Raw genomic sequence first — 113,708 nt, 5'->3', positions numbered from 1 at the left:
GAAGTGATCAGCGTGCAGGCCGAGCTGGAGAAGGCCCTCAGCCGGATTGCCAACCACCCTGTCTCCATCCAGTGCGCCGGTCGCACCGATGCCGGCGTGCATGCCACAGGTCAGGTGATCCACTTCGATACCGAGGCGAACCGTGCCGAGGGGGCCTGGACCCTGGGGCTCAACTCCAACCTGCCGCCGGACATCGCCGTGCGCTGGGTCAAGCAGGTGGACGAGAGCTTCCACGCCCGCTTCAGCGCCACCGCCCGTCGCTACCGCTATGTCATCTACAACCACAACTACCGTCCGGCGATCCTCGGCTGCGGCGTCAGCCACTACCACGAGACCATAGATGCGACGCTGATGCACCGGGCGGGCCAGAGCCTGCTGGGGGAGCACGACTTCAGCACCTTCCGCGCCGTTGCCTGCCAGTCCAACACCCCCTGGCGCAATGTGACGCATCTGTGCGTCAGCCGCTCCGGCCCCTACATCGTGCTCGACATCAAGGCCAACGCCTTCTTGCACCACATGGTGCGCAACATCACCGGCTCCCTGCTGCTGGTGGGGCAGGGACTCAAACCGGTGGAGTGGATTGCCGAGGTGCTGGCCGCCAAGGATCGCAACCTGGCCGGGCCCACCGCCAAGGCCGGTGGCCTCTATCTGGTGGACGTGGATTACCCGGCTGAATTCGCCCTGCCGCAGTTGCCGCTCGGCCCGCTCTGGCTGCCGGACTCGGCACCGGGTACGACCAGTTTTTAGTAACTGGCCCCGAAAATTTGTGGTTTAATGATCCGTCATTTATTGCCATCGAGCTATTAAGTCATTGAACAATCTAGGCTCGATGCGTTTTGTCAGGCACAAAAGCATTAAGGAATTCCATGAGCTGGCTTGAGAAGATCCTTCCCAAGAGCAAGATCACTACACCTCGTCGTCACAACATTCCGGAAGGGGTGTGGACCAAGTGCAGTGCTTGTGAACAGGTGCTCTACCGGGCAGAGTTGGAGCGCAATCTCGAAGTTTGCCCCAAGTGTGATCATCATATGCGCATCAGCGCTCGTGCCCGTCTCGAGAGTTTTCTCGATGAGCAGGGCCGCACCGAGATCGGTGCCGAGCTGGAGCCGCAGGATGTCTTGAAATTCAAGGATTCCAAGCGCTACAAGGATCGTTTGTCTGCCGCTCAGAAAGAGACGGGAGAAAAAGATGCGCTGGTGGTGATGAAGGGGACCCTCAAGGGGGTGCCGGTCGTCGCCTGTTCATTCGAGTTCTCCTTCATCGGTGGCTCCATGTCCTCCGTGGTCGGTGCCCGTTTCGTGCGTGCCGTCGAGGAGAGCATCAAAGAAGGCCGCGGTCTGGTCTGCTTCTCCGCCTCCGGCGGTGCCCGCATGCAGGAAGCGCTCTTCTCCCTGATGCAGATGGCCAAGACCAGTGCTGCGTTGGACCGGCTTACCAAGGCGGGTCTGCCCTATATCTCTGTGCTGACCGACCCCACCATGGGGGGCGTCTCCGCCAGTCTGGCCATGCTGGGTGACATCAACGTGGGCGAGCCCAAGGCGCTGATCGGCTTTGCCGGCCCGCGCGTCATCGAGCAGACGGTGCGCGAGAAACTGCCGGAAGGCTTCCAGCGCTCCGAGTTCCTGCTGGAGAAGGGCGCCATCGATCTCATCATTGATCGCCGCGAGATGCGCAACCGTCTGGCCAGCCTGCTCGCCAAAATGCTGAATACTCACGTCATCGAAGAGTGAAGATGAGTTCAAACATGCAACAATCCCAAAGCCGGTCGCTGGTCGACTGGCTTTCTTATTTGGAGCAGATCCACCCGGTCAACATCGACATGGGGCTGGATCGGGTCGGTGCCGTCGCCCGGCGCATGGGTCTTACCCAACTGCCGTTCAAGGTGATTACTGTGGCGGGCACCAACGGCAAGGGCTCCAGCTGTGCCATGGCGGCCAGCATATTGATGGCCGCGGGCTACAAGGTCGGCGTCTACTCCTCTCCCCATCTGCTGCGCTTTACCGAGCGGGTGCGCATCGACGGCGCCGAGCTGGCTGACGGCGATCACTGTACCGCCTTTGCCGAGGTGGAAGCGGCCCGCGGCGAGATAGCGCTCACCTTCTTCGAGTTCGCCACCCTGGCGGGCTTGTGGCTCTTCTGCCGCGCCGCGCCGGACGTGCTGCTGCTGGAAGTGGGGCTGGGCGGTCGGCTCGATGCCACCAATGTGGTGGAGTCCGATGTGGCCATGATCACCTCCATCGCGCTCGATCACTGCGACTGGCTGGGAGATACCCGCGAAGCGGTGGCAGTGGAGAAGGCGGGAGTGTATCGCGCCGGCAAACCCGCCATCAGCGGCGAGCCCAACCCGCCGGCGACCATAGCCTCAGAGGCGCAGCGCCTCGGCACCTGCCTGCGTCAGGTGGGGGTCGACTTCTCTGGTAAAGAGCATGAGACCGGCTGGGATTACCGCGGCCTCAACCAGTGGCGGGATCTGCCCAAACCTGCGCTGCCGCTGATGAACGCTGTCACAGTGCTGGCGGCGCTGGAGTCGCTAGGCTTGCCGCTGCCGGAGTCTGCCATCCGTGCCGGGCTGGCCAATGCCAGGCTGGCTGGCCGGATGCAACGGCTGCAAAGCGAGCCCCTGGTCATCGTCGATGTGGCCCACAATCCCCATTCGGCGGCCTATCTCGCGAGCCAGCTGCGCCAGATCCCCTGCAATGGGAAACGGCGCGCCGTGGTTGGCATGCTCAAAGACAAGGACATGGCGGGCTCGCTCGCCGAGCTAGACGGCCTGATTGGCGAGTGGTATCTGGCCAGTCTCACCGGCCCGCGCGCCGCCAGTGCCGAGCAGCTCGCTGCCGCGCTGGGGGAGGGCAAAGGCGTTGCTCAGCGCTTTGATAGCGTCACGGCCGCCTATCAGACCGCGTTGGCCGCATCGAGTCCTGATGATATGGTCATTGTGTTTGGTTCGTTTTACACTGTCGCCGACATTCTGGCGGGCACTGCGTCCTGATCGGCACTGGCAGGTTGAATGGCACGGCTTCGGGTCTGTTTTCCCGGGCCAGTCCCTCGTCTGCGTGTCATAGGCTAAGCAACATGGGTAGGAATTAACTTGGCTTCGAAGTTTCAGAACAGATTAGTGGGGACCGTCATCCTGGTGGCCCTGGTTGTCATTTTTCTGCCGGATCTGATGGACGGCCACAAGCTGGAGCAAAAGGAAGAGGCATTTGCCAAGATCCCGCTGCGCCCCGAGCTGGAACCCGCCAAACCGGCGCTGCAGGTCTCTGCCGCCAGCGCCTTGCCGGCGGAACATCTGGCCAGCCAGCAGCAGGCCTCTGCCGCCGAGCAGTGGCAGGTCGAGGAGGTCTCGGATCCGGTCACACTCGCGGCCAACAAGACCCCGGCGACGCAGACCCAGCCGCCTGCCACCAAGCCGGTGACTCAGCCGGTCGTCAAGCCCAAGCCCGAGGTGATCGCCAAGAAGCCGGTCGAGCCGCCCAAGCCAAAGCCGATCCCGCCCAAGCCGGTGGAAGTGAAAAAACCGGTGGAGACCAAGCCGCAGGCGGGCCAGATCAAGTCGATGGATGATCTCATTGCGAGCAAGATGACACAGCAGGCAGCCACCCCGGCACCCGCCGCGGCCGCGCCGGCTCAGGGCAGCTGGATCCTGCAGCTCGGCGCCTTCAAGAACGTCGACAGCGTCAATGCCCTGGTGGGCAAGTTGCGGGCGGCGGGCTACTCGGCCCACACCTCGCCGAGAACGCCGGTGCAGGGTCAGCTCAACCGCGTCTTCATCGGGCCGGATGTCTCCAAGGCCAAGCTGCAGGGCATGCAGGGTCGCATCGGCCAGATGACGGGGCTCAGCGGTTCAGTGGTGGCTTACAACCCCTGATGCGGGTTTGACGAACGCCGAATAAAAAATACCGCGCCTCGGCGCGGTATTTTTTTAGAACCTGTTCATGGTCTCTCAGCGAGAGGTCGGGCCGGTTTTTAGATGCATTTCACCGGTTTGGGCAGGCCGCCTATCTTGGTGGCCTGCTTGGCGGGCCCTTCCGGGAACAGCTTGTAGAGATAGCGGCTGTTGCCCTTCTCGGGGCCATACTGCTTCTCCATCGCCTTGACCAGGGCGCGAATGGCGGGGGAGGTGTTGAACTCCAGATAGAAGGCGCGCACGAAACGCACCACTTCCCAGTGGGGCTCCTCCAGCACTATCCCTTCCTGCTCGGCCAGCACCTGCGCCAGCTCCTCGCTCCAGTCGCTGCTGTTGAGCAGATAGCCCTTGGCATCGGTGTCGATGGTCTGGCCGTTGAATGCCAGCTGATGTTTTTCAGACATAAGGGGCTCCTCGCAAAGGGGCTATCAGGATTGGGCGGGCATGGTAGCGCCTTGATCCCCGGTGAGCAACCGGCTCTCGTTGGCCAGGGTAAGCAATTCGTCCGCCAGCTGGCTGATGAGGGTGAGCTGCTGGGTCAGCATCAGCTGCTCCTCGCTGCTGTCCGGGGTTATCACAGGGCACTGGCCCTCGATCTGCACCGGCATCTCCCCCGCCAGGTGACCGGCGGCGCGCTCCAGGGTATGGCTCAGGTGGCGGCTGATCTCGTCGAGCTCGCCTATGGCTTCCAGCTTGTCGCGATGGGCGCCCAGCGCCGAGATGTAGGAGAGCAGGGCGTGATTGCGCCAGGTGAGGGTGAAGCAGAGATCGAGGAAGCGGCGACGCTTTTGCGGCTCCACCAGCATGCTCTGCCAGGCCATGGCCAGCTCGCTGTCGGCCAGATGGGCGCTCTTGCGGGCCACCCGGTAGTCGATGGATTCATCTCTTTGCTGTTGCAGGCTGGCGAGCACGGCCGCCAGATAGCGGGCGTTGGCTGACAGTGAGTTGGCGATCAGGGTCGGCAGCCGCTTGTACTGCCAGTCCGGCCACAGCCAGGCCACCAGGGCGTAGGAGAGCAGGCAGCCGAGGAAGGTATCTAGCATGCGCGGCCCCAGGATGGCAAACCCTATGCCGTCCAGCAGGTTGAATGCCATCAGCACATAGAGGGTGATGAAGCAGACGGCGGCGCTGTAGTTGCTGCGCACCTGGGTGAAGAACAGGAAGGCGGCCAGCCCCATCACCACCAGCTGGACGTGCAGCTCGGGGAACAGCCAGAGCACGGGGATCCCCACCAGCAGGCCGGCGAAGGTGCCGAGCATGCGCTGCACCAGCCGGCGACGGGTGGCGCTGTAGCTCGGCTGGCAGACGAACAGCACCGTCAGCAGGATCCAGTAACCCTTGTCCAGATTGAAGGCCTGCAGTATGCCGTAGCCCACCACCAACCCGAGCGACAGGCGCAGGGCGTGGCGAAACACCATGGAGTTCGGGGTCAGATGCTGCTTGAGCTGGGTCAGCAGCGGCAGGCGGGGCGGGCGCGCCAGGGCCGGCAGATTTGCCTGTGCCTGGGTCGGGTTTTGCAGCTCTTCGGCACTGCCCAGCAGCTGGTTGATGCTGGCCAGGTTGCGGCGCAGGAACTTCATCGGCGTCAGCAGCGTCTTGGGATAGTGCTGCTTGAGGTGGGTGAACTCCAGCTGATCGCCGAGGGCCTCCAAGGTCCAGTGGATGCGCTTGTTATGGGCGTAGGGCTTGTGCACCAGGATGGCGTAACCGAGCCGTTGACACGCCTCGGAGAGCTGCAGGAATACCTCCTGGAAGCCGTCGAGGACTATGCCCTGCTTGAGTTCTTCTTCCAGCTTGCTGTAGGGGTAGTGGCTGGAGGTGGCCCGCTCGTGGATCTCCAGCGCCAGCAGGTAGAGGCGCAGCAGGCTGGCAAGCTCGGGCGCCGCCTGATGGCGGGTGCTGAGGCGGGCGTTGAGTGCCGATTTGGTGAGGGTCAGCGCATTGACCAGATTGATGTTGAGCTGGGCCAGATTGTGGCGAATGGCCTGGGCGCCGTGTTCGTCCGCCGGAAAGAAGCGGGATTTCTCAAGCAGATAACGGCCGAGGGCAAAGTAGCTCTGGGCCAGCTGCTCGTGCAGGGTCTTGTAGGGCAGCAGCCAGAGCCAGATGAGGGAGACCAGGCCGTACCAGAGTGCGCCCGCGCCGAGCGCCAGCGGCTGGTAGAAGAGATCCGGCGCCTTGGCGGCCCCCAGCATGGTGTAGATGGCGATGAGCAGGGAGCCGAAGCTGATGGTGGCGTAGCGCTGGCCCAGCGCCCCCACCATCACGAAGATGAAGGTCGATCCCGCCAGTCCGAGGGCAAACAGCCAGGGCGTCGGGAAGAGGTACTGGACACAGAGCGAGGCAAACAGGAAGCAGAGCAGCGTCATACCGAGGTTCTTGACCCGGCCCCACAGGCTGTCGTCGGTTTCGGCGATGGCGCCGGCCACCACCCCGAGGGAGAGCAGCACAGTGAGCTGGATGTCGCCCGTCGCCAGGGTGAAGGCCAGCAGCCCCACCATGGCTAGCAACACCTTGAGGGCGAAGTAGATATGACTGTCAGTCAGCAGTCGGCGTAACAAACCAGAGAAGTCCATGGGCATGCTAGGCACCACCCTTGAGCGAAGCAAAATCGATGTGACTGTCAGTCAGCAGTCGGCGCAGCAGGCCAGAGAAATCCATCGGCATGAGACAAGAGCAACCCTTGAACGAAACGAGAACGGGATACTAACCCGCCAAGCGCGAAGCGGCCCTGATTTGGATCAGGGCCACTTGGCTTCATATCCTTGATTTACAACTTATCCTGACAGAAACAGGCATCAATAAAAACCCCGCCGAAGCGGGGTTGTTCATCAGTTGCGGTTGCCGCCAAGCAGGCTCAGCAGGCTCAGGAAGATGTTGTAGATGGAGACATACAGGGTCACGGTGGCGGAGATGTAGTTGGTCTCACCGCCCCGGATGATCTGCTGGGTGGTCAGCAGTATGGCACCGGAGGAGAACAGCATGAACATGGCGGACAGGGCCAGGCTCAGGGCGCTCATCTGCAGGAAGATGTTGGCGACCATGGCCACCAGCAGCACCCAGAAACCGACGAACAGCATGCCGCCGATGAAGGAGAGGTCACGCTTGGTGGTCAGGGCATAGGCAGACAGACCGAAGAAGGTCAGCGCTGTGCCGCCCAGGGCCGTCATCACTATCTCGCCACCACCATTGTTCATGTACATGTTGATGATGGGGCCCAGGCTGTAGCCGAGCAGGCCGGTCAGGGCGAAGGTGAACACCAGCCCCATGCCGTTTTCGCGGTTCTTCTGGGTCAGGAACATCAGACCATACACACCGATAAGGAACACGGCCCAGTGCAGGGGCGGCATGTTCATCACGGTGGCGACCCCGGCCACAACGGCAGAGAAGCCAAGAGTGAGGGAGAGCAGCATATAGGTGTTGCGCAGCACCTTGTTGGTATCGCGCGCGGCACTCTGGGTGCCAGTGTAGATAGAACGGGTATCCATCTTGGGTGTCCTCTTGATTTCCGGTTGAGGCGGCAGATTCCGCTTCGTTATCGCATTGTATGCACTGAATGTGGGGATGACGAGCGCTGATTTCAAGCACTACCCCAGCCTGTTGCCCCCTACTATCCCAGAACAAATATGTATTGCATATGAACAAGGGCTTGACGTAGTATGCACGCCGTTCGGAGGGGTGGCAGAGCGGCTGAATGCACCGGTCTTGAAAACCGGCGATGGGCGACCATCCGTGGGTTCAAATCCCACCTCCTCCGCCATCTTCAGAGAAGCCCCAGACAACCTCGTTGTCTGGGGCTTTTTGCTGCCTGTGATTAGGCTTTTCATCCGTTGTCAGGGGTTGAGCCTGTTCGCCAGAGCAGTACCAGCAGGGTGAGCAGGCAGAAGGCCGCGCCCGTGTAGAAGGTAAAGGCCGCGCCCAGGCTATCCCACATCCAGCCCGCCACCAGGCTGGCCAGCAGCATGGCGAGGCCGCTGACCAGATTGAAGAGACCATAGGCGGTGCCGCGCAGATCAGCGGGCGCCGTGGCGGCCACCATGGCGGCCAGCAGCCCCTGGGTCATCCCCATGTGCACGCCCCACAGTGCCACCCCCGCCAGCATGACGGCCCAGTGGGTACTCGCGGCCAGGGTCAGGTCGGCCGCGATCAACACCAACACTCCCCATATCAGCAGCCAGGTGTGAGGCTGGCGATCCGAGAGGCGACCGAACGGGTAGGCCGACAGGGCATAGACCAGGTTCATCGCCACCATGACCAGCGGCACCAGGGCCAGCGGTACGCCGGTCTGCTGGGCGCGCAGCACCAAAAAAGCTTCGCTGAAGCGGGCCAGGGTGAACAGGGCGCCGATGACGACGACCCACACGTATCCCACTCCCAGCCGGCGCACATTGTCGCGCCGCAAGGGATTGCTGCGCACGGCTGGCCCGGGCTGTGCGGGTTCGCGCAGGCCGATGGCGAGCAGGGTGACCGAAGCCAGCCCGGGTATGACGGCCAGCCAGAAGATGGCGCGAAAATCGTCGTGCCAGAGCAGCATCAATCCCACCGCCAGCAGGGGGCCGAGCAAGGCGCCGACCGTGTCGAGGGATTGGCGCAGGCCGAAGGCGGCGCCGCGCAGCGCCGCCGGGGTGAGGTCGGCTACCAGCGCATCGCGGGGTGCGCCCCGAATGCCCTTGCCGACTCGGTCCAGCAGTCGCGCCGCGAGTACGAGTCCGCAGCCGGATGCCATGGCAAACAGCGGCTTGGTGAAGGCGCCCAGCCCGTAGCCCAGCAGGGCCAGCCCCTTGCGTCGCCCCAGATAGTCGCTCAGGGTGCCGGAGAAGACCTTGACCATCAGCGCCGTGGCTTCCGCCGCCCCTTCGATGAGGCCGACTGTGAGGGCGCTGCTGCCGAGCACAGTCACCATGAAGAGTGGCAACAGGCTGTGGATCATCTCGGACGAGATATCCATCAGCATGCTGACGAAGCCCAATACCCAGACACCGCGCGGGATCTGGCTCAGGGGGGTGTGACGGGACGAGTGCGGGATCATGGTGATTTGCCTTGCACGGAAGCGGCTCTCTCAGAGCATAGTCAGCCGCGCTGCCCGCCGAAGGTTGAGGGCTGCGCCGTCTGATCAATAGCGCAGGCAAATGGGACAGGCTGGCGCAGCAGCCTGTCGCGGTGGCAGGGGTTATTGCTCTATATCGAGCTCGGCATTGGCCAGGCGTCTGTGCTGGATGGTCGAGACCAGCACTGTACTGACCATCCACAGATAGTCGGGGCGGCCTTTGTGCATATCCATGGCGGTGGGGTGCTCTTTTTTTGAGCAGTCATTTTTTATGGCCTGCTTAATTTTTTCTTAAGTATTGAGGGTTAGCCTGTTTTTTGCGGCGATGGTTAATATGACCCACATATCTCAGCGATATCTGAAAATATCCTGCCCAGTGTCTTCATGGCTCTGTTACCATCCGGCGCCAAATATTTAAACACCAACATGAATAAGTATTTTAACGGTGTAATAAAGAAGTGTAATAGGGAGATATACATGCCTTCTTTTCTTAAAATAAGAATTGTTCCATTTGTTTTTCTGTTGGCATTCCTCTTTGCCTTTCTGCTCAACTGGTCAGTTTTGCTGCATTTCTATGAAATATTGACCCAACTTGAACACGTCAAGCTCGGGTTTGCCATTTCCATTCCCATCGTATTGGTTGCGGCCCTGAACTTTGTATTTATGCCCTTTTCCATACGTTATTTCATCAAGCCTTTCTTTGCCTTCCTGTTTATCACGGGGGCCATCGCCAGCTACACCATGATGAAATATCGGGTGCTGTTTGATGGCGACATGATCCAGAACATCTTTGAAACCAACCAGAGCGAGGCTCACTCCTACCTGAGCATGCCTCTCGTCAGCTGGGTGCTGCTGGCCGGGGTCTTGCCCGCCGTGCTGCTGTTTTTCATCAAGATTGAGTATCCGGCGAAGTGGTATCAGGGTCTGCTGCAACGGGGACTCTCCATGCTGGTATCCCTGCTGGTATTGGGGCTGATAGCCGCGGCTTATTATCAGGATTACGCCTCGGTCGGTCGCAACAACCAGACCCTGAATCGGGAGATAGTCCCGGCCAACTACATGTACAGCACCACCAAATACCTCTACAAGCGCTATCTGGCCGAACCCATCCCCTTCAAGCGCATGGGGGATGATGCCAAACGGGTGAGCAAGGCCGACAAGCCGACCATGATGTTCCTGGTGGTGGGGGAGACGGCCCGCGGCAAGAACTTTTCCATGAACGGCTATCACAAGGAGACCAATCCCTTCACCAGCAAGCAGGCGGGGATCATCTCCTTCAAGGATGTGCGCTCCTGCGGCACGGCGACGGCTGTCTCTGTGCCCTGCATGTTCTCCAACATGGGGCGCAACGAGTTTGATGGCAATGTGGCACGCAACAGCGAAGGCTTGCTGGATGTGCTGCAAAAGAGCGGCATCTCCATCTTCTGGAAAGAAAACGACGGCGGTTGCAAGGGGGTCTGTGATCGGGTACCCAACATGGTGGTGAAGCCGCAGGATCACCCCAAATTCTGTGACAAGAACACCTGCTATGACGAAGTGGTGCTGGAAGGGCTGGACGATGAATTGGCCGCCATGAAAGGGGACAAGCTGGTGGGTTTCCATCTGATTGGCAGCCATGGGCCTACCTATTACAAACGCTATCCGGGTTCCCATCGCCATTTCCTGCCGGACTGCCAGCGCAGCGATATCGAGAATTGCAGCGATCAGGAGCTGGAAAATACTTACGACAACACCATACGTTATACCGATTACGTGGTCGCCAGCATGATCGACAAGCTGAAGAAATACGAAGACAAGTACAATACTGTGCTGGTCTATATTTCGGACCATGGGGAATCATTGGGAGCCCTGGGTCTCTATCTGCACGGCACGCCCTACAAATTTGCTCCGGACGATCAGACCCGGGTGCCCATGCAGGTGTGGATGTCACCCGGTTTCTCCCGGGACAAGGGGGTCAATCTCGATTGCCTGCAGCAACATGCGGCCAGCACTCGCTACTCTCATGACAATTTATTCTCGTCCGTGCTGGGCATATGGGATGTCGATACGGAGGTATATGACAAGCAGCTGGATATGTTCAGCCAGTGTCGAACGGTTCAATAATGAGCCAATGATAAAAAGGGGAGCCTGGCTCCCCGTTTTATTTGGGGGTTGCCGGGCCATGGTTGTTGTCTGGCTGATGTGTGTTCCTGCTGGTCGTTTGTTGGACCGCGTGTATGATGAGTCTGCTGGTTGTTTATTAGCCAGTGAAGGCGGTGTGATTCACGGGGAGCAAGCCACCTTATTGCAGGCGAATTAATCTGCCTGCGACTGAGTAATTTATTCTTCTGCCAAGGCTCGTCTTTTCCAAAAAAGTCGATATAAAGTGGGATGCCATGGCAAGCCGGGTTCGGGTGATGGGGCAGGGTACATATTGCATGTGCCATATGCCGGTCGCGGGCTCGCAACATGGTCAATCAAAGGTCAAGGCACGGGGCATTCCCCGTCGCTGGTGGCAGTTTTCAGCAACATGATGCGGGCAGCCATGATCCGCGTCGGTAGGAATTGGCAATGCGGCGTCATCTGTTCACCTGGTTAGGCCCGTTATGTAGCTTGTTGTTGTTGGGGACGGCACTGGCCGTCCTCTATCGTCTGACTCATCTCTGGCACTGGCACGATATCCGGCTGGCCATCTGGTCCTTGCCGATACCGCTGCTGGGTGGGGCCCTGTTGCTGACGCTGCTCAGCTATGCCTGTCTCTGCTGCTATGACATGCTGGCGGTGCATGCCCTCGGCAAGCGCCTGCCCTGGCAGCAGGTGGGGGTCACCTCCTTCATCGCCTACACCTTCTCCAATACCCTGGGGTTTGCCCTGCTGACCGGCTCGTCGGTGCGCTATCGCATCTACTCCTCGCTCGGGCTCGGCACCGGGGAGGTGGCCCGGGTCATCGTCTTCTGCTCAGTCACCTTCTTCCTCGGCCTGCTGGCCTGGGGTGGCAGCGCCCTGCTGGTGGGGCAGGCCTCCACCCTGTTGCCGAGCTGGCCGCTGTGGGCCGATCGGCTGCTCAATCTGGCGGGGGGGATGGCGCTGCTGGCCGTGCTGGCCTACCTGTTCTGGCCAAAACCGGCGCTGACCTGGCGTGGTCACCAACTGGTGCTGCCTGTGTTCAGGACGCGACTGCTGCAACTGCTGGTGGCGCTGCTGGACTGGATGGCGGCCGCCGCCGTGCTCTATGTGCTGCTGCCGACGGACAGCGTCCCCTATCCCGTGCTGCTCAGCGCCTTCGTGCTGGCCAGTTTTCTCGGGGTGCTGGCCCATGTGCCCGGCGGGATCGGGGTGTTCGAGGCGAGCATGAGCCTGCTGCTCGCCAAGTATCTGCCGGTGGACAAGCTGCTGGCCTCCCTGCTGCTCTATCGCTGCATCTATTACGTGCTGCCCTTCCTCTGTGCCCTCTTGCTGTTTACCAGCCAGGAGCTGTTGCAACAGCGGGCCCGCTGGAGCCGCCTGCAGGGCATAATGGCGGCGGTGCGCGAGTTCCTGCCGGCGTTGATCAGCCTGGGCGCCTTTGCGGCGGGCAGCCTGCTGCTCTGTTCGGGCATGATCCCCACCATGCGCGGGCGCATCGAGATCCTCTTGCAGGTATTGCCGCTGCACCTGCTGGAGCTCTCCCACGTGCTCGGCAGCGTCAGCGGCGCGCTGTTGATCCTGCTGGCGCGCAGCCTCTACCGGCGCCACGATGCCGCGTTTCGCATCACCCAGCTGCTGCTGGCGCTGGGGATGATCTTCTCCCTGCTCAAGGGGTTTGACTGGGAATCGGCCCTGCTGCTCGGGCTGTTTTTGCTCATCATCACCCCCTGTCGCGCCCTGTTCTATCGCAAGGGCTCCCTGCTCCACGCCCAGTTCACCCCGGGCTGGCTCATCTCGGTGGGGGCCGTGCTGCTGGGGGCGCTCTGGCTGCTGCTCTTCTCCTACCGCCAGGTGGAGTATGACCACGCCCTCTGGTTCCACTTCTCGCCCCATGGCGCCGCCTCCCGCGGCCTGCGGGCCATGGGCAGCGTGGTGGCCGTGCTGGCCGTGGTCGGGGTGGCGCAACTGCTGGCGCCGCTGCGGGTCTCGGGTCGCAAGCCGGAGCCGGAGGAGCTGGCCCGGGCCCAGGCGCTGGTGGTGCGCGAGGGGGGCGGTCATGGCTACCTGGCCCAGCTTGGTGACAAGTCGCTGCTGTTTCACCCCGGCGGCGAGGCGTTTCTCATGTACGGAGTCGAGGGGAATGGCTGGATCGTGATGGGGGATCCCATCGGCCAGCCCGAGCTTATCGAGGAGCTGCTGTGGCAGTTTCGCGAGCTGTGCGATCAGCACGATGCCAGCCCGGTGTTCTATCAGGTGTCGGCCCGCTACCTGCCGTTCTATCTCGAACTGGGGTTGATCCCGTTCAAGCTGGGGGAGGAGGCCATCGTCGATCTGCCGGGCTTCGATCTGGCCGGCAGCCGGCTGCGCAACCTGCGCCAGAGCCATGCCAAGGGCAAGCGGGAGGGGCTGTCGTTCGAGGTGGTGGCGGCAGATCAGCTGCCGGCGCTGCTGCCCAGGTTGAAGGAGGTCTCCGATACCTGGTTGCAGAGCAAGCAGGGCAAGGAGAAGGGCTTCTCGGTCGGCAGTTTCGAACCCGACTACCTCAGCCTGAGCCCGGCGGCGCTGGTGCGGCACAGCGGGCAGATAGTCGGTTTCGCCAACCTCTGGGTCAGCGACAACAAGGAGAGCCTCTCCATCGATCTGATGCGCTACAGCCTGGACACGGGTACGGCGCCCATCATGGACTTCCTGTTCGTCGAGCTGCTGCTGTGGGGCAAGGCCGAGGGCTATGCCAGCTTCAACCTCGGCATGGCGCCCATGTCCGGCTTCAACGACCACCCCTTGAGTGGTTACTGGACACGGCTTGGCAACACCATCTTTACCCGTGGCAGCCGTTTCTACAATTTCCAGGGGCTCAGACGCTACAAGGAGAAGTTCTCCCCGCGCTGGGAACCCCGTTATCTGCTCTGCACCGGCAAGCTGGTGCTGCCCAGAACCCTGACCAACTTGATTTCCCTGATAAGCCGAGGCCCGTTCGGGCTGATAAAGAAATAGGAGTCGGCCATGAGAGCCCTGTTATTGCTGTTGGCGTGCTGTGCATTTCCGCTCTTTGCCGCGTCGGTGAAAGAGGATCTGGGTCTGGTGGAGCTGCCGGTGGCGCAAGCCTCGGCGGCGCCCATGGTGGTGTTTCTCAGTGGGGATGGTGGCTGGGCGGCGCTCGACAAGGGGCTGAGTGCCCAGTTTCAGCAGCACGGCATGCCGGTGGTGGGCTGGAGCTCGCTCACCTACTACTGGAAGAAGAAGGATCCGCAGCAGGTTACCGCCGATCTGGTGCGCGTGCTGGCGGATTACCAGTCCCGCTGGGGGCGCCAGCGCTGGCTGCTGGTGGGCTTCTCCTTCGGGGCCGAGATAGTGCCCTTCGTCATCAACCGGCTGCCCGAGCCCTATCGCAAGAGCCTGGTGGGGGCCGTGATGCTCTCCCCCTCGACTGCCTCCGATTTCGAGATCCATGTCAGCGACATGGTGACCCACGACAAGGCAGGCAGTTACCCCACCCAACCCGAGGTCAATGCCATCCACTCTCTGCCCATGCTCTGCGTGCAGGGGGCGGATGACGACTCCTCCGTGCGGCTTTGCCCCCGGTTGCAGCAGCCCAACGTGACCACTGTGACCCTGCCCGGTTCACACCATTTCGAGGACGATTATCCGGTGCTGTTCAAGGCCATCACCAGTCACCTCTCCTGGCAGTAATGGTCTGACCTGACGGGTGCGCTAGCTCATGTTTGGCCACTCTTCCTGCTAAATGTTGTTTAGGTATCCCTTGTCACACTCTGCTCATGCCGCCCTTTACAGGGTCTGACCACTTCCCAACACTTTGTTGAGCAATGGCTCAGAAGGGAGTGTGACATGCGTGAACAAAAGACCCATCTTGTTGATCAGGAAGTGGATTTCCCTGCCGATGAACAGCTGGTCTCCACCACGGATCTGCAGGGCGTGATCACCTACGCCAACGATCATTTCTGCCGGGTGGCCGGTTACAGCCGCGCCGAACTGGTCGGCCAGCACCACAACATGGTGCGCCACCCAGATATGCCCAAGGCGGCGTTTGCCGATCTGTGGGGCAAGCTCAAGCAGGGCCAGCCGTGGCGCGGCATGGTGAAGAACCGCTGCCAGGATGGCCGCTACTACTGGGTGGATGCCTATGTCACCCCCATCTTCGAGCAGGGCAAGGTCAACGGTTACCAGTCGGTGCGCTGCCGTGCCGATCCGCAGATGAAGGCCATTGCCGCCCGCACCTATGCCCGCTTGCGCGCCGCCGAACAAGGGGGTCGCCAGCCCCGTCTTTCCCTGTCACGGCTGCGCCACGGGGTCGCCGGGGCTGGGCTGCTGGCGCTGGCCTGGCTGGGGGCCGTGCAGCTTGGCTCCTGGGCGCCACTCTATATGGCGCTGCCGCTGGTGCTGCTGGGCCTGATCTATCGCCACGAGCTCATCACCACCCCGCGCTATTTGCAGCAGCTGGCCGAGGAGTATGACAGCCTGACCCGGCTCATCTATTCGGGGCAGGAGCCGAGCGCCATCGCCGATTTTCACATCAAGCTGCTGCAGGCCCGCATCCGGACCGTGCTGGGGCGGGTGGATGATGCCACCCACGCTCTGCAGGATCTGGCGGTGCACCTGAAGAGCGCCTCCAGCGAGGCCAGCTCGGACATTGCCGAGCAGGATGCCCAGACCCAGCAGATGGCGGCCGCCATCACGCAGATGGCGAGCACGGCGCAGGAGATAGCCCGCAACATCCAGGACACCAACAGCCAGATAGCCCAGGCCAAGACACATTGCCAGCACACGGATCGCCAACTCATCGACACGGAACGCAAGATCACCGAGCTGGCGACGGAGGCGGAGCACGCCTTTGCCTCGGCGGTGGCGCTGGCCAGCGAGTCGGATCGCATCGGGGTCTTGATGGGGGAGATCCAGGGCATAGCCGATCAGACCAACCTGCTGGCGCTCAACGCCGCCATCGAAGCGGCCAGGGCGGGCGAGCAGGGGCGCGGCTTTGCTGTGGTGGCGGACGAGGTGCGCACCCTGTCGACTCGTACCCACAAGGCGACCGAGCAGATCCAGAGCAGCATCAGCCAGATCCAGCGCACCCTGAATGGCTGGAAGGGGATGATGCAGAACAATCTGCAACAGACCCAGGCCTGCGTGGAGATGACCCGGCAGGGCTCCGGCAGCCTGCATCAGGTGCTGGCCGAAATCGAGCTGGTGATGGACTTCTCGGCCCAGATCTCGGCGGCGGCGGAAGAGCAACAGGCGGTGGTCGAGGACATCAGCCAGAACGTCAACCTCATCTCCCAGCACTCCCACGCCAACAGCAACAAGATGCAGGATGTGGACGAGTCGAGCGAGATCCTGCTGACCAAGGCCAGACAGCTCAAATCCCTGGGGCAGACCTTTGGCTAAGTCTGCCTGCGCCCTTGGTGTTGATAACCACAAGGCCACCTCGCGGGGTGGCCTTGTGGCGTTGGAGCGGGTCTGACGCCACCAGTCAGGCTGAGCTCGCCCCCTGGCCGGCATTGGCGGGGGCCAGCTCGATCCCCTTGTCGTTGTACATGGCGCGATCGGCGTGGATCAGCCACTGCTCGGCGCGCCACCCCGGCTGGTATTGACTGATGCCGACGCTGATGCCGACCGCCAGCAGATGCTCGTTGACCTGAAAAGGCTGGGCCATGGCCATCCGGATCACCTCGGCTATGGTCTCGGCTTCGCCCAGATCCTGATCGGGCAGCAAGAGCACGAACTCGTCACCGGCCAGCCTGGCGAAGAAGCGCTGGTGGTTGAGGCTGCGGGTGATCCGCTCCGCCAGCTGGCAGAGGATGGCATCCCCGTGGCTGTGGCCAAAGCCGTCGTTGACCTGCTTGAAGTTGTTGAGATCGCAAAACAGCAGACAACCTGGGCTGGGGCTCATGATCTGCGCCTCCAGACGCTCCATCAGGCTCAGCCGGTTGGGCAGGCCGGTGAGGGGATCTCGCCGTGCCAGCTGCAATATCTCCTCTTCCCGCTGCTGGCGCAGGGCGATCTCGCGATTGAGGCGTTTGTTGCATACCAGCAGGTAGACAGCCAGCAGCAAGATCAGCGCGCAAGCCGTCAGACTCAGCAAAAACCAGGGGCGCCAGAAGACCCATTGTTCGGAGGGGGCCTGATAGAGAAAGCCGGTCAGCGGCACCGGCTTGGGAATGAGGCCGATCTCGGCCAGCTGTTGCATGATGTGGGTGACGCGATCCGGGTTCATATACCCGATCTCCACATAGAGCGGCTGGATCATCTCCTTGCTCACCTGCAGCTCGTACTCCAGGTGGGCCTGACTGCGGTTGACGCCGTACGCCTTGCGCAGCAGGGCTATGGCCTCCTGCGGGTGGGCGAGGGCATAGCGCCACCCCTCGAGACTGGCGGCGCGAAAACGCGCCACCCGGTCCGGGTGGGCCTGCTCCTGTGCCTGGGTGGTGAACAGTATGTCGCTGTAGAAGTCGATGCCGTAATTGCGCGGGTTGATGACGGAGACGGGGATGCCGCGCTCTTCCAGATAGAAGGGCTCGTTGCTGAGGTAGGCGTTGAAGATATCGACCCGGCCCTCGATGAGATCCTCGATATTGACCGAGGTCTGGATCGGGGTGAGCTGGTGCTCATTGAGGCCCTGATAGTAAAGGGTGGCCAGCAACTCGGCGTCCTGATGGGCGGAAAACATCATGATCCGTTTGCCACGCATGCCATCAACGGTGAGAATGCCGCTGTCACGGCGGGCTAGGAAGATGGACGGGGAGTGCTGAAAGACGCAGGCGAGCGCCAGCAAGGGCGTGCCCTTGGCATAGGCGGTCAGTACCTCTGTGTTGCCCACGCCAAAGTCGGCGCGACCGCTTTGCACCTCCTCCACCGGGCTTATGCCCTTGCCACCCGGCCTTATCTCCACGTCCAGTCCGGCCATGGCATAGAAGCCCTTGGCCTTGGCCATGTGATAGCCAACGAACTGGGGCTGGTGCAGCCAGCGCAGCTGGAGCACCACATGTTCCGGTGCTTCAAGCGGGGATTCGCTGGCCTGCAGGGGCATGGCGTGACTGACGCCAATCAGCAGCAACCAAAGCAAGCATCTCTTCATCCGTGCGAGTCTTGTTCTGAGTGTTCATGGGGTGCGACCCCTTGAGAGGGTCATATTCTTGTAATGAAACAGATTCTAAAGGGTTATTGATGTACCGGATACTAGCGCAGCACAAAGATTTCATGGTGATCAACAAGGGGCCCGGCCTTGGCATGCACGACGAGACCGACGAGTCCGGTCTGGTCAATCCGGGCCTGGTCAGCCGGGTCAAGGCCGACACCGGGCTCGTTCTCTATCCCGTCCATCGGCTCGACAAGATGACCTCCGGGCTGGTGTTGCTGGCGTGCACCACGGCGGCGAACCGGGCGCTCAGCATGGCGTTTGCGGATCGGCAGGTGAGCAAGCAGTATCTGGCCCTATCCGATCGCAAGCCCAAGAAGAAGCAGGGCTGGGTCAAGGGGGACATGCAAAAAGGGCGTGGCGGCAGCTGGATGCTGGCGCGCAGCCTGGACAACCCCGCCATCAGCTGGTTTGACTCAGTGCCGGTGCGCGAGGGGTTGCGGCTCTACCGCATCAAGCCCCAGACCGGCAAGACCCATCAGATCCGGGTTGCCCTTAAAAGCATAGGGGCGCCCATTCTGGGGGATGAGCGCTACGGCGGCACGGCGGCCGAACGCGGCTACCTGCACGCCTGGCGCTTGAGTTTCACCTTGGCAGATGAGGCGTTTGATTTTATTTGCCCCCCTGATGAGGGGGAGATGTTTCTCCTGCCCGAGCTCAATGCCGCCATCGCGGGCTTGAGCGAATGAGCGGTGCTCAGACGGTGCCGGAGAGCCGGGTGCCCGCCAGCGGCTGGATCCTAGCGGATTTTGACGACACCCTGGCCCCGGGCGACAGCCACGCCGGCCTGCTGCGTTACATATTGCGTCGCCGCCTCTGGTCGTTGTTGTTGCTGCCGGTGATCGCGCTGGGCGGCCTGGTGTACCTTGTACCCAGCCAGCGCAGGCGGGGGATTTCGCTTATCTGGTGGGCCATCACCCTGGGGCTTTCGCCCCTTGGCTGGCGTAAGCTGGTGCGGGCCTATTGCCGTATCCGGCCAGGCCTGTTTCGCGAGGCGCGCACCTTGCTGGTGGACGTGCACGAGCGCTGCTGGGTGATCTCCGCCAGCCCTCGTGCCCTGGTACGAGGCCAGCTCTATCAGCAACTGCCCGGCAAGCTGCCCCATCGTACCCTGGGCTCCCGGATGCACTACCGCTACGGCGGTCTGATACCGCGTTTTTACTGCCACGGTCGGCACAAGATACTGCCCGAGATCCGCGCCCTCACTGTGACGCTGGCCTTGAGCGACAGCCTGCACGATCTGCCGCTACTGGCGCAGGGCGCACAGGCCTGGCTCATCAATCCCACCCCGGGGCGCCTGCAAACAGCACGGGCTCACTTGCCCCACATAGTGCTCAAACAGTGGCGGCTGTAAGGGAAAGCTGACAGCCCGCCGGGTCGCCGTGGGGCGATCCGCAAGGCTGCGGCATCAATGTCACAATCTATTTACATTTTTTGGCGATGGAGTCGGGGAAACTATCTGGAACCCGCCTCTTCTCTTCTGCTACGCACCTGCTTCTAATGAAACAAGTTGTTAACAATGGATCGATTGACGGAGTGGCCGGCCTGGCCGTGCGTCGCTGCGTTAACCCGTTTTAACCACTTTCAGTCATCAGCCAACAGCAAGGAGCGCCTCATGACGACCACTTCTTCTTCCCGTTCCCATACCATCAATCCCCTCGGCACCGATGGTTTCGAATTCGTCGAATACACGGCACCGGATGCCAAAGGCATTGCCGCCCTCAAGACGTTGTTTGTCTCGCTGGGGTTCGCTGAGGTGGCAGAGCACAAGCACAAGCAGTGCTGGCTCTACCGTCAGGGCGATATCAACTTCGTGGTCAACGCCGAGCCCCACTCCCAGGCGGAGCAGTTCGCCAGCCTGCACGGGCCTAGCGTCTGCGGCATGGCGTTTCGGGTGAGCGATGCGGGCAAGGCCCAGCAGTTTGCCATCACCAAGGGCGCCAAGCCCTTCGTCGGCAAGATAGGGCCCATGGAGCTCAACATCCCCGCCATCTACGGCATAGGCGAGAGCACGCTGTCGTTTGTCGACCGCTACGGCGACAAGGGCTCCATCTATGACGTGGATTTCGTCTTCTACCCGGACTGGCAGGCACGCATGGCCGAGGTGGATGCCGGGCTTTACGAGATAGATCACCTGACCCACAACGTCCAGCGCGGCAACATGGATGTCTGGTCGAACTTCTATGAGCGGATCGGCAACTTCCGCGAAATTCGCTACTTCGACATCGAAGGCAAGCTGACCGGCCTCCATTCCCGTGCCATGACGGCCCCCTGCGGCAAAATTCGGATCCCCATCAACGAATCCTCCGACGACAAGTCCCAGATCGAGGAGTACCTGCGTCAGTACAAGGGGGAGGGGATCCAGCACATAGCCCTGGCCTCCAGCGACATCTACCAGACCATACGCACCCTGCGTGGCCGCGGCACCGGTTTCATGCCGACGCCGGACACCTACTACGAGAAGGTCAATAGCCGGGTCGAGGGCCATCAGGAGGATCTGGAGGCGCTCAAAGCGCTGCGGATCCTGATCGACGGCTCGCCGACGAAAGATGGCATCCTGTTGCAGATCTTCACCGACACCGTCATAGGCCCGGTGTTCTTCGAGATCATCCAGCGCAAGGGCAACGAGGGGTTCGGCGAGGGCAATTTCCAGGCACTGTTCGAATCCATTGAACTGGATCAGATCCGCCGTGGCGTCTTGAGCGGAGAGCCCAGCGATGCGTAACGGGATCCGACTTCATCGAACCGTGCTCCACTCATGCGAGGTATTTGGCGATGCGTAACTGGATAAGTTTTCCCCATCGGGAGGGGACCCACTCCCGCCAGGCTCATGCCGATCTGCCGGAGCAGGCCATCTACGAGCGTGAACTGGGGCGGGCCGGTTTCTTCGGCCCCGCCACCCACATGCACCACAAGCACGCTCCCACCGACTGGACCAACTGGGAGGGGCCGCTGCGGCCGAGGGCGTTTGACTTGAACGGTCTGCAGGAGGAGGTGAGCTCGCTCTCTCCCTGGGTGATGCCGGATATTCTGCACAATGCCCACTGCCGCTACCGGATGTGGCGCCTGCAGGAGGCGATGCCGTTTCTGGTGCGCAACGCCGACGGCGACGAGCTGCTGTTCATCCACGAGGGGAGCGGGGAGTTCTACTGCGACTACGGCCACCTGACCTTGCGGGACGGCGACTATGTGGTGATCCCCCGTGGCACCATGTGGCGCATCGAACCCACGGCGCCCCTGTTCATCCTGATGATAGAGGCGACCAACGACAGCTATCAGCTGCCGGACAAGGGATTGGTGGGCAATCACGCCATCTTCGATCCGGCGGCGCTGGATGTACCCGCCATAGACCCGGCCTTTTTGGCCCAGCAGGATGAAAATCCCTGGTCGCTGCAGGTCAAGCGCCACAACCAGGTCTCCGTCATCACCTGGCCCTTCAACCCGCTGGATGCGCTGGGCTGGCACGGGGACCTGTGCGTGGTGCGCCTCAACTGGCGCGACATTCGCCCGCTGATGAGCCACCGCTACCACTTGCCGCCCTCGGCCCACTCCACCTTCGTGGCGAGCCGGTTCGTCGTCTGCACCTTCGTGCCGCGCCCCATAGAGAGCGACCCCGGCGCCCTCAAGGTACCCTTCTATCACAGCAATGACGACTACGACGAGGTGCTCTTCTACCACGCCGGGGACTTCTTCAGCCGAGACAATATCGAGCGGGGCATGGTCACCTTCCACCCCGCAGGTTTCACCCATGGCCCCCATCCCAAGGCGTTTGCGGCGGGGCAGGCCTATGCCAAGAAGTTCACCGATGAGGTGGCCGTGATGCTGGATACCCGCGATGCGCTGAACATTGGCGGCCTGTGCGAAGGGGTGGAGAACCCGCGCTACGTCAGCAGCTGGCAGCGCCCGGACCTCATGACTGCCACCGGCAAATAAGGATTTTTATGAAACTTGCAACCTTGAACAACGGCAAGCGCGATGGCGCCCTGGTCGTGGTCAGTCGGGATTTGAGCCGTGCGGTACGGGTGGCGTCCATCGCCCCCACCCTGCAGGCGGCCCTCGATGAGTGGGCCGAGACCGAGCCCAAGCTGGCCGCCGTCTATCAGACCCTCAACGATGGCACCTGTGCCGATGCCTTCCCGTTTGATGAGAGTGAGTGTCTCTCGCCCTTGCCCCGTGCCTACCAGTGGGCCGACGGCAGCGCCTACGTCAACCATGTGGAACTGGTGCGCAAGGCCCGCGGCGCCGAGATGCCGGAAAGCTTCTGGCACGATCCCCTGATCTACCAGGGCGGCTCGGATTGCTTCCTGGCGCCCCGCGGCCCCATAGTGATGGGGTCCGAGGAGTGGGGTATCGATTTCGAGTCGGAGGTGGCCATCATCACGGACGACGTGCCCATGGGGACGAGCCCGCAGGCGGCCGCCGCCCACGTCAAGCTGCTGATGCTGGTGAACGACGTGAGCCTGCGCAACCTGATCCCGGGCGAGCTTGCCAAGGGCTTTGGCTTCTTCCAGTCCAAACCGTCGAGCGCCTTCTCGCCGGTGGCCATCACCCCGGACGAGCTGGGGAGCGACTGGCAGGAGGGCAAGGTGCATCTGCCGCTGGAAACTTATCTCAACGGCGCCCTGTTCGGTGCCCCCAATGCCGGGGTGGACATGACCTTCAACTTCCATGAGCTGGTCGCCCACGCCGCCAAAACCCGACCGCTCGGGGCGGGTTGCATCATAGGCTCTGGGACCGTCTCCAACTATGACCGCAGTGCCGGATCCTCCTGCCTCGCCGAGCTGCGCATGTTGGAAATTATCGAGTCAGGTCAAGCCACTACACCCTTTCTGCGCTTTGGTGATACAGTGTCCATCGCGATGCAGGATCGCAACGGGATGAGTCTGTTTGGCACCATTTTGCAAAAAGTCACGCAACAGGATGTCAGCCAGATGACGTGAAGGAGCCAGTGCGGGCACAGGGCCGACTGGTGAACGGCAGGTGCCCTTGCACCTGCCAACACAGGGACAGATTATGTTGCAGTTGTTTGGATATTGGCGTTCATCGGCAAGCTATCGGGTGCGGATCGTGATGCAGCTCAAGGGGCTCGATTACGAGCATCACCCAGTCAACCTGCGGCAGGGCGAGCAGCGCGAGAAGGCCTATCATCGCATCAATCCCCAGGGGCTGGTGCCCTTCCTCATCGACGGGGATGTGCAGTTCGGTCAGTCGGTTGCCATCATGGAGTACCTCGACGAGACCTATCCCGCCTATCCGCTGATGCCCTCGGCCGCCCAGGCGCGGGCCAGGGTGCGCCAGATAGTCAACATGATCGCCTGCGACACGCACCCGCTCGACAACCTGCGGGTGCTCAACTATCTGGAGCAGGAGCTGGGACTGGGCAAGGCGCAGCGCGATGCCTGGTATCGCCACTGGATTGACGAGACCTTCAGGGTACTCGAACCCTTGTTGATGACCACGGCCGGCGTCTATTGCGTCGGCAACGAGGTGACCCTGGCCGACTGCATGCTGGTGCCCCAGGTCTACAACGCCCGCCGCTACGACATGACCCTGGATGAGTACCCTACAATTGCCCGCATCGTCGCCAACTGTGAGCAGCTGCAGGCCTTTATCAAGGCCGCCCCGGAGCTGCAGCCGGATGCACAGCCATAACTATTATTTCCACGTAAACCACTGTGAGAAGGAGTTAATGATGGGAATCAAACCTGGTCCGAAAAGAAAAAATGAAGACGGAACACAAGATAAGCGACAACGAGTTACACCTGAAAAGCAAAAGGAATATCCTGCACTAAAGCCGCACAAGCATAAACCGGGCGAATGATATTCAAGATACGAATGTTGGGCTTTGTTTTGGAAGCCCAACATATACGACATGACGCTGGAAGATTCCCCCATCATCAACCACATCGCGCCAACTGCGAGCAGCTGCAGGCCTTTATCAAGGCCGCCCCGGAGCTACAGCCATGCGGGTTGGGCTGCATGACACCGGCCCAACCCGCACTGCTCAACGCTGTTGTCCCCCTCCCGCTCGATTCACCTCATGGCGTCCCGTTGCATCCATACAGGCGAAAGCCGGGCCGCTCACTCAATCGCTGGTAGTAGTCACTCACGGCCGGCAGTGGTGGCCGGTCAAACGGCGTTTCCAGCCAGCGGTTGACCGACAGGCCGATGGGAATATCCGCGAGCGAGAAGCGGCGCCCAGCCACATAAGCACCGGTTGCCTGGAGATGCCGATCCAGGATCTGCATGTATCTGGACCAATCCGCACATCCCGCGCTGAGTGCCCGGCTGTCCTGATGCAAGGGCGAATGCCTGACCAGCGACATGAAGGCGTAGCGCCAGGCGGCGTTCAAATCCGATGCTTGCCAATCGATCCATTGATCGACCATGGCCCTCGTGCGTGCCTCGGCTGGATAGAGAGTGGCTTCACCATAGCGCGCCGCCAGGTAGCGGATGATGGTATTTGATTCCCACAGTGTGAAGTCGCCATCCTGAATGACAGGCACCATGGCGTTCGGGTTCATTGCCAGGAATTTGGGGGTATCCGTCGGCTTGAAGCCTGTTCCCCACTCCTCCAGCTCGAAAGGGAGACCCGTCTCGGCGCAGGTCCACAGCACCTTGCGCACATTGATTGACGAGGCCTTGCCCAGTATCCGTATCATCTCTTCGTCCTTGTGTGGTGAGTCTGGGCTTATCCATGACAGGGTTGCATCGATTGGCGGGTCAGCCGCGGGCCGTCTTGGGCTGGAAGAAGGCGATAAACTTGCCGAATTTCGCCTCGTCGTAGCTCTTTCCCTTCTCCAGCAGCCCTGTGTTGAAAGACTCCAGCAGCTTGCCTTTGGCATCCAGCACGTAGAAGTGGGGCACCCCAAGATACTCGGGGTAGCGTTTTAGGAAGGGCTCGTTCTTGTTCGCCTTGCTGACGTTCACCTTGACCACCACGAAGGTCTGGTTGAACTGGCTGGCAAGGGCTGGCTCCCGGTCCAGGAAGTGGTTCATCTCCTGGCACCAGCTGCACCATTCACCGCCCACCAGCAGCAACACCTTCTTGCCCTCGCTCTGCGCCTTGGCGGTGGCGGCGGCCAGATCCTGCGCCGGATCCCGCCGCTCGTCATACCCCTGGCTGTAATCGGGCAGTGTGCTGGCCCAGAGATGGCCGGCGCTGTACGCCTCGCCATGGAACAGTGCCGTGCCAAGCAGCAGCGGCAATAGCAGTCGCTTCATCCCTTTCTCCTTAGTGTTGTTCGTTGCTTCCAAGCCGCAACAATGTGACACGAGTGAACCCGGCCGCCAAGCGGCAAGAGTGGCAGGGCATATGCGAAAAATGGGAATGATGGGTCAGAAAGGTGCCTTTGTCGGTGTGGCCGTGTTGGCAGCATGGGTGAATTAGCGAGACAGCCAAGGACCTTAACTTGGGTCTGCCGCAGATCTGTATCCCGTCGGCCGGCGGCGAGTGAGCCGCCGGCTGCTTCAGGGAATGAAATGAGGAGAGTGGAATACAGCTCCCGTCCCTTGGGATATTGATGCAGGAAAACGGCGAATAATAAGCGGCCGTCATGTGCACGCTGGTATTCAGCGCCATGGAACATAATACCCGTCACGCTGGTGATAAAGGTGGATTTAATATCTCTGTATATTTGACCGAACCCATATATAAAATATTGTTTTGCTGAGGTTCCATCTGTGTTGGTGATACAGCTGTGGTTCAGCTCACTCCTTGGCGAGCGCCGGGAAGTGTCATGCTTGCGCTGTGCTGGTTGTGCATATCGATACTTTAAATTGATATTTAATATATTTTTGGTGTTTTGAGCCTGTTATCACGTTTGTGATAGTCGATAAAACCTAACATCGTCGCACCCATAATAGATGCGAACCGGTTGCGTATCGAGAATTAACCTGCCTTTGAAAATTGTCATGGGCATAAACAGTTAGCGGTATTGATAACCCGTTGACATGGCTCATGGCATTCAGGTTTATCAAGCGTGTCACCCTGTCAGCTATATCCATCGCTAGATGGGAAGGGGCATTTCACGTTAATTTTGCAACAAGGAGATATCATGCATTCCTTCAAGAAGTGTGTCGTCGCACTCTCCATCAACCTTGCTCTCTTCTCGTCGGCGTTCGCCTGCACCACCTTGCTGGTTGGCAGCGAGGCCAGCGCCGATGGCTCCATGATGGTGGCCCGCAGCGCCGACAGCGATGCGCTGAAAGCCCAGCATTTCGTGATCCATCCGGCGAAACAGGGGCAGAGCGGTGTGCACAGTTCCAAAGCCCACAACGGCGCCAATGATTTCAGCTATCCCCTGCCGAAAAACTCCCTGCGTTACACCACTGTGCCGAACTGGAAGACCCAGCTGCACGGCGCAACAGGCTTCAACGAGAAAGGCGTCGGGGTCAGCGGTACCGAATCCATTTTCGCTTCACCCGAGGCGCTCGCCTTCGATCCCTATGTCGAGGACAAGGGCATCACCGAGGACGACATTCCCGATGTGCTGCTTTCGCGCGCCACCTCGGCCCGCGAGGCGGTCGCCCTGCTGGGCAACATCATCGAGACCCTGGGGGCGGGGGAGGGGTTTGGCGTCGCCGTGGTGGATGACAACGAGCTCTGGTATCTGGAGACAGCCACCGGTCACCACTGGATGGCGCAGCGTCTGCCCAAGGAGCAGTATTTTGCTTCTGGCAATCAGGGTCGCCTGCAGCAGTACGATCCTGCCAGTGCCGACATGATGGGCTCGAAAAATCTGGTCGAGTTTGCCACCGAGAAGGGGCTCTACCAGCCACAAAAGGATGGAAAGTTCAATTTCTCGAAAGCCTATACCCGTGACGATGAGCGGGATCGTACCTATAACGATCCCCGGGTCTGGACCATACAGCAGATGTTCAACCCCTCGCTCAAGCAGGCGGTGGAGGCCGGTCGCCAATTCCCGGTCACCCTGACCCCCGAGAAGAAGATGACCCTGGATGAGGTCAAGGCGGTGCTGCGCAATCACTATGATGGCACCGAGCACGACCCTTACGGCAAAGGGTTGAACGGCCAGGAGCCGTGGCGCCCCATCAGCGTATTTCGCACCTACGAGGCCCATGTGATGCAAGTGCGTCCCTGGATGCCGAGAGAGGTGGGGGAGGTGACCTATGTGGGCCTCGGCATGGCAGACTTGACCGCCTTCGTTCCCTACTACAGCGGTCTGGAAGCCTATCCGGCCCACTATGCCCTGGGCAGCGACAAGGCGGACAGCGACTCCATCTACTGGAAATATCGCAAACTGCAGACCCTGGTGATGACGGATTACCCCAAGTTGGCACCCATGGTGAAGCAGGCTTACCAGAGCTGGGAGGCGAAGATCGCCAACGAGCAGAAAGAGATGGAAGCCAGCTATCTGAAAACGGTCAAAACAGACAAGGCCGCCGCCAACCGTATGCTCAACGACTTCAATCTGCGGGTGATGAAGGATGCGGAAGCACTGACCGACGATCTGACCAACCAGGTCTTCACCGTCCGCACTCAGGATATTCAGGCCGATATCTTCTTCGCCAACAAGGCGAAAAAGGATTGATGCCGCTCAACGCGGCAACATCGGCCAGCTGAGCTGACGAGCGCCATCGCCATGGCCAAAAAATAAAAGCCCCTCGCGAGGGGCTTTGTTGTTGGCTGGTTGGCCAGGATATCCGTCAGCGGATCAGTAACTCTGCTGGTGGACGTCCATCACGGCGCGACCTGACGGGTCAGCCATCTCCTTGAACTTGGCATCCCACTCCAAGGCGGTCGGGGTGGAGCAGGCGACCGACTTGCCGTAGGGCACGGTACGGGCGGCGGATTCCAGCGGGAAGTGCTCGTCGAAGATGGCGCGATAGTAGTAGGCCTCCTTGGTGAGCGGGGTGTTGACGGGGAAGCGGAACGCCGCCGCCTCGAACATCTGATCCGTCACTTCGGTCTCGACCATGGCCTTGAGGCTGTCGATCCAGGAGTAACCCACGCCGTCGGAGAACTGCTCCTTCTGGCGCCAGGCCACTTCGTGGGGCAACAGCTCCTCGAAGGCTTCCCGCAGTATGTGTTTCTCGATCTTGCCGTTGCCGCACATCTTGTCGGCAGGGTTGAGGCGCATCGCCACGTCCATGAACTCCTTGTCGAGGAAGGGCACACGACCTTCCACGCCCCAGGCGGCCATGGACTTGTTGGCGCGCAGGCAGTCATACAGATGCAGGGAGGCGAGCTTGCGCACGTTCTCCTCGTGGAACTCTTTGGCGTTCGGCGCCTTGTGGAAGTAGAGGTAGCCGCCGAACAGCTCGTCCGAGCCCTCGCCCGAGAGCACCATCTTGATCCCCATCGCCTTGATGTAACGGGCCATCAGGTACATGGGGGTAGAGGCGCGGATGGTGGTGACGTCATAGGTCTCGAGGTGATAGATGACGTCCCGCAGGGCATCCAGACCCTCTTGCACTGTGAAGTGGATCTGGTGGTGGATGGTGCCGAGGTGATCGGCCACCTTGCGGGCGGCGGCGAGATCCGGCGAGCCTTCCAGGCCGACTGCGAAGGAGTGCAGCTGGGGCCACCAGGCCTCGCTCTTGCCATCGTCTTCCACCCGGCGGGCGGCATAGATCTTGGTGATGGCGGAGATGACGGAGGAATCCAGACCGCCGGAGAGCAACACGCCATAGGGCACGTCGCACATCAGCTGGCGCTTGACTGCCGCTTCCAGCGCGGCTTTCAGTTCAGCCCGGTCGCTGACCTTGTGCTCGACCGCTGCGTACTCCATCCAGTCACGCTTGTACCACTGTTTGAGCTCGCCATCCTTGCTCCACAGGTAATGTCCCGGCGGGAAGGTTTCAACGCTCTTGCATACCGGCACCAGGGCCTTCATCTCGGAGGCGACATAGAAGTTGCCGTGCTCGTCGCGACCGGTATAGAGGGGGATGATCCCCATGTGGTCACGACCAATCAGGTAGGCATCCTGCTCGGCGTCATAGAGGATGAAGGCGAAGATGCCGTTGAGATCGTCCAAAAAGGCGGGGCCCTTCTCCTTGTAGAGGGCCAGCAGCACCTCGCAATCGGAGTGGGTCTGGAACTGGAAGTCGACCTTGAGGTTCTTCTCGAGTTCTTTGTGGTTGTAGATCTCGCCGTTGACGGCCAATACGTGAGTGCGCTCCGGGTTGTAGAGCGGTTGGGCGCCATTGCCCGGATCGACGATGGCCAGGCGCTCGTGCACCAGTATGGCTTTGTCTGTGCTGTAGACGCCGGACCAGTCAGGACCGCGGTGACGCAATCGCTTGGACATCTCCAGGGCCGATTTGCGCAAGGCTGCTGCATCGGATTTGATGTCCAGAATGCCGAAAATAGAACACATTGGCGGTAATCCTCTTGATTTTTATAGGAGCCCCCCACGAACGGGCTCGAAATTCCATTTACATTCCTCGCCAATCACAATGCCTAGCGCAAAAACCTTTTGCAAGCGGGAAAACCGCACAAAATCATGCCGCAAACGTCAAGTCGACGGGGGCATCAAGCGGCGGGTTCCGAGGGGCGACTTGACGCGCGCGTCAAGCGGTGGCGGGCTCGAAGATCACATAGAGCTTGCGACAGGGGGTGAGTGTCTCCCACTGCCCGACAAAGCCTGCCGGAATAATGAACTGATCCCCCGGTTTGAGGGCAAGCTGGCCGCCCTGACTGTCGTGGATCACCACATCCCCTTCCAGCAGCTGGCAATACTCGTGCTCCGTGTAGTGGATGGCCCAGCGGCCGGGTTCGCAGGCCCAGAAGCCCACGTGAAACTGCTGGCTCGGATCCGAGTAGTGGTTCCAGACAGTTTGCGCCGGGTTGCCCGCTTTAATGCGCTCGGGGGCGGGTATCAGCGGGGCGGGGGCGGCCTGGTGGCTGCTGAGCAGGATCCAGTCGTTGAGGGTCTTCATGGTGCCTCCTTGGCAAGGATATAAAAGCGGGACCATACTGGTCCCGCGTTTGTTCGTTTTATTAAACACAGTTGTGCATAACGTAAACGATACGTCTCACCTTGCCAAGCGTCGTCAGCGTGGCTGCAACCGCTTGATGACATGGCGGGCGAAGCCGCTGCCCGCCTCGTCGTAGACGTTGAACACAGCATCCACCCCCTGTTCGCGCAGGGAGGCGATGTCATCCTCGAAGCGGACTATGGCCGCTATCTTGCCGGCAAAGCCGTGGCTGCGCAGCTTCTCGATGGCGTAGAGATTGCCCGAGTGGTGGGGCATGGCCAGCAGCACAAGGTTGACCTGGTTGGAGAGCAGTACCTTGTCCCAGAAGTCGGTATCTGTGGCGTCTCCCTCGATGACGTTCATCCCCTGGGCGCGCAGGGTGGGCAGCTTCTCGCTGTCGTTCTCCACCCCGAGGATCACTGTGCCGTACTTGTTCTCCAGCTCGAAGTAGGCGCCCTGGCCGATGCGGCCCATGCCGAGGATGATCACCTCGGCATCGCCGAGTTCGATGGGCCTGTCCTCCGGGTGCAGGGTGTTGGCCTGGATCCCGCGCAGCCAGCTGCCGAGTCTGTGGTAGATCCGCTCGCTCTGGCTGTTGAGCGGTGCCGAGATCATGAAGCTTGCCGCCAGCGCCAGTGAAAGGGCGACCAGCCACTCGTGGGAGATCCACCCCGCCTTGGCGGCGATGGCGGCCACGATCAGGCCAAACTCCGAGAAGTTGGTGAGCGCCAGGGTGGAGAGCAGGGCGGTACGCACCCGCAGGTGGGCTCCGCTGTAGACCAGGTAGTAGAGCGCGCTCTTGAGCGGCAGCGCCAGCACCAGTGCCAGCGCCAGCAGCATGGTATCGTGGGTCGGCAGGCCGTTGAGACCTATGGTCAGGAAGAAGCAGACGAGGAAGAGGTCTTTGAGGTTGAACAGCGCCTTGGCCAAGCCGGCGGCGGCCGGGTGGGAGGCCAGCATCATGCCGATGATGAGCGCCCCCAGATCGGGCTTGAGCCCCACCACCTCAAAACCGGCGGCGCCCACCACCAGCGCCAGGAAGATCCCGAACAGCACCTGCAGCTCGCCGTGGCCGGCCCGCTCCAGGAGCTTGAACAGCAAGGGGCGCAGCAGCGGCAAGCCGAGCACCCAGAGTGCCCAGATGCTGGGCCACTGGCCGCTGGAAAATGCCAGAAAGGCCACCGCGAACACATCCTGCATGACCAGCACCCCGATGGCGAGCCGGGCGTAGAGGGCATTCATGTCGCTGCGATCCTCCAGCACCTTGACCGCAAAGACGGTGCTGGAGAAGGAGAGGGCAAAGCCGAGCAGCAGCGCCAGCTTCCAGTCCAGCGACAGGGCCAGTGTGAGCCCCAGCCCCTTGCACACCAGCAGAACCAGGGTAAACAGCAGGGTGGAGCAGAGCAGATGGACGCTGGTGGTGCCCCACACATCGCGCCGCATCAGGGTCTTGACGTTGAGCTTGAGACCTATGGTGAACAGCAGCAGGGTGACCCCGAGATCGGCGACCTCGTTCAGTGCCAGGGTGTTGTGATAGCCCATGCCGTTGAGGAGGAAGCCGGCGGCCAGAAAGCCCAGCAGGGGTGGCAACCCTATGAGGTTGACCAGCATGCCGCACCCGAAGGCCACGGCGATCATCATTGGTTCCATTTCGCGTCCTTCGGGGGCTGCGGGTCAGCCCCGGCTAGATGCTGGTGATGGCCTGACGACGGGCATGGCGGCGCCATGCCCGGGCCGGCGATCAGACGATGTCTATGTCCACGACCGAGTCGAAGATGTGGTTCGGGCGAAACGGCATGCGATCGATATCCGCCACCTTGCTCACCCCGGAGAGCACCAGCACGGTTTCGAGACCGGCCTGGAAGCCTGCCAGAATATCGGTGCGCAGGTTGTCGCCTATGATGACGGTGTCATCGGAGTGGGCCTCCATCCGGTTGAGCGCCGCCCGTATGATCCAGGCGCTCGGCTTGCCCACATAGAAGGGCTTCTTGCCGGTCATCCGTTCTATGGGGGCGCAGAGGGCGCCGCAGGCCGGGTGCATCATGGGGCCGTGGGTATCCGGGTTGGTGGCGATGAAGCGGGCCCCCTGATCGACGAACTTGGCGCCCAGCTGCATCATGGTCCAGTTGTAGTTGCGGGTCTCGCCCACCACCACGAAGTCGGGGTCTATGTCGGTGATGGTGAAGCCGGCCTTGTAGAGCTCGTGGGTCAGGGCACCCTCGCCAATCACATAGGCCTTTTTACCATCCTGGCGTTTGAGAAAATCGGCGGTGCCCATGGCTGAGGTGTAGAAGCACTCTTCCGGCACCTCGATCCCGGCGGAGCGGAAGCGGTTCTGCAGATCTTTCTGGGTCTGGGCCGGGTAGTTGGTGAGGAACAACAGCTTGCTGCCCTGCTCCAGCAGGCGATGGACGAAGCGGTCGGCACCGGGCACCAGATCGTTGTTGTGCAGTATGACGCCGTCGATGTCACAGATGACACTTTTCTTCATGGGGACTCCTTGTGTAGGCGCAAGAGGCGGCGGAAAGTTGCGCCAACTCTTAATATCTTCAATCAGTTATGTTGTTTTTGTGACGCCATTATAAGTCTGTTTGATGACAAGTCTCCCCCACAATCAGAGATAGGTGCACAATGAGCAGAAGAGGGGAGGGATCCGCTCTGCGAGTGGCAGATCCCGCGGTCTGTGTGTTGATGGAGCCGTCATCATGGATAACTTTATTGCCGGTTTGCCCAAGCTGGAGTTGCACCTGCATATCGAAGGAACGCTCGAGCCTGAGCTGATGTTTGCCCTGGCCAAACGCAACGGGGTGGCCCTGCCCTGGCCCGATGTGGAGAGCGTGCGTGCCGCCTATGATTTTGACTGTCTGCAAACCTTCCTCGATCTCTACTACCTGGGCGCCAGCGTGCTCGTCACCGAGCAGGATTTCTTCGACCTCACCTGGGCCTATCTGGAACGCTGCGCCGCCGACAAGGTGGTGCACGTGGAGATCTTCTTCGACCCCCAGACGCATACCGCCCGCGGCGTGCCCCTTGCCATCGTGCTGGGGGGAATAGAGCGCGCGCTGCAGGCGGGGGAGCGGGAGTTGGGCATCAGCTGGCGCCTTATCATGAGCTTTCTGCGTCACCTGAGCGAGGAGGCCGCCTTCGCCACCCTGGCTGAGGCGATGCCGTTCCTCGCCCGCATTCACGGTATCGGCCTCGACTCGGGGGAGAAGGGCAATCCGCCCAGCAAGTTTGCCCGGGTGTTTGCCCGCTGCCGCGAGCTGGGGCTGCCGGTGGTGGCTCATGCGGGTGAAGAGGGGCCTGCCGAGTACATCTGGCAGGCCATCAATGAGTTGCAGGTGCGGCGCATCGATCACGGGGTGCGCTCGGCAGAGGATCCCGAACTGCTGCGCTATCTGGCCGATACCCGGCTGCCGCTCACCGTCTGCCCCCTCTCCAACACCCGGCTCAAGGTGTTTGACCGCATGGCCCATCACAATGTGCTCACCCTGCTGGAGCAGGGGCTCTGCGTCACCATCAACTCCGACGATCCCGCCTACTTCGGCGGCTACATGGCGGCGAACTTCCACGCCCTGGCCCATGACCTTGGCGCCAGCATGAATCAGCTCTGCCGCTTGTCGCTCAATGCCGTCGAGGCGAGCTGGCTCAGCCTGGCGGACAAGGCACGGCTCACCCGGGAGATCAGGAGCTATGCCGCCTGTTACGGGGTCGCCCTCTACTAGTCTCGTGCGGCCAACTGCCTCGGCGACACAAAACAGCAGGCCCGCCAGTGATGGCGGGCCTGCTGCGTTTCGACAGGCTGGCGTGCCGACAGGGGCCGCTGGCCGGTATCAGGCCGATTGTGGCTCGGTGGCCTCTTGATAGGTCGGGTAGTCGGTCAGCCCCTGTTCGCCACCACCAAACAGGGTGGCCGGATCGTGGGGGGCGAACGGGTAGCCGTGGCGCAGCCGGTTTGGCAGATCCGGGTTGGCCACGAAGGGGCGACCAAAGCCAATCATGTCGGCCCAACCGGCCTGGAGGGCGGCCCGTGCTCGCTCGCCATCGTATTTGCCCGCATAGATGAGGGTGTTGGGGAAGGCGTCCCGCAGCCCCTGCTTGAAGTTTTCCGGCATCAGGGGGGCATCGTCCCAGTCCGCCTCTGCGATGTGCAGGTAGACGACATCAAGCTCCCCCAGCAAGCGGGCGGCGGCCAGATAGGTCTGCTGCGGGTTGGCATCGACTGTGCCGTTGAGGGTGGTGAGCGGCGCGAGGCGCACCCCGACGCGGTCGGCTCCGATTTCGGCACTGACCGCCTCTGTCACCTCTTTCAGGAAACGCAGGCGATTTTCCAGCGAGCCGCCGTAGTTGTCGGTGCGGGTGTTGGACTCTGAGTCGAGGAACTGATTGATGAGGTAGCCGTTGGCGGCGTGCAGCTCTATGCCGTCGAAGCCGGCCAGCATGGCGTTGCGGGCCGCCTGGCGGAACTGGCCCACCACTGCATCTATCTCTTGCTGGGTCATGGCGCGCGGGGTGACCGTTTCCACGAAGCCGGGTGCATCGCTGCCGTTATCGACGAACACCCTGACGCCCACGGCCTTGATGGCCGACGACGAGATGGGCTGGGCGCCGCCCAGGTTGTCAGGGTGGGTGACCCGGCCCACGTGCCAGAGCTGGGCGAAGATGGTGCCCCCCTTGGCATGGACGGCATCGGTCACCCCCTTCCAGCCGGCCACTTGCTCGGCGCTGTGGATCCCCGGCGTCCAGGCATAGCCCTTGCCCATGGGGTCTACCTGGGTACCTTCGCTGATGATGAGGCCCGCCTCTGTGCGCTGGGCGTAATAGGTGGCCATCATGGCATTGGCCACATCACCGGGCTGGCTGGCACGGGAGCGGGTCATGGGGGGCATGACGATACGGTTGTTAAGGTGCAACTGGCCCAGACGCAGCGGGCAGAACAGGTGATCGTGGCTCATCTTGAGTTCCTCATGGTGGGAGTGAGGCCACTCTAGCCCTGCGGCTTGCTGTGAAAAAGAGGGGTAATTGCAGAAAAGAATTGCAGTGATGGCATCAATCCATCGGCACAGGGTCTGGATGGCGCTCGCTGGCTCGCCAGCGGGCAGCTGAAGAAGAGGGAGGGGGAGAGCTGGCTGCGGTGTCGTGCAATAAAAAGTGCAACAAAGAGCGCAATAAAAAGAGGGCCTGCTCGGCCCTCCCTGTTCACGCAACCTGGGCTCAGGTCCCCAGCGGCATGACCCGTACCCGCTCGATGCGGCGCTCGCTCACCTCGACCACCTCGAAGCAGAGCTGCTGCAGTTGCAGCTGCTGGCCCGGGGTGGGCAAGGAGCCGAAGTGGGAGAGCAGCATGCCCGCCAGGGTCACGTATTCGTCGCTCTCGCTCACCAACCCCTCGTGTTCCAGCACCTGTTCCACATGGTGGATGTTGGTGCTGCCGTTGATGAGCCAGCCTTCCCCGTCGCGCACCATGTCGGGGGTTTCGTCCTCATCCGGCAGTTCGCCGACGATGGCCTCCAGCAGATCGTGGGTGGTGACCAGCCCCTGGATGACGCCAAACTCGTCGGAGACCAGGATCAGGCTGCCCTTGGCCTGACGCAGCTCCGCCAGCAGCCGGATCACGTTGATGGTCTGCGGCACTATGATGGGGTCGTTCTGCTTGGCCAGCTCGCTCAACGGTTGCCCCTCGTTGAGGGCAAACAGCAGATCCCGCGCCTTGACCACGCCTATGATCTCGTCCAGATCGCCGTCACAGACCGGGAACAGGCTGTGAGGCTCCTGTTGCAGCAGGGCGCGGATCTCCTCGGGCGAGTCGTTGACATCGATCCAGGCCATGTCGGAGCGCGGCGTCATTATGGTGCGGATGGAGCGCTCGGCCAGCGACAAGACCCCGGTCACCATGTAACGCTCCTCCTCGCCAAAGCTCAGCGGCGCAGGCGCCGGCGCATCCAGATCATCGTCCGGTCTGTCCTGGTATGCCTTGCTGCCCATCAGCTTGAAGATGGCGGCCGTGGTGCGCTCGCGCAGGGGCTGCTTGGCCTCGTGGCGCTCGGCGCTGCGCTGGGAGAGCTGGTTGAAGAACTCGATCAGCACCGAGAAGCCGATGGCCGCGTAGAGGTAGCCCTTGGGAATATGGAAGCCAAACCCTTCCGCCACCAGGCTGAAGCCGATCATCAACAGGAAGCTCAGGCAGAGCACCACCACGGTCGGGTGGGCGTTGACGAACTGGGTCAGGGGCTTGGAGGCGAGCACCATCACCAGCATGGCGATGGTCACGGCCGCCATCATGACGCCCAGGTGTTCCACCATGCCCACCGCAGTGATGATGGAGTCCAGCGAGAAGACGGCATCCAGCACCAGGATCTGCGCCACCACAACACCGAAACTGGCGTAGACACCGCTGTGGCCGCCGGACTCGGGGTTGGCCTCAAGCCGCTCGTGCAGCTCTGTGGTGGCCTTGAACAGCAGGAACAGGCCGCCGCCCATCAGGATGAGATCCCGACCGGAGAAGACGAGCTCGCCGAGCTGAAGAATGGGGGCTGTCAGGGTCACCAGCCACGACATCACGGCCAGCAGGCCCAGACGCATCAGCAGGGCCAGCGACAGGCCTATGATGCGGGCCTTGTCCCGCTGGGCGGGGGGCAGTTTTTTCACCAGGATGGCGATGAAGACCAGGTTGTCGATCCCCAGCACGATTTCCAGAATGATCAGGGTAAACAGACCCACCCAGATGTGGGGATCCAGCAGCAATTCCATGTAATGACCTCAATAAAAAACAGACAGAGCGGGTGTCAGTGACGGCGAACAATGGCCGTGGGAGCACGAAACTTGAGTGTTTTCAGAGGCGCTGGTGGAGCAATAACAGATACATTTTGACAGGGAGAAACGAAGGGCAACTTCGGGGATTGTCCATGATGGGCAATAAAACCTCGGGTTAAAAATGAGCCCTGATGATAGCGGGAATCGGCGCGTTGGCAAGCGCAGGGCGATTAATTTGACAAGCGCAGGGCGCTCAAGATGTGAGGGCGCAGGGGGAGGCGACCGGGTCGCACTCCCCCGACCGGTCTTTACAACCAGCGCTTCTCGCGGGTGAAGCAGACCGACAGCCAGGCATCCCCCAGGGTATCGCCGAGGCGGGACCAGAGCTCCTGGCGCAGGGCATCCTGGCGCTCTATGGGCCACTCCTGCCCCGGCGCCACCAGAATGTTCAATTCCAGATCGAAGCGGCGGCCGCTCTTTGCCAGATGGCTGTAGCACTCGATGCCATGGCGCAGGCGCAGGGCCTCGATCTCCTGCTCAACTTGCCGGGGTACATCCCCCTTGGGGGCTATCTTCAGCACCTCCCGCAGGTTGCGGCCCAGCACCTTGATGGGGATCAGGGTGGCGCACAGCGCCAGCAGGGTGACCAGCACGGGATCTATGTAGCGGTTGTAGTGGCCGTAGCCGAGGGCATCGAGCCCGATGGCCACCACGAAACCGATCAGCAGGGTGGCGCTGAGCAGGGTATCCACCAGCCACTCCTTGGAGTCGACCCGCACCAGCTCGGAGTCAATCTGCTCGGCGACCCGGGCTTCGATGCGATAGATGATGGCGCAGAAGAAGGTGCAGACGGCGGCGTAGACGAGGGCGTGGCCGAGATCGATTTCCCGGCCTCCCGCCAGCAGGGAGGTGATGCCGCTGTAGAAGGCGCCGAGGCAGAGCAGCAGAATGATGGCGCCGTTGATGACGTTGGTGATGGGCTCAAAGTGGGCGTAGCCGTACTGGAAGCGATCATCGGAGGGGCGGGTAACGAGATAGGCGGTGATGAGCCCCAGGCCCGTCATGCCCATGCTGAACAGGGTGAAGATGCCATCGAGCATGATGGCGTTGGAGCTGACGAACAGGCCATAGCCGATGCCGAAGATGGCAAAGGTGATGCAACCGAACAGCGACAGGGTCAGCGCCTGTTTTTCGGTGCGAATAAGCGTACTGATAACATGGCTGTAATGAGCCATAAAAGTCCTCCTTTCAAATGGTGAAGATTGCGCGCGCAAGCGGTTTTCTAGCTGATATACTGCCCGCTCACATGTGAGCGGACTGGTTCGGGGGCCCGCGAAGAGGCTGGCCCGAACGGTCGTTGTCGCCGGAGTACCGGCATCAAGCAAAGGATGGGAACAAGGATTCATGATCCCGAGACTCGATTACCAGGACAGTTTGTCACCCGCAACCCTGCAGTTTCTTGAGTTGCTAGAGCGCAGCGCATTTCGTGGTGATATCGAAAAGTCTTATGCAAGCCGGTTGGCGATGGCGACGGATAACAGCGTCTATCAGGTTGTACCTCAGGCGGTTCTCTATCCGCGCAGTGCGGACGATATTGCGGTGATGCTCAAGCTGGCCCAGGGGCCCGAGTACGCAACCTTGAGTTTCTTCCCTCGCGGCGGCGGTACCGGCACCAATGGTCAATCCTTGGGCGGCGGCATTATCGTCGATCTCTCGCGCCATATGAACCAGATCATGGAAATTAATCTGGAAGAGGGCTGGGTGCGGGCCCAGGCCGGGGTGGTGAAGGATCAGCTCAACGCCTATCTCAAACCCCACGGTTACTTCTTCTCGCCGGATCTCTCCACCTCCAACCGCGCCACCCTGGGCGGCATGGTCAACACAGATGCCTCGGGGCAGGGGTCGCTGGTCTACGGCAAGACCTCGGATCACGTGCTTGGCCTGAAAGCAGTGCTGGAAAACGGCGATCTCATGGCGACCGAGCCGGTCACGGGGGCGCGTCTCGCCGACAAGCTGGCGCTTGAAAGCCGGGAGGGGGAGATCTACCGCACCCTCTATCGCATAGGCCGCGAGCGCGGTGCCGACATCGAAGCCACCTTCCCCAAGCTCAACCGCTTCTTGACCGGTTACGATCTCAAGCATCTTTATATTCCCGAGAGCGACACCCTGGACGTCAGTCGGGTGCTGTGCGGTTCGGAAGGATCCCTGGGCTTCATCACAGAAGCCAGGCTCAACATCACCCCCATCCCGCGCTACCGAACGCTCGTCAACGTCAAGTACGACAGCTTCCCGTCGGCTCTGCGCAATGCCCCCTTTATGGTGCAGGCGCAGGCCCTGTCGGTAGAAACCGTGGACTCCCGGGTGCTGGGGCTGGCTCGCGCCGACATCATCTGGCATTCGGTCAAGGCCTTCATTGAGGACGTGCCCGGCAAGGATCTGCAGGGGCTCAACATCGTCGAGTTTGCCGACACCGACGAGGGCGAGCACCAAGCCAAGGTGGCCGAGCTGTGCCGCCGTATCGACGATCTGTTGGCGCGTGGCGAGGCGGGCATCATCGGCTATCAGGTGTGCAACCACCTAGCCAGCATCGAGACCATCTACGCCATGCGCAAGAAGTCGGTGGGGCTGCTTGGCAACGCCGAGGGACGCAAGAAGCCGGTGGCCTTCACCGAAGATACGGCCGTGCCGCCGGAATCCCTGGCCGATTTCATCATGGAATTTCGCGCCCTGCTCGATGGCCACGGCCTCGACTATGGCATGTTTGGTCACGTCGATGCGGGCGTGCTGCACGTACGGCCGGCGCTGGATTTGTGCGATCCCGAGCAGGAGGTGCTGCTGCGACGCATCTCGGATCAGGTGGTGGCGCTCACCGCCAAATATGGCGGCCTGATGTGGGGCGAGCACGGCAAGGGTTTTCGCTCCGAATACAGCCCCGCCTTCTTCGGCGAGTTGTGGGAAGAGCTGCAACGGGTCAAGGGCGCCTTCGATCCCGCTAACCGCATCAACCCGGGCAAGATCTGCATGCCTTATGGCAGTGGGGCCGAACTGGTGTCGGTGGATGGGCCCAAGCGCGGCAAGTTTGACCGCCAGATCCCGATTGCGGTGCGGGAAAGCTATACCCGCGCCATGGATTGCAACGGCAACGGCCTCTGTTTCACTTTCGAGACCGACTCCCCCATGTGCCCCTCGGTCAAGATCAGCCGCGACCGTCGCCACTCGCCGAAAGGCCGGGCCGGGTTGATGCGCGAATGGCTGCGCCAGCTGGCACAGCAGGGCTTCGATCCCCTGGCCGAGGAGGTGGCGCTGCAAAGTGGCGGTCTGCGCTTCAAGAGCATTGTCGACAAGTTTCGCAACACCCTGGCCCGCGCCCGCGGCCAGTATGACTTCTCCCACGAGGTGATGGAGGCGATGGAAGGGTGCCTGGCGTGCAAGGCCTGCACCAGCCAGTGCCCCATCAAGGTGGATGTGCCCACCTTCCGCGCCCGTTTCATGCAGCTTTATCACAGCCGCTACCTGCGGGGCCCCAAGGATTACTTCGTCGGCACGGTGGAAAGCTATGCCCCTCTGCTGGCCAAGGCGCCGAAACTGGTCAACTTCTTCCTCGAGAAAGAGTGGGCCCAGAAGGCGACCGAGAAGAGCATCGGCATGGTGGATGTGCCGCTATTGAGCGTGCCGACCCTGGCCGAATCCCTGCACGACAACAAGGCACGCTATTTCGACCTGCCGGGCCTCGAGGCCATGAGCCCGGAGCAGCGTGCCAAAGTGGTGCTCATAGTGCAGGATCCCTTCACCAGTTATTACGATGCCCCCGTGGTGCGGGACCTGGTGAAGCTTGCCAGCAAGCTTGGGCTGCAACCCTATCTGCTGCCATTCAAGCCCAACGGCAAGCCCCAGCACGTGAAGGGGTTCCTGCGTGCCTTTGCCCGCACCGCGGCCAACAGTGCCCAGTTCCTCAACAAGATAGCGGCGCTGGGCATTCCCATGGTGGGAGTCGATCCTTCACTGGTGCTCTGCTATCGGGACGAGTATGCCAAGGCCCTGGGGTCGGCACGTGGCGACTTCCAGGTGCTGCTGCCCCAGGAGTGGCTGCTCTCTTTACCCGCTCCTGAGAGCAGGGTGAGCGAGGGTGAGCAGGCCGAGCCCTGGTATCTGTTTGCCCACTGCACCGAGAAGACCGCCAAGCCCTCGACCCACGGCGACTGGGGCACCCTGTTCCAGCGTTTTGGGGCCCGCTTGCAGCCTGTGTCTGTGGGCTGCTGCGGCATGGCCGGCACTTATGGTCACGACGCCAAACAAGTGGAAAACTCCAAGGGGATCTACGGGCTTAGCTGGGCAGAGCCGCTCTCCCGCCTGCCCAAAGAGCGCTGTCTGGCCACAGGTTACTCGTGCCGCAGCCAGGTCAAGCGGATGGAGGGAGAAAAACTCAAGCATCCGCTGCAGGCCCTGCTGGAACTGCTCTGATGCTGACGCTGCCCAAGCGGTTTCGGGTGCCGCAAGCCTTTCGGCACCCGTACTTCCTGCTGTTGCCTGTCGCCCAGAGTCAGGCTGTGGTGGAGTTTGTGGCCATGCAGCGCGAGCGGGAGCAGCTGCATCAGTTGTTTCGCCCGGATGACGTCTGGCCCTCAGCCCAGTTCAGTCTGGGCCAGCACGAGGGGGATCTGGAGTGGCAGCGTTCCGAGTTTCTGGCCAAGCGCTCGTTCGCCTATGGTCTCTGGAGCCCGGAGCGTGAGCCGCAATTTTGGGGCGGGGTCTATCTCTACCCCTCGGTGCTGCCGGAGGTGGCGGTGGAATTGTTCTTCTGGAAGCTGGCCGAGGCCCCCCTCACCGATGCCGAGCTGGAAGCCGAGCTGCGGCTCTGGCTGGGCAAGGTGTGGCACTGGCCCGACCCCTGTTTGCCTGGGCGGGAGCAGCCCTGGGCCGAGTGGCCCGGCGTGACCTATCCCTGGTGAGAGTCCGGCATCAGGAGCTGGCTTGGCAAGATGCCCCCTGATAGGGGCATCTTCTTTTCCAGCCCTTTTTCGCCGACACTGCTCATGTATAACCCGTTGATCACACAAGGAGTCTGCTCGCCATGAGTCAAGAGAATAGCGCCATCTGGCGCAAGCCCATGAGCCTGGAGGGGCTCAATGCCAGTTCCCGCAACACCCTGATGGCCCACCTGGACATCGTTTACACCGCTTTTGGCCCTGACTGGCTGGCGGCCACCATGCCGGTGGATCACCGCACCCATCAGCCCCTTGGCATGCTGCACGGCGGTGCGTCCGTGGTGCTGGCAGAGACGCTGGGATCCCTGGCCGCCAACATGGCGGTGGGCACGGACAGCTACTGCGTGGGACTGGAAGTGAATGCCAACCATCTGCGGGCCAAGCGGGAAGGGGTGGTGACGGGGCGTTGCTCGCCACTGCATCTGGGGGCAACGACCCAGGTGTGGCAGATTGAAATTCGGGACGAACGTGAGCGTTTATTGTGCACCAGTCGATTGACCATGGCGGTGCTCAAACACAAGCGGGGCAAGGACTCCAGCGAGGAGTGATCTGCAATAACGCACCATGAGTGCAAAATAAGCAAGCCATAGTCGCAAGATCCCTCTATAATTGCCAACGTCTTGAGAGGCTTATCACATTTTTCAAGACAGCAGAACAAAGTGGCGCTATAATCGCCGCCTTTTTGCTATTCCGCGGTGCTTAGCCGCCTGCCTTAATCTGGAAGAATCTATGTCTGATACCGAACAACTGCCCCTTTTTAGTGAGCTTGGACTGGCCGCGCCTGTATTGAAAGCGCTGCAGGACGTGGGCTATGAGCGCCCGTCACCGATCCAGGCCGCAGCAATTCCCCACCTGATGGCGGGACACGATCTGCTGGGGCAGGCGCAAACCGGTACAGGGAAGACCGCTGCTTTTGCCTTGCCTCTGTTGTCTCGTCTGGAAGCTGGTAACCGCAATACCCAGGTTTTGGTGCTGGCACCGACCCGTGAACTGGCGCTGCAAGTTGCCGAGGCGTGCCAACGTTACGCCAAGCACATGCCGGACTTCCATGTCCTGCCCATCTACGGTGGTTCCTCTTACGAAACCCAGACCCGCGCCCTGCGCCGTGGTGCCCAGGTTGTCGTGGGTACCCCTGGCCGTGTGATGGATCTGATCCGTCGCAAGAACCTGGACCTCTCCGGCCTGAAAGCCCTGGTTCTGGACGAAGCCGATGAAATGCTGCGTATGGGCTTCATCGACGACGTGGACTGGATCATGGAACAGTGCCCGAGCACTCGTCAGGTTGCACTCTTCTCTGCCACCATGCCGGACCAGATCCGTCGTGTTGCCCAGAAGCACCTGAAGCAGCCGAAAGAGATCAAGATCATCACCAAGACGTCCACTGCACCGACCATCCGCCAGCGTTACTGGCAGGTAACCGGTCTGCACAAGCTGGACGCCATGACCCGTCTGCTGGAAGTCGAGCCGTACGAAGCCGTACTGGTCTTCGTGCGTACCAAGAACGCGGCTGAAGAGCTGGCTGGCAAACTGGCCGCCCGTGGTCACGCCTGTGAAGCACTGCACGGTGACATCCCGCAGAAGCTGCGTGAGCGTACCGTCGACAAGCTGCGTCAAGGCCAGCTGGACATCCTGATCGCCACCGACGTCGTCGCCCGTGGTCTGGACGTTGAGCGCATCACTCACGTGGTGAACTACGACATTCCGTACGATACCGAATCCTACGTACACCGTATCGGCCGTACCGGCCGTGCTGGTCGCAAGGGTGAGGCCATCCTGTTTGTTGCTCCCCGTGAGCGCCGCATGCTGCGCGCCATCGAGCACGCCACTCGTCAGGCCATCGAGCCGATGAAGATGCCGAGCACCGAGGACATCAACCAGCACCGCATGACCAAGTTCAAAGAGCGCATCCGGGAAACCATGATGGGCGAAGAGCTTGAGATCTACCACAACCTGGTGAACGAGCTGATCGAAGAAGATTCTGCCGATCCGCTGGAGCTGGCTGCCGCACTGGCCAAGCTGGTGCAGGGTGACCAACCGCTGCTGCTGGATGAGTCCATCCCAGAGCCGCAGTTCAACCCGAGCAACGATCGTGGTGGCCGTGACTTCGAACGCCGTGACGGTGGTCGTGACTTCGCCGACCGTGGTGATCGTCCTGCCCGTCGCATGCCGTCCCTCGAGCCGCGTCCGCTGAAAGACAATCCTGATGTAGAGATGGAGCGTTACCGCGTAGACGTGGGTGCCCATCACGGTGTCAAGCCGGGCCAGATCGTGGGCGCCATCGCCAACGAAGCGAACATCGAGAGCCGTTTCATCGGCAACATCGATATTGCCGATGACTTCTCCACCGTCGATCTGCCCAAGGGCATGACCGCCGATGTGCTGGAAGTGATCAAGAAAGCCCGTGTTTGTCAGCGTCCGCTGATGATCACCCGCTACACCGAAGTGCCGGCTGGCAGCAACACTGCCCCCCGTCCTCCGCGCAGCGATCGTCCTTTCAACAAGGATCGCCGTCCCAGCGGTGACCGCCCGTTCAACAAGAGCGGGGAGCGCCGTGAAGGTGGCTTCAACAAGGATCGCAAGTTCGGTGGCAACAAGCGCCGCGACAGCTAAGTCCTGATAGTCTTGATAAAAAGGCCGCTCATCGAGCGGCCTTTTTGTTGCCTGTCATTTGGCTGGTCTGGGGACTGGCTCAGCTCAAGAGGCCGGGATTGTGTTGGCCAGGGAGCGCCAGCATATTGCCTCTGCCTCTGCCTCTGCCTCTGCCTCTGCCTCTGCCTCTGCCTCTGCCTCTGCCTCTGCCTCTGCCTCTGCCTCTGCCTCTGCCTCTGCCTCTGCCTCTGCCTTTTACCTTTGCCCTGTCGCCTGCCTCTGTCCTCCAGTCTGTAATACCAGTGTTGGGACAAGCCAGCAGTGGTGGTGACAGCCAGGGTCGAAGCTGAGGAGTGATCCCGAGCCAAACGTGCAGCGTCGTGATGCCTGCCAGCAGGGCTCCCGTGTCAAGTTCAGGTTGGAGGATGGGTTGCACATGACGGACAACAAAAAGGCGACCCTGAGGTCGCCTTTTTGTGTCTGCATCTATCTTGTCCGGGGGCTCAGAGCACCATGGCGGCAATCCAGCCGAAGATGATGAGCGGTATGTTGTAGTGGATGAAGGTGGGCACCACGCTGTCCCAGATGTGGTCGTGCTGGCCATCGGCGTTGAGGCCGGAGGTTGGGCCGAGCGTCGAGTCGGAGGCGGGGGAGCCCGCATCCCCCAGCGCACCGGCGGCGCCAACCAGGGCTATGGTCGCCATGGGGGAGAAGCCGAGGTGGATGCACAGCGGTACATAGATGGTGGCTATGATGGGCACAGTGGAGAAGGAGGAGCCAATCCCCATGGTGATCAAGAGGCCGACCAGCAGCATCAGGAAGGCGGCGAGGCCTTTTTGATCCCCGATCACCGCAGAGACGGATTGCACCAGGCTCTCCACCCCGTGGGTGGCCTTCATCACGGCGGCGAAGCCAGCGGCTGAGATCATGATGAAGCCGATGAGGGACATCATGCGCACGCCCTGGGTGAAGGCGTCCTGGCTCTCGCGAAACTTGATGACACCGCCACAGGTGAAGATGACAAAGCCCGCCAACGCACCCAGCACTATGCTGTTGGTCATCAGCTGCAGCCCGAGGGCGATGCCGATGGCCAGCAGGGCAACCCAGATATGGTTGAGATTGAGCTCGACGGATTCGGGCTCGGCGGCCAGGATCTTGTCCATGTCATACTGGCGCGGTTTGCGGTAGCTGATGAACACGGCGACCAGCAGGCCAACGAACATCCCCAACACAGGGATTGCCATGGCCATCGGCAGCTGGCCAAGCTCGACCGGCACCCCGTTGTCGATCAGGTTCTTGGCCAGTATGTTGTTGAGGAAGATGCCACCAAAGCCCACCGGCAGCAGCATATAGGTTGCGGTCAGGCCGAAGGTGATGACGCAGGCCACCTGACGGCGGTCGATATTCATCTTGGCCATGACGTGCAGCAGCGGCGGGATCAGGATGGGAATAAAGGCGATGTGGACCGGGATCAGGTTCTGGGAGGCGACGGATACGCAAAGGACGGCGCCGAGCAGCAGGCTCTTGACCCAGAGGATGCGCGAGCTGCTGGCATCCTTGCCCAACTGGCTGATCACCTTGCGGGCCAGCAGGTCGGTGATCCCGGAGCGGGAGATGGCGACCGCAAAGGCCCCCAGCATGGCATAGGAGAGGGCGATTTCGGCGCCGCCACCCAGACCACCGGTAAAGGTGCTGAGGGTCTCCTGCAGTGAGAGTCCGCCGATCAGGCCGCCGACGATGGCGCCGATGGAGAGGGAGACCACCACATTGATCCGCAGCAGGCTGAGCACCAGCATCAGCGCAACTGCGATAACAACAGGATTCATTTGATTTCCTTATAGATTGTGTTGCTGTCTGTCGTGTGAAAGGCCGTTAGTTTGCGAAAAACGTGACAAATGTCGAGTAAAAAATCAGGCAAAACGCCAGTTGGCAGCATTCCCGGCTGGGCTGGGGGAGCAAGACGGGCGTGGGGATGAAAAACGGCCTTGTATGGGCCTGTTTTCGCCATTCTGGTCAAACCAGCTTGATACTGCCAACCCAATAGAAGAAGGCTGCCAGGGCAGCCTTCTTGCTCATTGCTCAAACCGGTTATTCGCTCGCATCGTCGGCGGTGGCTTCGTCCGGATGGGCCGGTGGCCAGCCACCCAGGCTCTTCCAGCGGTTGACGATATGACAGAACAGCTCGGTAGTGCGTTCTGTGTCATACAGGGCGGAGTGCGCCTCTTTATTGTCAAACGGGATGCGGGCGCTCTGACACGCCTTGGCCAGCACGGTTTGTCCCAGTGCCAGGCCGGAGAGGGCTGCGGTATCGAAGGTGGCAAACGGATGGAACGGATTGCGCTTGAGGCCGGCGCGCTCGGCGGCGGCCATCACGAAGCCGTGATCGAAGGTGGCGTTGTGGGCCACTATGATGGCGCGGCCGCAGTCGTGCTCCTTCATCCCCTTGCGAATGCCCTTGAAGATCTCGGTCAGCGCTTCTCTCTCGCTGACGGCACCGCGCAGCGGATTGAAGGGGTCTATGCCGGTAAACTCCAGCGCCGCCTTCTCCAGGTTGGCGCCTTCGAATGGCTCGACGTGAAAATGAAAGATCTGGTCGGGCAGGAGCCAGCCATCCTCATCCATCTTGAGGGTATAGGCGGCGATTTCCAGCAAGGCGTCGGTTCTGGCATTGAACCCGGCGGTTTCAACATCGATGACGACGGGGTAAAAGCCACGAAAACGGCCCTTGAGGGTGTGAACAGCGTCGGTCATGGTATCTCGGTCGGCGTGAAATGAGGCGGCATTATGGCAAAAAAGCCGGCCCTTGTCCCTCATCCGCAGCCATGAGACAGGTGTCTGATTCTATTATCGACACTCGGGCTTATAATTGACCACTTCAACAATGGAATGGGGAGCGACGATGAATAAGCTGGGATTGGCGCACAAGATGTTGCTGGTGGTTTGCCTGCCGCTGCTGGCCTTGCTGTTTTTCTCCGGCCGATACGTGTATGAGCGTTATCGGGTCGAGCAGGAGATGGCGCAGGCGCAGGCCGCGCTCGAGGTGGTGCGAGAGGCGGCGCAACTGGCCCACGAATTGCAAAAGGAGCGCGGCATGTCGGCGGGCTTTTTGGGCTCCGGTGGCAACAAGTTCCGCGATGCTCTGCCCGCCCAGCGCAAGCTGGTCGATACCCTGCTGGCACGTTTTCACGAGGAGCCCGCCCTGCTGGCGCTGGGAGAGGTGCAACAGGCACTGACCGGGCTTGTCGCCATGCGCGAGCGGGTCAGTGCGCTGGGGGTCGAGGTGGCGGAGCAGGTCAGCTTCTACAGCCGCCTCATCAGTCAGCTGCTGGCCGTGGTGGACCAGGTCAGCCTCAACAGCCAGGATGCCGACATAGCGCTGCAGACCAATGCCTATGCCGCCTTCTTGCAGAGCAAGGAGCGCATGGGGCTGGAGCGGGCGACCCTGAGCAATGTGTTCGGTCGTGACGGCTTCACCCCCGCGCTGTTGCAGCAATTCATCTCCCTGCTGGCGGCCCAGAATACCTATCTCGAGCGCTTCCAGGCGGTGGCCAGCCCGTCCCAGCGTCAGCTGCTGGCCGACAGCCTGGCCTCTCCCGTGGTGGCCAAGGTGGCGGCCATGGAAAAACTGGCGCTGGACAAGGCGGCCACCGGGGGCTTCGGGGTCGATGCCGAGGCCTGGTTTGCCTTGAGCACCGACAAAATTGGCCTGCTCAAGGAGAGTGAGGATCGCCTCTACCAGCAGCTGTCCGATCGGGTCGGCCAGATGCGGGCCCAAAGTGCCAGTGACTTCTGGTGGGCGGCCATCGGTGTCTTGCTGTGCGTGGCGCTGACCACCTTCGTCTGCTGGCGGGTGGTGCGGGATCTGCATCTGGGCTTCATGGCCCTGCACCAGACCTTCAAACGGCTGGTGCAGGAGAATGACCTGACGGTGCGGGTCAACTGGCAATCCGGTGATGAGCTGGGCGCGCTGGCACGGGATCTGAACCATTTCCTCGCGCATCTCGAAGGGCTGCTGCTGGCGGTGCGTCGCTCCTGCGAGGTGCTGGCCCGCAGCGCCGCCGCGTCGGCAGACGTGATTGCCGAGGTCAACGCCGGCGTGGTCAGGGGCTTTGGTCAGGTGGATCTGGTGGCGACCGCCGCCACCGAGATGGCTTCCACCGTGGCCGAGATTGCGCGCAACGCGACCCAGACCTCGCTGGCGACCCAGCAGGCTATAGGCCGGGCCCGCCAGGGTGATAAAGAGGTGGATCAGACCATAGACGCCATCCAGCAGGTGGCGGGCACCCTGATCGATACCCAGCAACTGGTGGACAGCTTGCATCAGGACACCGAGTCGGTCGGCGAGGCGCTCAACCTCATCAAGCAGATCTCGGATCGCACCAATTTGCTGGCCCTCAACGCCGCCATCGAAGCGGCCCGTGCCGGTGAGTCAGGCCGCGGTTTTGCGGTGGTGGCCGAAGAGGTGAGGGCGCTCGCCTCCCGCACCCAGCAGGCGGCGGATGACATAGCGCGTATGCTGGTCCGTTTGCGCCAGGGCGCCAATCAGGCGGTCACCGCCATGCACCTGGGCACAGAGCAGGCGGGCCTGAGCGTGACCGAGGCCAAGCGGGCGGGCAGTGAGCTGACCGACATAGTCAACGAGGTGCGCAAGGTGAGCGACATGACGGCCCAGGTGGCGACGGCCACCGAGGAGCAGCGCTACGTCACCGACGACATACAGCACAACGTGATGACCATACGCGAGGTGTACGAGGCCCATCGCCTGCACTCGGAAACCTTGCAGCAGAACAGCGCCGAGCTGGATCTGCTGGCTCGCGAGCTGGCGGGCCGCATCGCCAGTTTCAAGCTGATGGAGCGTCCTGCACCCCACTGAGTGGTTTGCCCTAAAGCTTGTCCTGCCCTTGCCGATACCTAACCTGAGATCGTGTGGAGGGCAGGCAGTTGAACGCTTGGATGTTAGGGTTGGTCAGCATATCCGTGAGTATGCAGTTACAGGCGGGCGTCACCGAGTTTGGTGCCGGCCTGGATCAATCCGTCTGGCGCCTGACCTCGGACACGCAAGTGGAGTGTCGCCTCGAACACCCTATTCCCAACTGGGGTACGGGGGCCTTCGTCAGCCGGGCCGGCCGCAAGATCAATCTGGATTTCGAACTCAAGGGGCTGCGCCAGCAGGCCCAGACCCAGACGGTCAGTCTGGGGATCATGCCGCCAGTCTGGCGCCCCGGCATCGCCGGACGGGAAGTGAGCCAGCTGCGTTTCTACCAGCAGTTCGATGGCCTGGTGGAGGGACAGACCGCCTGGACCATGCTGGACGAGCTGGAGGGGGGGCGCATGCCGACCTTCCAGTACCGCGACTGGTATCGCCAGAACCGGCCGGTGCGGGTGTCGCTCTCCTCGGTCAACTTCCGGGTCAAGTATCAGGCTTTCGTGGATTGCCTGAACGGCCTGCTGCCATACAGCTTCAACGACATCGCCTTCAGCGTGCTCACCTATGACAAGAACAGCGACCAGCTGTCGCTCGCTTCCAAACGGCGGCTGGCGATGATCGGCGAGTATGTGAAGGTCGACAAGAGTATCGATGTGGTGGTGATCGACGCCTACAGCGACAGCTATGGTGGTCGCTGGCCGAACCAGAAACTCTCCGAGAAACGGGCCGATGCCATCAAGAAGGTGTTTGTGGATCTGGGCATCGAACCCGGCAAGGTCTCGGTCGAGGGGCATGGCGAGAAGCAGCACGTCGCCTCCAACGAAACCGAAGATGGCCGCGCCAGGAACCGGCGTGTGGTGATCAACATGGGCCGTAATGGCGCCATCTGATGGGCGGATATCATGCAATGAAAAAGAGCGCCTTGGCGCTCTTTTTTATGGGGATCTTGTCCTGACCATGCCTTAGAAGCTGTCACCCAGGCCTGTGCCTGCATCTTTCTTGGCGATCAGTTCAATCTTGTAACCATCCGGATCTTCCACGAAGGCGATGACCGTCTTGCCACCCTTGACCGGGCCCGGCTCGCGGGTGATCTTGGCGCCGGCGGCACGCAGCGCATCGCAGGTGCCATAGATGTCGTCCGCTTCCAGCGCGATGTGGCCGTAGGCCGATCCCAGCTCATACTCGCTCACGCCCCAGTTGTAGGTGAGCTCGATAACGGCCTCATCCTTCTCGTCGCCGTAACCGACGAAGGCCAGGGTGTACTTGTATTCGCTGTTCTCGCTCTTGCGCAGCAGCTTCATCCCCAGCACCCGGGTGTAGAAGTCGATGGAGCGTTGCAGATCGCCGACGCGCAGCATGGTGTGCAGAATTCTCATGGCTTAATTCTCCCCTTGGTATTCACGATTCTGTAATCAGGCAGGAGGAGGCAATGGTTGCCTAGCTCTCCGGGTAGATCTTCTCTTTGTACTCGCAAAGGTCCTCGATGATACAGGAACCACAGCGGGGTTTGCGAGCCAGACAGGTGTAACGGCCGTGCAGGATCAACCAGTGGTGCACATCCAGCTTGAACTCGGCGGGCACCACCTTCAGCAGTTTCTCTTCCACCTGATCCACGTTCTTGCCCACCGCGAAACCGGTGCGATTCGACACCCGAAAGATGTGGGTATCGACGGCTATGGTAGGCCAGCCGAAGGCGGTATTGAGCACCACGTTGGCGGTTTTGCGACCGACGCCGGGCAGGGCTTCCAGCGCCTCGCGGTTTTCCGGCACCTCGCCGCCATGGCGCTCCAGCAGGATGGCGCAGGTCTTAATGACGTTCTCGGCCTTGGTGTTGAACAGGCCTATGGTCTTGATGTACTGCTTCACCCCGTCCACCCCCAGATCCAGCATGGCCTGGGGCGTGTTGGCCACCGGATAGAGCTTGTCGGTGGCCTTGTTGACGCTCACATCTGTGGCCTGGGCCGACAACAGCACGGCGATCAGCAGCTCGAACGGTGTCTTGAAGTTGAGCTCTGTGGTGGGGTGGGGATTGTCGTCCCGCAGCCGCTCCAGGATCTGCCTGCGTTTCTGGTTGTTCATGGCTCCCTCTTGGCTCAGAGCTGGGTCGCGCGGGCACCCGCCGCCGGCACGGCGCAGTGGGCCTTCTCGGCGGCCTGCTTGCGACCCCGCCGCTCGTTGATGGCGTTCTTGCCGGCGATCATCAGGCCCAGCCCGATGAAGCCGCCGGGAGGCAGGATCGCCAGCAGCAGGCTGGCGTCGGCGTGGAACAGCTCGATGCGCAAGGACTTGGCCCAGTCCCCCAGCAGCAGGTCGGCGCCGTCGAACAGGGTGCCCATGCCGATGATCTCGCGCAGCCCCCCGAGCACCAGCAGCACCAGGGTGAAGCCCAGCCCCATCATGAAGCCGTCGAGGGCCGCCAGCAGAGGCGGGTTCTTGGAGGCATAGGCCTCGGCCCGGCCTATGATGACGCAGTTGGTGACGATCAGGGCGATGAAGATGCCGAGCGCCTGATAGAGGCCATAGGTGTAGGCGTTCATCAACAGCTGCACGCTGGTCACCAGGGCGGCGATGATCATCACGTAGACCGGGATGCGGATATCCTTGGGCACCAGGTTGCGCACCAGGGAGATGGCGAGGTTGGAGCTGACCAGCACCACCATGGTGGCCAATCCCAGCCCCAGCGCATTGGTGAAGGTGGAGGAGACCGCCAGGGTGGGGCAGAGCCCCAGCACCTGTACCAGGGAGGGGTTGTTCTTCCACAGCCCCTGTAGCATCAGCTCCTTGAGCTCTTCGCGGCGGCCATTGCCTTCGTTGGCGAGGCTCTGGCCGTCAATCACATCAACTTGTTCCATGGCTTGTGCTCCGGCGTTATGGGGTGGCGTCACAGGAGGGGGCATCCCGCAGCAATTCAGGGTGTTCCTGCTGCAACAGCAGCAGGTTCTTCACCGCCTTGACCACGGCACGGGGGGTGATGGTGGCGCCGGTGAAGGCATCGAATTCACCACCGTCCTTCTTCACCGCCCAGTTGGCCTCGTTGTCGCGGTTGAGGAACTTGCCGACAAAACTGTTGATCCAGCTCGATTTCTTCAACTCTATCTTGTCACCCAGGCCCGGCGTCTCATTGTGGGCCAGCACCCGCACCGCACTGACGTTGCCCTTGGCATCTGTGCCGACGATGAGGCGGATGGCCCCACTGTAGCCGTCGGGGGCCACGGTTTCCAGCGCATAGCCTGTGGTCTCGCCCTGCAGGGTCGCTGTGTAGAGCGGCATGGCCTGATCGCTGCCCAGATAGGTCTTGCTCTGCACCCGCTTGCAGCTGGCCACCAGATCATTGTCATAGCTCCCTTCCGGCAACAGGGCCGAGAGGGTGCGCAGCTTCTCCAGCTGCTGCTGATGGGCGATCCTGTCGCGGGTCAGCTCATTGGTCAGCACCACGACGGCGGTGCAGGCCAGGGCAAACAGCGCCAGGGTGACACCGTTCTTGCGCATGCTCTTTAACATTGAATCTTTCCTGAGAGTGAGGTGTGCGCTGGGGTCATTTGCGGCGTGCTCCATAGACCTTGGGACGTGTCAGGCTGTCGATCAGCGGTACACACAAGTTGGCCAGCAGCACGGCGAAGGCGAAGGCATCCGGGTAGCCGCCAAAGCGGCGGATGAGGTAGACCAGCACGCCGATCAGTACGCCATAGACCAGACGGCCACGGGGTGTGGTGCTGGCACTCACCGGATCGGTGGCGATGAAGAAGGCCCCCAGCATGGTGGCGCCGCTGAACAGGTGGAACATGGGGGTGGCGGTGGCATCCGGCGTCATCAGATAACCCAGGGTGGCTGCCAGCAGCAAGGCGCCCAGGATGGCTCCCGGAATGCGCCAGTTGATCACCTTCTGTTGCAGCAGGAACAGGCCGCCGAGCAGGTAACCGAGGTTGACCCAGCTCCAGCCTATGCCGCCCCAGCCCTCGAACACGGCGTGGGTCATCACCTCGCCGGCGGTGAGCCCCTGGGTCAGCCCTGTTTTCAGGGTATCGAGCGGTGTGGCCATGGTGAGGCCATCCACCCCCTGCTTGAGCTGCGCCATGCTGTAGCCGTCCAGGCTGAAGCCGGTGAAGATGACGGACGCCGCATCGCCAAAGCCGATGTCATAGGCGGCTATGCTCGACGGCGGCAGCCAGCTGGTCATCTGTACCGGGAAGGAGACCAGCAGCAGCACATAGGCCACCATGGCCGGGTTGAACAGGTTCTGACCCAGCCCGCCGTAGAGGTGCTTGGCGATGATGATGGCAAAGGCGGTGCCGAGTACCAGCATCCACCAGGGCAGCAGGGGCGGCAGGGAGAGGCCGATCAGCACGGCGGTCAGCGCCGCGCTGCCATCCATCAGGGCGGGTTTGATGGGTCGGTGGCGCAACTTGAGTACCAAGGCCTCTGCACCCAGCGCCGTCACCAGCGCCAGCAGGATCTGGATCAGGGTGCCCCAGCCGAAGAACCAGGTCTGCGCCAGAAAACCGGGCAGACATGCCAGGATCACCAGCAACATCAGGGTCTGGGTCTGTTTGCGGTTATGGGCAAACGGCGCACTCGCGATATTGAACATGGATCAGTGGCTCTTGTCAGTCGATGGAGAAGGGGAAGCCTGGGCAGCCGCCTCGGCCGCCAGTTTCCGGGCCTTGGCGCGGGCCACGGCGGCGGCAATGGCTGCTTTCTTGGGGTCGGCGTCGGCAACGACTTGTACCGGTTCTGTGCTCTGCCGGGCATCCGCGTCAGCGACGACACCGGCGTCAGGTTCTGCGATGTTTCCATCCGCTGTTGCTTGCGCTGCCTTTTTGGCTTTGGCACGGGCAATGGCGGCGGCAATGGCTGCCTTTTTGGGGTCGACCTCGGCGGCTGCCGGGGCGGATCCGACGACCGGCTCGGCTTCGACAGCGGTAGTCTCGGGCTCGGCGACCTTGTCATCCGCCGCGTGCGCCGCCTTTTTGGCCTTGGCACGGGCGATGGCGGCGGCAATGGCTGCCTTTTTGGGGTCGACCTCGGCGGCTGCCGGGGCGGATCCGACGACCGGCTCGGCTTCGACAGCGGTAGTCTCGGGGTCGGCGACCTTGTCATCCGCCGCGTGCGCCGCCTTTTTGGCCTTGGCACGGGCGATGGCGGCGGCAATGGCTGCCTTTTTGGGGTCGACTTCGGCGGCAGCCGGGGCGGATCCGATGGCTGGCTCGGCTTCGACAGCGGTAGTCTCGGGCTCGGCGACCTTGTCATCCGCCGCGTGCGCCGCCTTTTTGGCCTTGGCACGGGCGATGGCGGCGGCAATGGCTGCCTTTTTGGGATCGACCTCGGCGCTGGGCGCCGCTTCCGTCACAGGTGCCGCCGCTGCGGCCGATGTGTCAGCCGTTGCTTCGCCAGGGGCTGTTTGCGCCGCCTTCTTGGCCTTGGCTCGGGCCAAGGCAGCAGCTATGGCCGCTTTTTTCGGATCCTGTTCCGCGGGTGTGGGTGCAACATCGGCGGGCTCATCACCGCTGACAGCCTTGGCGGCGCGGCGGGCGATGGCCTCCTGCTTGCGCGCCTCGCGGGCGGCAATCATGGCGCTGTTGTCCGGCGCGAGCTCGCTGGCGCCGACCGGCGCAGCGTCCTGCTTGGCCTTGATGCGGGCCAGAGCTGCGGCGACCGGATCTTCGCCACCGGCGGCCGTCATGGCCTGGCGGCGCTGGGCCGCAGCCTCGGCGTGGCGAGCCTCGCGGGCCGCTTTTTCCCGCTCGAAGCGGGCCTGCTTGGCCTCGAAACGCTGCTTTGCACGCTCGGCCTTCTCGGCCTCGGCACGGGCCTCGCGGATGTCATCCTTGGCAATCTTGTAGTACTGCACCAGGGGGATCTCGCTTGGGCAGACCCAGGCGCAGGCACCGCACTCGATGCAGTCGAACAGGCTGAGCCCGTCGGCCTTGTCGTACTCCTTGGCCCGGCTGTACCAGTAGAGCTCCTGGGGCAGCAGGTTGGCCGGGCAGGCGTCGGCGCAGGCGCTGCAGCGAATGCAGGCCTGCTCCGGGCCGGGCGGCGGCAACTCGGCCCGGGTGGGGGAGAGCAGGCAGTTGGTGGCCTTGACCACGGGCACCATGGCATGGGGCAGGGTGAAGCCCATCATGGGGCCGCCCATGATCACCCGCTGATCCGCCTCGGGCTGCAGCTCGAAACGCTGCAGCAACCAGCGCACCGGGGTACCCAGCAGCACCCAGGCGTTGCCCGGTTTCTTGAAGGCGTCGCCGGTGAGGGTGACGATGCGGGAGATGAGCGGCTCGCCGTCTATGATGGCGCGCTTGATGGCAAACACTGTGGCCACGTTGAGCACCATGATGCCCATGTCCACGGCGCGGCCCCCCTTGGGGACCTGACGGCCGGTGAGCAGCTCTATGGTCTGCTTGGCGCCGCCCGAGGGGTACTTGGTCGGCACCGTCTTGACCAGCACGTCCTCGTCGGTGGCGTGACGGGTCAGCTCGCCGATGGCGGCCGGCTTGTTGTCTTCCACCCCGATCAGGGTCAGCTTGGGCTTGAGCAGGTGCTTGAGCACCCGGATGCCGTCCATGATCTCGTCGGCATACTCCTGCATCAGCCGATCGTCGGTGCTGATGTAGGGCTCGCACTCCAGTCCGTTGACGATCAGGATCTCGGTCAGCTGACCGCGACCGTCCAGCTTGCTGTGGGTCGGGAACACGGCGCCGCCGAGGCCCGCGATGCCCGCCTGCTGGATGCGTTCCAGCAGCTCGCCCCGCTCCAGGTTCCAGTAGTCGCTGCGGCCCTGGCGCTCACCCCAGTCATCTTCCCCATCCGGGGTGAGGGTGATGCAGAGATCATCGAGGCCGGAGGGGTGCGCTACCGTGTGGTGGCCGATGGCGGTGATGGTGCCCGAGGTGGAGGCGTGCACCGGCACTATGCGACCCTTGTCGTAGCGGGTCAGCGGCTGACCCTTCTTGACCTTGTCGCCGACCTGCACCAGCAGATCGCCGGCCGGGCCCGCGTGCTGGCGTACCGGTATGATGAGCTGGGGCGGCAGGCCCGCGTCCACCACAGGGGTCAGACTGGATTGATCTTTGTTTTCGGGAGGATGAATGCCGCCGTGAAAATCCCACAGGGTGCCGGCTTTGATGCGTTCGAGTAAGGACTGCATGGTTACTCCGCTGTTTATTCCACTATCTTGACCGGAATGGCGACGCTGGCCAGATCCCACTTCCAGTTGTCGACCGTGGTCGGCACAGGGATCATTTCGATACAGTCGGTTGGGCAGGGATCGACACAGAGATCGCAGCCGGTGCACTCGTCTTTGATCACGGTGTGCATCGCCTTGGTGGCACCGACGATGGCATCGACCGGACAGGCCTGGATGCACTTGGTGCAGCCGATGCATTGATCTTCATGGATGAAGGCGACTCTCTTTACCGGGACGGCGGCTTCGCCACCGCCCAGCGGCTGGGGCTCTACCCCCATGAGGTCGGCAATCTTGCGCATGGTGGCATCGCCACCGGGCACACACTTGTTGATCTGATCGCCGTTGGCCAGGGCCTCGGCATAAGGCTTGCAACCCGGGTAGCCGCACTGGCCGCACTGGGTCTGTGGCAACAGGGCATCGAGCTGATCGACGATGGGATCGGCTTCCACATGAAACTTGACGGCGGCAAAGCCCAGAATGATGCCGAAGGCCAGGGCCAGCAGAGCCAACACCAGAACGGCAAAGAGTATGTGAGTCATAGCGCTATATCTTGATGAGGCCGGTAAAGCCCATAAAGGCCAGCGACATCAGGCCGGCGGTGATCATGGCGATGGAGACGCCGCGAAACGGAGTGGGGACGTCGGCCGCCACCAGGCGCTCACGCATGGCGGCAAACAGGATCAGCACCAGCGAGAAGCCACAGGCAGCCCCGAAGCCGTAGATGATGCTCTGGATGAAGTTGTGACGCTCGTTGATGCTCAGCAGCGCCACCCCCAGCACGGCACAGTTGGTGGTGATGAGCGGCAGGAAGATGCCCAGCAGGCGATAGAGGGTCGGGCTGCTCTTGCGGATAACCATCTCGGTGAACTGAACCACGACGGCGATCACAAGAATGAAGGCGAGCGTGCGCAGGTAGGCGATGTTCAACGGGATCAGGATATAGTGTTCCATCAGATAGGAACAGGCGCTGGCCAGCGTCATCACGAAGGTGGTGGCCAGCCCCATGCCGATGGCGGTCTCCAGCTTGCCAGAGACGCCCATGAAGGGGCACAGGCCGAGAAACTTCACCAGCACGAAGTTGTTAATCAGCACAGTGCCGACCAATAAAAGCAGGTACTCAGTCATTGAAGGTTGGTTATCCGGTTTGAGGGCGGCGGTATTATCTGATTTTAGGTGCCTTTAAACAACCGCAAGGCCGCATGGTTATTATTCAAATGGCCAATTTCATGGAGGAAATGTGCGCCCTTTACCTATCTTTACCCTCACCCTGGCGATGCTGCTCTGGTCCAGCTCCTTCATCGCGCTCAAGCACGTGCTGGGGATCTGGGGCTTCGGCCAAGTGCTCTTCATGCGCATGAGCGTGGCCGCGCTCTGCTGGCTGCTCTGCTACCGCTATCTGGGCAATTTCACCTATAAAAAGGGGGATTGGCGCTGGCTGGCCCTGATGGGGGGGCTGGAGCCCTGCCTTTATTTCCTGCTGGAGGTCAATGCCCTGCGTTACACCAGCGCCGGTCAGGCGGGCATGGTCTGCGCCTTGTTGCCGCTCATCGTGGCCCTGGTGGCCTTCGTGCTGCTCAGGGAACGGGTGAGTCGCCGCCAGTGGCTCGGGTTTGCCATCGCCATCTTCGGCATCGCCCTGTTGGGGCTGGGCGGCGGGGTGGACGAGTTTGCCCCCAACGCCCTGCTCGGCAACAGCCTGGAGATGGCTGCCATGTTCTGTGCCGCCACCTATTCGGTGGTATTCAAGAAGCTCTCCAGTCGCTACAGCGTGCTCACCCTGACCGCCCTGCAGGCCTTTGTTGGCACCCTCTTCTTTGCCCCCTTCGCCGTCAGCGAGCCCTGGCCAACGGCCTGGGCCTGGCAGGACATGGCGGTCATCGTCTTCCTCGGTACCTTCGTGACGCTCGGGGCTTACCTGCTCTACAACTGGTCTGTGACCCAGGTCAAGGTCACGCTGGCGGCGGCCTATGTGAACCTCATTCCTGTCTTTACCCTGTTGCTGGCTTATCTGCTGTTGGGGGAAACCTTGACATCGCTGCAGTGGCTCGCCTGTGGCGCCGTGCTGCTCGGCATAGTGGTGGGGCAACTGCCCGCGCGGCGCAAGGTTCGCGCGCCTGTCATTGCCGACAGCTGATTTGTCCTGCGCGACCGGGAAGCGCTGGCAGCCTGGCTGGCGCCGAGCGGCTTATCGGCTACAGTCTGCACAGACAGGTCAGGCAGGATCCGGGAGCTCACAGATGAACGGCATGATGTTATTGACCAGGGCGCAGGCCCTGCTGGCGCACAATCCCTTTACCCTGGCCGATGCCAGGGCGCTGGAGGCTTTGGAGGAAGCGGCCGTGGGAGAGGAAGGACTCTTGATCGCCGAGCTGTGGGAAACGGCCCTGGTTCTGGCCGATGAGGAGGCTCGCCGCTATATGGGCGAGGCCTGATGGCCGGGCTATGCCCGTGCTTCGTGCAATCTTGATGACGCCCAGCTTCCTGCCCGCCATCTCCGCTGCCACTCCTTTTTGCCCCTCGCATTTATTTCCTTCACATCACGGCAGGCTGCAAGGCTGGCCGCGCTTGCACATGGTCAGAATGAAACAAGCGACGGACTGGGCCGTCGCTTGTTTCATTGGTGCGCCCCTTCACCCCGAGTCAGATGGAGAGACCCTTGACGGTGTCGGAGACCGAGTTGGCATCTTCGATGATCTCCTTGATGACGGTGGCTATGATGCTGGCCTGCTCCTGTCCCGCCATCGCCTTGTCGGAGACCACGGAGACGGTCTGGGTGATCCTGGAGGTGATGTCGGAGTTGAGCTTGATGACGGAGACGATTTCCCCCGTGGAGGTGGAGGTTCTGGCGGCCAGTTGCCGCACTTCGTCCGCCACCACGGCAAAGCCGCGCCCCTGCTCGCCGGCCCGGGCCGCCTCTATGGCGGCATTGAGCGCCAGCAGATTGGTCTGATCCGCTATGCCACTGATGGTGGAGATGATGGACTCTATGTTCTTCGACTGCAGATTGAGATTTTCAATCTGCCGGGTCACCTCGTTGACCGAACTGTTGATGTGGGACGAGGTCTCCAGCACCTTGTCGATCACCTCGCGTCCCTTGGCGGCGCTCGACACGGTTTCACCTGCGATGGCGCAGGCCTTTTGTGCCGCCTCGCGTACCGAGATGGATTTCTCGACCCGTTCAGTGATGTCGCTCGCCAGCTTGATGATTTTGATCACCTTGCCTTCGTGGTTGAAGATGGGGTTGTAGGTGGCCTCCAGCCAGATCTTTTCACCGTGGCGGCCGAGGCGCATGAAGAGGCCGGACTGGATGCTGCCCGAGCCCAGATCCCGCCAGAAGTTGGGATTATTCTGGTAGAAAGCTTCATCGCAGAAGAGGCGGTGGGATTTGCCCACCACCTCGTCCAGCCGGTAGCCGAAGCAGTTGAGGAAGTTCTGGTTGGCTGTGATGACGGTGCCATCGGGCTGGAAGTCGATGACGGCAAGGGACTTGTCCAGCACCGCCAGCAGGGCCTGGGTCCGCTCCAGCGACGACTGCTGCTCAGTCACGTTGGAAGCCACCTTGGCCACCCTGATGACCTTGCCATCGACAAGGATGGGGAAATAGGTGGCCTCCAGCCAGACAGCCTGGCCCGACTTGGCCTGCCGAATGAAACGCCCGTTACGAAATGCACCGCTGCGCAAGTCATGCCACAGCTGTTCGTATTCGCGGCGTTTGACATCCTCGGGGAAGCAGAGCGCGCTGTGGTGCTGACCCAGCACCTCATCCCGGCGGTAACCCATGATCGCCAGGAAGAGATCGTTGACGAAGGTGACCACGCCCTCCGGCGTGAACTGGATATAGGTGTAACCGACCACTGAGAATGAAAAAGCCGGGAGCAACCGAAAGTAAGTGGGAGATCGCGGGACAAACTCAAGGCTGATAAGGCTTGGAAGAGAGGCGGCAGGTGCCAGGGGCACGTGGTACCAAAATGAAAGACGGTGCGTGACTCTTGGCGTGAATACGCTGGAAATGAAAAACAGGAGCTGGCGCTTCAAAACGGGGTTAAAGCTACTGTTTAGAGCCCGTTTTGAAGCGCGACAGGTTAAAAAAAGTCGTGTCCTGCCCAGACTACCTTGCCGATCACGGCCAGGTTCTCCAGTTGATTCGCAGGTACTACCTGCAGCGGGTAATCATCACGGTTATCGCTGATGATAGTGATCCCGCCATCGAAGTTTTTCTGCAGGCGCTTGGCATAGAGCTCTTCGCCAAGGCGCAACACGAAGATGGATCCATCTTCGATCTGATTCTTGCTGATATCGACCAGGATAGAGTCACCAGAGTGGATGGTGGGCTCCATGCTGTCGCCTTTGGCAAAGACCACCACCAGGTTATCCGGGTTTAACTTGCGAAACGTGAGCCACTTGCGGCGAAAGGCCAGCTTGCGTTTAACCTCGTGATCATCATTAAACGCACCATGGCCGGTACTGACGGTGACATGGTAGCCATCGATCAGCGCGTACTCCTCATCAAACTCATCACGTCGCACCATCAGCTCGGCATCTACATCTGGATGCTTGGGGCCTTGGCCAGTGGCCAGCCACTCCAGATTCACATTGAACACCCGCGCGATGCGCAGAGCCTTGTCTATGGTGGGCAGTGAATTGAACGGAGGGAAGTATTTACGCATCCCCGACTCACTCATCCCCACCAGTTCGGCAAATGCCTTGTAACTCAGATTTCCCCGCAGCTCATCCAGACGAGCGCTCAGAGTATCCATTCCCGTCGTCAGAAAAGATACCTCACCGTCTTTTTGTACTGTTTGTGGTTTTTCTTCATAACGCTCTGACATACAAGGAATTCTCGGCTAGTGGCTAATGCTGGTGAGTCGATAGACAAAAAATTCCGCACAAAAAGACTTGTCAATCTTTTTGGGGTGATCAATCATTCATATGTGACGCGCCGCGACATAAAATCATTCTTTTATGAATGATAAAGATACGCGCCGCGACACTTGATGATACCGAAACGGGGTGAGTATGTCAGGGAAAACACCAGAGTGGATCAGGGCTGAGCTCATAAAACGCGGATATTCCCAAGCTGCTTGGGCCCGCGCCAAAGGGCTGCACCCCAGAGCCGTACAGCGCTGCATCAAACACTATGCCCCAGCCATGGGGGTCAGCCCCAAACGGCGAGAAAGCCGCACCATCATGACGCTGCTTTCCGAGTCGCTGGAGATCGATCTGCTGGGAGGTGACCAATGAGCACCTGGTACACCGCCCAGGCGCTGGCCGGGTTGGTCGGCATGCCTGCTTACCCCGATGGTGTGCGCAAAAAGGCCGAGCGAGAAGAGTGGCAAAGCCGCAAGCGCGAGAAAGGCAAAGGGGCCGAATACCACATCGGTTCGCTGCCGATAGAAACCCGCCGCTATCTGGCTGAGAGAGCCGTGGCTGAACAAGGTCAAGCCGTGACCGATCATGCTGCTGGTGGCAAGGCCATGGCCAAGCTGCTGGCGCGTGAGGTGCCGGTCAAACCGGATGCGGGTCGCAAGTTGCTGACGCTGGGGGAGGGGGCGCGCAAAAAGGTTGATACCAGGCTGCTGATCCTGCAGGCCGCAGATATCTTTCTGGCGCCCTATCAAGCTTGCCAGCAAGGGGAGGTGGGACGCCGGGCGTTTATCGAGGCTTACCGTGCCCGCAGCCTGTCACTCCCTGCGAGCGTCTATGATCGGCAAAAACCGTTCAGCCTGATCACCTTGCGCCGTTGGCAGGGGGCGTTGGCTGATGAAGGCCCCGCAGCCTTGGCCGGCAACTACCAGCGGGAGCGGCCATCGACCGTGGAGCAGAGCCCGGATCTGGCCCAGTTCCTGACGGCCCTGGTCACCGCCAAACCCCATCTGGTCAACAAGTGGGGCGCCCTGCACGAGCTCGCCAGCCAATACAACGAGATGAACCAGTTGGGATGGCACATCCCCAGCCAATCCTCCTTGCGCCGCTGGATGGTCAAATGGCTCAGTGACAACAAGGTGGCCTTTACCTATGCCACCAACCCCGATGCCTACAACAACAAATACCGCAGCGCGATCGAGGAGATGTATCCCTGGATGGCTCAGCCCAATGACGTGTGGGAGTTCGACAGCACGCCGGTCGATGCCATGTTGGTGGATGGTCGTCACAGCATTATCGCGGTGATCGACGTGTTTACCCGCCGGGTGCGCCTGCTGGTGGCCAAGACCTCATCGAGCGAGGGGATCTGCCTGCTGCTGCGCAAGACTTTGCTGGCCTGGGGCACCCTCAACGACAACGGCGTGATGCGCACCGATAACGGCTCTGACTACGTGAGCCAGCGGGTCATGTCCATCTGCACCCTGCTCGGCATGAACGTCAGCCGCTCCAACGCCTATTCCGGGTGGGAGAAACCGCATATAGAGCGCTTCTTTCGCACCATGAGCCACGGCCTTATCGAGTTGCTGCCCTCCTATATCGGGCACTGCGTGGCCGACCGGCAGGTGATCGAGGCACGCAAGAGCTTTGCCCAGCGTCTGGAAGAAAAACGCAAACCGGATGCCGAAAAGGAGATCTTCGAGCTGGCCATGACGGCCTGTGAGCTGCAGAGCCTGCTCGATAACTGGCTCGATGCCCGCTACCACAACCGCAAACACGGCTCCATGGGGATGACCCCCAACGAGAAATATGGCCATGCCCGCTATCAGCGGCGAGCCATTGGCGACGAGTCGGCGCTGGATCTGCTGCTCAACCATGTCGGTGAGGCCACCGTCTCCAAGGGCTTCATCAAAGCGGGTGGGCTCAAATACACGGCCCCTGAGCTGCTGGAGCACAACTGGAAGAGCCAGCGGGTCAGCGTGTTCCTCGACCCCAGCGATGTGGGCCGCGCCATCTTGTATCGCGCCGGGGATTGGAACGAGCGGATCGAGGCCGTGAACATCGAACTGCTGGGCAATGGTGTCAGCCCAGATGCCTTCCGCGCCGCCAAACGTGCCGATGCCAAGGCGCTGGCCGGTTTTCGCCGCGAGATGCGCAATGTGGCCAAGACCTTTGGCATCGACCAGCTCCATCAGGATGTGGTGCGCCACTTCGTCTCCCAGGCGCGGGATATCGCCCAGTTCCAACGCAGCGATCTCACCCTCGATAACCCGGCCCTGGCCGCGCTCTCGGGCATCGCAGCTCCCGGTGAACCGGCTCAGTTCAGCGCTGCAGAACTTGCCGCCATTGAGGCCAGGCGAGAAGAGAAAGCCGCCCGCCAGCAAGCAACGGCAGGGCAAGAGTCCAGAGCACTCAAGACCGAGTACGAACAGGCCATTTACCTGGCAGAGAAGGAGTTGGATGCCCCGCTGACGGAGCGGGAGAAGGAGTGGCTGACCCGGTATCTCTATAGCCACAAGCTGATGGCGAAACGGATTCACCGCCATCTGGAAAGCATCAGGGCCACTCGCAACACCCTGGCAAAAGGTTAACGAGCGGCCCTGTAAAACCACAACATAAGGACAAAACCACTATGAAACACAAGATCGTCGAAGTCAAAAACATGATCAAGACCGAGCAGTTGCTCGACAACTTGCTCAACCGCTCCAGCATAGTGCCGGGGATTGGTCTGATCCACGGCCCCTCCGGGTTTGGCAAAACCACCGCCGTCGAGTGGCTATTCAACCAAGACGAAGTGAACGGTATCTATGTGCGTTGCTACAAGGCCGACACAGTGACCAGTTTGCTGGAGCAGATCGCCAAAGAGATTGGCATTCCCCAGCGCCATAACTTGCGGGCACAGGTCGATAGCATCGTCGAATCCGTGCGGGCCGAAGAGCTGGCCATCTTCGTGGATGAGGCGGATTACGTGGTCGGCAATGCCCGCATCATGGAGACCCTGCGCGATATCTACGATGCCACCGAACAGCCGCTGATCCTAGTGGGCATGGAAGAGATTGCCCGCCGAATCAGCCAGCGCAAGCAACTGTTTAACCGCATCTCCCAGTGGATTGAATTCAAACCCGCCGATCTGGAGGACGTGTCCCTGATAGCCAGCGAAATGCTGGAGGTAGACGTGGAGATCGACGATGCCCTGCTGGATCTCATCCGCAAGCGTTCCAACGGTGTCGTGCGCACCATCGTCTCGGCGCTGGACAAGATCGAGAAGATGGCCATGGCCTCTGATGCCCGGATTATCCGGTTGGAGGATGTGGACGCCAGCGAACTGCTGCATGACGTGCGCCGCAACCGGTAGCCGCGAGGACCAGCAAATAACAACAAAGCACGGGAGGGATACCAGTGGTCGGTAAAAGCATAAACAGCAATGCAGAAGCGGCTTGGCGCTGGATGTGCCAACAAGACTCGTTCGATCTATTGGAGGTAGCCGAAGGAAGTCCGCTAAAGCTGAGGAATATCTATCTGGTGGTGCGCAGTTGGTTGGCAAGTGGTCACCTGCGGTGTGTGTATCAAAAACCGTTTGGAAGCAGTGTTTCATTTCGAGGCAGCCGTTACCAAGTCGTAGAGACTGCAGGCGATCCTGCGTTTGGCTCTGGTAATCGTAAAACCAAGCAGCGCCAAAAACGCCGTATCCATCGAAAAACGGTGCAACAAAAGATGTGGAACACCATGAAGATCAGCCGGTTTTTCACCTTGAGCGATCTTGCTATCACCTCTGGCGTCGATGACAGCGGCGCAAGCACTTACACCACCTTCTTGGTTAGGGCTGGGTATGTGCGATTGGTGGACAAGATCGAAGGCTTCAAGGTGAAAGGTAACCAGAATCGTTACCAGTTGATCCGGGACTCCGGGCGTTTTGCTCCCATGGTCAGGGCAACACAGGGGGGATGCTGGGATCAGAACGAACAGCGCTTTTATCAATTTGATGTGAAGGAGGCGCCTCATGGACACGTGGCTTGAGGTGTTACAGGCCGAAGTCACAGCCAGTTCGCTGGCCGTGGTGGCCGACAAGCTTGGTTTATCCAGAACCACTATCAGCCAGGTCTGTAACCAGAAATATCCCGGCGATATGGCAAGGGTACAAACCCTGGTGGAAGGGGCCCTGATGGGCAGCAAGGTGATGTGCCCCATTCTGGGTCAAATACCGGTGCATCAATGTCTTGCCCATCAGCGCCGTGGTCCCCGTGATGTGGGTAGCAGCCCGATGGACATCAAGCTCTGGAAGGCGTGCCGCAGTGGCTGCCCCCATAGCCAACTGGGTGAGGAACAGCAACTACGACGGCCAATGCGCATCTCGGTTGGGTCAAACAACAAAGGCATCGACAAGAGCGCCCGCTATGACGCCGAGGCCACTCTTTCCCGGCTGCGCCGACAGGCAAAAAGCGATGGAGAGAATGCCAGTTCGTCCCTGCGCATCCTGACCGAGCTGTTAGCGGAGGAGCTCAAGATCATGGGCATCAAGTACAACCGGCTGCTCGATCGGACCGAGAAGAACAACCAGTAAACCAGCGGGCTCGGGGTGTGCGGTGGGCCCAGTGATTGAGATCACAAGGAGAATGGGATGAAGAAGAATCTGCAAAATACCGCCGAGCAACTGCGTCATTGGCTGACCGCGAAAGGCTGTGAAGTTCGCACCAGCCAGATCTGCCATACCCCGCTGCTGGCGGTGACGGGGCCACTGCCCAGCGAGATGAAAGCGCGTGCCGTGTTGAGCCGCGAGTGTTTGGCGGGGGTGGTGCGGGAGGTTGCCTTGGTGCGCTTTGGTGGCTGCGTGCTGCATTGGCGCCAGTAAGGAGACGGAAATGGTCAAGATCCAGATCGACATAGAGGACGAAGACCTGGCCAAGGTGGTGCTGCGCCAGTTACCCAAGTTTCTCGACTTTTGCGGTGCGACTCACCAGGAAGAACAGGCGAGCGCATCAGCCCCGGATCAGGCGGCCTATGTGGGCCATCAGATGCCTGGCAGCAACAAGATCCACTAAGGAGAAGCCCATGCAAGAAGCACAGACCGCCAGCACAACCCCGATGCGTCAGAACGCCCAGGGGCACTGGGTACCGGAAAACCTGATCACTCCGGCTGACAAGCTGCGTGATGAAGTGGTGATGGCCATCATCGCGGCCGCCCATGAAGAGCGCTCCCGCCTTGCGGCGTTCAAGATCAACGCCATGCAGCAGATCGCTGACTTTGTAGACCTCTCCGCCGAGCAGTACGGCGTGGCGTGGGGCGGTACCAAGGGCAATGTCACCCTGCTCAGTTTTGATGGTCGTTACAAGCTCATTCGGGCAGTGGGTGAGCACCGCAAATTTGATGAACGGATCCAGGCTGCCAAAGCATTGATTGACCAGTGCATTGAACGCTGGAGCGATGGCGCCAGTAGTGAGATCCGCGCCCTGGTAGACCATGCATTCCGGGTATCCAAAAGCGGTCATATCGACGTCAATCAGGTGCTCTCCCTGCGCCAGCTCAATATCGATGACCCGGATTGGCTGCTGGCCATGCAAGCCGCTGTCGATGCCATTCAGGTGACCGGCACCAGTCAATATCTGCGGCTCTACGAGCGGGATGGCCAGGGCCGTTACATCCAGATGAGCCTAGATCTGGCCAAGTTGTAGGGAGGGAATGCGATGGAAAACGTAAAAGCTCTGTTGAACACCAGTGTGGCCGATGCCAAGAGCTCTCTGGAGTGTCAGCTACGCAGCAATCCGCATCTTGCCCTGAGCGATGCGCAGCTCGCTTTGGACTTCATGGATTCGCAAGATGCCACCGGAGCGGCGCACAAGTCCCGCCGAGCCATGTTGCTCACTATTGTCAACAAGGCGAGAAAACAACTATCCCACTAAGCGAAACGGGGGGCTTGCCCCCGTCTATCCAGCGTGGTGTCTGGGTACTGATGAGCAACCGAACGATCTGGGCCCAGGTCTTCACCGCCTCGATAAAGGAGCACGGCGATGACCAAAACAGAGATGGATATTCGGCTTACCAAGATTTTCAGCGCGGCAGCCATTGCACAGGCAGCCCCTGATAAACGAGCTGTGTGCAAACAGCTCAAGCAGTTTGATAAAGAGGCGCGGGCTCGTGGCTTTCATGCGCTGGCCGGAGAAGCCTGCCAGATGCGCTGGCAACTGGTGGCAGAGCTGCAGCGGGATAGGGCTGTCGCGGGGGAGGTCAGTCATGGCCATGTCTAATTGGCCGCAACTGCTGGCCTATGTGATGAAGTTTGGCCCCTTGAGTCAGCAGCAGGCAGAGCAGTGGCTCGATAGCCGTTGTCCTCAGTGGCGCAGCGGGCCGGACGTGATGGCGGCAGGGCAAATCTGGACGGCAAAGGCAGGAGGGAAAGGTGAGCGCAATCAAGAGCGATGAGCAGAACAATAAGCCAAGCAGTGACCGCACTCGTCTGATCCGGCTGGTCCAGGTTGGCAGGCGAGCCCTGGGGCTCGATGAGGAGACCTATCGTGAGCTGCTGACACAGCAGAGCGGCAAGCGTTCGGCAGCCGAGCTGACCCTGCAGGAGCTGGACAAGGTGCTGGTGGCCATGAAGGCGGCAGGCTTTAAACCGACCGTTAAACGTCCTGTTAAAGGGGCTGCCAGCCAGCGTTTAAGCCCCGTCAGCGGTGCCCTGGTCAGGACGGGAGAGATAGGCGTTATCCGGGCAGTCTGGATCACCATGCACCGCCATGGCCTACTGCGTGATGGCAGCGAGACTGCGCTCAATCATTACGTCGAGCGCCAGACTGTGCGGATAAACAAGGGGATCGGGGTGGCTGAGGTGGCCTGGCTCAGTGATGCACTGGCGTACAGGGTGCTGGAATCCCTCAAGAACTGGCACAAGCGGGAGATGGTCAAGGTGCTGGAAAGTGCCAAGCTAGCCGTCCCCATCAATGAGAAAACCGGGCGGGTGGCAGGCTATCAGGCCGTTCTCGGAGTTTTTGAGGAGATGCTACATGGATAAGAACCTCGACTTGTTTGCCGACGATCATGAGTCGCTGGGGCAGTTGGTGGACCGGCTGGATCAGATCCCTGTGACCGAGCTGACTGCCAAGTGGCCCAAGGCGCTGGCCGAGCTGGTGGATGTGCTGGCCTGCGAACTGGCACGGGGCGGCATTGCCCCCGATCTTGCCCGGGCTCAGGCTCGCAAGCTGGCGCTGGTACAGGCCCATTATATGGGCGGGCGTGCCTACTATATCCCCACAGGTGATCACCTCAAGGCTGCGCTGCGGGACCGGGCCATTTGGGATGAGTTCAATGGCCGCAATATCGACCAGTTGGCCCGCAAGCATGGTCTGTCGGTACCCCAGACCTATGCAGTAGTAGCGGAGCAGCGGCAACTAACCCGGCGGCGGCATCAGCCAGATCTTTTTGGCTCCTAGTCGGTGTTCCCATCTCTCTCCAATGGGTATATATTATCCTAATTATCAGCATCTTGGTGTCTTCAATGAGCTTGGAAATTCTCGAACTGAATAAGTTATTGCTGTTTGTTGCGTTTGTTATGCCAGGGTTCATTGCAATCAAGGCATACGAGTTGTTTGCAGTAGCTAGTGAGAGAAAATCCACCTCCGAACAACTCATTGATGCTGTGTCATACAGCTGTATCAACTATGTGATATGGCTGCCAGTCGTTTATATGGTTGAGTCAGGTGAGCTAAAAAACGTGCATTTCTGGTTGTACGTTATTTTTTATTTTTTAGTTCTATTTGTTTCTCCTGTTTTGATTTCATATCTGTGGGTGACGGTCAGAGTTAAGAAACTAAGTCTCCACCCAATACAAAAACCATGGGATTATGTTTTTTCCAAAAGGCAGATGTACTGGGTAATCGTTACCCTCAAGTCCGGTGAAAAGGTAGGAGGACTTTATGGTTCTGAGTCTTTTGCTTCAAGCTCTCCTGCACCAGAACAGATATTTTTACAAGATTCATGGATTATCAATGATGATAAATGTCTTGAGCGGACAAAGGATGGCTCTGCTGGAATATTGATATTGTCCTCTGAAATTCTTTACTTAGAGTTCTACAAAGCTGACTGAGGCGTAATAAATGACTGTAAAAAATGATAACAATTCATCAGGTAATTCAAATAAGCATGGTTATCAACCCAAAGATTCCGGCGAATCAGGCACTTCTGGTGTAAGGAGTGGGTATCAGCCTACTGGAACTGGCGGTAGCCCGACAAATCCACCGCCCAAAAAACCATAATCAAGAGGTTTACCGTGTCTCAAGATACATCCAAAACATCATCTTCTCCCTTACCTAAAGTCGGTGGTTTTGAAGGGTATCAACCAAAACCTGCGGGTGATGGGTCGGTCAAGTTGAACGACGGTTATCAGCCATCAAAAAGTAGCGTTGTTCCAACAACTCCACCCAAGAAACCCTGAAAGGAACTTTATATGTCCGGCTCTCGAGTTAAAGATAATACCTTTTTAGCCAGTGTTAGTGGATATACTCCAAAACCTCGCCCAGAGTCTAAAAGTAATGAGGCACTTGCCACTAATGGTTATCAACCTACGAGAAGTAGCGGCACAAGTCCAATACAACAACCTCCAAAGAAACCATAAGAAGGGTTTCGTATATGACTCAAAAAAAGAATGATCAAGGAAAAATTGTCGAACGTACACCAAGTACGGGAAAGCCACGGGAATGGAGGGATGTAAAAAAAGGTTATCAGCCTAGTAATCGAACAGATAGTAGCGCTGATAACCCACCCAGTCCACCCCCCAAAAAACCGTGAAGACTGGAGAGTAAATTATGAGTAAGAGGCCGACAGATTTCCCAAAGGGAACTCCCGGAGTTGGGATGGATGGATATCAGCCTATTCTTCAACCAAAACCAAGTGGGAATACGACTAACACAAACAGCTATCAGCCACCCAGAAATAGCGGTGTTAACCCAACGACCCCACCACCCAAGAAGCCATAGTTCTAATCCACCATAAACCCATGCCATAGAGGCCCCTCGGTACGCTGCGAATAACGCAGTTAATCGAGGGGCCTTTATGTTGCCTTATACTTTTTCTTCCGCACTTGCCTGGTTGCTTCGTCCCGATGTGGAAGGGGGCGAGGTCAATCACCCGGCCGACCGGGGCGGCCACACCAAATACGGTATCGCCGATGCCGCCGACGGCAAGAAAGACGGCATGGCCGATCTCGATCGAGACGGCCAACCGGATATCGCCATTCGCGATCTGACACCTGCTCACACCGAATTGTTTTACCGAGCCAACTACTGGTTACCCGCCCGCTGTGATCGGGTCGATAGCGTCTGCCCGCTGATTGCCATTGCGCTGTTCGATGGGGCAGTCCACCACAGCCCTGGCCGTTCGGTGCGTCAGCTGCAGCAGGCACTGGGCATCTTGGCCGATGGGGTACTGGGCCCGCAAACCTTGCGGGTACTGGCCGCCAAGACGGGTCGGGATGGTGGCCGCGCCCTGTTGCTTGGCTTACTGGAAATCCGCGCCAGCTACATGCTGGGCATAGTGCGCAAAGACCCGAGTCAATGGGCCAACGCCTGGGGCTGGGTCAACCGCCTACTGCGCCTGCAAAGCTATCTGCTTTCGACCCGATTCGGGGAGGTGGCATGAGCAAACCCAGCTTGGTTAGCACCAACCTCATCAAGAAGCTCCGCCAGGCGCTGCAAGGGATCCAGGCCGCTGGCTGCTTTGGCATTCCTGAACTCAAGAACCCCCGTTATCTCGCCTGCTTCAAGGATGGGCGCCGCGCCCACCTCAAGGCGTACCTGGCCAACCAGAACACTACCAGTGCAGACCTGGAGACGATCCCGCTTTACAGCCACCACGCCACCCGTCAATCCCTGTTCGCTCAGGGCTGGCGTTCGGTCACCGAGCTGGATCGCCTGCGGGCCCGTGCCCGTCTTTCCCCCTGTCAGTTCCAACCCCCACACAAGGAGCCTCAACATGGCTGATTCTCTGTTACCCCAAGCAAAGTCGGCGTTCAAGAGCCGCACCGTGATCGGCGGCCTGATTGCTGTCGGTGCTGGTATTGCCGGCCTGTTCGGTGTGCCGGTCGATGTCGGCACCCAAGCCAGTCTGGCCACCACCATAGTGGATCTGGCCAGTGCAGTCGGTGGTCTGGTTGCTATCTGGGGCCGCCTCAAAGCGACCCATGTGGTCAAGTAACCGGCCCGCAAGGAGACGACCTTGAGCGACCCCATAGACCGCGCCCAGCAGCTCGATGCCGAGCGAACCGGGCGCCTTATTCAGTCCCATCAAACAAGGTCAAGGCCCCAGGGGGATGGCATCTGCTGCGATTGTGATGACGCCATCCCGCCCTCGCGCCTTGCTGCAGAACCGGGTGCCGAGCGCTGCATCGAGTGCCAGGCCCTGTATGAGCGCAAGGAGGCAGTCCGTGTGGGAATTCATCGTTAAGAACTGGGGGCCCTTGTATGCCCTGGCCAGTTTGGTGGGGCTGGTGGTCATCATCCTGCTCTCCAAAACCTACGCCAAACGGGAAGATCTCACCGCCCTGGTGGCGCGGGTACAACGGGTGGAGCAGGCGCTGATCGATCTGCCGAGCGAGCGGGAGCTGCACAAGCTGCAGCTGGAGATAAGCGAGCTGCGTGGTGAGCTGCGAGAGGTCAAGCCGGAGCTGCGCCAAGCCCGCCGCCTCGCCGACATGCTGCTGGAGAATGAACTCGCAGCGGTACAGAAGGAGAAAGCATGAGCATTCAAGCGATATTGGATTCCCAGCAGCGCCTGGTGATCTTGCGCTCCCTGCTGGATATCGGTGGCGCGGCCAACGAGTCGATCCTCAATGACTGCCTCGATCAGTTGGGTACCGGCCGGGTGACCCGGGATCGGGTAAAGACCCTGCTGGCCTGGCTGGAAGAGCAGGGGCTGGTGCGCATCGAACGCCTCGCCCAGGTGCAGGTGGCCCACCTCACCGGCCGTGGCCAGGACGTGGCAGAAGGGCGGGCAACCGTGCCGGGCATCAAGAAGCCCCGAGCTGAAGACTGAGGAGGATTAGCCATGGCCGAGAAACCGACCCACACCGTACCCGAATTGAAGCCGGCGGCTCACGACAGTGCATGGCTCGGCATCAAGAAATGCAGAGCGGAGGATTAGCCATGGCCGAGAAACCGACCCGGGGCCGTGCCAGCAAGGTGTGGCTGCTGCCCGAGCCTATCCGCGATGCCCTCAACGCCATGCTGCGTGACAAGGGCAACAGCCAGGCCGCCATCCTGGATGAGATTAATGGCCTCATCGAAGAGGCCGGGTTGCCTGACGATCTCAAGCTCTCCCGCTCGGGGCTCAGTCGCCACGCCAGCCAGGTGGAGCAGGTGGGCCAGCACCTGCGTGACTTGCGAGAGACCACGGCGGCACTGACTTCCCAGCTCGGTGACAAGCCGATGGGGGAGACCACCAAGCTCATCCTGGAACTGGGCCGCTCCCAGCTGTTCAAGGCGATGCTGGCCCAGGTGCAGAACCCGGAGGAGGCCGTGGATATCGACATGCTGAAAAACGCCATGCTGGCGGCCCAGCGGCTGGAATCCACCGCCATGCAGAGTCACAAGCGGGAGAAAGAGATCCGCCAGGCCTTCGCCGAAGAGGTGGCCGCCAAGACAGAGGCGATCGTCACCCAGGCGGGGTTGAGTGGTGAGGCTGCCGCTGCCATTCGCCGTGAAATTCTGGGGATTGCCTGATGATGAGCGAGAGCCCTATGGCGCAGACCGCCGTTGCCCGTTCCCAGCAGTTGGCGCAAGAGCTCGGCACCGAGTACAGCCCCGACGAGGTGCTGTTGCCTTATCAGAAGATTTGGATCGCCGACGAGAGCCCGCTCAAGATCGCCGAGAAGAGCCGCCGTACCGGCATCACCTGGGCCGAGGCCGCCGATGCAACGCTCACGGCCTCCAAGGCAAAAGCGGCTGGCGGTGGTCATCACTTTTACGTGGGCAGCAACAAGGAGATGGCCCGCGAGTTTATCGACGCCGTGGCCATGTGGGCCAAGGCGTTCAACAAGGCTGCCGGGGAGATCCAGGAGGAGGTATTCACCGACGATGAGGATAAAGCCATCCTCACCTTCGTGGTCTATTTCGCCTCCGGCTTCAAGGTGCAGGCGCTCTCTAGTAACCCCTCCAACCTGCGGGGGATGCAGGGCAATGTGACCATCGACGAGGCCGCTTTCCACGACCGGCTGGCCGAGGTGCTGAAAGCCGCGCTGGCGCTGACCATGTGGGGCGCCAAGGTGCGGCTCATCAGCACCCACAACGGGGTGGATAACCTGTTCAACCAGCTCATCAACGACAGCCGCGCCGGCAAGAAGCGCTACTCCATCCACACTATCACCCTGGACGACGCCTGCCGGCAGGGGCTCTATCGCCGGATCTGCCAGGTCAAGGGAACGCCCTGGACGCCGAAGGCAGAGGAAGCCTGGAAGGCGGGCCTGCTCAAGGACACCGCCACCGAAGAAGACGCCCTGGAGGAGTATTTCTGCGTGCCCAAGCAGAGCAGCGGCGCCTATATCAAGCGGATACTGATTGAGCGGGCCATGCAGCTGGATATTCCCATCCTGCGCTTTACCGCACCAAAGGACTTCGAGCTGCAAAGCGAGGAGACCCGCAAGGCAGTGGCCGAGCTCTGGTGCGAGGAACACCTCAAGCCTTGCCTGGCGGCGCTTGATCGCAGTTGCCGTCATGTGCTGGGCGAAGACTTCGCCCGCAAGGGGGATCTCTCAGTGTTTGTGCCGCTCTCCATCGCGACCAACCTGCGTAAACGGGTGCCCTTTGTGGTGGAGCTGGTCAACGCCCCCTATGAGACCCAACGCCAGATCCTGTTTTACCTGTTGCATGGGTTGTACCGCTTCACGGCAGCAGCCTTCGATGCCACCGGCAACGGCGGCTATCTGGCGGAGGCCGCTCGGCTGCGCTGGGGAGCCGGGATGATCGAATGCGTGATGCTCAATGACCCCTGGTATCGGGAGTGGATGCCCAAGCTCAAGGCCGAGTTTGAGGATGGCAACCTGACGATCCCGCGCCATGCGGACGTGCAGGACGATCTGGGCAAGATCCAGGTCATCAACGGCATCCCCAAGATTGACAAGGGCAAAAACACTGGCCAGGGCGGCCAGCAGCGGCACGGCGACTTTGCGGTTGCCCTGGTCATGGCGGTGCGGGCCAGCTGGATGGAAGGGGGCGCCATCGAGTTCACCCCTTTGCCTGGCAAGCGTGACGAAACGCGCAATGATGACTATCACCGATATGAACGAGGTGCCTGGTAATGAGCGGGATCATAGACATTCACGGCAATCCGCTGCGCCTGCAGAAAGAGCCGCAGAGCGAGAACGATGCCAAGCTGGCTCAGCTGCGCCGCCACTACAGCGAGCACCCGACCGTGGGGCTGACGCCGGGCAAGGCTGCGGCGGCATTGAAAGAGGCGGAGGAGGGGAGCCTTATCGCCCAGTGCGAGCTGGCCGAAGACATGGAGGAGAAAGACGCCCATCTGCAGAGCGAACTTGGCAAGCGCCGCCGTTCCCTGCTGGGGGTGAGCTGGACTATAGAGCCACCCCGCAACGCCACCCCGGCCGAGAAGCGCGACAGCGAGATGATCCGCGAGCTGATAGAGGACTTCACCTGGTTCGACGATGCCATTTTTGACGCCACCGACGCTGTGCTCAAGGGGTTCAGTGCCCAGGAGTTCAGCGGCTGGGAGATGGTAGAGGGGCTGCAACTCCCCAAGGGCATCGTCTGGCGTGATCCCGCCTGGTTCCAGACCCACCCGGATGACTGGAATCAGCTGCGGCTGCGCGATGGCAGCAAGGAGGGGGCGGGTCTTAATCCGTTCGGTTGGCTGGTTCACAAGGCCAAATCCAAATCGGGCTATCTGGCCCGCACCGGCCTTATCCGCACCCTGGTCTGGCCCTTCCTGTTCAAGAACTACAGCGTGCGCGACTTGGCCGAGTTTCTGGAGATCTATGGCCTGCCGGTACGTCTGGGCAAATACCCGGAGGGGGCCACCGAAAAGGAGAAGGCGACCCTGTTGCAGGCTGTGCTCTCCATCGGTCATAACGCCGGGGGCATTATCCCGAGGGGTATGGAGATCGAGTTCCAGAACGCCGCCAGCGGTCAGGCCGATCCCTTCGTGGTGATGATGGAGTGGTGCGAGCGCTCCATTAGCAAGGCCGTGCTGGGTGGAACCCTGACTTCCCAAGCTGATGGCAAGAGCTCGACCAATGCGCTCGGCAACGTCCATAACGAGGTGCGCCAGGAGGTGCGAGATGCCGACTTGCGCCAGCTGGCCGCGAGCCTGACCCGGGATCTGGTCTATCCCCTCTATGCCCTGAACGGCAAGAGCTATCAGGGGCCGCGCCGCTGCCCACGGCTGGAGTTCGACGTGACCGAGCCGGAGGATATGCGCGATCTGGCCTATCCGCTGCGTGCCCTGGTGGGGATGGGGATGCAGATCCCGGCGCAGTGGGTGCGCGACAAGCTGCAGATCCCGGCTCCCAAGGAGGGGGAAGAGGTGCTGGTCATCGTCGATAATCAAGCCGCGCCGGGGGAAGCCGCCCTCAAGGCACAGCTCGCCGCCCAGGTTGTCACCCCTGGGCTGGCTGCGCTTGTGGCCAGCAAGGCTCAGCCGCGAGGGGATAACAACGACGCCCAACTGGCCCGGCTGCAGGCCGAGATGGCGCCCTTGCTGGCGGGCATGACAGATGCCGTCCAGGGGGTGGTGATGCAGGCCACCACCCTGGAGGAGATCCGGGATGGCCTGTTGGCGCTGGAGCCGGCACTCAGTCATGATGAACTGGGTGCCCTGCTGGCCCAGGCCATCGCCGCCAGCGAGCTGCTCGGCATGCTGGAAGTGGAGGAGGGCCGCTGATGCCGGTTCGCTCTTCACCAGTCAGATATGGCTCGCTCCCCTTTGCCGAGGCGATCGCCTTCCTTCGCCAGAAGCTCGATATGCCGAGCGAGCGCTGGGCTGATGTGTGGCGCGATGCCCATAACCGGGCCTTTATGGTGGCGGGAGCGACCAAGACGGATTTGCTGGCTGACCTGCGCAGTGCAGTAGACAAGGCGATCAGTGAAGGCCAATCCATCGGCGTGTTTCAGAAGGCATTCAAGGACATCGTGGCCCGCCACGGTTGGGATCATACCGGCCCGGCGTCGTGGCGTTCTCGGGTCATCTTCGAGACCAACCTGCGCCAGAGTTACAACGCCGGGCGCGAATATCAGATAGAGCGTATCAAGCACCAGCGCCCCTATGCTCTTTATCGCCATGGGGACTCCGAGCACCCGAGGGAGTTGCACCTCAAGTGGAACAACCTGGTGCTGCCGGTGGAGCACCCCTGGTGGAATACCCATTCCCCGAGCAACGGTTATGGCTGCAAGTGCAAGAAATTCTTGCTCTCGGCAGCCGACCTCAAGCGGCGCGGCCTTGAAGTCGGCAAGGCGCCGGATGACGGCGATTATGAGTGGGTGGATAAGGCGACCGGGGAGTTGCACAAGCTCCCTAAAGGTATCGACCCCGGCTTTGATTACCGGCCCCAGACCCCGGCTGCCCTGACCAAGGCCGTAGCCAAGCGGGAGGCAGCCAAGCCAGCGTTGGCCGAGCGGCTGCCAGAACGGATGGTGGAGAGTGCCTATTCCAGTGCCAAGGGGGTGAGTGCGCAGGGCTTGAGTGACCTGCTGGCCCAGTTGCCAGCCCCTCAGCGCGAGCCCTTGACGGCCTTCCTCAAGGCGCACCCGGTCAAGACCTTGTTTATCAAGCAGACCGAGATGGGCAAGGGGGCAGCCGGGCTCAAGGTTGCCCCGGCCATTGCCGAGTATCTGGGCAAGGATGCTTACCTGGTGCGCGCCTTCTACCATTCTCGCCGCGCCAGCATGACCAATGGCTTTACCGCCAAAAGCTGGGATCATCTGGTGATCAAGGTAAAGGGGGGCGATACTTTCAAGACGGTCGATATCAAGGCGGTGCAAGCGGCGGCCACCGAGGTGGTGGCGGATGCCAAGAGCAACAGCGGTCCCCGGCAATGGCAGCCAAGAGGGACCAGCGGTGAGACCCTGCGCCGCCATTGGAGCGTGTCGGCCAATGTGGGGGCCAGGCAAGGTGAGTCGGCACAACGGGTATCGACCTGGCTGCACGAACTGGGGCATCAGGTCCACTTTTGGGCCGGTGAACCGGATTTGACGGGGGTTGGCTTGCTGACAGAGTATGCCGGCAAGACCAGGATGGAAGCCGCCGCCGAGGCGTTTGCCGCCTGGGTATTGGCCAGGGACGCCATGGTGGCGCATTTCCCCGAGCTGGCCAAACGGGTGGAGGCCATGTTGGCCCAGGCCACGGCTGCCAGTGGCAAAGGAGAGAGAGGATGACCTTGTTGGAACAAGCCAGTGCCCTGCTGGCAAAGGATGGCCCCTTTACCTTGGCACAAGCCAAGGCGCTGGATGCGCTATGCGAGCAAGCCCGTGATGCGGAAGCCGACCTGATGGGGGATCTCTGGGAGGCCGCCATGGTGAATGCGGATGAGGAAGCGCTGCACTATATGACCACCTTTGAGGATGAGATCTGATGGCGGGTAGCTTTATCGCCATTAGCCACCATGGGGTGGCCGATGCCCACGAATTGTTGGCTCGCCTCTACCAGCGCACCGGTGATCTCAGCGAGCCACTGGCCGATATCGGGGAAGGGTTGCAGCTGTCGCACCGAGACCGCTGGGATGCCCAAGAAACCCCGGAAGGGGAACCCTGGGCACCGCTCTCGGACAAGTACCGCGCCCGCAAGCCGCGCTATGCTGATGAAGTGCTGCGCCTCAACGACGATCTACGCGATACCCTCAACTATCAGGCCGAACCGCAGACCCTCTATTTCGGTACTCCGCTGGAATACGGTGCGGCTCATCAGTTCGGCCGCCCCGAGGTCAACCTGCCCGAGCGCCCCTATCTGGGGTTGTCGGAAGAGGACCGGCAAAGCGTGCTGGAGACGCTGAATCGGTATCTCATTCCCTAACGCCTGTAACGCGCTATACCCCATTGCATTCTTCAAGGAATACGGATGGATGACATGATGCATCTAAATCCTTGTGCGTCGTCTTAAACAGCATTAAACGCAGCTTTTGTATCACTGTTCGAGCAGTCGACTGAACTATGTCGGCACATCCTCTTTTGGACGAACGCCAATGCAAACCGAGCAACCGTGCCTCACGATGGGTACGGTAGAGCCCAAAAACCGAATGGGCATCACAGTGGCTGAGAATAGTATTCGAATAACACCTTAGACTTACCTATTATTGTTGGAGGTGATAAGTACAACTCAATGGATGAGCGTTTCGGGAGCAAAAGGAGTACGACATTGGGACGAAGTTTTGAAGCTCGATTGTTAGGTACCGCCTTGCTCACTGTCTTGGCTGTTATTGCTCTATCGTTCACGACTTGGCGGGTGTTGAACGATTCCTCCCAAGCCGCCCTATGGGTATCCCACACTCATGAATTGCTGCATTTGCTTGCCCGAACTCGCGGCTACACATTGCAAACCGAATTGGCCACTCAGGGTTATCGTCTAACTGGTGATGAGGCAAACTTGGTTGAACGTGACGAGGCCATTATCGGCAGGGAAAGAAATCTGATACTCATTAAACAAGCGATTGGTGATAATCCACACCAAAGGGATAGGTGGGAACAGTTACGAAAAGTGGTTGATCAGCGTCTGTTAATAGCGCGAGAAATCGAAAGACTACGAAGAACTCAAGGAGAAAATGCTGCCAACGCCTATGTGAAAAGCGCACCGTTAAGAGCAACGAGAACACGTATCTACAAGTTGTTGGATGAAATGGATAATGAAGAAAGGATATTGCTTGAAAGGCGCCAAATCGATCTGAACGAGCTTAATCGAACACTCCTTTTTTTAGAGATAGTCATTGCTATATCTGTCTGTTTATTATTGCTGGGCATTTTAGTGCTGGTTATAAGACAGCTGAGAATTGTCAGAGATGAGCAGAGTATTCGCGTAGCCAGTGAAGATAATTTGATTTCAACATTGAGCTCTATTGGTGATGCAGTCATTGTGACAGATGTGTCTGGCAAGATAACCAGAGTGAATCGGATGGCTGAGTCGATGACTGGGTGGCCAGCAACCGATGCGGTAGGAAAGCAACTGAGAGATATTATTACTCTTGTTGATGAAGATACCCACGAACCTGTGATCCCACCTATTGCAGTTGCTTTGACTACTGGTGTTGTCCAGACATCAGCACGGCATCTTCTGCTTATCTCGCGTGAAGGGAATGAGGTTCCTGTGAGTGATAGTACGGCACCCATATCTCAACCACGGAAGGTGGCCAGTGGGATTGTGCTGGTTCTACGAGATGTGGCGACACAGCGCCAAGCAGAAAGAGCTATCCTTGCTCAGAATGCTCGACTAGAGCAGAACATTCATGAGACTACGCACCAATGGCATGAAAGCGAAACACACTTACGTGATGTACTTACCTCTGTTCCAATGATGATTGCATATGTGGACTCAAACCGCCGATATGTATATGTCAACGAGCAATATCGTGCTCGTTTTGCGCCTGACTGGCGAGATATTACCGGTCACTCAGTACAAGAAGTATTGGGTGATGAACGCTACGTCATCGCAGACCCATTGATTAATAAAGCATTGAAGGGAGTTGCTCAATGTTATGATTGGCAACCTTTCCCTGGGGTGTGGCAACAAATAAACTATTTTCCAAAGCGGGATAAGAATGATGAGATAGTTGGTTATTACGTTCTGGGTGCTGACATCACGATGCAGAAATTATCTGAACTCAGGATTCAGACACTTAACGAAGAGTTGGCTCAGAGAGTCAAGGAGCTGGAGCATGTATCCCGAGCCCTGCGAACGCTCAGTGCTGGTAATAAAGCCATGCTCCGAGCCAGTCATGAGCAAGAGTTGCTTGAAAATATGTGCCAGGCGATCGTTCAAGTCGGCCACTATAAAATGGCGATCATTTGGTTCCGAGTCGAAGGGAGTGACTCACTTATATATCCCGTTGCACAGAGTGGTTTCCCAGGGGGAATGGAAGCACTCACGACATTAAAGGAACGGATGGTCGAGGGAAGTCGAGGAAATAGTGTTACGCCATTAGCGATACGAACAGGGGAAGTTCAAGTCTCTCATAATATGATTGACGATCAAAATTTCTCAGAATGGCGAGACCAGTTACACGGTACGACTTCCAGTTTGTCGTGCCCTTTGACCGTAGAAGGCAGTACCATAGGCACATTGACAATTTATGATATAGAAAAAAGTGCATTCAGTCAGGATGAAATAAACTTGTTGACTGAATCCAGCGAGGATCTCGCATTTGGTATATCTATGTTGCGATCTCAAATGGAGCACGAAAACACAAGGAATGCGATGCAGTATATATTAAGGCATGACCCCCTGACAGGGTTAGGGAACGTCTTGCTATTTGAGCAGATTTTGACAGAGAAGCTTGCATTTTGCATGCATGAAGAAATGCCACTGAGCACGTTGCAGTTCAACATAGAGCGGTTGAGTGAAATAAATGATGCGTTGGGTCTCAGGCATGGTGACGAAGTACTTTGCGAGTTTTCCAGACGATTACTGCAAGGTGCACCTGATACCTCTTTTATTGCCCGTATAAGAGGAGATGAGTTTGCCATCATACTGGAAGGCTGTGATACTCATTCCGCATTGAAGCATGTCGATGAAATTCTCCAAAAGTTATCACCTGCATATCAGATCGCCGGTATCTCTATTGAAGTGACCGCCAAGGTTGGTATTGCGCTGTTCCCCCTGCATGGTGCTACAGCAGCAGAGCTATTGCGTAATATGAGCAAAGCTGTAAATCAAGCGAAGAAAATGGGCGTTGATGTATCCATCTACGATCCCGGCCAACCTCAAACTGAAGCCGCTAAATTGGCAATGGTTGGTGAGTTACGCCGTGCGATTGAAAATAAGGAGTTTCGTCTTTATTTACAACCCAAGCTGGCACTTCACAACATGAGTGTTTGCGGTGCTGAGGTACTGATCCGCTGGGCACACCCCAGGTTAGGGCTTCTGGGGCCTGGGAGCTTTATTCACTTGGCGGAACAAACCGGTTTGATAAAACCCTTGACGGAGTGGATCCTGCAAGCAGCGCTTGATCTGCTCAAATTATGGCTGACTCAAAATCTGGCAATGCCTATTGCCGTGAATTTGTCTGCTCGTAGTCTTCGGGATGAAGAACTCCCCAACAAGATATCGGCATGGCAGATCGAGCGAGGTGTGTATTCGGGACTTCTCGAATTGGAGATCACCGAAAGCTCAGTGATGGAGGAACCCGAGCAGTCATTATCGTTGTTACAGGCAATGAAAGATAATGGGTTATCCCTTTATATAGACGATTATGGTACTGGCTACTCATCTCTCAAGTATCTGCAACAACTTCCTGTGGACTATATAAAAATTGATCAGTCATTTGTCACCAATATGTCGGACAACGCTGGTTCAGCGTTGATTGTCCAGTCAACCATCGAACTGGTGAAAGGATTGGGGCGAAAAACTGTCGCAGAGGGGGTGGAGTCCTTGGCTGTTCTGCAGCAGTTGAAAGCGTTAGGCTGTGACTATGCTCAAGGATATTTCATCGCGAAACCAATGCCTGCCGAGCAGTTTCAGTCCTGGGTAAGTGAGTTTGATTCAGGCAGGTTAAGTGTTCAGCCTGACTCAAACCACGTTGCTCATCGGTAAATCCGGGATCCCTGATCCCTTGGCGATTCTGTAACCCGTCATAAACCCTTCCCAAACCATACCGGTATGAAACTGGCTGCACCTGTTTATCGGAGTGATAAGCGATGCCGTCAGCACGTCAAAATGCAATCAGTCCCACACTGACCCCTATATCCATGGCAGTGCTTGATGCGGCTCTGAAGAGTGGTGGTGATGGCTGGCAGCAGCTTCTGCCTCTCGGCCCTTTCAAGGCCCGCGATGGTCGCCCGTTCGATGTACCTAGTGGCCACTGGCAACTCGACAAGTCCATTGCCACCACCCTCATCAATCGTGTCAGAGAGATGGGGCAAGACATCCTCATCGACTACGACCACCAGACCCTCAAGACCGACCAGAACGGCCAGCCAGCCCCTGCGGCCGGCTGGTACAACGCCGACGAAATCGAGTGGCGCGAAGGGGCGGGCCTCTTTATCAAGCCGCGCTGGACCGATCGCGCCGCCGCCCTGGTGGCCGCCAAAGAGTACCGCTTCCTGTCAGCCGTTTTCCCCTATGACGCCCTGGGGCGCCCGCTGGAGCTGCGCATGACTGCCATCACCAACGACCCGGGTGTGGTGGGGATGCAGGTACTGGCGGCCCTGAGTGCGCTACCCGCTTCAAGCCTTATGTCTACCCAACCCGGCCAGCTGGCCACCCCAATCAAGGAGATATCCATGAACGAGCACTTGATCGCGCTGCTCGGCAAACTCGGCATCCAGCCGGGCACCGATGGTCAGCTGACCGCCGAGCAGGGCACAGCCGCGCTGGCGGCCCTCGATACCCTGCAGGCCAGCGCCAAGAAGGCGCCGGAACTGGAGGCTGCTCTCTCAGCAGAAAAAGCATCGCTGGCCGCCCTCAAGGCCCAGCCGGTGCAGCAGAGCGGCCAGATTGATCTGGCTCAATACGTGCCGGTGGCAACCTATAACGCCCTGGTTACCCAGGTAGCGGCCCTCACTGCCCAGGTGGATACCACAGATGCCGCGACCCTTATCAAGGAGGCCCGCACCCAGGGCAAGGTGGTGGCCGCCGAAGAGGAGTACCTGACCGCCTACGCCGCCCAGAAAGGGGTGGCTGCCCTCAGGGCGCTGCTGGATCCGCGCCCGGCCATAGCTGCGTTGGCCGCCAGTCAGACCACCGCCGTCACCCTGCCCGAAAAGAAGGGTGATGCCGTGCTCTCGGCCGAGGACAAGTACGCCGCCGATCAGCTCGGTATCACCCATGAGGCGTTCGCCAAGGCCAAGCAGGCTTAAGCGTACGACTCACCACCTCGATTATCCAGAGAAGGAACACATCAATGGCCATCATTACACCCGCGCTGCTGCAGTCCCTGTTCACCGGCTTCAAGAAGAACTTTGAAGACGCCAAGGGGGAGGCGCCTACCCAGTACACAGAGATCGCGACTGTCATCAAATCGACCACCAAATCCAACACCTATGGCTGGCTCGGCAAGTTTCCATCCCTGCGCAAGTGGGTCGGGGATCGGGTGATCGAGTCGATGAAGGCGCACGGTTACCAGATCGTCAACGAAGACTTCGAGGCCACAGTGGGGGTCGATCGCAACGATATCGAGGACGATGAGCTGGGCATCTATGCCCCCTTGTTTCAGGAGATGGGCCTCGCAGCTGGGGTACATCCCGACGAGCTCTGCTTCGGCCTGCTCGGGGCTGGCTTCACCACGCCCTGCTACGACGCTCAGTATTTCTTCGACACTGATCACCCCGTTTATCCCAAGGCCGATGGCACAGGGACCCCGGTACTGAGTGCCAACCTGGTGGTGGATGGCGCCTATACCGGCGAGCCCTGGTTCCTGCTTGATACCAGCCGCGCCCTCAAGCCCATCATCTTCCAGGAGCGCAAGGCGTCGCAGCTCATCGCCATGACCAAGATCGACGATGAGGCGGTGTTTACCCGCAAGGAGTTCCGCTACGGGGTGGATTGCCGCGATGCCGCCGGTTTCGGCTTCTGGCAACTGGCGTTCGCCAACAAACGGGCGCTTACCCCTGACAACCTGTGGGATGCCTTCAGCCGGATGCGGGAGTTCCAGGCGGATGGCGGCCGCAAGCTCGGCGTGAAGCCCACCTTGCTGGTGGTACCGCCGTCGCTGGAGAAGCTGGCGACCCAGATGCTGGAGCGGGAGCTGTCCGATAGCAGCAGCAACGAGCTCAAGGGCAAGTTGAAGCTGGTGGTGGCGGACTACCTGTAAATCCCACCGTTACGCGCTGTTTAAGAACAGGGTTAAACGGCCACAGGATTGGCGTTTAACCCCCCGTTTAAACAGGCCTCGACCAGATATGAAAGAGGGAAACATGAGATGGAACACGAGATGGAACAGGCTATTCGAGTTGGCATCACATCAACGCTTCGTCAGGTCTATTTCCGAGCGGGCCTGCCGATTGATCCAGGCAAGTCTGAGATGGCTGTGTCGCCTCTGCAGTGCGAGACCCTGGAGGCCGATCCGCGTCTGGTGGTCGTGCGGTTGGCTGAGGACGCCGAGCTTTCGCCAGCTGACCCACCGCAGACGAGCGGGGATCTGGACGCAGCAGTGGGTGGCCTGAGCACAGAGCCCGAAAACCAGGCGCCTGTCGCCAAGCCCGCCAGTAGCAAGGGTAAGGGCAAATGAGCTACGCCAGCGTCAATGACATGGTGATCCGGTTTGGCGAGGCGGAGCTGCTGCGCCTCGCCATGACGCCGGCCGGCGAGCTGGATCAGGCCGCCATCACCATCGCCCTGCAGGACGCCGGAGCCTTGATCGATGGCTACCTGGCAGGGCGCTACCCCTTGCCGCTGGCCCATATCCCGAGTGCCCTGGTCCCCATCTGCGCCGATATCGCCCGCCATCGCCTCTATGGCGAGCAGGCGCCGGAGCAGATCGCCAAGCGTAACGAGGCCGCCCTGGCCTTCCTCAAGTTGGTGGGCAAGGGGGAGCTGGCGCTTGGCCTGACGGCCGATGGCGAGCAGGTGGAGAGCCAGAACCTGGCCCAGTTGCAGTCTGATGGCCGGGTCTTTGGCCGAAGCAGTGGGGGCTTTCTATGAGCACTCAAGCCAGCACTCCATCCCCCGAGCTTGACTACCTGGCGGCCGGTGAGCGGCTGCGCGAACTGCTGCTGCCATTGAAGGCCAAAGGGCTCAAGGAGGTGTTTGTGGCCACCGACCTGGATGCGGTGGCCAACCTGGGTCAGCACACGCCGGCCATTCATGTGATTTACCAGGGCGAGCGGGAGAACGACACCACCCAGTCCGGGCGGCAAAGTGCGTTCGATCAGGTCTGGCTGTTGGTGCTGGTGCATCGCGCCAGCCCGAAGGAGGCCGGCGCCGGTGTGTGGATGGGGCGGATGCTGCAGGCCGTTGCCGGGCGGGCCTGCGGAGACAGTACCTTTCGGCGTGAAACCGCACCGGTCAAGCCGAGTTACAAGGGTGGGGTGGTGTATCTGCCCCTTGCCTTCAAGACGACAGTGAAATTCAAGGGAGAACGGTCATGAGCGAAACACTGCACCTGGAAGGGGATCTCTATATCGAGACCTTCACCAACAACGTCTCGAACGGGGTGATTGGCCCGGTGGACGTCAACAGCCTGGAGGTCAAACCGGACAGCGAGAAGATCAGCATTCCGAGCAAGCGCAAGCACAAGCTGGGCCAGGCGCGGGAAAGCTACTTCGTGCCCAAGCCCGCGACGGTCAACATCAAGACCAGCGAGATCCCACCGGTCCTGTTGGCCGCCGCCTTTATGGGGCTAGAGAGCCCCATCAATCAGGGGGCGGGGACGCTGACCGAGGTGCCGGTGACCCTGCTGGCGCACCCCAAGTGGGTGAGCCTAGGCAAGACCAACCTCTCGGCCACCAGCCTGGTGGTGAAGGAGGGGGCCACCTCTTTGGTGCTCGGTACCGACTTCGAGATCAACTATGCCCTGGGGCTGCTGCGAGCCACCAAGGCGGGGGCCGTGGCAGACGGTGGGCCCGTGACCGTCAGCGCCAGCTATAACGCCATCACCGGCACACGTATCGCCGGCAACGTGCAGCCGGAGGTGAAGGCGAAGCTCACCCTGGATGGGCGGAGCGTGATTGGCGGGGAGTCCATCATCCTGACAGTTCCCCGCGCCAGCCTGGCCCCCAAGAAGGCGGTGGACTTCCTCAGTGACAAGCCCATCGAGATCGAGTTGGAGGGGGAACTGCTGGCCTTGGATGGCGAGACAGCCCCCTTCTATGTGGACCGGCCTGAGACGGTGTAAGGGCTGGATAGCAGAACGGCGGGGAGACCCGCCGTTGTTGTTAAATACACCATACTGTGAATGTAGATTTAGACTTAACATTCAGGTAATGGCGTTTATTTTTTGTTCATTCATCCATCACTTTGGCAATCATGTACGAACAATATCCGCAGAAGTTTCCATCTGAAATCTCCTCTGATGGAATACTGGCCCCACATCTGCTGCACTCATGATTCGCAGAGTAGCCACAAGCTGCACACACTCCCTCATGAAACACGTATGTATCATTGTAGCATGATGGGCAACTAATAACCGGTGTGTCACCACCGTCTGTTGCGGCTATATATGCATCTCCAGCGTAGTAATCATTTATTACGTCACTGACTATCTCATCATAGGGAACCTTACTCTCACATACCCGGCACTTGAAATAAGCATTTATTGCATCGCCGGAATCTGCTGTTTCTATTAAATCCGATCCACATTCTGTGCAGCTATATTCTTGTAGTGCATGAAGTATTTTATCAATGAAGTAATTTAGCCGTTCAAGTGACTCATTGCACTTTTTCTTTTCCTTTTCGTAGACTTCGTTTGTGTCGACTAATATCCTCCAATAATCTTCGCCAAGAAGCTCTCTAGGATCTTTCCCTAGTTCATCGGTGATGAAATCTCGTATTATGAGAAAGGAATCTGATATCAGTTTCTGTATCGACTCATGCGTTAGAGGGCTGTAATAGTGTTCAATGTCATTTCTATATGTATTAATATGTCCCAGCTTCTTCCAGTCCACAGATATATTTAAAGACTTAAAACGCTCTTCGATGCTACGAACATCCACAGTCTTTTTGCCTCTCCCAACCCAGTTGACTGAACCTGAATCATCTATTTCAGGTAGTACGGTCTGCTTTATTAAAGCCTCATCAGAATCTTCGGGGCTAAGCTCGCAAAGCTTGTGCTTGAATAGCAGAAGGATTCCTGCGAATATGTTTCTTGTGGCGGAAATAATTCTTCTTTCATCAGTTGATTCAAAATCCTCCAGTCCAATAGCTATAGAATCTATTGCATTTTTAAGAATGCTCATAAAATCTCCTTTGTAGGTGTCATTAGTCTTGAGTGTTAAATTATATCTACAAGCTCAATTTTACCTTGTCCATAACATTGGACTGTGTATTCGAGTAGTTCGACTTCAGGAATGCCTAATCCTCTGAAATATACTCTGGCTTTTTCCGTAACAGCATTTTGAGAATGAGCCCTTACAAAAATCTGGTGAAATCTATCTAGGCTATTCTTCTCAGGATAGAAACAAACGCGATAGTTTTTCATGTTGGTTCCTTGTCATTTTGGGTGTATCCCTGTGATATGTCTTAGTAATTCGGCATAAACCCACTCATTCTGCCATCCCTTTACCATAGGGCATATCTGAATCTCTCAGGAATGTCCCATGTCCACCTCTTCCACCCTCAAACTCGCCCTTGAGCTGGCGGCCAAGGTCACCGGCCGCGAGGATCTGGCCGCACTGGCGGGTGAGGTGCGGGAACTGGGCCCCGTTGCCGATGAGACCGCTGCCGAGACTGAGCGCCTGGCGCAAACGCTGGAAACTTTGAGCCAGCAGCAGGTGCTTATCCAGCAGTTCAATGACGCCAAAGCCGCTCTGACTCAGCTTGAGCTGGCGACTGTGTTGAGCCGTGACAAGCTGGCGCAGCTGCGTGCAGAGCAGCAGGCGGGTACGGGGGACGCCAAGGCGCTGGCTGACCAGGAACGGTTGCTGGCCTCCGAGGTCAAGCAGCTGGAGCGTCAGCTGGTCGCTCAGGCCGCTAGTCATACCCGCTTGCACGCAGGCCTCACCCAATCCGGGCTCGATACCAAGAACCTCAGCCAAGAGCAGCAGCGCCTGCAGCGTGAACTGGCCCAGACGGTCGCCCAGACCGAGCGGCTGGGGCGCGAACTTAGCCAGGGCAGCCAGCGGACCAACGGCTTTCAGGGGGCGATCGGCAGCCTGACGGGCCGCTTGCTGGCCTTGGCGGGTACCTGGTTCGGGCTGCAGACCTTGACCACACAGCTTGTGGCCATGTTCAAGACCGGTGACCAGGCCGAGCGCCTCGATGTGCAGCTCAAGGCGGTGATGGGATCGCTCGCCGGTGGCGCCGAGGCTAGCGCCTGGATACAGCAATTCGCCAAAGATACCCCGCTGCAGCTCGACGAGGTGACTCAGGTCTTCGTGCGCCTCAAGGCCTTTGGCATCGACCCTATGGGCGGCGCCATGCAGGGCATAGTCGATCAGGCGTTCAAGCTCGGCGGCAGCTTTGAGGAGGTGCAGGGCATCTCCCTGGCCCTCGGTCAGGCCTGGGCCAAGCAGAAGCTGCAGGGGGAGGAGATCCTGCAACTCATCGAGCGGGGAGTGCCGGTGTGGCAGCTGTTGGAGCAGGTGACCGGCAAGAATACCGCCGAGCTGCAGAAGCTCTCCGAGGCGGGCAAGCTCGGCCGTGACACCATTGCCGCCCTGATGAACGAGATCGCGGCCCAATCCTCTGGGGCCGCCCGTGACAACATGAGCCTGCTCTCCGGGCTTATCTCCAATGTCCAGGACAACCTGGCCAAGTTCTACCGCCTGGTGAGCGAGTCCGGTGCGCTGGATTGGCTCAAGAATCAACTGGCCAACCTCAATGCCGAGTTTGAGGCGATGGCCAGGGATGGCCGCCTGCAAGCCTGGGCGCAGCGTCTTTCTGATGGCTTCATCTCGCTCGGGGAAACCCTCAAGTCCCTTATCCAGACACTCTCCGAGTGGCGCACCGCGCTGACCGTGCTGGCCCAGGCTTGGGTGGGGCTCAAGATTGTCGGCTGGATAGGGGATCTGCGCAGCCTCTATGCCCAGTTCATCGCCCTGCCCACGGCGACGGCCACGGCGGCCGGTGGCATGACCACGGCCGGTACTGTGGCGGCAGGTGCCGCCATCGGCGTTAGAGCCTTGGGGGCTGCGGTCAAGGGGTTGCTGGCCGCCGTGACGGTGGAATCCATCATCCAGATCACCCAGTTCGCCTCTGCCCTGCGTCAATTGGTGCAGGCCGAGCTGGCCCTCAGAGAAGCGCAGACCCTGCGCTCGGAGACCCAGGCCCGCCTCAATGGCCAGTTTGCGGCACTGTCGGTCGAGCTGGGGGTTGCCATCACCAGCATGGCGGACCTCGATCGCGCTGTGCGTGATGGCAAGGTGCATTACGACGAGGCCAGCGGCAGCTGGCGACAAGGTGCCGCCGCCGTCAAAGCCTTGGGGGATGAGGCCAAGGCTACTCGCGACTACTTAGGCGAAATCAATGCCGTGGCCAAGCAGACGGCGGCAGATGGCCCGGCCAAGTTGGCCAAGGCCTTCGAGACGTTGGGGCTGGACTTCGAGCGGGCCAATGGCCGCATCGGCGCGGGCTTTCAGAAGACCTTGGGCGCCCTGGATGTGCTGGTACAGCATACCGGCACCAGCGCAGCCGCCATCGAGGAGGCGCTGGCCAGTGCCTACAACAGCGCCAAGACCAAGGCCGAGCTCGATGCTGTGATCGAGCGCCAGCAGCAACTGGCCGCCCAGGGCAAGATCACCGGCGAGGCGCTGGCCCGCTCCATGGCCATCGCCGCCGACGCCATGGGCAAGGTGAAAGGGGGAAGCGGGGAGGCCAAGCAGGCGGTGGCGGCCATCGGCGATGGTTTTGATGAGGCCGCCGCGCGAGCCAAGGGGGCGACCGATGCGATGCAGGCCGGGCTCAAGGGCGTGCAGGACGAGGCCGAGCAGACCAATACCAGCCTCTCCAGCGGCGGAGGGGGCGGCAATGGCAACACCCGCACCGTCAATGCCGGATCTTTCTATTACAAGAGCGTGGATATCAACAGCCTGCGCGGCAATGCCGATGGCCTGGCCAACACACTTGCAGGTGTGGAGGAGGAGCTCGCCCGCTACAGCCAGAAGGTCAAAGACATTCCGGCCTATAGCGAGTGGAGCAAGTATTACGGCGAGAAGTTCCAGAAAGAGATGGAGGCCATGCGGGCCCAGCTCAAGGCGGAGCTCAGCAAGGCCCAGGCCAAGGAGTCAGAGCAGGCTCAAACCGCCAGCACATCGGCAGCAGGCCCGTCAGACCCTGGCTCACAACCGCCCTCCCAAGCCCCGTTCAATCAGGGCCAACCCCAGCGGCACATCATCGAACTGCGTGGGCCGAGCGGCGCCAGAGCCGAGGTGCAGGCCGATGAGGCCAACGCCAACGCCTTTATCAGTCTCCTTAAACAGCAGGGATTGCGCTCATGAACGTGACCTTAAACAGCGAGCTGCTGCCCGATGATCTGGTCTGGCGCGACGAGTTTGACTGGTCTCCCGTCGAACAGGTGGTAACGCCAACCCTCTCGGGGGCGCTCCTGGTGGAGGAGACCCCAAGGCCAGAGGGGCGCCCCATTACCCTGGTGGGCCATTGCGCCCGCGCCACCGTGCTGCGGCTCAAGGCACTGGAGGCGCTGCCGGGTCAGTTGCTGACTCTGACCCTGCTGGACGGGGTGGCGCGCACCGTCATCTGGCGCCGCCCCGGCGTGGTGGTAACGGCCCTGATCGAGATGGCCGACCCCGAGGCGGGCGAGCCCTATGCCCTGACCCTGAATTTCACCGAGGTAAGCCCATGACCATTCTTTCTGGCGATATCAAGCTGATGACCAGCCAGCGGATGACGGACACCCCGGATGGCGGTGGCCGTATCACTGGCAAGGAGGTAGTCAGCGGCGAGCACAATTCGATTTTCCCTGACGTGTCAGATCTGGACCGCGCCTATGGGGTGGTCAACCTGCGCAAGGTATTCTTGGCCACCCAGACCGACAACGTGGATACCTACTTTGGTGCCAACGCTACCGTGCTGTTGCCCCCGAGCGATCCTAACGTGGGCCTGTGCCTGATGAGCACCAAAGACCACCACGACACCCGGGCTACCGCTCGCGACGTGCTGGAGCGCTATCTGGCGCGTGGGCCCAAGTGGCGGGGCTTTCTCTACGACACCCAGTTGGAAGGGCAGCGAGCGATCCGCTTCTTCCAGCGGGTCGAGGTACGTCTGCCAGAGATTGGCGAGACCCTGGTGCTGGTCGGCAATGAGGGCAAGGCGGGCGAGTTCGAGCAGTATGTGCGCGTCCTTGAAGTGAACCAGCAACTGGCCAAGTTCCAGATTGCCGGGGTGCCGGAGTTCACCCGCAACGTGGTGACCTGCGTCCTTGCTGACCCCTTGCGCTACACCTTCGAGGGGGAACAGCCGACCCCCTATGACGTGGTGACCAACGCCAAAACGGCGCTGCGCGAGACGGTGGTGGCCGATGCGGCCAACTACTACGCCAGTACCAAGATGGCGGAAGATGCGGCGTTCGGTGCCATGCAGGTGAAGGCAAAGACCATTTTCACCCAGCTGGTGCCAGCCGCCCGCAGCGAGACCCCCGCCGTGGATCTGACGGCAGCCGGCGAGCTGGCCAGCCTGGTGGATTCTGGCCAGGGGCTGGTGAGCTTCACCACGGCCGCCAACATAGCCCCGAGCCGGGGCCTGTTCCTCGGCAGCGGCGCCAAGCCTGGTACGGTGACCATCACCATAGGCGCCGCCACCATCACCGACAAGGGCGGTGAGCTGGTTGTGGCGGGATCCGTAGTGGGGTCTATCGACTATGGCCGTGGTCATTGTGAGTTCAATGCCCAGTGCCCGAACTACGGCGCGGCCAGCAAAACAGTGAGCTTCTGGCCAGCCTCCCGCCCGGCTCGCATCGCCGACACGGCGCGGATCGAGGTAAAGGCCAACAACCGGGGCTATGCCTACACCATCACCCTGCAGCCGACCCCGGCACCGGGCACCACCACCATCAGTTTTATGGCGCAAGGCAAATGGTATGACTTGAAGGACAACGGCCGGGGTGAGCTGCGCGGTGCGGATCTCTCTTACGGATCCGGCACCCTCAACCTGGCCACCGGTTCGCTCATGCTGACCCTGGGGGCGCTGCCGGATGTGGACACCTCCATCATGTTCAGCTGGGCCACCCCGGTGAACTACACCAACCGTAGCGGGCAGGCGATCAGCATCAGCAAGAGCGCCTGGCAGCTGCCCCACACCGGGGTCACCCCCAAGAGCCTGGTGCTGACTTGGGGCACTGGCAAGACCGCCAACGACTCGGTGGGGGATGGCAAGATCCGGGGCGACATCACCGGCACCATCAACTATGCCGAGGGCATCATCGATCTGGAGCACATCACCCTGCCGGCCCTTGGCCAGGAGTATGCGGCCCAGTACCAGTATGGTGAGCCGGTGACCGAGCGCCACGTCGAGCCGGGGCGCCTGAGCACCCCTGGGCAGGTGGGGCACCTCTCCATCACCCTGGATGGCTCGGGTGGTGGGGCGCACAACCTGACCCCGGGATCGGTACGGGTCAAGTTCAACGCCCTGTATCACAAGTTTGACGTGGACGATCAGGAGCTGGTGATCGCCACCCGCGATCCCATCATCACCCTGCGCGATGACGGGCTCGGCAAGCTGCTCGATGCCAGCGGCGTGGTGCTGGGGGCCATCGACTACACGGCCGGCACCCTGCATTTCATGCCGGACGGCAGCGCCCCCTTGCCTAAGCCGACCTATGCCTGGGTGACCGTGGGCACCCGCTGGGAGGGCAGCAACCAGATCGCGGTGCAGCGCTGGACCATGACCGGGATCCAGTACCACACCACGGCCTATACCTTCCCGGACGGCGAGCAGGGCTGGGTGGAGGTGACCTACCGCAACAACAACAGCGCGCAGGCCCAGAATGCCACCCTGACCGCTCAGGCGCTGCGTATCGACGTGACCCCCGGCTTTGCCGAGGCGATCCTGGAGGGCTCGATGCGCTTTACCCTCGGCGGGTCTACCTACGTTGACCGGCAGGGGCTGCTCTACCGCAACCCGGATCCCGAGACGGGCGCCGGCATCCAGGCGGGCACCATCGACTACTCCAACGGGTTGGCGGTGCTGGCTGACTGGGCGGCCGGGCAAGCAGCCCAGCCTGCGCTGCAATCGCTGGCCACCTCGTTCAGCGCCCAGTCGGTGGATGCGGTGACCTTCCGCACCCCGGGAGCTCCGCTGGCACCGGGTAGCCTCTACATCAGCGCCAACACCGCCAGCGGTCGCCGTATCGAGGCCACGGCGGACGGGGATGGCTATTTCACCACCGCCGACATGGACGGCCGGGTGAGCTACCAGACCGGCATCGTGCAGGTGCGCTTTGGCCGCAAGGTCACGGCAGCCGGCAACGAGAGCCAGCCCTGGTATGACGCCGAGGCAGTGGGGGAGGATGGCAAGATCTGGAAGCCGATCAGCGTGGTGGCTGACACCATCCGGTTCAACTGCGTGGTGTTCAGCTATCTGCCGCTGGATGCCGACATCATAGGGCTGGATCCGGTGCGCCTGCCGTCTGATGGCCGGGTGCCATTTATCCGCAAGGGCAATATCGTGGTGGTGCACAGCACCCAGCGCAGCGCCTTCCCGCTGGGGGTGACGGCAGGGCAGCAGCTCAACACCAACCGCACTCGGCTGGCTTACGCCCATGTGGAGGACAAGGACGGCAAGCAACTGGCCCCGGCGCTCTACAGCGTCAACCTGGACAGCGGGATGGTCACGCTAAGCAGTCCATTAAACCTGACCGGCTACGTGGAGCCGCTGGCCGTGGTGCACCGCATTGAGGACATGAGCCTGGTCACCGATGTGGAGATATCCGGCCGGCTCACCCTGGCCCGTCCGCTGTCCCATACCTACGCCGCCAGCGACACCTATGTGTCGAGCGCGCTGATCATGGGGGATCTGTGGGCGCGCTACACCAGCCTGTTCGACCAGAGGACGTGGACCAACAAGTGGCAGGACTACGTGGACGGCGACCAGTCAACGGCTCAGTTCAACGATACCGACTTTCCGTTGGTGGTGACGAACCGGGCCACCATAGAGGAGCGCTGGGCGATCATCTTCCAGTCCAGCACCTCCTTTGTGCTGGTCGGGGAGCATGTAGGCCAGATCGCGCTGGGGGATGTGAACACCGACTTTGCCCCGGTCAACCCCAACAACGGCCAGCCCTATTTTCGGCTGGACAAGCGGGGCTGGGGCACCGGCTGGGCCGCCGGCAACGTGCTGCGCTTCAACACCCAATCGGCCAACTTCCCGATCTGGGCGATCCGCACCGTGTTGCAGTCGGTGGCGGCCAACCAGAGCGACAAGTTTGAGCTGCAACTGCGCGGCAACGTCAACCGCTAACCGGTGGGGCATTCTTTTGCAGAGAGCGCCCCACTCCTTATTTTTGCCGTGTGGCCGTACCTGATAGGCAGGGCCACACCGATGGAGACAGACGCAATGGCTTATCCCGTGAAGTGGTTCGCAAGTGAAATGCAGGGCGCCCCGAGCTTGGGGGATACTACCGATGGCGCGCTGACGGCGCTGCTCAAGGCCATCCTGGTGACCGGGTTTGGCTCTCTCACCATCAATACCCTGGCCTGGGATGCGGCCAAGGGTTGGGCGGTGGCGACCTTTACCGGTGGCCATGCCTATCTGCAAGATTCAGTTATCCAGGTAGATGGGGTGAGCCCAGCCGCCTATAACGGCGAGCATAGGGTCATGCTGGTTTCCAGCACTCAGGTGTGGTTCGAGCTGGATGGCGGCAACCCGGGATCGGCGGGTTCTGGCGCAGCCATGACCATGAAGGTGGCGCCGCTGGGCTGGACGCTGACCCATGAGAGCGGTGACGGCAAGATAGCTATCTATCGGCCGGCGAATATCAGCGAGTCGGGTAACGTCTCTCTGCGTATCGACAACTCGGCATTTTCAGGATGGTCTGGGGCCACTTACTTCGGCTACCTTGCCAAGGTCCAGATGGTCGAAGATGTGACCGATATCAATACCTTCACGCTGATCAATGATGCCCGTTGGCCAGCAACGGCCCGCTATAGCGATAAGCGGTGGGATCTTATTGGCGACAGCCAGCTGTTCTATTTTTTGCCGGCTTATGCTGCCGCCAGTTATCAATGCCTATTCGCCTTTGGCTATATCAAATCTGTGCGCCCCGGTGACCGCTATCACGCTATCTCAATGCACTACAGCTCCTTGTCAGCTGATGACGGTAGCCGCCGCTGGAACCAGGGGGCTGGTGCCAGTTTTACCAGTTATTACACCCAAGGTTTGGCTTTCGAGGATACTACCTATCGCACTATGGCACGGCCATACAGTCAGTTGTTCGGGGCTGTAGGGTGGTGGATAAAAGGGTTATTTTCCCGTTTCGGCACCGGCATGTTAGCCCCAAATGGCCCTGATAACGGGTTCTATATGTCGGTTGACCCGATCATGATATTGGAATCGGGTAACCACTTGCGGGGCTATCTACCCGGCCTTGTCTGCCCGTTTGGCAGCATCAGTTCATGGCACCGCAAGAACTTTGGCAGCCTACCAGCGCTACCCAACAAGCTGCTGCGTTTTATCTATGCCGCTTATATAGAATCAACGGCAAATGGTGGCACGACCATGATGGGTTTTGATATTACCGGCCCCTGGAGGTAACCATGGCAAGCGACCAAGCCTTACGGGATTTTATCTTAGCCAGCAACCCGGTGGGGTATTTCCCACTGGATACCCTGGCAAACTTGGGACGCGATATATCCACCTATGCCAATCATGGCAGCCAGAGCGGGTCATTCAGGCAGGTGGTGACACAACTGGCTGGCATGGACATTGCGCTGACTCAGGGGGTAAGCGCCGCTCTGGTCAGCATTCCAGATCGGGCAGAGTATAAGGGCCGCACCTTCACCATGGAGTGCATCATCCATCAACAGGAAGATGCCAACCTGGTGATCGCCGAGCGGGGAGCGGATAACCAGAACTGGTCCCTGCAAAGCGTCGGCTCTGGCCTTTCTATGCCAGCATCGTCCTTTCAGTTCTTTCTAGGCCCATCGACCTACGCCAGCTATGGCAGAGCTGGACCAACTCGGTTTGCCCACCTGATTTTTACCAGCGCGCTTGGTTACACCAAGATTTACCAAAACGGTGTCGCCTTGCTGGAGGCGGGACTTGCAACAGGGACCGGGGTGCAGGGAAATCAGGGAACACTACCTATCAACCTATTTTCCCGTAATGGCTCCTTTGGTAGTTCTGCAGGCATGGCTCACGTCGCGTTTTACAACCGCGAGCTGACAGCCGCAGAGCGGCAAGCAAGGGCCGACCTATTCACCAAAGCCTATGACATGAAGCTACAGAAAATAGCCCCGCTTCCTGCCAACCAAGAGCCAAGAAGCCAATTTATCCCACAGGATGTTGTTTGGCGCGGTACTCCACCGATGTATGCCGGCCCGTTCCCCAATCAGAAGATTTCTACTTTTGCGATCACCAAGGGGCGGGATCTCTGCTGGATCCGTGACGGTGTGCAAAACGTGGCGCAGGGTTACATCCGCAACAAGGTGACCATCGACGGGGAGGGGGTCAGACGGCGGGTTCTCTGCTTCACCCAGGACGGTGAGCTGATCGGCGAGACCTATAGCCGCGCCTCGGATGGGGTCTATCAGTTTGACCTGCTGTGGCTGAACAAGCGTTACATGCTGGTCGCCCAGGATGACCCAGCGTTTGGCCCAGCCGATTACAACGCCGTGGCGGCCGACTACCAGGCGCCGCTCCCATACCCAGCAGATGGTAGCGTGGTTCCGACCCTGTTACGCCAATAACCCAAGGAGCACTGCATGCTCAAGTTCAGTGACACGGTGCGCACCGCCCGCGCCCAGGTGCTGGCCACGGCCATCGACACCGGCAGCGCAGGCCCTGCCACCTTCAAGATCTACACAGGCCCCCGGCCGGCACCCGGGGCGGCTATCACCAGCCAGCAGCTGCTGGTTACGCTCCAGTTCCCCAACCCTTGCGCCCAGTCGGTGACGGGCGGGGTGCTGACCCTCAAGCCGCTGACCGAGCAGATGGCAACCGGCAACGGCGCCCCCAACTGGGGGCGTTTTACCAACCGGGACGGCGACTTTGTGGCGGATCTGGACGTGGGCCCCCCCAGTAGCGGGGCCGATCTGGAGATACCTACCGATGAGCTGTTTGCCGGCGCCCTGGTGCGCATCAATACCGCCACCATCACCGAACCCTAACCGGAGCCACCTATGGCCAGAAAGGACGCCTCCCTTGAGCTGCGCAAGGCGCGCCAGAGCAATGGCAAGCTGGAGCTTAACCAGGCCATAGTGGTGCGCTATGAGGCGGTGCTCAATGGCCACCCGCTGCCGCCCGTGCTGGCCTGTTCGCCCGGGCTGGTACTGCCATCCGTGGTGCAGGGGCAGACCACCGCCCCGGCGCTGTCCGCCGATGCGGGCCTGATCTACCCCGCTACCATGGCGGCGCCGTCACCGGCCGCCGTGGCAGAGATCCGGGGCACCATCGTTATCGAGTGCGCCATGGCCGTGACCACCCAGGCCGCGATCCACAACTTCGATGCGGGCTATGACGTGAATGTGTTCCGGGGGCCGAGCCATGCCAGTGCCGGCGATTGGGACCGGGCCGCGCTGATGAGCAGTGGGGTGGCCAGTGACTGGCAGCAGCCGGCCATTGAGCGATCCAGCTGCTCCGCTGACTGGCAGGAAGCCGCGCCGCAAGCATCTGCTGTAGTCGAGCTTGGGGAGGTCATGCCCCAGCGCTATGAGCTGAATCAGGGGGTGTTTGAGGAGGCCGTGGCGTTGGGAATGGCCCATGGCCAGCCGTTCGACAACCTGCCGCCGGGTCACGCCGTCACCCGGGCGCTGTGGGTCGAGGCCGCGCCGGTGGATAGCTGGCAGGTGAGCGGGTATCGCAACCCGCCGCGCTTTGACCTGGTATGGCAGGCCGACCAGTGGCAGGAAGGGGGCAAGCTGGGCAAGGCCAGCGGCCAGCCGTTGAGCCATGGCCGCCCGCAGCACTGGCGCTGGCTTGACCGGTGGGAGGAGGCCAAGCAGCCGGACCGTGGCACCAGCCCGGATCCGAAGCCGCCGATCATCCCCGAGCGCCCGGACAAGCGCACCAAGGGGCTGGTATTCGGCCGCAAGCGTGGCGATGCCTCGCTGGAGTTCGTCTGGTATGGGCAAGATGCCCGCATCGTTATCCCAACCCGGAGGGTTTATCTGGTGAGTAACACAGCAAGCATTGTGCGGGTGCGCGATGGGCTCGATATCCCGGCCACCTCGTTAAGCATCGAGCTCGATACCGATTCCTGGGCATGGCAGTTCAGCGCCCAGATCCCGCGCATCGCGGCGGCGGCCCTGACCGATGAGGAAGAGGTAAGCATCCACATCAACGGGCAGCAGTGGGAGTGCGTGTGCGATGGCTGGCAGTCGAGCCAGAGCTTTGCCCGCGAGTCGGCCACTCTGACCGGCCGCTCTCGCACTGCCTACCTGTCGCCGACCCATATCCTGGCGCAAGCGGTGAGCGAGAGTGCGGCGGCCACCATGGCCCAGCTGGCAGCAGCTGTGCTGCCGTTTGGCTGGACACTGGACTGGCAGGCGGCGGATTGGCTGGTACCGGCCGGATTTTTCAGCCTGGATAACCAGACCCCGATCGAGGCTGTCAAGTACCTGGCCGAGGCGGCTGGGGGCTTTGTGCTGCCGCATCAGCGCAATCAGCACCTGGTCATCAAGCCGCGCTATCCCACCGTGCCCTGGCAGCTTGAGACGGCGCTGGCCGATGTGGCCATCCCCCGCGCCATCATCACCACCCTGGGCAGTGACTTCCAGCCGGGGCAGGCGGCCAACGGTATCTGGGTCAGCGGTGGCCATCAGGGCATCAGTGCGCGGGTAGTGCGTCAAGGCACTGCGGGCGAGCAACTGGCCCAGAGCATCACCCATCCGCTGGTGTGCGATGTGGCTGCGGCCCGCGCTCAGGGTGTGGTGGGGCTGGCCAAGACCATGCCCAAGCGCACCCAGACCATTGAGCTGCCGCTCTCGGACGATACGGGTCTCATTATGCCGGGCGCACTGCTCGCGATGGATGGCTGGAAGGGCTACAACCGGGGCGTCAGGGTTTCTGCTGAGCTGCAGAACAAGGCCATGACGGTGCGCCAGCGACTGAGTGTGGAGCGATTTGTATGAACCTGTTCAAGCGATTCCTGGAACTGGTACCCGGTGCCGACCTGCTGCTGGTCGGTACCGTGACAGCCATGACCAGTACCACGACCACCCTGGATACGTTGGCGGGGGGCACCGTCACCGTACGCGGTGTTGGGGTGACCATCGGCAAGAAGGCATTTTACAGGGGAGGGGAGCTGGCAGGAGAGGCGCCGGACTTACCGACCTATGAGATAGAGGTTTAATACCGGTTTAACGGGCTTATCAAACTCGGCGATTCCTGTGCCACCAAGTTTGATAAAAGTACCAAGGGCACGGTTTTTCGTTTTAGGCAGACAGATTTTTCATTTTTCGCGGCGGGCTACAATAGGGCACCCGGGACTGAATGGCATGCTCGAAGGCGCCCAGTTCCGCCAGTGCAGCCTCTTGCTCACGTTTCTCATTGTCGTTTGCACGTTTCCAAAACATGGTGGAACTCCTCGTTGAGACCCTTGTGAGACTTCTCGTGACAATAGTCGACCGGCTGAATACTAGTACAGAATATTTGGCCAATCGCGCAGATATGGGGGTAATTATCTGTTTTTATTTTATTTATTCTGGCTGCCCCCGGGGGGGCCATACTCGGGTGTGCGGCCAGCACCGGCCTCATGCCCAGGCTTTTCCAACCGTCATTCCCCTGGCGCCGGCCCGGTTTTGACGGTGCGGATACCGTGAATCTGTTCGTTTTCCCCGCAGTTCAACACATCAGAGCACCCTAGGGCGGCAAGATGAGGTATCTTATGCCCCGATTTCATCCATTTAACGGATCCGAGACCCCCATATGATTATCAAACCCAAGGTTCGCGGCTTTATCTGCACCACCACTCACCCGGTTGGCTGTGAGGCCAATGTTCGTCGCCAGATCGCTTACACCCAGGAGCAGGGCATGATTGCCAATGGCCCCAAGCGGGTGCTGGTGATCGGCGCTTCCACCGGTTATGGTCTGGCTTCCCGGATTGCCACTGCCTTCGGTAGCGGCGCTGCCACCATAGGCGTCTTCTTCGAGAAAGCCGGCAGCGAAACCAAGACGGCGACTGCGGGCTGGTACAACTCAGCCGCCTTCGACAAGGCTGCCAAAGAGGCGGGTCTGTATGCGAAAAGCGTCAACGGCGATGCCTTCTCCAACGAGTGCCGCGCCAAGGTCATCGAGCTCATCAAGGCCGATCTGGGCCAGATCGATCTGGTGGTCTACTCCCTGGCCTCGCCGGTACGTAAGATGCCGGAGACAGGTGAAGTGGTGCGCTCTGCCCTGAAACCCATCGGCGAGACCTACACCACCACCGCCATCGATACCAACAAGGATCAGATCATCACAGCCACCGTCGAGCCGGCGAACGAGGAAGAGATCCAGAACACCATCACCGTCATGGGCGGCCAGGATTGGGAACTGTGGATGGCTGCCCTGCGTGATGCGGGCGTGCTGGCTGACGGCGCCAAGTCCGTGGCTTACTCCTATATCGGCACCGACCTGACCTGGCCCATCTACTGGCATGGCACCCTGGGCCGCGCCAAGGAAGATCTGGACCGCGCCGCCACCGCCATCCGTGGCGATTTGGCTGCCAAGGGCGGCACCGCTCACGTGGCCGTGCTCAAATCCGTGGTGACCCAGGCCTCTTCTGCCATTCCTGTGATGCCGCTCTACATCTCCATGGCCTTCAAGATCATGAAGGAGAAGGGGATTCACGAAGGTTGCATGGAGCAGGTCTATCGCATGATGCGCACCCGCCTCTATGGCGAGGAGCTGGCGCTGGACGAGCAGGCCCGCATCCGCATGGACGACTGGGAACTGCGTGAAGACGTGCAGCAGACCTGCCGCGATCTCTGGCCTTCCATCACTACCGAGAACCTCTCCGAGTTGACCGACTACACCGGCTACAAGCAGGAGTTCCTGCGCCTGTTCGGTTTCGGTCTGGCTGAGGTGGATTACGAGGCGGATGTGAACCCGGACGTGAAATTCGACGTGGTCGAGCTCTGATCCTGACTCAAGTGAAAACAGGGCCCCGCGGGGCCCTGTTTTTTTATCAAAAACTCCGCTAAGTTGCGGAATTTTATTATCCGCGATCACCTTTTTCCCATATCAAACCCGCTAGTCTTGCGCTGATCGGATCACAGACGGCATTGCCGAGGAACGGAAGCTATGACCACTCCAAACGAGGCGCCCAAGAAGCGCCAACTCCCCACTGTCTATACCCTGCTTTTCATCATCATCGCCCTGATGGCGGCCCTCACCTGGGTGCTGCCGGCGGGCAAATACAACTATGTGACGGCCAAGACCCAGCAGCCTGTCGCGGCGGCGGCCGTGGCCGACTACAGCGGCGACGAGCGATTGCTGCCTGTGCCCGGCAGCTACACCGAGCTGCCCTCCCACCCGCAGGGGGTGTTCGAGGTGCTCAAGGCCCCCATCCAGGGCTTCCACAAGGCGGCCGACGTGGCGCTGTTCGTGCTCATCATAGGCGGCTTTCTGGCGGTGACCATGCAGAGCGGGGCGCTCGATGCCGGGGTGGGGGCAATCGTGCGCGCCTTCGCCGGCCGCGAGCGGCTGCTTATCCCCGTGCTGATCGCCCTGTTTGCCCTCGGTGGCTCCACCTTCGGCATGGCGGAGGAGACGGTGGCCTTCTGGGCGCTGATCGTGCCTGTCATGATGGCGGCGGGTTTCGATCGCATGGTGGCGGCGGGGATCATCCTGCTTGGCTCCGGCGTCGGTGTGCTCGCCTCCACCGTTAACCCCTTTGCCACCGGCATCGCCTCCGGTTTTGCCGGCATTCCCATCGGCGAGGGGATAGGCCTGCGGGTCATCCAGTGGCTGCTGCTGGTGATCTTCGCCTCTTGGTTCGTGATGCGTTATGCCAAGCAGGTGCAGCAGGACAAGTCCCGCTCCGTGCTGGCCGACATCACCTATGACGACGAATTCTCCCAGATGAAGCGCAGCGACTCGGCCTTCACTGGCAAGCAGAAGCTCACCATGCTGGTGTTCTTCGGCACCTTCCTGCTGATGATCTATGCGGTGGTGCCCTGGTCTGATCTGGGTATCGATTTTCTGCCAACCCTGGGCTGGTGGTTTGACGAGCTCTCCACCCTGTTCTTCAGCGCCTCCATCCTGATCGCGCTGATCAACCGCATGCCTGAGTCCAACTACGTCGCGACCTTCCTGAGCGGGGCGCGGGATCTCATCGGCGTGGCGCTGGTGGTGGCGGTGGCGCGCGGCATCTATGTGGTGATGGAGCATGGCGTCATCATAGACACCATCTTGCACTGGGCCGAGGGGCTGGTGACCGGCCTCTCCTCGTCGGTCTTCATCCTGATGGCCTATCTGGTGCACATCATCCTGAGCTTTTTTATTCCCTCCACCTCGGGGCTGGCGACCGTTTCCATGCCGCTGATGGGGCCACTGGCGGACTTCTCCGGCATCTCCCGGGATCTGGTGATCACCGCCTATCAATCCGCCTCCGGCTGGATCAACCTGTTCGCTCCCACCGCCGCCCATCTGGTGGCGGGGCTGGCGCTGGCCGGGATCCCCTACGATCGCTTCGTGCGCTGGGTGCTGCCCTTCATCGTCGGGGTGGCCCTCATCACCATGGCGGTGCTGGTGGCTGGCACTTTGTTGCACGGCTGATGATTCAGCTGCAAACGACAGATAACAAAAAGGCTCCCGAGGGAGCCTTTTTCATGAGCCGTGCTTACTGTTTGTAGCCCTTGAGGAAGCGGGCGAGACGACCGATGGCCTCTTCCAGCTCCTCTTCACGGGGCAGGAACACCAGCCGGAAGTGATCCGGCGCCGGCCAGTTGAAGCCTGTGCCCTGCACCAGCAGCAGTTTCTCTTGCTGCAGCAGGTCGAACACCATCTTCTGGTCGTCGCGAATGTCGTACACCTTGGGATCCAGGCGCGGGAACATGTAGAGCGCCCCCTTGGGCTTGACGCAGGAGACGCCGGGGATCTCGTTCAGGAGCTCCCATGCCTTGTCCCGCTGCTTGCGCAGGCGACCACCCGGCAGGATCAGCTCGTTGATGCTCTGGTAGCCACCGAGCGCGGTCTGGATGGCGTGCTGCATCGGCACGTTGGCACACAGTCGCATGGAGGCCAGCATCTCCAGCCCCTCGATGTACCCCTTGGCGCGTCCCTTGGGCCCGGTGATGACCATCCAGCCCTGGCGGAAACCACAGGCGCGGTAGGCCTTGGAGAGGCCGTTGAAGGTCACCACCATCACATCGTCGCACAGGGTGCAGACGCTGGTGTGGGAGATGTCGTCGTAGAGGATCTTGTCGTAGATCTCGTCGGCGAAGATGATGAGGTTGTGCTGGCGGGCTATCTCGATCACCTCCAGCAGGAACTCGCTGCCGTAGACGGCGCCGGTCGGGTTGTTGGGGTTGATCAGCACCAGGCCGCGGGTGCGCGGTGTGATGCGGGCGCGGATGTCGTCCAGGTCTGGATACCAGTCGGCCCCTTCGTCGCAGCGGTAGTGCACCGCATGGCCACCGGAGAGGGTGACGGCTGCGGTCCACAGCGGATAGTCGGGGGAGGGCACCAGCATCTCGTCGCCGTTGTTGAGCAGCGCCTGCATGGCCATCACGATAAGTTCGCTGGCGCCATTGCCGATGTAGATGTCGTCGATATCGACCTTGCGCATTCCTTTTTGCTGGTAGTACTGCATCACCGCCTTGCGGGCCGAGAAGAGCCCCTTGGAGTCGCAGTAGCCCTGGCTCAGCGGCATGTTGAGGATCACGTCCTTGATGATCTCTTCCGGCGCATCGAAACCGAACGGGGCCGGGTTGCCGATGTTGAGCTTGATGATGCGGTGGCCTTCGTCTTCGAGACGGCGAGCTTCTTTATGCACCGGGCCGCGGATGTCATAGCAGACATCGTCGAGCTTGTGCGACTTGTCGATAGTGAACATGGTGAGTGTGCTTCCTTCCCCGTGGGGACGCGTTGGCGAAAAAGGCGATTTTTAGTATCAAATTTCTTTTCCCCTATTCTTCACAGAATTGAATGCTAGAACAATCTTCTTTTTAGTAGAATTCCCTGATTTTTAGCCCTAAAACAGGGTTGCTGAAACGTTAAATTCAGCACGATCGTTTGTGTGAACCGAGGTTCACCAGTGAAAGATGAGGGGCTGATTAACAAAGCTACCCGACTGTGTTGAAATATTCGCATCCAATGGCACGATTGGCTTGCGTAAAAAATCCTGGCCTGTCCCCCTTGCGGGGCCTTGGCACATCGTCGCCGGGCCCATTTTCATCATCTGTCGAGGTATCTCCATGCACGCACCCGCGCCCGGCCGTTATCGCCACTTCAAGGGAGGCTATTATCAGGTGCTCACCCTGGCCCTGCACACCGAAACCCAGGAGCAGCTGGTGATCTATCAATCCGAGCAGGATGGAGCCGTTTATGCCCGCCCTGTGGCCATGTTCATGGAGTGGATCGAGCATCAGGGCCAGGTGGTGAGCCGCTTCACCCCGACCGCGGGCTGAGCGGCGGTTTGCACCATAAAAAAAGGCGCCATCAGGCGCCTTTTTTCCATGCTAGGGAGCTTACTGGTAGAGACCCAGGTTCTCTTTGGCATAGGCTTCGAAATCGGTGCAGCCACCGATGTGCTGCTCGTCCAGGAAGATTTGCGGCACTGTGTTGACCGGCTTGCCGGCGCTCTTGGCCAGATCTTCCTTGGTGATGCCTTCGGCGTGGATGTCCACGTAGCGGAATTTGAAATCGTCACGCTGCTCAACCAGCTGCTCGGCGATCTGCTTGGCACGGACACAATAGGGGCAACCGGGACGACCAAAAATCACTGCAAACATGTTCTCTCTCCGTTGATATGAAGCAGGGCACAGCATAGCCCCGCCTCGTGGCTAGTCAAAGTGGAAATTGTCGATACGGCCGTTCGCCATATCCGATAAGCCACCTTGCTGGCAACGTGGCTCCCCACATTACTGCTCGATGATCTGGATGGGTTGTTGCTGGTAGATACTCTCCAGCACGCCCTTTTCGAACACTGTCCAGGGCCAGACAGCCTTGCTGGCACGGTAGCGTTCATGGGTGGCGGGATCCTGCGACAGGCCGCGCTGGAACATTACGAAGGCCTTGCGCTGCCCCCCGGCGGTATCGATGAAGCCGGCCAGGTTGGAGGTGCCCGTGATGGTACCTGTCTTGGCGTGCACCTTGTTTTTCATCATGGGGGCGGTGACGCTGCGCCGCCATGCCAGGGTGCCATCCACCTGAGCGCTGGGCAGCAGCTTGATGAAGCCGAGTTCGGCGTCGTTTTTCTGGATGAAGGTGAGCACAGACAGCATCTGGCGGGCACTGATGAGGTTGTGGGCCGAGAGACCCGAGCCATCGGCCAGGGTGGCGTTGCCCAAGTCTATGCCGTTCTTGGTCAGGATGGCGCGCACCGCCATGGTGCCGCTGCGATAGCTGCCCGGCTTGTTGTAGTAGTGGCGGCCCACCGTCTTCAGGAAGGTGTCGGCGTAGAGGTTGTCGGACTTTTTGAGCATCTTGGAGAGCATGATGGGCAATGAGACCGAATAGTGGGTGCCCAGGGTCTCTGCCCCTTCCGGTGCCTTGTGGGTCACGCGCAGCAATCCCTCATGCTTGATGCCGGCTCTGTCCATGGCCCAGCGAATGTTGTCCCAGCCCCAGGCTTCCACGTCGTGAATGGCAAAACGCAGACCCTGCGGCTCCTTGTTCGGGGTGATGCAGCCCTTGAGCTCGTAGAAGTTGCCCTTGGCCATGTCCACTTCCAGCGCGCAGAACTGGCGCGCCATGTCGCCATAGCTCATCACTTCCACGTTGTCGGCGCCGATGCCGATGGGCACGCCTGTGGCCACGTTGCCGGTGGCGGGTTTGCCAATCTGGGTGGCCGTGATGGTGCCATAGGCGCAGTTTTTGTCGATGATGACGGAGGAGACGGGGGCGGCGAAGCAGAGAGTCTGATCCCCCCACGACCAGCCGTTGCCGCGCTCATAGCCGTTGTAGGCGCCTGTGTTGACGTAGACGTTGCCCTGGATGCGGTTGACCCCGAGCTGCTTGAACAGGGCCAGCAGATCCATCCGTGACAGAGTGGGGTCGCCGACGAAGTTGATCCAGATGTCGCCCTTGATGGCGTCACCCTGTTTGGCGCCAGGCTGGGCCTGGATGTCGGTGGCAAAGCGGAAGTCGGCGCCGAGCTCGAGGCGGGCGGCGAGCGCGGTCAGCACCTTCATGGTGGAGGCGGGCGCTATCATGTCATCGGCGTGGCGGGCAAACTCCACCCCGCCATTGCCCTGCACTATGATGGCGTACTGGCCCCCCTTGGGTGGGGTCAGCGGGGCAGCCTGAGCCACCATGGAAAACAGAGCACAAAAACCAATCAACAGCCGCTGCATAACATCCTCTAAACGTGACGAAGGGGCCCGGCAGTGGTGCCGGCCCTGACAATTCAACCTTGTTTCACCAACCGATGCGGGATCGACTGTGGTAAAGCAGTCCATTATGCCGGCCGCCTGTTGCCGTCACGCCGGGGCGTTGGCGGTGCGATAGCGGCCGTCATAATCAAAAATCTTCTCTTTTATCTGCCAGAACCGCCCCGATTTGCGGGCGATGACGAAATCGGGGTGGCGAAACTGGCTTTGCGCCGCCAGCACGCTCGCCAGGGTGGCAAATTCGGGTTCCAGACCCGGAGCGGGCCAATGATGACGCACAAAGACCTGTTGAAACAAGCGCCGCGCACCCTGGGAGTGAAATCCGAAGTACTCATTGAGGGTGAGACCATCCTCGTCGTGGTAGGTCACCTCCAGCCGTTCCCCTTGTTTACCACGACCCGCAGCCAGGGTGAGGCCGGCGCAGCGGATCACCATGCAATCCTTGAGATTGAGCGCCTCCTTGAGTTTGTCGTCCGGATCCACCAGCAGCTGATCGCAGCTCTGGCAGCGGCGGACGGCGATGTCGTTTTCGGCGCCGCAGGCGGGGCAGATTTTTGACCGAAAGCGATAGTCGCACTCCTCGCGGTTGCCCTCGTCATCTTCAAACAAGCCCTGACAGCGGCGACCGTAGTGCTCGATCACCTTGCCATCCTCGTCGGTCTTGCCCCAGAAGGTGTTGGCAAAGCCGCAGGCGGGGCAGGGCACCTGCACCGGCTCTGTGCCAGCGTGGGGTCTGGGCTCCCCCACCTCGGGAGCAAACAGATTGAAGTTGTTGCCCGCATAGTCGAGCACCAGACAATCGGACTTGCCCGGCGAGAGGCGCAGGCCGCGGCCGACGATCTGCTGATAGAGGGAGACCGACTCTGTGGGACGCAGCATGACGATGAGATCCACGTGGGGGGCGTCAAAGCCGGTGGTGAGCACGGCCACGTTGACCAGAAACTTGAGCGTTCGCGCCTTGAAGGCATGGATGAGGGCATCGCGCTCCGGCCCCGGCGTCTCGCCCGTGATCAGGGCTGCCTTCTCTCCTTTGGCGCCGAGCAGGCCGTGAATTTCGCGGGCATGCTCGACGGTGGCGGCGAAGATCATCACCCCTTGCCGATCGGCGGCGTACTCCAGTACCTGGCTCAGGATATGGGGGGTGACCCTCTGCTGGCGCTTGAGCTCGCCGTTGAGATCCGCCTCGCTGAACAGGCCGTTTTCGCGTGGCACCAGCTTGCTGAAGTCGTAGTGGACTATGGGGGCATCGACGAGACGGGGCGGCGTCAGGTAGCCGTTCTTGACCATGAAGCGCAGGTGCAGCTCGAACACGCAGTCGCCGAACAGCCGTTCGCCGTGGCTCTTGACCATGCCGTGGTAGTGGCGCCGGTAAATCCAGCCAAGGCCCAGCCGGTACGGGGTGGCGGTGAGGCCGAGGATCTTGAGGGCCGGGTTGGCGGCCTTGAGATGGTCGATCACCTGATGGTACTGGCTGTCATCCTCAAGCGACACTCGATGACACTCGTCTATGATGAGCAGCGAGAAGGCACCGTCGAAGGCGTCCAGATTGCGCGCCACCGACTGCACCGAACCGAACACCACCTGGGCGCTGGCTTCCTTGCGGGCAAGGCCGGCGGCGAAGATGTCCGCCTTGAGATCCCAGGCCTCGTACTTGGCGTGGTTCTGCTCCACCAGCTCCTTGACGTGAGCCAGCACCAGCACGCGGCCACGGGCCTTGCGGGCCAGCTCGGCGATCACCAGGCTCTTGCCGGCGCCAGTGGGCAGCACCACCACGGCGGGATCCGGGTGCTGGCGAAAGTGGCTGATCACGGCATTGACGGCGTCGGTTTGATAGGGTCTGAGAACGAACATGGGGAACGGCTGTGGTGCAGGATGGCGCCATTATAGGGATCTTGGGGCCACAAAAACAGCGGGCCGGCATGATGCCGGCCCGCAGGGACTCTTGCCTTGATTAATGGAAGGGGAAGACGTAGTTCATCCAGCTTGCCATGCGCAGCAGCACTTTGCGCATCACAGATACGTGGTGGAAATGCTGGGTATAGATGGCAGCCTGGCCGCTGGCACCGGCGATCACCTGATACTTGGGCCACTCGGGATCTGTGATCTTGATGGTGACCGGCAGGCGGCCCGGGCGCTGGGCCGTGCTCTGATCCAGCAGCCCCATGTTGGCCTGCACGTTCCCGGCGGCGATGGCGGGCACCACTATGGTCACTTCTCCCTTGAAGATCTTGCCCGGGATGCCGTCTATCACCACCTCGGCCTCATCGCCGATGGCCAGACGCTGCATGCTGTTTTGCCAGAACCAGCCCACATAGTAGTTCTCGCTCTGGTGCACGAAGGTCATGACGGGACGGTAGAGGTAGGGGGTGGCAATCATGCCGGGACGCAGCGCCAGTTGCAGCACGAAGCCGTCCGAGGGGGCGCGCACCACGGTTTGCTCCAGGTCATACTGGGCCTTCTTCAGCTGGGCCTGCACATCGTTGAACAGGGCTTGCTGCTGATCCAGCTGGGAGACCAGATCGTCGACATTGGCCTGGCTCACGTCGAGATCCCGCTGCTTGCCGACACCACGGCGCACCAGCTCCTGGGAGCGGCCGAGATCCAGCCTGGCGGATCTCAGCCTGGCCTGGATGGATTTGACGTGATCCTGATTGGACTGGAGCCGCGCCTGCAGGCTGGCAACCTGTTGTTCGAAGGGGTCTGCCTCGATACGAAACAGCACATCCCCCTGTTTCACCTTCTGGTTCGGCTTGACCGGCACCTCGACCACGCGACCCTTCACCAGCGGCACTATCGGGGTGGAGATATAGTAGTTGCGCGCCATCTCAGAGTAAGGGTGGTTGTAGTTCATCAATATGATCAGGGTACCTATGATGAGCACGCCGCCCAGCGCCGCCGTGGGCACTGTCCATTTGTTGAGAGGAATGCGGAAAATCTTGAACACGGCCACGCACAGTGCCGTGTAGGTCAGGATCAGTAGCAGGTCCATGAGTTATCCCTGTTGTTCAGTCTGTTCGATGGTATTGATGCGCGTCTTGAGATCGGCGAGTTCCTGCTTGAGCAGTTGTATCTCGTCCTCATCCTGCTGCAGGCGCTGGTTGAAGCCCCATCCCCGCTCGGGGCGATAGAGGGTGGCCCAGATCCAGAGGAAGGGCCAGAGCACGTGCAGGGTAAACAGACTGACCCATCCCGCCACGTGAATGGCGTCCTGATGGGGGTGCTGGCGGTGCTTGGCTATTTCATAAGGAATGTCGTGGATCACTATGATCCCGTAGAACATGACCAGCCCGACGAAGAAGAGCAGGCCAAGGGCAAAATAATCAAGGAACATGGGGGTCTCCAGCGGTTTGATGTACAACCAATCATTGAGTTCAATTTTCTATAAAGCAATTGGGAATCACACATTTATCGTTTTTTAGCACGGCATCTTAAGCGATATTCTTGTACCGGAGCTTAAGTCAGCCTGAAGTCGTCAAAAATGATGGTATGCCATTCGTCACCAGTCCGAAAAGTCGTATCGATGACAAGGACTTACGGGGGAAGTATGGCATCACTGGCGTGAAATGAGCAGAGAAAAGGGAGCCGATGAGGCTCCCTTTTTCAATTTTTTGAGCAGACTAGCTTTCGCTGGTGCTGCTCACCAGTGCCGGTCTGAATTTCACCAGGAAGGCCACCGTCGTCACCAGGGTGCAGGTGAGGCCTATGATGGTGGAGATACCCATCTCCAGCCCGAAACCTATGGGGGCGTTGGCGAGATAGGTGAACACCACGGCTGTCATGAAGATGGCGGGAATGGTGCAGACCCAGTGCAGCTTGCCCTCTTTGGCCAGATAGGCCGCCGCAGTCCATAGCATGATGACGGCCGTGGTCTGGTTGGCCCAGCCAAAATAGCGCCAGATGATGCCAAATTCCGCCTTGGAGATGAGGAAGCCGAGGATGAACATGGGCACGGCGATCAGCAGGCGTTTGGCCATGGGTTTCTGGGTCAGGTGCAGGAAGTCGGCCACGATCAGGCGGGCACTGCGAAACGCCGTATCACCGGAGGTGATGGGCAGGATCACCACGCCGAGGATGGCGAGGATACCGCCGACCGTGCCGAGCAGGCTGGTGGAGACTTCGTGCACCACGGCCGCCGGCCCGCCGTTGGCCATGGTGGCGTTGAGGGCTTCCGTGCTGTCGTAGAAGGAGAGCCCCAGGGTGCACCAGATGAGGGCGATGACCCCTTCACCTATCATGGCGCCGTAGAAGATGAAGCGGCCGGACTTCTCGTTTTGCATGCAGCGCGCCATCAGCGGGGACTGGGTGGCGTGAAAACCCGACACGGCGCCACAGGCGATGGTGATGAACAGCAGCGGCCAGAGCGGCAACTCGGTCGGGTGCAGGTTGGAGAAATCCATCCCCGTGTTGTAGAAGCCCTTGCCGGAGACGATGAGCCCTATGATGAGGCCGACCGACATGAATACCAGCAGGGCGCCGAAGATGGGGTAGAAACGGCCAATGATCTTGTCGATGGGCACTATGGTGGCGAGTATGTAGTAGGCAAAGATGGCCACTATCCAGTAGACCAGATCGATGGAGGTGAGGTTGGCCAAGAGGCCCGCCGGGCTCAGCACGAACACCACGCCCACCAGCATCAAGAGCACCACGGCGAACAGGTTCATGAAGTGTTTGGCGGCTGTGCCCAGGTGCTCGCCGACCACGGTCGGCACCGAGGCGCCCTTGGCGCGCACCGACAGCATGCCGGAGAAGTAATCGTGTACCGCGCCGGCGAAGATGCAGCCGAATACGATCCAGAGCATGGCGACCGGGCCGTAGAGGGCACCCAGTATGGGGCCGAAGATGGGGCCGACGCCGGCGATGTTGAGCAGTTGTACCAGGTAGACTTTCTTGTCCGACATGGGCACATAGTCCACCCCGTCAGCCATGGTGATGGCGGGGGTGGCGCGCTCGGGTTTCGGGCCGAATATCCGCTCGATGAACTTGCCGTAGATAAAGTAGCCGGCGATCAGCAAGCCGACACAGAGGAAGAACCAGATCATTGTTACGCTCCATCATTGTTATTTTATGGTGTGCGTAGCGAGTCTAGAGGGGGCGTCCCCGGAGGGCAGGTGAAACGTGGTGAGCGGCGCCATGGCGACCCGAGCGGTCGCCGGCTGTGATCCCGCGCACAATCCCGCGCCGTTATTCGAGCCCCAGTTCGTCTTTGAGCTCCTTGAGGTAGCGGCGGCTGACCGGCAACCGGGCATCGCTTGGCGTCACTATCTCCGCCAGCTGGTTTTCCAGCAGCTGGATCTCGAAGATGGCCCCCGGCGCCACCAGATATTGGCGGTGGCAGCGCAGCAGGGGTGTCTTCTCCTCCAATGATTTCAGGGTGAGCTGGGTGTGAAACAGCTCGCCCTGGCAGGCGACGTGTACCCCGCCGAGATCGGAGAAGGCGTACTCCACCTGCTCGATGGGCAGCAGCCGCACCCGGTTGTGCAGATAGCCGGGAATGTGGCGGATGGCCGGCGCCAGCGAGGCGATGGGCTGCGGGGTGAGATCCTGCTTGAGGCGAGCCAGCGTCTTGGCGAGGCGTGCCGGCTCCACCGGTTTGAGCAGGTAGTCGAAGGCGTTCTCCTCGAATGCCTGAATGGCGTAGTCGTCGAAGGCGGTGACAAACACGATGCGGGGCAGGGGATCGAGCATGGCCACCAGTTCCATGCCGCTCAGCTTGGGCATCTGGATATCGAGGAATACCACGTCCGGTTTGAGCCGCTGGATCAGGGGCAGTGCCTCGATGGCGTTGGCCGCCAGCCCCTGGATCTCGATATCGGGATCGCCTGCCAGGTGCTGGGCCAGCTCCTCGCGGGCATAGGGTTCGTCATCGACTATGAGTGTGCGGATCATGCGCTCTCCTGAACATCGTGATGGTGCGTGAACGGCGAGGAATGGGAATGCAAGGAGTTGGCCGGGCGGATCATCCGGGGCGAGGGGTCGCTTCTGGTCATGACGCCTCCCTGGGCAGGGTGAACGCGACCCGGGTCCAGCACTCGGGTTCGCAGCTGACGCGGATGCCATACCGGCTGCCGAAGGCGCTCTTGAGGCGCCGATCCACTATGGTCATGCCGAGCCCATCCCCCGCCGGTCCCTCCTGCCAGGTGCCGGCATTGTCCTCCACGCAGATGGTCACGCTCTCCTGGCTCTCTTCGGCATAAAGACGGATACGGCCCTGCTCCAGCAAGGTGGAGATGCCGTGCTTGATGGCATTCTCGATGAGGGGTTGCAGGGTAAAACTCGGCAGCGTCAGGCCGGCCAGATGGGGCGGGATCTCGTTGATGACGGTCAGCCGATCGCCAAAGCGGGCCAGCTCTATCTCGAGATAGGATTGGCAGTGCTCCTGCTCCTCCTGCAGGCTGGCCAACCCGCTCTGGCGCTTGAGGTTCTTGCGAAAGAACAAGGAGAGGTGCAGCAGCAGCTGACGTGCCCGCTCGGGCTCCCGTCGGGTGATGGCGCTGATGGTGTTGAGGGTATTGAACAGGAAATGGGGGTTGATCTGGGCCTGGATGAGTTTGAGCTCGGATTGCACCAGCAGGCGCTGCTGCTGTTCCAGCCGGCCGGTCAGCAACTGCTGTGACAGCAGGTTGGCTATCCCTTCCCCCAGGGTATGGTTGATCTTGAGGAACAAGCGCTTCTTGGGTTCATACAGCTTGATGGTGCCTATCACCCCCTCGTCGCCGTGCAGCGGGATCACCAGCACCGAGCCCAGCTGGCACTGGGGCGAGATGCTGCAGCGATAGGGCTGGCTGTTGCCATCGGCAAACAGCACCTTGTTGCGGGCGAT

General features: G+C 60.4%; 106 protein-coding genes, 1 tRNA gene and 1 other RNA gene (2 of these 108 running past the window's edge). 70 read left to right on the top strand and 38 right to left on the bottom strand.

The window, feature by feature from the left end:
* From truA to dedD, 4 genes are all read left to right on the top strand, one after another.
* Positions 1-747 carry the 3' portion of a tRNA pseudouridine(38-40) synthase TruA gene (gene truA / locus ACM3N8_RS16705; protein WP_241281030.1) on the top strand. The gene continues 63 nt to the left of window position 1, outside the view, so only the last 747 of its 810 coding nucleotides appear in the window; the start codon falls outside the window, past its left edge; it ends in the stop codon at positions 745-747.
* Between the two features lie 119 nt (positions 748-866).
* Positions 867-1,730, top strand: coding sequence for an acetyl-CoA carboxylase, carboxyltransferase subunit beta (accD, locus tag ACM3N8_RS16700; protein WP_042866098.1), 864 nt, complete (start codon positions 867-869; stop codon positions 1,728-1,730).
* 2 nt (positions 1,731-1,732) lie between these two features.
* Positions 1,733-2,992: a bifunctional tetrahydrofolate synthase/dihydrofolate synthase gene (gene folC / locus ACM3N8_RS16695; RefSeq protein WP_290019800.1), complete on the top strand. Its 1,260-nt coding sequence runs from the start codon at positions 1,733-1,735 to the stop codon at positions 2,990-2,992.
* Between the two features lie 99 nt (positions 2,993-3,091).
* Complete coding sequence (dedD, locus tag ACM3N8_RS16690; RefSeq protein WP_290019799.1) at positions 3,092-3,871, top strand: cell division protein DedD; 780 nt, start codon at positions 3,092-3,094, stop codon at positions 3,869-3,871.
* A 98-nt stretch (positions 3,872-3,969) separates the two neighbouring features.
* Here the strand turns inward: dedD and ACM3N8_RS16685 are convergent, their stop codons facing one another.
* From ACM3N8_RS16685 to ACM3N8_RS16675, 3 genes are all read right to left on the bottom strand, one after another.
* On the bottom strand, positions 3,970-4,314 hold the full coding sequence (locus ACM3N8_RS16685; protein ID WP_043139376.1) for a TusE/DsrC/DsvC family sulfur relay protein: 345 nt from the start codon (positions 4,312-4,314) through the stop codon (positions 3,970-3,972).
* 24 nt (positions 4,315-4,338) lie between these two features.
* Entirely contained in the window at positions 4,339-6,492 is a 2,154-nt protein-coding gene (gene yccS, locus ACM3N8_RS16680) for a YccS family putative transporter (RefSeq protein ID WP_416016390.1), read from the bottom strand.
* Positions 6,493-6,741: 249 nt separating this feature from the next.
* A complete protein-coding gene (locus ACM3N8_RS16675) occupies positions 6,742-7,398 on the bottom strand; it encodes a Bax inhibitor-1/YccA family protein (protein ID WP_042652487.1) in 657 nt (218 codons plus the stop codon).
* 184 nt (positions 7,399-7,582) lie between these two features.
* Between ACM3N8_RS16675 and ACM3N8_RS16670 the strand changes: the two genes are divergently transcribed.
* Positions 7,583-7,670: transfer RNA gene (locus tag ACM3N8_RS16670), tRNA-Ser, on the top strand.
* A gap of 63 nt (positions 7,671-7,733) precedes the next feature.
* Here the strand turns inward: ACM3N8_RS16670 and ACM3N8_RS16665 are convergent.
* Positions 7,734-8,939: an MFS transporter gene (locus ACM3N8_RS16665; RefSeq protein ID WP_290019240.1), complete on the bottom strand. Its 1,206-nt coding sequence runs from the start codon at positions 8,937-8,939 to the stop codon at positions 7,734-7,736.
* 495 nt (positions 8,940-9,434) lie between these two features.
* On the opposite strand from ACM3N8_RS16665, the gene ACM3N8_RS16660 reads away from it, so the two are divergent.
* The 4 genes from ACM3N8_RS16660 to ACM3N8_RS16645 all read left to right on the top strand — a co-directional run bounded on the left by ACM3N8_RS16660 (position 9,435) and on the right by ACM3N8_RS16645 (position 16,463).
* Positions 9,435-11,060, top strand: a complete 1,626-nt coding sequence (locus ACM3N8_RS16660; RefSeq protein ID WP_290019239.1) for an MCR-3-related phosphoethanolamine--lipid A transferase — start codon at positions 9,435-9,437, stop codon at positions 11,058-11,060.
* Between the two features lie 447 nt (positions 11,061-11,507).
* A complete protein-coding gene (mprF, locus tag ACM3N8_RS16655) occupies positions 11,508-14,057 on the top strand; it encodes a bifunctional lysylphosphatidylglycerol flippase/synthetase MprF (protein WP_416016389.1) in 2,550 nt (849 codons plus the stop codon).
* A 9-nt stretch (positions 14,058-14,066) separates the two neighbouring features.
* Positions 14,067-14,753, top strand: a complete 687-nt coding sequence (locus ACM3N8_RS16650; RefSeq protein ID WP_290065418.1) for an AcvB/VirJ family lysyl-phosphatidylglycerol hydrolase — start codon at positions 14,067-14,069, stop codon at positions 14,751-14,753.
* A 156-nt stretch (positions 14,754-14,909) separates the two neighbouring features.
* Complete coding sequence (locus ACM3N8_RS16645; RefSeq protein ID WP_416016388.1) at positions 14,910-16,463, top strand: methyl-accepting chemotaxis protein; 1,554 nt, start codon at positions 14,910-14,912, stop codon at positions 16,461-16,463.
* A gap of 85 nt (positions 16,464-16,548) precedes the next feature.
* On the opposite strand, the gene ACM3N8_RS16640 is transcribed toward ACM3N8_RS16645, so the two are convergent.
* Positions 16,549-18,153, bottom strand: coding sequence for an ABC transporter substrate-binding protein (locus ACM3N8_RS16640; RefSeq protein ID WP_416016387.1), 1,605 nt, complete (start codon positions 18,151-18,153; stop codon positions 16,549-16,551).
* An 89-nt stretch (positions 18,154-18,242) separates the two neighbouring features.
* On the opposite strand from ACM3N8_RS16640, the gene ACM3N8_RS16635 reads away from it, so the two are divergent.
* From ACM3N8_RS16635 to ACM3N8_RS16605, 7 genes are all read left to right on the top strand, one after another.
* Complete coding sequence (locus ACM3N8_RS16635; protein WP_416016386.1) at positions 18,243-18,902, top strand: TIGR01621 family pseudouridine synthase; 660 nt, start codon at positions 18,243-18,245, stop codon at positions 18,900-18,902.
* The gene (locus tag ACM3N8_RS16630; protein WP_416016385.1) at positions 18,899-19,567 is read left to right on the top strand and encodes an HAD family hydrolase; all 669 of its coding nucleotides are present in this window, start codon (positions 18,899-18,901) and stop codon (positions 19,565-19,567) included. Before ACM3N8_RS16635 ends, ACM3N8_RS16630 begins: the two co-directional genes overlap by 4 nt.
* A gap of 261 nt (positions 19,568-19,828) precedes the next feature.
* Positions 19,829-20,938, top strand: coding sequence for a 4-hydroxyphenylpyruvate dioxygenase (hppD, locus tag ACM3N8_RS16625; protein WP_098983741.1), 1,110 nt, complete (start codon positions 19,829-19,831; stop codon positions 20,936-20,938).
* Positions 20,939-20,988: 50 nt separating this feature from the next.
* Positions 20,989-22,146: a homogentisate 1,2-dioxygenase gene (locus ACM3N8_RS16620; protein WP_416016384.1), complete on the top strand. Its 1,158-nt coding sequence runs from the start codon at positions 20,989-20,991 to the stop codon at positions 22,144-22,146.
* Positions 22,147-22,154: 8 nt separating this feature from the next.
* On the top strand, positions 22,155-23,153 hold the full coding sequence (locus ACM3N8_RS16615; protein WP_274454019.1) for a fumarylacetoacetate hydrolase family protein: 999 nt from the start codon (positions 22,155-22,157) through the stop codon (positions 23,151-23,153).
* A 73-nt stretch (positions 23,154-23,226) separates the two neighbouring features.
* The gene (gene maiA / locus ACM3N8_RS16610) at positions 23,227-23,865 is read left to right on the top strand and encodes a maleylacetoacetate isomerase (RefSeq protein ID WP_290021856.1); all 639 of its coding nucleotides are present in this window, start codon (positions 23,227-23,229) and stop codon (positions 23,863-23,865) included.
* 40 nt (positions 23,866-23,905) lie between these two features.
* The gene (locus ACM3N8_RS16605; protein WP_416016383.1) at positions 23,906-24,034 is read left to right on the top strand and encodes a hypothetical protein; all 129 of its coding nucleotides are present in this window, start codon (positions 23,906-23,908) and stop codon (positions 24,032-24,034) included.
* A 217-nt stretch (positions 24,035-24,251) separates the two neighbouring features.
* Here ACM3N8_RS16605 and ACM3N8_RS16600 read toward each other — a convergent pair whose 3' ends face one another.
* Positions 24,252-24,875: a glutathione S-transferase family protein gene (locus ACM3N8_RS16600; RefSeq protein ID WP_416016382.1), complete on the bottom strand. Its 624-nt coding sequence runs from the start codon at positions 24,873-24,875 to the stop codon at positions 24,252-24,254.
* A 61-nt stretch (positions 24,876-24,936) separates the two neighbouring features.
* Entirely contained in the window at positions 24,937-25,437 is a 501-nt protein-coding gene (locus ACM3N8_RS16595) for a thioredoxin family protein (RefSeq protein WP_416016381.1), read from the bottom strand.
* 833 nt (positions 25,438-26,270) lie between these two features.
* Between ACM3N8_RS16595 and ACM3N8_RS16590 the strand changes: the two genes are divergently transcribed.
* Entirely contained in the window at positions 26,271-27,767 is a 1,497-nt protein-coding gene (locus ACM3N8_RS16590) for a C69 family dipeptidase (protein WP_290019231.1), read from the top strand.
* A gap of 123 nt (positions 27,768-27,890) precedes the next feature.
* Here ACM3N8_RS16590 and asnB read toward each other — a convergent pair whose 3' ends face one another.
* From asnB to ACM3N8_RS16570, 4 genes are all read right to left on the bottom strand, one after another.
* Complete coding sequence (gene asnB / locus ACM3N8_RS16585) at positions 27,891-29,555, bottom strand: asparagine synthase B (RefSeq protein WP_241280975.1); 1,665 nt, start codon at positions 29,553-29,555, stop codon at positions 27,891-27,893.
* Positions 29,556-29,748: 193 nt separating this feature from the next.
* The gene (locus tag ACM3N8_RS16580; protein ID WP_348687356.1) at positions 29,749-30,117 is read right to left on the bottom strand and encodes a cupin domain-containing protein; all 369 of its coding nucleotides are present in this window, start codon (positions 30,115-30,117) and stop codon (positions 29,749-29,751) included.
* Between the two features lie 114 nt (positions 30,118-30,231).
* Positions 30,232-31,806 carry a cation:proton antiporter gene (locus tag ACM3N8_RS16575; protein WP_416016380.1) on the bottom strand — a complete coding sequence of 525 codons (1,575 nt, stop codon included), beginning with the start codon at positions 31,804-31,806 and terminating at the stop codon, positions 30,232-30,234.
* Positions 31,807-31,897: 91 nt separating this feature from the next.
* Entirely contained in the window at positions 31,898-32,647 is a 750-nt protein-coding gene (locus ACM3N8_RS16570) for an HAD-IIA family hydrolase (protein ID WP_043139434.1), read from the bottom strand.
* A gap of 214 nt (positions 32,648-32,861) precedes the next feature.
* Here ACM3N8_RS16570 and ACM3N8_RS16565 point away from each other — a divergent pair, with 214 nt between their 5' ends.
* Positions 32,862-33,881, top strand: a complete 1,020-nt coding sequence (locus ACM3N8_RS16565; RefSeq protein ID WP_103470508.1) for an adenosine deaminase — start codon at positions 32,862-32,864, stop codon at positions 33,879-33,881.
* A 108-nt stretch (positions 33,882-33,989) separates the two neighbouring features.
* On the opposite strand, the gene ACM3N8_RS16560 is transcribed toward ACM3N8_RS16565, so the two are convergent.
* From ACM3N8_RS16560 to ACM3N8_RS16550, 3 genes are all read right to left on the bottom strand, one after another.
* Positions 33,990-35,111 (bottom strand): alkene reductase, encoded by a 1,122-nt coding sequence (locus ACM3N8_RS16560; protein ID WP_416016379.1) that lies wholly within the window; start codon positions 35,109-35,111, stop codon positions 33,990-33,992.
* A 259-nt stretch (positions 35,112-35,370) separates the two neighbouring features.
* Complete coding sequence (locus ACM3N8_RS16555; protein WP_098983753.1) at positions 35,371-36,906, bottom strand: TerC family protein; 1,536 nt, start codon at positions 36,904-36,906, stop codon at positions 35,371-35,373.
* Positions 36,907-37,217: 311 nt separating this feature from the next.
* Positions 37,218-38,144: a cation diffusion facilitator family transporter gene (locus ACM3N8_RS16550; protein WP_416016378.1), complete on the bottom strand. Its 927-nt coding sequence runs from the start codon at positions 38,142-38,144 to the stop codon at positions 37,218-37,220.
* Between the two features lie 169 nt (positions 38,145-38,313).
* Between ACM3N8_RS16550 and ACM3N8_RS16545 the strand changes: the two genes are divergently transcribed.
* The 4 genes from ACM3N8_RS16545 to ACM3N8_RS16530 all read left to right on the top strand — a co-directional run bounded on the left by ACM3N8_RS16545 (position 38,314) and on the right by ACM3N8_RS16530 (position 44,504).
* Positions 38,314-41,370, top strand: a complete 3,057-nt coding sequence (locus ACM3N8_RS16545) for an FAD-binding and (Fe-S)-binding domain-containing protein (protein WP_416016377.1) — start codon at positions 38,314-38,316, stop codon at positions 41,368-41,370.
* Entirely contained in the window at positions 41,370-41,858 is a 489-nt protein-coding gene (locus ACM3N8_RS16540; protein WP_416016376.1) for a hypothetical protein, read from the top strand. The genes ACM3N8_RS16545 and ACM3N8_RS16540 overlap by 1 nt, the downstream gene beginning before the upstream one ends.
* A gap of 122 nt (positions 41,859-41,980) precedes the next feature.
* Positions 41,981-42,442, top strand: coding sequence for a hotdog fold thioesterase (locus ACM3N8_RS16535; RefSeq protein ID WP_416016375.1), 462 nt, complete (start codon positions 41,981-41,983; stop codon positions 42,440-42,442).
* Between the two features lie 181 nt (positions 42,443-42,623).
* Positions 42,624-44,504 carry a DEAD/DEAH box helicase gene (locus tag ACM3N8_RS16530; protein ID WP_043139456.1) on the top strand — a complete coding sequence of 627 codons (1,881 nt, stop codon included), beginning with the start codon at positions 42,624-42,626 and terminating at the stop codon, positions 44,502-44,504.
* 482 nt (positions 44,505-44,986) lie between these two features.
* Here ACM3N8_RS16530 and ACM3N8_RS16525 read toward each other — a convergent pair whose 3' ends face one another.
* Positions 44,987-46,309, bottom strand: coding sequence for a Na+/H+ antiporter family protein (locus ACM3N8_RS16525; RefSeq protein WP_416016374.1), 1,323 nt, complete (start codon positions 46,307-46,309; stop codon positions 44,987-44,989).
* 262 nt (positions 46,310-46,571) lie between these two features.
* The gene (gene rnt / locus ACM3N8_RS16520) at positions 46,572-47,234 is read right to left on the bottom strand and encodes a ribonuclease T (protein WP_181003508.1); all 663 of its coding nucleotides are present in this window, start codon (positions 47,232-47,234) and stop codon (positions 46,572-46,574) included.
* 148 nt (positions 47,235-47,382) lie between these two features.
* Between rnt and ACM3N8_RS16515 the strand changes: the two genes are divergently transcribed.
* Complete coding sequence (locus ACM3N8_RS16515) at positions 47,383-49,356, top strand: methyl-accepting chemotaxis protein (protein WP_416016373.1); 1,974 nt, start codon at positions 47,383-47,385, stop codon at positions 49,354-49,356.
* Positions 49,357-49,424: 68 nt separating this feature from the next.
* A complete protein-coding gene (locus ACM3N8_RS16510) occupies positions 49,425-50,300 on the top strand; it encodes a flagellar protein MotY (RefSeq protein ID WP_043141282.1) in 876 nt (291 codons plus the stop codon).
* 72 nt (positions 50,301-50,372) lie between these two features.
* Here the strand turns inward: ACM3N8_RS16510 and gloA are convergent, their stop codons facing one another.
* The 8 genes from gloA to rsxA all read right to left on the bottom strand — a co-directional run bounded on the left by gloA (position 50,373) and on the right by rsxA (position 57,718).
* Positions 50,373-50,786, bottom strand: coding sequence for a lactoylglutathione lyase (gloA, locus tag ACM3N8_RS16505; protein ID WP_042869625.1), 414 nt, complete (start codon positions 50,784-50,786; stop codon positions 50,373-50,375).
* Positions 50,787-50,847: 61 nt separating this feature from the next.
* Entirely contained in the window at positions 50,848-51,489 is a 642-nt protein-coding gene (gene nth / locus ACM3N8_RS16500; protein WP_103470518.1) for an endonuclease III, read from the bottom strand.
* 14 nt (positions 51,490-51,503) lie between these two features.
* The gene (locus ACM3N8_RS16495) at positions 51,504-52,262 is read right to left on the bottom strand and encodes an electron transport complex subunit E (RefSeq protein WP_290019222.1); all 759 of its coding nucleotides are present in this window, start codon (positions 52,260-52,262) and stop codon (positions 51,504-51,506) included.
* 16 nt (positions 52,263-52,278) lie between these two features.
* Entirely contained in the window at positions 52,279-52,911 is a 633-nt protein-coding gene (rsxG, locus tag ACM3N8_RS16490; protein WP_043556436.1) for an electron transport complex subunit RsxG, read from the bottom strand.
* Between the two features lie 34 nt (positions 52,912-52,945).
* Positions 52,946-53,998, bottom strand: coding sequence for an electron transport complex subunit RsxD (gene rsxD, locus ACM3N8_RS16485; RefSeq protein WP_043556435.1), 1,053 nt, complete (start codon positions 53,996-53,998; stop codon positions 52,946-52,948).
* A gap of 3 nt (positions 53,999-54,001) precedes the next feature.
* Positions 54,002-56,554: an electron transport complex subunit RsxC gene (gene rsxC, locus ACM3N8_RS16480; RefSeq protein ID WP_416016372.1), complete on the bottom strand. Its 2,553-nt coding sequence runs from the start codon at positions 56,552-56,554 to the stop codon at positions 54,002-54,004.
* A 14-nt stretch (positions 56,555-56,568) separates the two neighbouring features.
* Complete coding sequence (gene rsxB, locus ACM3N8_RS16475; RefSeq protein WP_043141265.1) at positions 56,569-57,132, bottom strand: electron transport complex subunit RsxB; 564 nt, start codon at positions 57,130-57,132, stop codon at positions 56,569-56,571.
* A 4-nt stretch (positions 57,133-57,136) separates the two neighbouring features.
* Positions 57,137-57,718, bottom strand: a complete 582-nt coding sequence (gene rsxA / locus ACM3N8_RS16470) for an electron transport complex subunit RsxA (protein ID WP_042869638.1) — start codon at positions 57,716-57,718, stop codon at positions 57,137-57,139.
* Positions 57,719-57,830: 112 nt separating this feature from the next.
* On the opposite strand from rsxA, the gene ACM3N8_RS16465 reads away from it, so the two are divergent.
* Together ACM3N8_RS16465 and ACM3N8_RS16460 are read left to right on the top strand one after the other, a co-directional pair.
* Complete coding sequence (locus ACM3N8_RS16465) at positions 57,831-58,727, top strand: DMT family transporter (protein WP_416016371.1); 897 nt, start codon at positions 57,831-57,833, stop codon at positions 58,725-58,727.
* A gap of 103 nt (positions 58,728-58,830) precedes the next feature.
* Positions 58,831-59,025 (top strand): hypothetical protein, encoded by a 195-nt coding sequence (locus tag ACM3N8_RS16460; RefSeq protein ID WP_043141260.1) that lies wholly within the window; start codon positions 58,831-58,833, stop codon positions 59,023-59,025.
* 208 nt (positions 59,026-59,233) lie between these two features.
* On the opposite strand, the gene ACM3N8_RS16455 is transcribed toward ACM3N8_RS16460, so the two are convergent.
* Positions 59,234-60,448 (bottom strand): methyl-accepting chemotaxis protein, encoded by a 1,215-nt coding sequence (locus ACM3N8_RS16455; RefSeq protein ID WP_416016370.1) that lies wholly within the window; start codon positions 60,446-60,448, stop codon positions 59,234-59,236.
* A gap of 227 nt (positions 60,449-60,675) precedes the next feature.
* The gene (locus ACM3N8_RS16450; protein WP_098983768.1) at positions 60,676-61,422 is read right to left on the bottom strand and encodes a helix-turn-helix transcriptional regulator; all 747 of its coding nucleotides are present in this window, start codon (positions 61,420-61,422) and stop codon (positions 60,676-60,678) included.
* 408 nt (positions 61,423-61,830) lie between these two features.
* Between ACM3N8_RS16450 and ACM3N8_RS16445 the strand changes: the two genes are divergently transcribed.
* From ACM3N8_RS16445 to ACM3N8_RS16285, 33 genes are all read left to right on the top strand, one after another.
* Complete coding sequence (locus ACM3N8_RS16445) at positions 61,831-64,044, top strand: DNA-binding protein (protein WP_416016369.1); 2,214 nt, start codon at positions 61,831-61,833, stop codon at positions 64,042-64,044.
* 41 nt (positions 64,045-64,085) lie between these two features.
* On the top strand, positions 64,086-64,808 hold the full coding sequence (locus tag ACM3N8_RS16440; protein WP_125598302.1) for an AAA family ATPase: 723 nt from the start codon (positions 64,086-64,088) through the stop codon (positions 64,806-64,808).
* Positions 64,809-64,852: 44 nt separating this feature from the next.
* The gene (locus ACM3N8_RS16435) at positions 64,853-65,470 is read left to right on the top strand and encodes a hypothetical protein (protein WP_125598305.1); all 618 of its coding nucleotides are present in this window, start codon (positions 64,853-64,855) and stop codon (positions 65,468-65,470) included.
* Positions 65,454-66,014 carry a transcriptional regulator gene (locus tag ACM3N8_RS16430; RefSeq protein ID WP_416016368.1) on the top strand — a complete coding sequence of 187 codons (561 nt, stop codon included), beginning with the start codon at positions 65,454-65,456 and terminating at the stop codon, positions 66,012-66,014. The genes ACM3N8_RS16435 and ACM3N8_RS16430 overlap by 17 nt, the downstream gene beginning before the upstream one ends.
* 57 nt (positions 66,015-66,071) lie before the next feature.
* The gene (locus tag ACM3N8_RS16425) at positions 66,072-66,302 is read left to right on the top strand and encodes a hypothetical protein (protein WP_125729406.1); all 231 of its coding nucleotides are present in this window, start codon (positions 66,072-66,074) and stop codon (positions 66,300-66,302) included.
* A gap of 10 nt (positions 66,303-66,312) precedes the next feature.
* The gene (locus ACM3N8_RS16420; protein ID WP_005906330.1) at positions 66,313-66,492 is read left to right on the top strand and encodes a hypothetical protein; all 180 of its coding nucleotides are present in this window, start codon (positions 66,313-66,315) and stop codon (positions 66,490-66,492) included.
* Between the two features lie 10 nt (positions 66,493-66,502).
* Positions 66,503-67,123 (top strand): DUF3164 family protein, encoded by a 621-nt coding sequence (locus tag ACM3N8_RS16415; RefSeq protein ID WP_416016367.1) that lies wholly within the window; start codon positions 66,503-66,505, stop codon positions 67,121-67,123.
* Positions 67,124-67,135: 12 nt separating this feature from the next.
* Positions 67,136-67,351, top strand: coding sequence for a hypothetical protein (locus ACM3N8_RS16410; protein ID WP_346209397.1), 216 nt, complete (start codon positions 67,136-67,138; stop codon positions 67,349-67,351).
* Positions 67,350-67,415, top strand: an RNA gene (locus ACM3N8_RS16405) — hammerhead ribozyme type II. Before ACM3N8_RS16410 ends, ACM3N8_RS16405 begins: the two co-directional genes overlap by 2 nt.
* A gap of 44 nt (positions 67,416-67,459) precedes the next feature.
* Positions 67,460-67,696, top strand: a complete 237-nt coding sequence (locus ACM3N8_RS16400; RefSeq protein ID WP_005906324.1) for a hypothetical protein — start codon at positions 67,460-67,462, stop codon at positions 67,694-67,696.
* A complete protein-coding gene (locus ACM3N8_RS16395; RefSeq protein WP_157774628.1) occupies positions 67,683-67,871 on the top strand; it encodes a hypothetical protein in 189 nt (62 codons plus the stop codon). Before ACM3N8_RS16400 ends, ACM3N8_RS16395 begins: the two co-directional genes overlap by 14 nt.
* A complete protein-coding gene (locus tag ACM3N8_RS16390; RefSeq protein ID WP_416016366.1) occupies positions 67,849-68,460 on the top strand; it encodes a gp16 family protein in 612 nt (203 codons plus the stop codon). The genes ACM3N8_RS16395 and ACM3N8_RS16390 overlap by 23 nt, the downstream gene beginning before the upstream one ends.
* Positions 68,453-68,878 carry a Mor transcription activator family protein gene (locus ACM3N8_RS16385; RefSeq protein WP_416016365.1) on the top strand — a complete coding sequence of 142 codons (426 nt, stop codon included), beginning with the start codon at positions 68,453-68,455 and terminating at the stop codon, positions 68,876-68,878. The genes ACM3N8_RS16390 and ACM3N8_RS16385 overlap by 8 nt, the downstream gene beginning before the upstream one ends.
* Positions 68,879-68,943: 65 nt before the next feature.
* Positions 68,944-69,531, top strand: a complete 588-nt coding sequence (locus ACM3N8_RS16380; protein WP_416016364.1) for a DUF6338 family protein — start codon at positions 68,944-68,946, stop codon at positions 69,529-69,531.
* 965 nt (positions 69,532-70,496) lie between these two features.
* The gene (locus tag ACM3N8_RS16375) at positions 70,497-71,081 is read left to right on the top strand and encodes a glycoside hydrolase family 108 protein (protein WP_416016363.1); all 585 of its coding nucleotides are present in this window, start codon (positions 70,497-70,499) and stop codon (positions 71,079-71,081) included.
* Positions 71,078-71,422 (top strand): hypothetical protein, encoded by a 345-nt coding sequence (locus tag ACM3N8_RS16370; RefSeq protein WP_416016362.1) that lies wholly within the window; start codon positions 71,078-71,080, stop codon positions 71,420-71,422. The genes ACM3N8_RS16375 and ACM3N8_RS16370 overlap by 4 nt, the downstream gene beginning before the upstream one ends.
* On the top strand, positions 71,415-71,636 hold the full coding sequence (locus ACM3N8_RS16365) for a hypothetical protein (RefSeq protein ID WP_065402776.1): 222 nt from the start codon (positions 71,415-71,417) through the stop codon (positions 71,634-71,636). The genes ACM3N8_RS16370 and ACM3N8_RS16365 overlap by 8 nt, the downstream gene beginning before the upstream one ends.
* A gap of 21 nt (positions 71,637-71,657) precedes the next feature.
* Entirely contained in the window at positions 71,658-71,885 is a 228-nt protein-coding gene (locus ACM3N8_RS16360; RefSeq protein WP_416016361.1) for a TraR/DksA C4-type zinc finger protein, read from the top strand.
* The gene (locus tag ACM3N8_RS16355) at positions 71,866-72,180 is read left to right on the top strand and encodes a DUF2730 family protein (RefSeq protein WP_265455537.1); all 315 of its coding nucleotides are present in this window, start codon (positions 71,866-71,868) and stop codon (positions 72,178-72,180) included. The genes ACM3N8_RS16360 and ACM3N8_RS16355 overlap by 20 nt, the downstream gene beginning before the upstream one ends.
* Positions 72,177-72,473 (top strand): hypothetical protein, encoded by a 297-nt coding sequence (locus ACM3N8_RS16350; protein ID WP_098983780.1) that lies wholly within the window; start codon positions 72,177-72,179, stop codon positions 72,471-72,473. The genes ACM3N8_RS16355 and ACM3N8_RS16350 overlap by 4 nt, the downstream gene beginning before the upstream one ends.
* Before the next feature lie 110 nt (positions 72,474-72,583).
* Positions 72,584-73,159, top strand: a complete 576-nt coding sequence (locus ACM3N8_RS16345; RefSeq protein WP_065402779.1) for a DUF3486 family protein — start codon at positions 72,584-72,586, stop codon at positions 73,157-73,159.
* Between the two features lie 2 nt (positions 73,160-73,161).
* Positions 73,162-74,733 (top strand): terminase large subunit domain-containing protein, encoded by a 1,572-nt coding sequence (locus tag ACM3N8_RS16340; protein ID WP_416016360.1) that lies wholly within the window; start codon positions 73,162-73,164, stop codon positions 74,731-74,733.
* Positions 74,733-76,331 (top strand): DUF935 domain-containing protein, encoded by a 1,599-nt coding sequence (locus ACM3N8_RS16335; protein ID WP_416016359.1) that lies wholly within the window; start codon positions 74,733-74,735, stop codon positions 76,329-76,331. The genes ACM3N8_RS16340 and ACM3N8_RS16335 overlap by 1 nt, the downstream gene beginning before the upstream one ends.
* Positions 76,331-77,821: a phage minor head protein gene (locus ACM3N8_RS16330; RefSeq protein WP_416016358.1), complete on the top strand. Its 1,491-nt coding sequence runs from the start codon at positions 76,331-76,333 to the stop codon at positions 77,819-77,821. Before ACM3N8_RS16335 ends, ACM3N8_RS16330 begins: the two co-directional genes overlap by 1 nt.
* Positions 77,818-78,018, top strand: a complete 201-nt coding sequence (locus ACM3N8_RS16325; RefSeq protein WP_043137750.1) for a hypothetical protein — start codon at positions 77,818-77,820, stop codon at positions 78,016-78,018. Before ACM3N8_RS16330 ends, ACM3N8_RS16325 begins: the two co-directional genes overlap by 4 nt.
* Positions 78,018-78,455 (top strand): phage virion morphogenesis protein, encoded by a 438-nt coding sequence (locus ACM3N8_RS16320; RefSeq protein WP_416016357.1) that lies wholly within the window; start codon positions 78,018-78,020, stop codon positions 78,453-78,455. Before ACM3N8_RS16325 ends, ACM3N8_RS16320 begins: the two co-directional genes overlap by 1 nt.
* Positions 78,456-78,797: 342 nt before the next feature.
* A complete protein-coding gene (locus tag ACM3N8_RS16315) occupies positions 78,798-82,181 on the top strand; it encodes an EAL domain-containing protein (protein WP_416016356.1) in 3,384 nt (1,127 codons plus the stop codon).
* 155 nt (positions 82,182-82,336) lie between these two features.
* A complete protein-coding gene (locus ACM3N8_RS16310) occupies positions 82,337-83,446 on the top strand; it encodes a phage protease (protein ID WP_416016355.1) in 1,110 nt (369 codons plus the stop codon).
* 44 nt (positions 83,447-83,490) lie between these two features.
* Positions 83,491-84,399, top strand: coding sequence for a Mu-like prophage major head subunit gpT family protein (locus ACM3N8_RS16305; protein WP_416016354.1), 909 nt, complete (start codon positions 83,491-83,493; stop codon positions 84,397-84,399).
* Positions 84,400-84,507: 108 nt separating this feature from the next.
* A complete protein-coding gene (locus ACM3N8_RS16300; protein WP_416016353.1) occupies positions 84,508-84,816 on the top strand; it encodes a hypothetical protein in 309 nt (102 codons plus the stop codon).
* A complete protein-coding gene (locus tag ACM3N8_RS16295) occupies positions 84,813-85,229 on the top strand; it encodes a gp436 family protein (protein WP_416016352.1) in 417 nt (138 codons plus the stop codon). The genes ACM3N8_RS16300 and ACM3N8_RS16295 overlap by 4 nt, the downstream gene beginning before the upstream one ends.
* Complete coding sequence (locus ACM3N8_RS16290) at positions 85,226-85,675, top strand: hypothetical protein (protein ID WP_416016351.1); 450 nt, start codon at positions 85,226-85,228, stop codon at positions 85,673-85,675. The genes ACM3N8_RS16295 and ACM3N8_RS16290 overlap by 4 nt, the downstream gene beginning before the upstream one ends.
* Positions 85,672-86,421: a hypothetical protein gene (locus tag ACM3N8_RS16285; RefSeq protein ID WP_416016350.1), complete on the top strand. Its 750-nt coding sequence runs from the start codon at positions 85,672-85,674 to the stop codon at positions 86,419-86,421. Before ACM3N8_RS16290 ends, ACM3N8_RS16285 begins: the two co-directional genes overlap by 4 nt.
* A gap of 106 nt (positions 86,422-86,527) precedes the next feature.
* On the opposite strand, the gene ACM3N8_RS16280 is transcribed toward ACM3N8_RS16285, so the two are convergent.
* Together ACM3N8_RS16280 and ACM3N8_RS16275 are read right to left on the bottom strand one after the other, a co-directional pair.
* Positions 86,528-87,481 carry a hypothetical protein gene (locus tag ACM3N8_RS16280; protein WP_416016349.1) on the bottom strand — a complete coding sequence of 318 codons (954 nt, stop codon included), beginning with the start codon at positions 87,479-87,481 and terminating at the stop codon, positions 86,528-86,530.
* A 35-nt stretch (positions 87,482-87,516) separates the two neighbouring features.
* Positions 87,517-87,723: a hypothetical protein gene (locus ACM3N8_RS16275; protein WP_416016348.1), complete on the bottom strand. Its 207-nt coding sequence runs from the start codon at positions 87,721-87,723 to the stop codon at positions 87,517-87,519.
* Positions 87,724-87,841: 118 nt separating this feature from the next.
* On the opposite strand from ACM3N8_RS16275, the gene ACM3N8_RS16270 reads away from it, so the two are divergent.
* From ACM3N8_RS16270 to ACM3N8_RS16235, 8 genes are all read left to right on the top strand, one after another.
* Entirely contained in the window at positions 87,842-90,679 is a 2,838-nt protein-coding gene (locus ACM3N8_RS16270; RefSeq protein WP_416016347.1) for a tape measure protein, read from the top strand.
* Complete coding sequence (locus ACM3N8_RS16265) at positions 90,676-91,044, top strand: hypothetical protein (RefSeq protein WP_416016346.1); 369 nt, start codon at positions 90,676-90,678, stop codon at positions 91,042-91,044. The genes ACM3N8_RS16270 and ACM3N8_RS16265 overlap by 4 nt, the downstream gene beginning before the upstream one ends.
* Entirely contained in the window at positions 91,041-94,655 is a 3,615-nt protein-coding gene (locus ACM3N8_RS16260; RefSeq protein ID WP_416016345.1) for a curculin (mannose-binding) lectin protein, read from the top strand. Before ACM3N8_RS16265 ends, ACM3N8_RS16260 begins: the two co-directional genes overlap by 4 nt.
* A gap of 96 nt (positions 94,656-94,751) precedes the next feature.
* The gene (locus ACM3N8_RS16255; RefSeq protein ID WP_416016344.1) at positions 94,752-95,948 is read left to right on the top strand and encodes a hypothetical protein; all 1,197 of its coding nucleotides are present in this window, start codon (positions 94,752-94,754) and stop codon (positions 95,946-95,948) included.
* A 2-nt stretch (positions 95,949-95,950) separates the two neighbouring features.
* Positions 95,951-97,102, top strand: a complete 1,152-nt coding sequence (locus tag ACM3N8_RS16250) for a hypothetical protein (RefSeq protein WP_282790120.1) — start codon at positions 95,951-95,953, stop codon at positions 97,100-97,102.
* 15 nt (positions 97,103-97,117) lie between these two features.
* Complete coding sequence (locus ACM3N8_RS16245; protein ID WP_416016343.1) at positions 97,118-97,522, top strand: hypothetical protein; 405 nt, start codon at positions 97,118-97,120, stop codon at positions 97,520-97,522.
* A 12-nt stretch (positions 97,523-97,534) separates the two neighbouring features.
* On the top strand, positions 97,535-99,484 hold the full coding sequence (locus ACM3N8_RS16240; protein WP_416016342.1) for a hypothetical protein: 1,950 nt from the start codon (positions 97,535-97,537) through the stop codon (positions 99,482-99,484).
* Entirely contained in the window at positions 99,481-99,705 is a 225-nt protein-coding gene (locus ACM3N8_RS16235) for a hypothetical protein (protein ID WP_282790123.1), read from the top strand. Before ACM3N8_RS16240 ends, ACM3N8_RS16235 begins: the two co-directional genes overlap by 4 nt.
* An 82-nt stretch (positions 99,706-99,787) precedes the next feature.
* Here the strand turns inward: ACM3N8_RS16235 and ACM3N8_RS16230 are convergent, their stop codons facing one another.
* Positions 99,788-99,928, bottom strand: coding sequence for a hypothetical protein (locus ACM3N8_RS16230; RefSeq protein WP_172955322.1), 141 nt, complete (start codon positions 99,926-99,928; stop codon positions 99,788-99,790).
* Between the two features lie 352 nt (positions 99,929-100,280).
* On the opposite strand from ACM3N8_RS16230, the gene fabV reads away from it, so the two are divergent.
* Together fabV and ACM3N8_RS16220 are read left to right on the top strand one after the other, a co-directional pair.
* The gene (gene fabV, locus ACM3N8_RS16225; RefSeq protein WP_005314774.1) at positions 100,281-101,474 is read left to right on the top strand and encodes an enoyl-ACP reductase FabV; all 1,194 of its coding nucleotides are present in this window, start codon (positions 100,281-100,283) and stop codon (positions 101,472-101,474) included.
* 162 nt (positions 101,475-101,636) lie between these two features.
* Entirely contained in the window at positions 101,637-103,112 is a 1,476-nt protein-coding gene (locus tag ACM3N8_RS16220) for a YfcC family protein (RefSeq protein WP_416016341.1), read from the top strand.
* Between the two features lie 64 nt (positions 103,113-103,176).
* Here the strand turns inward: ACM3N8_RS16220 and ACM3N8_RS16215 are convergent, their stop codons facing one another.
* Positions 103,177-104,391 (bottom strand): pyridoxal phosphate-dependent aminotransferase, encoded by a 1,215-nt coding sequence (locus tag ACM3N8_RS16215; RefSeq protein ID WP_005314784.1) that lies wholly within the window; start codon positions 104,389-104,391, stop codon positions 103,177-103,179.
* A gap of 361 nt (positions 104,392-104,752) precedes the next feature.
* Here ACM3N8_RS16215 and ACM3N8_RS16210 point away from each other — a divergent pair, with 361 nt between their 5' ends.
* Positions 104,753-104,965, top strand: coding sequence for a DUF1653 domain-containing protein (locus ACM3N8_RS16210; protein ID WP_043556427.1), 213 nt, complete (start codon positions 104,753-104,755; stop codon positions 104,963-104,965).
* 60 nt (positions 104,966-105,025) lie between these two features.
* Here the strand turns inward: ACM3N8_RS16210 and ACM3N8_RS16205 are convergent, their stop codons facing one another.
* The 8 genes from ACM3N8_RS16205 to ACM3N8_RS16170 form a co-directional block, all read right to left on the bottom strand.
* The gene (locus tag ACM3N8_RS16205) at positions 105,026-105,289 is read right to left on the bottom strand and encodes a GrxA family glutaredoxin (RefSeq protein ID WP_010633640.1); all 264 of its coding nucleotides are present in this window, start codon (positions 105,287-105,289) and stop codon (positions 105,026-105,028) included.
* Positions 105,290-105,418: 129 nt separating this feature from the next.
* The gene (gene dacB, locus ACM3N8_RS16200) at positions 105,419-106,852 is read right to left on the bottom strand and encodes a D-alanyl-D-alanine carboxypeptidase/D-alanyl-D-alanine-endopeptidase (RefSeq protein ID WP_416016340.1); all 1,434 of its coding nucleotides are present in this window, start codon (positions 106,850-106,852) and stop codon (positions 105,419-105,421) included.
* 126 nt (positions 106,853-106,978) lie between these two features.
* Positions 106,979-108,739, bottom strand: a complete 1,761-nt coding sequence (locus tag ACM3N8_RS16195) for a DEAD/DEAH box helicase (protein ID WP_416016339.1) — start codon at positions 108,737-108,739, stop codon at positions 106,979-106,981.
* A gap of 100 nt (positions 108,740-108,839) precedes the next feature.
* Positions 108,840-109,877 (bottom strand): HlyD family secretion protein, encoded by a 1,038-nt coding sequence (locus ACM3N8_RS16190; RefSeq protein WP_416016338.1) that lies wholly within the window; start codon positions 109,875-109,877, stop codon positions 108,840-108,842.
* A 3-nt stretch (positions 109,878-109,880) separates the two neighbouring features.
* Positions 109,881-110,219, bottom strand: a complete 339-nt coding sequence (locus ACM3N8_RS16185; RefSeq protein WP_042869880.1) for a DUF3302 domain-containing protein — start codon at positions 110,217-110,219, stop codon at positions 109,881-109,883.
* A gap of 286 nt (positions 110,220-110,505) precedes the next feature.
* Positions 110,506-111,927 carry a carbon starvation protein A gene (locus tag ACM3N8_RS16180; protein WP_043141243.1) on the bottom strand — a complete coding sequence of 474 codons (1,422 nt, stop codon included), beginning with the start codon at positions 111,925-111,927 and terminating at the stop codon, positions 110,506-110,508.
* A gap of 142 nt (positions 111,928-112,069) precedes the next feature.
* Complete coding sequence (btsR, locus tag ACM3N8_RS16175) at positions 112,070-112,774, bottom strand: two-component system response regulator BtsR (RefSeq protein ID WP_416016337.1); 705 nt, start codon at positions 112,772-112,774, stop codon at positions 112,070-112,072.
* A 97-nt stretch (positions 112,775-112,871) separates the two neighbouring features.
* A protein-coding gene (locus ACM3N8_RS16170) for a sensor histidine kinase (protein ID WP_290019215.1) crosses the window boundary here: on the bottom strand, positions 112,872-113,708 show its 3' portion. Its footprint extends 834 nt past the window's final position; only the last 837 of its 1,671 coding nucleotides appear in the window; its start codon lies beyond the right edge, outside the window; it ends in the stop codon at positions 112,872-112,874.

The organism is Aeromonas sp. A04 (genome assembly GCF_047780465.1).
Taxonomy (GTDB): Bacteria; Pseudomonadota; Gammaproteobacteria; order Enterobacterales; family Aeromonadaceae; genus Aeromonas; species Aeromonas bestiarum.
The sequence above is the reverse complement of the archived record's forward strand: the minus strand, read 5'-3'. Positions and strand labels throughout refer to the sequence as shown.

Coding starts and splice junctions, on each gene's coding strand:
- accD (WP_042866098.1), top strand. CDS start 867: ATGAGCTGGCTTGAGAAGATCCTTCCCAAGAGCAAGATCACTACACCT.
- folC (WP_290019800.1), top strand. CDS start 1,733: ATGAGTTCAAACATGCAACAATCCCAAAGCCGGTCGCTGGTCGACTGG.
- ACM3N8_RS16685 (WP_043139376.1), bottom strand. CDS start 4,314: ATGTCTGAAAAACATCAGCTGGCATTCAACGGCCAGACCATCGACACC.
- yccS (WP_416016390.1), bottom strand. CDS start 6,492: ATGCCCATGGACTTCTCTGGTTTGTTACGCCGACTGCTGACTGACAGT.
- ACM3N8_RS16675 (WP_042652487.1), bottom strand. CDS start 7,398: ATGGATACCCGTTCTATCTACACTGGCACCCAGAGTGCCGCGCGCGAT.
- ACM3N8_RS16665 (WP_290019240.1), bottom strand. CDS start 8,939: ATGATCCCGCACTCGTCCCGTCACACCCCCCTGAGCCAGATCCCGCGC.
- ACM3N8_RS16660 (WP_290019239.1), top strand. CDS start 9,435: ATGCCTTCTTTTCTTAAAATAAGAATTGTTCCATTTGTTTTTCTGTTG.
- mprF (WP_416016389.1), top strand. CDS start 11,508: ATGCGGCGTCATCTGTTCACCTGGTTAGGCCCGTTATGTAGCTTGTTG.
- ACM3N8_RS16650 (WP_290065418.1), top strand. CDS start 14,067: ATGAGAGCCCTGTTATTGCTGTTGGCGTGCTGTGCATTTCCGCTCTTT.
- ACM3N8_RS16645 (WP_416016388.1), top strand. CDS start 14,910: ATGCGTGAACAAAAGACCCATCTTGTTGATCAGGAAGTGGATTTCCCT.
- ACM3N8_RS16640 (WP_416016387.1), bottom strand. CDS start 18,153: ATGAAGAGATGCTTGCTTTGGTTGCTGCTGATTGGCGTCAGTCACGCC.
- ACM3N8_RS16635 (WP_416016386.1), top strand. CDS start 18,243: ATGTACCGGATACTAGCGCAGCACAAAGATTTCATGGTGATCAACAAG.
- ACM3N8_RS16630 (WP_416016385.1), top strand. CDS start 18,899: ATGAGCGGTGCTCAGACGGTGCCGGAGAGCCGGGTGCCCGCCAGCGGC.
- hppD (WP_098983741.1), top strand. CDS start 19,829: ATGACGACCACTTCTTCTTCCCGTTCCCATACCATCAATCCCCTCGGC.
- ACM3N8_RS16620 (WP_416016384.1), top strand. CDS start 20,989: ATGCGTAACTGGATAAGTTTTCCCCATCGGGAGGGGACCCACTCCCGC.
- ACM3N8_RS16615 (WP_274454019.1), top strand. CDS start 22,155: ATGAAACTTGCAACCTTGAACAACGGCAAGCGCGATGGCGCCCTGGTC.
- maiA (WP_290021856.1), top strand. CDS start 23,227: ATGTTGCAGTTGTTTGGATATTGGCGTTCATCGGCAAGCTATCGGGTG.
- ACM3N8_RS16605 (WP_416016383.1), top strand. CDS start 23,906: ATGGGAATCAAACCTGGTCCGAAAAGAAAAAATGAAGACGGAACACAA.
- ACM3N8_RS16600 (WP_416016382.1), bottom strand. CDS start 24,875: ATGATACGGATACTGGGCAAGGCCTCGTCAATCAATGTGCGCAAGGTG.
- ACM3N8_RS16595 (WP_416016381.1), bottom strand. CDS start 25,437: ATGAAGCGACTGCTATTGCCGCTGCTGCTTGGCACGGCACTGTTCCAT.
- ACM3N8_RS16590 (WP_290019231.1), top strand. CDS start 26,271: ATGCATTCCTTCAAGAAGTGTGTCGTCGCACTCTCCATCAACCTTGCT.
- asnB (WP_241280975.1), bottom strand. CDS start 29,555: ATGTGTTCTATTTTCGGCATTCTGGACATCAAATCCGATGCAGCAGCC.
- ACM3N8_RS16580 (WP_348687356.1), bottom strand. CDS start 30,117: ATGAAGACCCTCAACGACTGGATCCTGCTCAGCAGCCACCAGGCCGCC.
- ACM3N8_RS16575 (WP_416016380.1), bottom strand. CDS start 31,806: ATGGAACCAATGATGATCGCCGTGGCCTTCGGGTGCGGCATGCTGGTC.
- ACM3N8_RS16570 (WP_043139434.1), bottom strand. CDS start 32,647: ATGAAGAAAAGTGTCATCTGTGACATCGACGGCGTCATACTGCACAAC.
- ACM3N8_RS16565 (WP_103470508.1), top strand. CDS start 32,862: ATGGATAACTTTATTGCCGGTTTGCCCAAGCTGGAGTTGCACCTGCAT.
- ACM3N8_RS16560 (WP_416016379.1), bottom strand. CDS start 35,111: ATGAGCCACGATCACCTGTTCTGCCCGCTGCGTCTGGGCCAGTTGCAC.
- ACM3N8_RS16555 (WP_098983753.1), bottom strand. CDS start 36,906: ATGGAATTGCTGCTGGATCCCCACATCTGGGTGGGTCTGTTTACCCTG.
- ACM3N8_RS16550 (WP_416016378.1), bottom strand. CDS start 38,144: ATGGCTCATTACAGCCATGTTATCAGTACGCTTATTCGCACCGAAAAA.
- ACM3N8_RS16545 (WP_416016377.1), top strand. CDS start 38,314: ATGATCCCGAGACTCGATTACCAGGACAGTTTGTCACCCGCAACCCTG.
- ACM3N8_RS16540 (WP_416016376.1), top strand. CDS start 41,370: ATGCTGACGCTGCCCAAGCGGTTTCGGGTGCCGCAAGCCTTTCGGCAC.
- ACM3N8_RS16535 (WP_416016375.1), top strand. CDS start 41,981: ATGAGTCAAGAGAATAGCGCCATCTGGCGCAAGCCCATGAGCCTGGAG.
- ACM3N8_RS16530 (WP_043139456.1), top strand. CDS start 42,624: ATGTCTGATACCGAACAACTGCCCCTTTTTAGTGAGCTTGGACTGGCC.
- ACM3N8_RS16525 (WP_416016374.1), bottom strand. CDS start 46,309: ATGAATCCTGTTGTTATCGCAGTTGCGCTGATGCTGGTGCTCAGCCTG.
- rnt (WP_181003508.1), bottom strand. CDS start 47,234: ATGACCGACGCTGTTCACACCCTCAAGGGCCGTTTTCGTGGCTTTTAC.
- ACM3N8_RS16515 (WP_416016373.1), top strand. CDS start 47,383: ATGAATAAGCTGGGATTGGCGCACAAGATGTTGCTGGTGGTTTGCCTG.
- gloA (WP_042869625.1), bottom strand. CDS start 50,786: ATGAGAATTCTGCACACCATGCTGCGCGTCGGCGATCTGCAACGCTCC.
- nth (WP_103470518.1), bottom strand. CDS start 51,489: ATGAACAACCAGAAACGCAGGCAGATCCTGGAGCGGCTGCGGGACGAC.
- ACM3N8_RS16495 (WP_290019222.1), bottom strand. CDS start 52,262: ATGGAACAAGTTGATGTGATTGACGGCCAGAGCCTCGCCAACGAAGGC.
- rsxG (WP_043556436.1), bottom strand. CDS start 52,911: ATGTTAAAGAGCATGCGCAAGAACGGTGTCACCCTGGCGCTGTTTGCC.
- rsxD (WP_043556435.1), bottom strand. CDS start 53,998: ATGTTCAATATCGCGAGTGCGCCGTTTGCCCATAACCGCAAACAGACC.
- rsxC (WP_416016372.1), bottom strand. CDS start 56,554: ATGCAGTCCTTACTCGAACGCATCAAAGCCGGCACCCTGTGGGATTTT.
- rsxB (WP_043141265.1), bottom strand. CDS start 57,132: ATGACTCACATACTCTTTGCCGTTCTGGTGTTGGCTCTGCTGGCCCTG.
- rsxA (WP_042869638.1), bottom strand. CDS start 57,718: ATGACTGAGTACCTGCTTTTATTGGTCGGCACTGTGCTGATTAACAAC.
- ACM3N8_RS16460 (WP_043141260.1), top strand. CDS start 58,831: ATGAACGGCATGATGTTATTGACCAGGGCGCAGGCCCTGCTGGCGCAC.
- ACM3N8_RS16450 (WP_098983768.1), bottom strand. CDS start 61,422: ATGTCAGAGCGTTATGAAGAAAAACCACAAACAGTACAAAAAGACGGT.
- ACM3N8_RS16445 (WP_416016369.1), top strand. CDS start 61,831: ATGAGCACCTGGTACACCGCCCAGGCGCTGGCCGGGTTGGTCGGCATG.
- ACM3N8_RS16440 (WP_125598302.1), top strand. CDS start 64,086: ATGAAACACAAGATCGTCGAAGTCAAAAACATGATCAAGACCGAGCAG.
- ACM3N8_RS16430 (WP_416016368.1), top strand. CDS start 65,454: ATGGACACGTGGCTTGAGGTGTTACAGGCCGAAGTCACAGCCAGTTCG.
- ACM3N8_RS16425 (WP_125729406.1), top strand. CDS start 66,072: ATGAAGAAGAATCTGCAAAATACCGCCGAGCAACTGCGTCATTGGCTG.
- ACM3N8_RS16420 (WP_005906330.1), top strand. CDS start 66,313: ATGGTCAAGATCCAGATCGACATAGAGGACGAAGACCTGGCCAAGGTG.
- ACM3N8_RS16415 (WP_416016367.1), top strand. CDS start 66,503: ATGCAAGAAGCACAGACCGCCAGCACAACCCCGATGCGTCAGAACGCC.
- ACM3N8_RS16410 (WP_346209397.1), top strand. CDS start 67,136: ATGGAAAACGTAAAAGCTCTGTTGAACACCAGTGTGGCCGATGCCAAG.
- ACM3N8_RS16400 (WP_005906324.1), top strand. CDS start 67,460: ATGACCAAAACAGAGATGGATATTCGGCTTACCAAGATTTTCAGCGCG.
- ACM3N8_RS16395 (WP_157774628.1), top strand. CDS start 67,683: ATGGCCATGTCTAATTGGCCGCAACTGCTGGCCTATGTGATGAAGTTT.
- ACM3N8_RS16385 (WP_416016365.1), top strand. CDS start 68,453: ATGGATAAGAACCTCGACTTGTTTGCCGACGATCATGAGTCGCTGGGG.
- ACM3N8_RS16380 (WP_416016364.1), top strand. CDS start 68,944: ATGAGCTTGGAAATTCTCGAACTGAATAAGTTATTGCTGTTTGTTGCG.
- ACM3N8_RS16375 (WP_416016363.1), top strand. CDS start 70,497: ATGTTGCCTTATACTTTTTCTTCCGCACTTGCCTGGTTGCTTCGTCCC.
- ACM3N8_RS16370 (WP_416016362.1), top strand. CDS start 71,078: ATGAGCAAACCCAGCTTGGTTAGCACCAACCTCATCAAGAAGCTCCGC.
- ACM3N8_RS16365 (WP_065402776.1), top strand. CDS start 71,415: ATGGCTGATTCTCTGTTACCCCAAGCAAAGTCGGCGTTCAAGAGCCGC.
- ACM3N8_RS16350 (WP_098983780.1), top strand. CDS start 72,177: ATGAGCATTCAAGCGATATTGGATTCCCAGCAGCGCCTGGTGATCTTG.
- ACM3N8_RS16345 (WP_065402779.1), top strand. CDS start 72,584: ATGGCCGAGAAACCGACCCGGGGCCGTGCCAGCAAGGTGTGGCTGCTG.
- ACM3N8_RS16340 (WP_416016360.1), top strand. CDS start 73,162: ATGAGCGAGAGCCCTATGGCGCAGACCGCCGTTGCCCGTTCCCAGCAG.
- ACM3N8_RS16335 (WP_416016359.1), top strand. CDS start 74,733: ATGAGCGGGATCATAGACATTCACGGCAATCCGCTGCGCCTGCAGAAA.
- ACM3N8_RS16330 (WP_416016358.1), top strand. CDS start 76,331: ATGCCGGTTCGCTCTTCACCAGTCAGATATGGCTCGCTCCCCTTTGCC.
- ACM3N8_RS16325 (WP_043137750.1), top strand. CDS start 77,818: ATGACCTTGTTGGAACAAGCCAGTGCCCTGCTGGCAAAGGATGGCCCC.
- ACM3N8_RS16320 (WP_416016357.1), top strand. CDS start 78,018: ATGGCGGGTAGCTTTATCGCCATTAGCCACCATGGGGTGGCCGATGCC.
- ACM3N8_RS16310 (WP_416016355.1), top strand. CDS start 82,337: ATGGCAGTGCTTGATGCGGCTCTGAAGAGTGGTGGTGATGGCTGGCAG.
- ACM3N8_RS16305 (WP_416016354.1), top strand. CDS start 83,491: ATGGCCATCATTACACCCGCGCTGCTGCAGTCCCTGTTCACCGGCTTC.
- ACM3N8_RS16300 (WP_416016353.1), top strand. CDS start 84,508: ATGGAACACGAGATGGAACAGGCTATTCGAGTTGGCATCACATCAACG.
- ACM3N8_RS16295 (WP_416016352.1), top strand. CDS start 84,813: ATGAGCTACGCCAGCGTCAATGACATGGTGATCCGGTTTGGCGAGGCG.
- ACM3N8_RS16290 (WP_416016351.1), top strand. CDS start 85,226: ATGAGCACTCAAGCCAGCACTCCATCCCCCGAGCTTGACTACCTGGCG.
- ACM3N8_RS16285 (WP_416016350.1), top strand. CDS start 85,672: ATGAGCGAAACACTGCACCTGGAAGGGGATCTCTATATCGAGACCTTC.
- ACM3N8_RS16280 (WP_416016349.1), bottom strand. CDS start 87,481: ATGAGCATTCTTAAAAATGCAATAGATTCTATAGCTATTGGACTGGAG.
- ACM3N8_RS16275 (WP_416016348.1), bottom strand. CDS start 87,723: ATGAAAAACTATCGCGTTTGTTTCTATCCTGAGAAGAATAGCCTAGAT.
- ACM3N8_RS16270 (WP_416016347.1), top strand. CDS start 87,842: ATGTCCACCTCTTCCACCCTCAAACTCGCCCTTGAGCTGGCGGCCAAG.
- ACM3N8_RS16265 (WP_416016346.1), top strand. CDS start 90,676: ATGAACGTGACCTTAAACAGCGAGCTGCTGCCCGATGATCTGGTCTGG.
- ACM3N8_RS16260 (WP_416016345.1), top strand. CDS start 91,041: ATGACCATTCTTTCTGGCGATATCAAGCTGATGACCAGCCAGCGGATG.
- ACM3N8_RS16255 (WP_416016344.1), top strand. CDS start 94,752: ATGGCTTATCCCGTGAAGTGGTTCGCAAGTGAAATGCAGGGCGCCCCG.
- ACM3N8_RS16250 (WP_282790120.1), top strand. CDS start 95,951: ATGGCAAGCGACCAAGCCTTACGGGATTTTATCTTAGCCAGCAACCCG.
- ACM3N8_RS16245 (WP_416016343.1), top strand. CDS start 97,118: ATGCTCAAGTTCAGTGACACGGTGCGCACCGCCCGCGCCCAGGTGCTG.
- ACM3N8_RS16240 (WP_416016342.1), top strand. CDS start 97,535: ATGGCCAGAAAGGACGCCTCCCTTGAGCTGCGCAAGGCGCGCCAGAGC.
- ACM3N8_RS16235 (WP_282790123.1), top strand. CDS start 99,481: ATGAACCTGTTCAAGCGATTCCTGGAACTGGTACCCGGTGCCGACCTG.
- ACM3N8_RS16230 (WP_172955322.1), bottom strand. CDS start 99,928: ATGTTTTGGAAACGTGCAAACGACAATGAGAAACGTGAGCAAGAGGCT.
- fabV (WP_005314774.1), top strand. CDS start 100,281: ATGATTATCAAACCCAAGGTTCGCGGCTTTATCTGCACCACCACTCAC.
- ACM3N8_RS16220 (WP_416016341.1), top strand. CDS start 101,637: ATGACCACTCCAAACGAGGCGCCCAAGAAGCGCCAACTCCCCACTGTC.
- ACM3N8_RS16215 (WP_005314784.1), bottom strand. CDS start 104,391: ATGTTCACTATCGACAAGTCGCACAAGCTCGACGATGTCTGCTATGAC.
- ACM3N8_RS16210 (WP_043556427.1), top strand. CDS start 104,753: ATGCACGCACCCGCGCCCGGCCGTTATCGCCACTTCAAGGGAGGCTAT.
- ACM3N8_RS16205 (WP_010633640.1), bottom strand. CDS start 105,289: ATGTTTGCAGTGATTTTTGGTCGTCCCGGTTGCCCCTATTGTGTCCGT.
- dacB (WP_416016340.1), bottom strand. CDS start 106,852: ATGCAGCGGCTGTTGATTGGTTTTTGTGCTCTGTTTTCCATGGTGGCT.
- ACM3N8_RS16195 (WP_416016339.1), bottom strand. CDS start 108,739: ATGTTCGTTCTCAGACCCTATCAAACCGACGCCGTCAATGCCGTGATC.
- ACM3N8_RS16190 (WP_416016338.1), bottom strand. CDS start 109,877: ATGGACCTGCTACTGATCCTGACCTACACGGCACTGTGCGTGGCCGTG.
- ACM3N8_RS16185 (WP_042869880.1), bottom strand. CDS start 110,219: ATGTTCCTTGATTATTTTGCCCTTGGCCTGCTCTTCTTCGTCGGGCTG.
- ACM3N8_RS16180 (WP_043141243.1), bottom strand. CDS start 111,927: ATGATCTGGTTCTTCCTCTGTGTCGGCTTGCTGATCGCCGGCTACTTT.
- btsR (WP_416016337.1), bottom strand. CDS start 112,774: ATGATCCGCACACTCATAGTCGATGACGAACCCTATGCCCGCGAGGAG.